The organism is Olleya marilimosa CAM030 (assembly GCF_000518485.1).
Classification (GTDB): Bacteria; Bacteroidota; Bacteroidia; order Flavobacteriales; family Flavobacteriaceae; genus Olleya; species Olleya marilimosa.
Genome location: NZ_JADR01000006.1, coordinates 173,015 through 288,357 on the forward strand (window position 1 = coordinate 173,015; position 115,343 = coordinate 288,357).

Below are 115,343 nucleotides of genomic sequence, written 5' to 3' on the forward strand. Positions count from 1 at the left end.
CTGCTGGAATTAAGAATATTAAGATCCATGGTGCCAATAAAAAAAACGTTGACAGATCAGCAAATCCGTTATCAAGGATATTAAATTCGCCTTTAAATACCCATAAAAATAGACCGTTTAATAATAAAAATATAGCAATAACTAAGTAGCCTATTGGCGAAGCAAAAAATGAGTTTATTTCTTTTTTAAGTATGGCTAGCATGCTTTATTTATTAATGTTATTTATAATTTATTTCAATGAAGCTAGTTTGTCTACACTCCAAGCTTCTGGTTTAGCATTAAAAAGGGGTTTAGTTTTTGCCCAAACACCTTTAAATAGGTCTGAGTTGCGATAGTTTTCTAAATCACTTTCGTTATCCCAATAACTGTATGTAAAAAACACATTAGGATTGGTTTTGTCCTGATATAACTCTAATAGCTGGTTACCCTTAAAGTTTCTAATCTTAAATTTTACGGTTTCAAAATTAGCTAAAAAGGTGGCTATATTTTCTTCAGCAAAACTTAATTTAACAATTCTTACAAACATGGATTGGATTTTTATGGGTTTCCGCGAAAGCGATACTATTATTTATTTAAAAAAATTAATGGTTACTGTATCACGCAATCCTAATCCCATTAGGCTGCTTGCGCTACCAACCGTTTGGTTATTACTTTTATAAATGGCAATTTCTAGATAATTAGAACTGTTAAAGACGACTAATCCACGTCCTTCGTCGTTGCGTTTATCCTCTGGTGTGTCAAAGTTAACGATGTCACTATATTTAGTATATATTTTTTTAAACTTATAATTTCTGGCAGAAACTTCGTAAGAACGTCCTTTTTGAAGTGTTTCAAAAAAGTTTTTTTTGATATTTGTAACCACATTACCATAATTGTCAATGTAAATTATGCTGCCAATTATTTGTGTTTGTTCTTCATTAACGTATGGCACTAAGTTTTTAATTGGTTTAATTTTATCAATTGCTTTACCTACAACTTCCAATGTACCACCACGTGCTATATGACAGGCTACCTTGACAAAAACATCTAAAACAGGAAAACTGGTTTCTATTTTATCGTGTATGTTTATTTCTACTAATTTAGAATGTGCAATCTCATTAGCAATCATACTCATAATTCCATTATTGGCACAAATAAAGTAATGATCGTCTAACTCTACCGCAATATGTTTGTTTTCTGGATTAATTTCGGAGTCAATACCAATGACATGTATTGTTCCTTTAGGAAAACTACTGTAAGCATTTTGAATAATATAGGCAGCCTCAGCAATATTAAATGGTGATATGGAATGCGAGATATCAACAATTTTGACTTCTGGTAATTCGCTATAAATAGCTCCTTTTATTGCGCCAGCAAAGTGATCTTTCTCTCCAAAATCTGTGGTAAGCGTTATAATTGGCATGAATTATTGTTGATATTTTTTTAACCTAGAACACACAAAAAATGTGTAAATTTGTTAGATACACAAAACTAATAAAATTGTACAGATTAATTTAATAAATCAGCGCTTTTGAACGAAATAATTATTGAACTACAGGAGATCTCTCCAAAAGAGTTTTTTGGAACGGGAAATGAAAATATTACACTACTAAAAAAATACTTCCCTAAACTCAAGATTGTAGCTAGAGGAAACACCATTAAAGCTTTTGGAGATGAAGAGTTGTTAGATGAGTTTGATCGCAGAATGACCATGCTACTAAAGCATTTTTCTAAGTACAATAAATTAGATGAAAATGTTATCGAACGCGTTTTAACTAGCCAAAGTAGCGATGATTATAATACTTCTGAAAAAAGTGGCGAAGTCCTAGTACATGGTGCAAACGGTAAACCTATTAAAGCTATTACAGCCAACCAACGAAAAATGGTCGAGCTTATGCGAAAAAACGATATGGTATTTGCTATTGGTCCAGCAGGAACTGGTAAAACATATACAGGAGTAGCATTAGCAGTTAAAGCTTTAAAAAACAAGGAGGTAAAACGTATTATTTTGACTCGTCCAGCAGTAGAAGCAGGTGAAAATTTAGGGTTTTTACCAGGCGATTTAAAAGAAAAATTAGATCCTTACATGCAACCTTTATACGATGCGTTACGCGATATGATTCCGGCAGAAAAATTAGCACAATATATAGAGAATGGTACCATACAAATTGCACCTTTAGCTTTTATGCGTGGTCGTACATTGGATCATGCTTTTGTAATTTTAGATGAAGGTCAAAATACAACACATGCACAAATGAAAATGTTTTTAACCAGAATGGGTAAAAGCGCTAAATTTTTATTAACAGGTGATCCAGGACAAATAGATTTACCACGTCGTACTATTTCTGGGTTAAAAGAAGCATTACTTATCTTAAAAGGAGTAGAAGGTGTAGGTATGATTTTTCTAGATGACAAGGATGTAGTTAGACATAAACTAGTCAAAAAAATTATCGAAGCTTATAAAAATATAGAAAATAGAGAGTAAATTTTAATTACAACAACAACAACAATACAACTAATGAGTAAGACTATTATAGACACCAATTTTAATTTTCCTAATCAAAAAAGTCTATACAAAGGAAAAGTTAGAGCGGTTTACAATATTAATGATGAAGAATTAGTCATGATTGCAACAGACCGTTTAAGCGCGTTTGATGTAGTTATGCCAAAAGGAATCCCATATAAAGGACAAATACTTAATCAAATAGCAACAAGCATGATGAAAGCTACTGAAGATTTGGTGCCAAATTGGTTAACTGCAACTCCAGATCCTAACGTTGCTGTAGGACATTTATGCGATCCTTTTAAAGTAGAAATGGTAATACGTGGTTACTTATCTGGTCATGCTGCACGCGAGTATAAAGCTGGAAAACGAATACTTTGTGGTGTTGCTATGCCTGAAGGGATGAAAGAAAACGACAAGTTTCCGGAGCCAATTATTACGCCTGCAACTAAAGCCGAAATGGGTGATCATGATGAAGACATCTCTAGAGACGATATTTTGAAAAAAGGTATTGTTAGTGAAGAAGACTACGTTGTATTGGAAGATTATACGCGTAAATTATTCCAAAGAGGTACTGAAATTGCAGCATCACGAGGATTAATTCTAGTAGATACTAAATATGAATTTGGTAAAACTAAGGATGGAAAAATTGTCTTAATTGACGAAATCCACACACCAGATTCTTCACGTTATTTTTATGCCGAAGGCTACCAAGAGCGTCAGGACAATAACGAAGCACAAAAACAATTGTCTAAAGAGTTTGTCAGACAATGGTTAATTGCAAATAATTTTCAAGGTTTAGAGGGACAAACTGTACCAGTAATGTCTGATGAATATATTGAAACCGTATCAGAACGTTATATTGAATTATACGAGAATATTATGGGAGAGCCCTTTGTAAAAGCAGAGGTGTCTAACATACAAGATCGTATTGAAGCTAATGTTTTAGCGTATTTAAAATAAAGTCTAGTTTATATTAGAATAAAAAAGAGCTTGCAACTGCAAGCTTTTTTTTTTATAATAGGTTAATTAACTTTTAAGATAATCACTTTCCAAAGCTAATAAAGCTAAGTAGGGATTACCTTTTAAGCCTAGAAGTTTAGCAAAAGCAGGTTCGGTTTTAAAACCTTTTAATTTTAAAGAAACAATGTCTTTTTTAAACTGAAGTCCATTCTGTTTTAAAATTTCATTTTCAATAAGCATATGTCTATAGGCATTTTGCTTTTTTGAAGGAATAGCTTGACCGAAAATTTCATATAAAAAATGTTCAGTTTTAAAGGTTGCAATTATTGAAGGTATAGTGTTTTGAATGGTTTGATAAACCTTAAAATCTTGATATTTTGAAAACTGTTGTTTTAAAAATAATAAAAAAGCATCATGATTTTTACACTCGCAAATAATATCTAAGTCGCTACTAGGTATATCTATACCAATTGGGATTGTACCTGTTAAAATTGGATTATAAGATGATAACAGTTGCAAAATATTATGTTTTTTCAAATCAAAATAAGCCTTAATCTGTTTCTTATTCCCGTGTTTTAAGTATTCAATAGTTATAAAATCTTCACTCAAAATTTTAGGTTTCAATTGGTTTTATTAAGTAAATTGAAGTAAAATACACGTATTTATTCTAAAAAGAAACCACTATTTATAAGTTAATAAAATATCTGCTACTTTTTGTAAATCACTTTCGTTGATTTCTGTTTGTGGTGCTAACGGAAATGTTTGCTGTCTTGGACGACTTACAAAAGCAGCTCTCCAACCCGCCCAAAGTGCGCCTGCAACATCCCAACCATGTGCAGCAATAAGCATACACTCTTCTGGTTTTACATTCATTTTTGCTGCAGCCCAATTATAAACCTCTGTAAAAGGTTTAAATTTCCCCACAGATTCAATGCTTAAAAGCTGGTCAAAATAAGAAGTTAAACCAACGTTTTCAAATTTGTTTTTTAAGCTTTCTTTATTAGAGTTTGTTAATGCAACTAAAGTATAACCATCTTTTTTTAGATTAGCTAAAGCTTCCTTAACCTCTGGATGTGGTGGTAAATTTTGCATTGCATTTACAATAATATCTCGTGCTTTGTCTTCCGTAATGGTAATATCCTGATTGGCAGCTACCATTTGTAATGCTGCAGCACCAATATGTCCAAAAGGTTGATAACGTCCACTAGCAGATACCACTAATGAATACTGTAGCATTGTAGTAAACCATAATGATAACAACGCTTCGTTTCCGCCTAAAGCGTCACCAACTTGTTTTTTCATTATAGTTAAATCTAATAAGGTTTCGTTTACATCAAAAAACAAAACTTTTGGTCTGACTATGCTACTCATAACTTTAGTTTTTTTAATACATTTAATATGTCTAATACTTCTGCGCGTTTAGTATAATCGGCATCTAAAAACGCATATTGTATAATTCCTTTTGTATTTATTACGTAGGTTGCTGCTAGTGGTAATTGGTTACTAGCGTCTCCATTTTTTTCATTTAAACCAAAACCATCATTATAAATAGTGGCTACTTCTGGAGTTAATTTAAATACAACACCATAATTTTTACCAATAACATTCCCAACATCGCTTAATACAGAAAATTCTAAATTGTTTTTTTCAGAAGTATTTATTGAATTATCTGGCAACTCCGGAGTTATTGCTAACAATGTAGCACCTTCAGCTTTAATGTCAGCTAATTTATTTTGTAAATAGTGTAATGTAATGTTACAATATGGACACCAACCACCTCTATACCATGTTAATACAACAGGACCATTTTTTAATTGATCATATAAAGATACGTCTTGATTTAAATGGTTTTTTAATGTAAAATCAAGCGCTTTATCACCTATGTTTAAAGCGTTGTCTAATATTCCTGAATCAGAAACACTAGCAATACCATCAGCATAAATTTTCTTTTTTTCCTTAGTAAATTTTAAAGCACCTTCTTGACGTTTTCTCTCTAATAATGTTTCTAACAAATCTGTATTTTTTGTGTTGTCCATATTGTTTTAACTTTGGTAATAACGGTTATTATTCTGCTATTAATTCTGAAAGTACTTGTTTAAACGTGTCTACAGGTTGCGCACCTGTAATAGCGCTTTTACGATTAAAAACAATAGTTGGCACAGAGTTTACACCCATATTTTTCCAATAACCTTGTTTGTTTCTTACTTCCAAACGTGCTTCGTCACTATCTAATTTCGCTAAAGCTTCATCTGCATTTAAACCAACTTCTAATAAAGCTGTTCTTAAAACATCACGTTTAGAGACATCTTTACGATCACTAAAAAACGCTTTTGTAAGAGTCATTTTTAATTCGGTTTGTTTGCCAAAATCATTAGCATACTCTAATAAAACATGTGCGTCAAAGGTGTTTACCATACGCATATCATCAAAATAATCGAATTTAAAACCTAGTTCTTCGCCAGCATCAGTCATCATTTTTTTAGATTGATTTTGCTGTTCTAATGATGAACCATACTTTTCGGTAATATGCTCGTTTAAGTTTTGACCTTCGGCAGGCATATTTGGATTTAGCTCAAAAGGTTGCCATTCTATATCAATTTGATCTGCTACACCCAATTCTTGGATTGCTTTTTCTAATCGTTTGTATCCAATGGTACACCAAGGACATACAACATCAGATACGATATCTATTTTAAGTTTTTTTGTCATAATTAAAAGGTTATTAGGTTACTAATTTGAAGTTGACCATCTACATTACTATAATTTTTTACATCTGCAGCAAAATCTTTAGCATGAGGACCAAAAGCAGCTTGAAAAGCAGCAACATCATCAAATTTTAAATGCGCAATAGCAACGTATGGTGCAGGTTGACCAGGAACTCTGCTGGCAACACCTAAGTCTAGCTCTAAACCTTTTAAGGCATCACCAAGTGTATTAACAATCATTGGTAAATGACTGTTGATATAATAATCAGAGTCAAATTTTACATCTTTACCGTTTGGGTACATTACAGATACTTTTATCATAATATGTTTTTTATAAAATTAGTAAACCTTCTGTAAAAGTAACAGAAGGTTTACAGCTATTTATTAATATAAAGGGTATGTGTTATTTTTTCCAAGCAAATTTTTGGAAAGCTTCATCCACAGGTGTGTTAGCAATGTGATTTGTATAATTACTAATCACTTTTTGAGATAATCCTAAAATAATTTCTAATACTTGTTGCTCGCCATATCCAGCTGTATAAAAAGCTTCTAAATCTGCTTGCGACACATTACCACGATTACGTGTTATAGACAATGTTAAAGTACGTAAAGCTTCTAATTTTGCATCTGCAAGTGGTGTTTGATTACGTAAAGCATTAATAATTGCATCGTCAACTTTCATCATTTTAGCAATTCCTGTATGTGCTGGTACACAGTAATGACAACCATGTTCTACGTTAATGGTTTGCCATACCACAGTAAGCTCGTCGTTATTAAATGATGTTTCTGTAAATAGTTGGTGTAACTCTTGGTAAGCTTTTAATAATTCAGGTGAAGCTGCTAAAACTCCGTGTAACCCTGGAATCATTCCGTATGCTTTTTGAGAGTTTTCTAATAATGTTTTACTACCTTCTGGTGCAGTTTCGATGTTGTGAATTTTTAAAGTTGTCATAAATTTTTGTTTTAATTTAATGTTATGTTAATCTTTTCTAAACGTTCGTTTAGTTATTGTGTAAAAAAAATGTTTATAAATTTTTGAAGACCATTTCTATATAATCCTCAATCTCTTTTTTTGTGTTTACTCTGGCAGCTGCAGCTAATCCATGTTTTGCTAATAATAAATAATTAGCTTGTTTTAAAACCGTTTCTTCATTTTTAGAAGTATCCATTTTAAGTTTTTCAATAATTATGGATTTTAAATTATCCATAAAACTATTCATTTGCTTTTGGATACATTCATCTTCTTTGTCAGAAAACTCATTGTAAGTATTAGTCACAAAACAACCTTTAATATTGTCGCTTTTAAAACTAGAACTTACAGAATCGTAAAAAAAATGTTTAATATCTTCAACGCCTTGCGTTCCTTTTTTAAGTTTATCCAGGACCTGACTGACATTAGAACGGTATAGCTTTAAACTTTCCAGAAACAAACCATGTTTATTGCCAAAACTAGAATATATTGAAAACTTATTAATTCCCATTGCTTTTTCTAGCATTTGCATAGACGTAGCTTCATAACCATTTTTCCAAAAAAGGTGCATTGCTTTTTGGATGACTTCAGCTTCGTTATATTGTTTGGTTCTTGCCATTTTTAATTTCCGCGAAAGCGAAACCATTTTAATTATACAACAAAACTAAACGATTGGTTAGTATTAAAAAAGCTTTTAACACTTTTTTAGTTTTTAAGCTTTAAATAAAGCTTGCGAATCTTATTATATAAAAAGGTGTTGGTTTGCACATAGTAAAATGAAATGAAACATACAACGACCATAAACACAATTGCTCCTAAGATGGCTTGAGTAGGGTTTAAGCTTTTGTAGAAAAAATGTTTTAAGCTAATACCTGTAAAACTGCCATAAATAATCATAAAATGAATCACATAAATAGATAAAGTTTTTTGCCCTATTTTAGTGATAATGGCCTGTTTAAGATAGGTTTCAAATGCATAAAATAATCCAAAAATGACTAATACATTACCAAGTCGGCTAAACAAGTAGTTGTAATTTGCACTTCTGGTAAATAATGGTAAATCAAATAGGTTATCTAATAATTTTAAAGTTGCGGTAGAATAAAATATCATAAACACACCAATAATTAAAAAAGCTACTATTTTTATAGGTTTATAGTTGTTTTTATGACCAAATTTAGAAAATAATACAGCAATAAAACCACCAAATGCAACATAACCAAACCAAGGGATTATAGTAAAAACAGATCCATTTTGTAGGCTTAAATAATTAGTAAATAAAATTGGAGCGTTTTCAATTTTTAGGGTTCGGTATAATGGCTCAGACACAAAAATGCTAAAACCTATTATTAAAAATAATGTGGCTAACACCCATTCATTTTTAAAACTAATTTTAAATAAAAAAATTAAAAGTAACAAGGACAGTCCTATGCATTGTAAAACATCTACTTGTAAAAAGTTCATATTTACCTTGCCATACATTAAACTAATAAACGAAAACCGTAAGGCATAACCTAAAACAATTAAAAGTAACCCTCGATTTATTCCTTTTTTAATGCGTTCTTGTTCGGCACCTTTTTCTTTAGCTTTTAGTAGTAAAAACACAAATACTAATCCAGTTATAGTAAAAAAAGTTGGTGCAGTAATCCCTCTAAAATAAGCCCAAATATTATAAATAGTATTTGAAGTATCCCTATAAATAGGGTTTAAAAGCGAATCTATAAAATGACCTTGTAACATCATTAAAATAGCAAAAGCTCTAACAGCATCAAGAAAAAAAAGTCTGGTTGGTTTCAAATGGTATTTATGTTAGGGTTGTAAAGATAATAGTTATATTTAAAGTCTAAAACTTTAGAATAATATGTACGATAAAATAAATCAATTCATTTCCGATTTTGCCTCTTTTGTTTGGGGTTTACCATTATTAATTTTACTAATTGGAGGTGGATTATATCTATTAATTTTATCTCGTTTTTTACCATTTCGTTATTTAGGACATGCCATACAAGTCCTTCGTGGTAAGTATGATAATAAAGAGGATGAAGGCGAAATCACCCATTTTCAAGCCTTAACAACTGCTTTATCTTCTACCATAGGTATGGGTAATATTGCAGGAGTAGCAGTTGCTATTTCTATTGGTGGTCCAGGAGCAGTATTTTGGATGTGGATTAGTGCAATTGTTGGTATGTCTACCAAGTTTTTTACTTCAAGTTTAGCCATTATGTATCGTGGTAAAGATAGTGCTGGTGTTACCCAAGGTGGTCCAATGTACTTTATAATGGAAGGTTTGGGTAAAAACTGGAAGCCATTAGCTGTATTTTTTAGTGCTTGCGGATTAATAGGTGCATTACCTGTTTTTAACGTCAACCAGTTAACACAAGCCATCAATGACATTGTTTTAAAGCCTAATGGGATTACAGTTAATTTTACATCAAATTTAATTATAGGTTTAATATTAGTAACCATTACTTCTGTAGTCATTTTAGGTGGTTTAAACCGAATAAGCAAGGTGGCATCCAAATTAGTACCAAGTATGGTATTACTTTATTTTGTGCTAATACTTATTATATTATTCGCTAATGCGGAAGTCGTGCCAACGTATTTTAAACTAATTTTTACAGATGCTTTTGCAGCAGAAAATTATAAAGGAGATGCTTTTTTAGGAGGTCTTTTAGGAGGCTTGATTATTTTAGGAGTTCGTCGTGGTGCGTTTTCAAACGAAGCAGGTATTGGTACAGCACCTTTAGCACATGGAGCAGCAAAAACAAATGAGCCTATACGAGAAGGTTTAGTAGCAATGTTAGGTCCTGCAATAGACACATTAATTGTATGTACACTTACTGCTTTAGCAATTTTAGTAACTGGTGTTTGGCAAACTACAGATGCCAATGGTGTAAGCTTAACAGCAAAAGCGTTTAGTAATGCTATGCCACTTTTTGGTAAGTATTTATTGTTAATATGTATTGTTGTGTTTAGTGTATCGTCACTATTTTCATATTCTTATTATGGTAGTAAATGTTTATCCTTTTTAATAGGCGACAAAAACAAACACTACTACAATTACTTTTATATAGTCAGTATTATTTTAGGTGCAACAACATCGTTAGCATTAATGATTAATTTAATCGATGGGATTTTTGCATTAATGGCAATACCAACCATGACAGCGACTTTAATTTTGGCGCCAAAAGTAGTCAAGGAAGCTAAAGCGTATTTTAAACGTATGAATAAAGATTAAGCTTTATTAATTGAAGTCTTAAACTGTTGAGGCGTCATTAATTCCATTTTTTTAAACTGTCGGTTAAAGTAACTTGTGTTATTAAATCCAGATTTAAAAGCAATTTCAGACATTCTAAAATCCTTAGATTCTTTGATAAGTTTTTTAGAGAATTTTATTTTTTCAGAATTAATATAATCAATAGGAGAGATGCCTAATGTGTTTTTAAATTGTTTATGAAAATGCGAGGTGCTCATGTAAGCTTTCTTGGCTAAAAGATCTACGCTAATGTCTTTATTGGTTAAGTTTTCTTTAATATACTTAATAACAGTTCCAATTCTGGTGTCGTTAAAAATTTGATTAGGATCATTTATAATTAACGATTTTGCTTTGGTTTGTAACAGTCTTATAATTAATTCTTGAATCATTAAATCCAACAACACATCCTTTGATTTATTGTTATTAGTAAAGGTGTATGTTAAGCGTTCAATTAAATGATTAACATCTGTATTGTTTATCAAATGTGAAGCAGTTTCATCTAAATTCCAATCGTTATTTTCATTTTCGATAGCTACCTGTTGATTAAATTTTTCAACAACCTCATCAATTTTAAAAGCATCAATACCTAACGCTAAACATTGTGTTGGGCTCTCTTTTGTGGCAATAGGGAAATCAATAACCATTTCTTTATTAGATGGCATTACTACAGATTCGCCTGGAAAAAAATCAAAAGCTTCAAAACCATCAATATGCATTATTTTTTTACCTGTAAGCATACTTGCAATAACAGGAAAGTTAAACGTCAACGAGACTTTTTCCGCGAAAGCGTGTGTTTCGTAGATGTTAAGTTCTGCATAATCAGCATTATAGGTTGTTCTGTTTTCCACTAAAGTGGTCAGTTTTCTATTGTTTCTATGTTGATTTAATATGGAATTCATACTCAATATTACTAAATTTTATTCCATAATTACTTAAATAAGAGATATGTTCAAAACAATGATAAATATGTTCAAGATAATTAGAATATGATAAAATAACTTTATCAAAACTAAAGATAATATATTTTTTAGAACCAATAATTATCTAATTACTAATTTAACAACAGATTATATGAGTTATTCTAAACCTAAATTTAAAGAGAAATATGGCAATTTTATAAACGGAAAATTTGTGGATCCCATTGGTGGACAATATTTTGAAAACACCTCTCCAATTGATAATAGTTTAATTGCAAAATATCCGCGTTCTCAAAAAGAAGATGTCGAGCTTGCTTTAGATGCAGCCAATGCAGCAAAAGAAGCTTGGGGAAATACCTCAGCAACCGAAAGGTCTACATTATTAAATAAAGTTGCAGATATTATTGAAGCTAATCTAGAGGAATTTGCATTAGTTGAAACTTGCGATAATGGGAAGCCAATTCGCGAAACTTTAAATGCAGATGTGCCTTTAGCAATAGACCATTGGCGTTATTTTGCAGCCTGTATTCGTTCGGAAGAAGGAAGCGCATCAGAGCTTGATCAGCATACATTATCCATGAATATTAAAGAACCACTTGGTGTTGTTGGTCAAATTATTCCATGGAATTTCCCGTTATTAATGCTGTCATGGAAGTTACCTCCAGCATTAGTTACCGGAAATTGTGTGGTTTTAAAACCAGCAGAACAAACACCATCTTCTGCAACCTTATTAATGGAAAAAATTGCAGAAGTGTTTCCTCCAGGCGTTGTAAATATTGTACATGGTTTTGGTCCAGAAGCTGGTAAGCCTTTAGCGTCTAGCTCTAGAGTAGATAAAGTTGCTTTTACTGGAGAAACTACAACAGGACAATTAATTATGCAGTACGCGTCTAAAAACTTAAATCCTGTAACTATGGAATTAGGTGGTAAATCGCCAAACGTATTCTTTAATTCGGTTATGGATCATGACGATGCATATTTGGATAAAGCTATTGAAGGAGCAGTATTATTTGCTTTTAATCAAGGTGAAGTGTGTACGTGTCCATCAAGAATTTTAGTACAAGAGGATATTTACGATGCTTTTATGGAGCGTGTTATTGAACGTACAAATGCAATAATACAGGACAATCCATACGATGTTAATACCATGGTTGGTGCGCAAGCTTCTAACGATCAATACGAAAAAATTCAGTCCTACTTTAAAATTGGTAAAGATGAAGGCGCAAAGGTGTTAACAGGTGGAGCAGCTAAAAAACTATCAGGAAATTTAGCTAACGGATTTTATATACAGCCTACCATTTTGGAAGGTCATAATAAAATGAGAGTGTTTCAGGAAGAAATTTTTGGACCTGTAGCTTGTGTTACTAAATTTAAAGATGAAGCGGAAGCAATCGAAATTGCAAACGATACGCTTTATGGATTAGGAGCAGGAGTTTGGACGCGAGATGCACACCAATTATATCAAATTCCACGTGCTATAAAAGCAGGTCGAGTTTGGGTTAATTGTTACCATGCATATCCAGCACATGCACCATTTGGAGGTTATAAAAAATCTGGATTTGGTAGAGAAAACCACGTGATGATGTTAAACTACTATCGTCAAACTAAAAACATGTTAATCTCTTACGATAAAAACAAATTAGGGTTCTTTTAGTAGAAATATAATAGCAAGAAAGGCTGGTTACTTAGTAATACAGCCTTTTTTTTAATACCTTTAAACTATGGAAAGAGTAGCAATTACAGACAAAGCAGCAAAAGTTTTAGAGCAATTAAAAGCAAAACATGGCGATTTAATTTTTCATCAAAGTGGAGGATGCTGTGATGGTTCTGCTCCAATGGTTTTTGAAAAAGGTGATCTATATTTAGATGAAAGCGATGTGCTTTTAGGAACACTAAATGATGTTAATTTTTATATGAATCAGGATCAATTTGAATATTGGAAACACACACATTTAACTGTGGATGTAACCGAAGGTCGAGGTGCCAGTTTTTCGTTAGAAATTCCTTTAGGATTGCGTTTTTTAATTCAATCTAGATTATTAACAAAAGAAGAAGAGGCTTTTTTTAATAGTTAATTCTAAAGAAGATATTTCATTTTAATAATTTAAGCTTTAAAAATCAATAGTATTCTTGATTTTAAAGCTTTTTTTATGCCTAATAATTAATTTTTTAACATTTTGGTTTTAATTATATTGCTAAATTGATATATTTATGCTAAATTAATATATATGACTGTAGATTTATGTCCTAATTGTGGCTCAGACCATTACATTAAAAGCGGAATAGTTAACGACAGACAACGTTATAAGTGTAAAAAATGCAACTATTTTTTTTCGGTAAATAAAATAGGAAAGAAGATAGACGACTACTATGTTAACAAATCGCTTCAATTATACCTTGAAGGATTAACCTATCGAGAAATCGAACGTATTTTAGGAATCTCACACGTTAGTATCATGAATTGGGTAAAAAAATACAATATTAAACGTCCATACAATTCTAATTACCACCCAACGTATAAGATTTTAAATGCTTCAGAGCTTGGTGTGTATTTTAGTAATGCCAATAATATTAAAGGAGCAGGTGTTGTAGTAACTGAGTTAGGAGATAAATTTATGTTGATTAAATGGGAACGTTTTAAAGATTAGTATAGTAATTTAACAAAAAGATATATTAATTTTTTGTTAACAGATTGTTTTTAAGAGCTTAGTAGTGCACACAAAACCAATTAATTACTAACTAATCTTTTAAACAATGAGAAAACAAACCCTTTTATTGGCTGGACTCTTTTTAATGTCCTTTCAATTAATGACTGCTCAAGGCTCTCCAGATTACGATGGAGGACTTAAGTTTAAATTTAACGAAGATGGTTCTAAGTATCTTCGTCTTATTTCTTGGGCACAAGTCCAAGCTAATTACAATACAGACGACACATTTGATGCCAACGGAAACGAAAACAGTAAATTAAATTTTAATTTACGTCGTGCTCGTGTTTTAATGTTTGCACAAATCAATAAAGACTTTTTAATCTTAACACATTTTGGATTAAATAGCTTAACAAGCTCTACATTAAGTCCTACAGGAAAAGGGGATGGTTCTCAGCTATTTTTCCATGATGTTTGGGCACAATACAATTTAGGTAAGGACCACACAATTGGTGGAGGTTTGCACTATTTTAATGGTATTTCTAGATTAAACAATCAAAGTACATTAAACATGATGACGTTGGATAACAACCGTCAATCTTGGGCAACAATTGGATTATCAGATCAATTTGCACGTCATTTAGGTGTATTTGCAAAAGGTAAGTTTGATAAGCTTCAATATCGTGTGGCTATTAATGATGCTTCGGTTTCTTCTTTAGATAGTCGTACAGCAGTTGCTGGTGGAGATGCTGTTTATAATGGTCGTGCTACTTTAGGATCTAAAGATGCTGGTAAAACATACGCTGGTTATTTTGATTATAATTTCTTAGATCAAGAATCTAATTTTCTGCCATATAAAGTAGGTAGTTATTTAGGTGGAAAAAAGATATTTAATGTTGGAGCAGGTTTTTTCTTGCATCCAAAAGGATCTGTAATAGATACTGGTACTGCATTAACTCCTAATTTAGAAGGTGAGGATGTTTCAATCTTTGCTGTGGATGCTTTTTATGATGCACCAATTGGTGATAGTGGAAGCGCATTAACAGCTTATGCAGTGTATCAAAACAGCGATTATGGTAAAGACTATTTGTATAGTGCATATGGTACGGGAAGCATGATTTATGGTCATGTAGGTTATGTTTTTAAAGGCGATAAAACTAAAACTAGATACCAACCTTACGTAAGTTATGGGACACATAGTTATGATGCAGTAAATGATGATAGATCTACATTAGGTGTTGGTGTAAATGCATACATGAGTGGACATAATTCAAAACTAACTTTAGAATATAAAAACGAAACGTTTGGTGCTTTGGATGCTAATACTATTTCGCTTCAAGCAATGATTTATTTATAAAAACTAACAACTATGAGTGATAAACAAAAACACGCAACAGCGTATTGGAAAGAGAATATAAAGTATTTAACAATACTACTTTTAATATGGTTTGTAGTATCCTTTGGATGTGGCATTTTATTTAGAGAGGAGTTAGATCAATTTAGATTGGGAGGCTTTAAACTAGGTTTTTGGTTTGCCCAACAAGGTTCAATTTATGTATTCGTTATTTTAATATTCGTTTACGTAAGATTAATGAACAAATTAGATAAAAAATACGGTTTTGACGAGTAGTCTTAACTAATAACTTAAAAAATAAAACATTATGAGTGTACAAACTTGGACTTGGTTATTAGTAGGGCTAACATTTGCCTTATATTTTGGAATTGCAATTTGGGCAAGAGCAGGCTCAACTAAAGAGTTTTATGTTGCTGGTGGAGGCGTTTCTCCGTTAGCAAATGGTATGGCAACAGCAGCCGATTGGATGAGTGCTGCCTCTTTTATTAGTATGGCTGGTATTATTTCTTTTTCAGGATATGATGGCTCTGTTTACCTTATGGGATGGACTGGTGGTTACGTACTGCTAGCCTTATTACTAGCACCTTATCTACGTAAGTTTGGTAAGTTTACTGTACCAGATTTTATTGGAGACAGATACTACTCAAATACTGCAAGAACAGTTGCAGTAATTTGTGCATTAATTGTATCGTTTACCTACGTTGCTGGGCAAATGCGTGGTGTTGGTATTGTATTTTCTCAGTTTTTACAAGTAGATATTAATTTAGGTGTAATTATTGGTATGGCTGTGGTTTTAACCTTCGCATTATTAGGAGGTATGAAAGGGATTACATACACTCAGGTAGCTCAATATTGTGTTTTAATTTTCGCTTTTATGGTTCCAGCATTTTTCATTTCAATGCAAATGACAGGAAATATCATTCCGCAAATAGGAATGGGAGGTAAGGTTGAAGGTGGTGCTTTCTTACTAGACAAATTAGACACCTTACATACAGAGTTAGGGTTTAGTGAATATACAAGCGGTAAAAAAAGTACTTGGGACGTTTTTGCAATTACTTTAGCTTTAATGACAGGTACTGCTGGTTTACCACACGTAATTGTTCGTTTTTTCACAGTACCTAAAGTAAAAGATGCACGTAAATCTGCAGGTTATGCTTTATTTTTAATTGCAATTTTATATACAACAGCACCTGCTGTAGCAGTGTTTTCAAGAACTAATTTAATTGAAACTGTAAGTAATAAAGAGTATAAAAATATTCCTGAATGGTTTAAAAATTGGGAAAATACAGGGTTAATAGCTTGGTCTGATAAAAATGGTGATGGAAAAATCCAATATGTTGCAGGAGATGCCTTATCTAGTAAAAAACCAGTTTATACAGATGCAAGAGGAGCAAGTGGTGAACGTATGGTATCTAATTTTAGTGATGCATCAAACGAGTTGTATGTAGATAGAGACATCATGGTACTAGCAAATCCGGAAATAGCAAATTTACCAAATTGGGTAATTGCTTTGGTTGCAGCAGGTGGACTAGCAGCAGCATTGTCTACAGCAGCAGGATTGTTATTAGTTATTTCTACATCTGTGTCTCATGATTTAGTCAAAAAACAATTAAAACCAGATATCTCTGATAAAGACGAATTAAAAGTAGCAAGAATCGCCATATTTATCGCCATCTTAATTGCAGGATATTTTGGTATTAATCCACCAGGCTTTGTGGCAGCAGTCGTCGCACTAGCATTTGGTTTGGCAGCAGCTTCTTTTTTTCCTGCTATTATTTTAGGAATATTTGATAAACGTATGAACAGTCAAGGTGCCATATCTGGAATGGTTGTAGGTATTGTATTAATGCTGTTTTATATGATGAAGTTTAAGTTGGACATGTTTGGTGGTGGTACAAGTGCAGATTGGTGGTTTGGTACTTCTCCAGAAGGATTTGGTACTATTGCAATGTGCGTAAACGTTGTAATATCATTAGTCGTTTCTAGAGTAACAGCTGCACCACCTCAAGATGTGCAAGATATGGTTGAAAGCATTAGAATACCTTCAGGAGCAGGAGAAGCTCATGATCATTAAAAATTGAGTTTTGTCTGAGTGTTTTTCCGCGAAAGCGTAAATGTATTTAGCTTAATTTTAATTTAGTTAGTTAGGAAGTCAGCATTACAAATTGTAGTGCTGATTTTCTTATATTAGTAACATTATAGATTTTTCGCTTTCGCGGAAAACAAAACCAATTAACCAAATGAAAAAACGCCACGAACAAAAGCTAGTAGTTTTATCTATTGCTTTGTGTTTAATTTTTAATATTCCTTTTATTTTAGTTTTCAATTTTGAAGGTGCTATTTTTGGAATCCCAACCTTATATTTTTCAATATTTTCAATTTGGTTATTATCTATCATTATTTCATATATCGTATTAAAACGTCACTATGAATAATTACGCGTTAATCACCATTATTATAATCTATTTAGCAGTGTTATTTTACATTGCTTTTCTAGCGGAAAAAAAACGACAAAGTAAATGGGTAAATAATCCCTATGTGTATACGTTGTCTTTAGCAGTCTATTGTTCTGCTTGGACGTATTATGGTAGTGTTGGTATTGCAGCAAATTCTGGAATTAATTTTTTGCCTATTTATTTGGGACCAGTAATAGCAGCTCCTTTGTGGATTGTGGTTTTAAGAAAGATTATTAGAATTTCTAAACAGCATAAAATATCATCTATTGCAGACTTTATTTCCTTACGTTATGGTAATAATAGATTTCTGGGAGCTTTAGTTACCATAGTCTGTTTGTTTGGAACCTTGCCATACATTTCATTACAATTAAAAGCAGTGTCCGAAACGTTTGAGATTATGTCTGATGATACTAGTTATGTTTCTACAACTGTAATTGACGATTCTACTTTTTACGTCGCTTTATTACTAGCCATATTCGCTACTTTTTTTGGGACACAAAATACGGATGCTTCCGAAAAACATAAAGGAATCATTGCTACTGTGGCTTTTGAGTCGGTATTAAAACTAGTATTCTTTTTGGTTATAGGCGTTTATGTAACCTATTATTTGTTTGATGGCACTACAGATATTTATAATCAGATTTCAATATCCGGAAATATTAAACAGCTCACTACCTTAAGTGGTGTAGAGGATGGTTTTAACTGGTTTTTCTTAATAGGATTGTCTTTTATGGCCATATTTTTATTACCTAGACAATTTCAGGTTTCGGTTTTAGAAAACAACAGAGAAAAACATCTTAAAAAGGCTATTTGGTTGTTCCCATTGTATTTATTGTTGTTTAACCTGTTTGTAATTTTTATAGCTTGGGCTGGTAAAATCACGTTTGGATCGACTCAAAATGCAGAATATTACTCGTTGTTATTACCATTAGAAAACGGGAACTCGTTTTTAGCAACATTAGTTTTTTTAGGTGGTTTTTCGGCTGTAATATCTATGGTTATTGTGTCCACCTTGGCATTGTCTACAATGGTAAGTAATAACTTGATTATTCCTTATGGTTTTTTAGATAAGTTTATTAAAAATCAACCAGAACGAAACTCTAAGTACATTAAAAATATCCGTCGTATTTCTATTTTTACCATTATAATTTCGGCTTATTTCTTTTACGTTTCTTTTTCAAAGGAGCTATCATTGTATTCTATTGGATTAATATCGTTTGTAATTATAGCACAATTAGCACCTTCATTTTTTATAGGATTATACTGGAATCGTGGTTCTTCAAAAGCTGCAATTACAGGAATTATTGTTGGTTTTCTTATTGCTGTTTATACTTTAGTTTTACCTTTCACAATACAAGCCTTTACAGGAACAGACGATTTTACGCAATTTGGTTTGTTTGGTATTTCAGCTTTAAAACCTTATGCGTTATTTGGTATTGATTTTTTAAGTCCGCCTGCACATGCTTTTTTCTGGAGTATGACTTTTAACATGTTATGTTATGCGGTGTTTTCATTAACCTCAAAAGGAAATTACAGAGAGCGTAACTATGCTGAGATGTTTGTAGATAGTAAAAACTTTTCAACCCTTCAGGATAGTGCGTTGGTTTGGAAAGGAGAAGCTTACGTATCTGATATTAAAAGTGTATTAATTAGGTTTTTAGGCGAAAAAAGAGCTACTCGTGCGCTGACTATTTTCTTCACTAAATATAAATTGCCTCAAGACACACAATTGGCAGATGCACGATTAATTAATTTCTCAGAAAAATTGTTAACAGGAAGTATTGGTTCGGCTTCAGCCAAAATATTAATTGCTAGTGTAGTAAAGGAAGAACAGATTAGTTTAGTTGAAGTCTTAAAGATATTAGAAGAGTCTAAGGAAAACATTGTGAGTAATAAGGTGCTTTTAGAAAAGTCAAATGAATTGTCTCAGCTATCCTCAAAACTAAAAGATGCAAATGAGGAGTTGATTAGTAAAGACAAGCAAAAAGACGAATTTTTAGATACTGTTGCACATGAGTTAAAAACACCAATTACTGGTATTAGAGCAGCAACAGAGTTATTAATGGACGAAGACGATGATATGCCAAAAGAGATTAAGGCACAGTTTTTAAAAAATATTTTGCAGGACACAGATCGTTTAGGACGATTAATACATAATATTTTAGATTTTGAAAAGCTTGAAACTGGACGCTTGCACTTGGATTTACAATATCAAGATATTCAAAAAACAATACATAAAGCTATTAGTAGTATCTCTCAGATTGCTGCAAAAAAGGAGATTAAAATAATTAATAAAAATCCACATGCCTTTAGTACTAACTATGACGAGGATCGCATCCTTCAAGTATTAACCAATTTACTGTCCAATGCCATCAAGTTTTGCAACCCAAAAACAGGTGTTATTGAAATAGATTATAAACTAGGAAATCAATTTGTAGAAATCTCTGTAACAGATAATGGTAAAGGGATTCCGGAAGAAGATCATAAGTTTATTTTTGATAAGTTTTACCAGTCAAAACACCAAAATACTATTAAACCACAAGGTAGTGGATTAGGTTTAGCAATAACCAAACAAATTGTAGAAAAGCATAACGGAAAAATTTGGGCAAAAAAAGACGTTAAAAATGGTGCAACGCTTGTTTTTACCATACCTTTTAAGTAAATTGTTGTCTTAAAGTATGAAGAAGAAAATTTTAATTGTAGACGACGAGCCAAACATTGTTATGTCGTTAGAATACACCTTCAAAAAACAGGGTTTTGAAGTGTTTATTGCAAGAGATGGAAGTGAGGCTTTAGAGATATTAAAACATCATATCCCTAACGTAGTTTTGTTAGATATTATGATGCCTAACGTTGACGGTTTTCAAACCTTAACACAAATTAAAAATACAGATAGTTTAAAAGATACCAAAGTGGTATTTTTAACTGCAAAAAATAAAGCTTCAGATATTGAAAAGGGTTTAAAACTTGGAGCAGATAAATATTTAACCAAACCTTTTTCAGTTAAAAAAATAGTTTCAGAAATATTGGAGCTAGTGACTTAAACAGTTTTTTGAGTTTATTTAAAATTGGTTTTGTGTGCAAACAAACTAAGTTTAATTAAAGTTTAAAGACATGAAATTTCACATCAACCCATTAGCGTCAGATATTATAATTAGTATTTATATTATCGCTACGCTTTATCTTAGGTTTAAATTTGAAAGTCAAACCTATACAAGTCCAATACTATCAATAGTTTTGGGACTTTGTTTTGTACTTATAATTTATGCACTTGTCAAATTAAAAGTACTTAATCCTAATTGGTTCGGCTTATTTAATTCAAAAAAAGCCTAGCTATGCATTATCAAGAATTTTATAAAAAAAGTATAGACCAACCAAAGCAATTTTGGCAGGATCAAGCCATGCAATTGGACTGGTTTAAAGCACCAAAAACCATATTGTCTAAGGATAAATATGACTATGATCAATGGTTTGAAGATGGGCAACTTAATTTAAGTTATTTGTGTATAGATAAGCATATTAATGATGGTTTTGGAGAGCAAAATGCTATTATTTACGACTCACCTGTTACTAATGTAAAACAACATATTACGTTTAATCAATTGCATCACGAAGTGTCAAAACTTGCAGGTGGATTGCAACGTTTAGGATTGCAAAAAGGCGACACATGTATCATTTATATGCCAATGATTCCGCAAGCCTTATACGCCATGTTGGCTTGTGCCAGAATTGGTGTAATCCATTCGGTTGTATTTGGTGGTTTTGCACCACATGAGTTAGCGATTAGAATTGACGACTGCAAACCAAAAGCAATCATTACAGCATCAAACGGAATAGAAATCCAGAAAATTATTCCCTATAAACCCTTTGTTGATCAAGCAATCGCTAAAGCGGAAAACAAGCCAGAGCACGTTATTGTTTTTGATAGACAATTAGGAGTTGAAATCCCTAAGAAAAACTATGACGTCGATTATCAAACATTAGTAAATAAGTCACCTTCAATCGAAGCTATTGCAGTAGCGTCAACACATCCTTCATATATTTTATACACTTCAGGAACCACAGGAACACCAAAAGGCATTATTAGAGATTCAGGTGGTTATGCAACAGCTTTAAAATTCTCTATGAAATATATTTATGGTGTAGATGAAGGCGATACATTTTGGGCAGCAAGTGATGTTGGTTGGGTTGTAGGACATAGCTTTATTGCTTATGGACCATTGTTAAACAGAAATACAACAATTCTATTTGAAGGAAAACCAATTAAAACACCAGATGCTTCCACATTTTGGCGAGTAATTAGCGAGCATAATGTAAAAGTCATGTTTACTGCACCAACAGCAATTAGAGCGATTAAAAAAGAAGATCCTAACGGAAACATGCTAAAACGTTATGATATGTCTTGCTTAAAATATCAGTTTTTAGCAGGAGAACGTTGCGATATAGCAACTTTACGATGGACTGAAGAAAAATTAAACATACCAGTAATTGACCATTGGTGGCAAACCGAAAGCGGTTGGCCAATGTTAGCCAATATGGTTGGTGTTGGTTTGCAAGATGTAAAACCAGGATCTGCTAGTTTTCCTGTTTGTGGTTATGATATTCAAATTTTAAATGAAGAAGGCGAAGAAGTTGAATCCTCTGTTGAAGGTTACGTGGCAGTAAAATTGCCATTACCACCAGGAACATTAAGTAATCTTTGGGGAAATCCAGAGCGTTTTAAATCGGGTTATTTAGACCGTTTTCCTGGTTATTATTTTTCAGGAGATGGAGGCTATAAAGATGAAGATGGCTACGTATTTATAACAGGTCGAGTAGACGATATTATAAACGTTGCAGGACATAGATTATCTACTGCAGAAATGGAAGAAATTGTAGCCTCACACAAGGCAGTTGCAGAATGTGCAGTATTTGGTGTGCATTGCGAAATTAAAGGTCAGAAACCACTTGGTTTAGTCGTGTTAAAATCAGGCGAAACAGCAGGAAATGAAAATATTCAAAAAGAAATTATACAAGATGTACGTCACGAAATTGGAGCAGTTGCATCCTTTAGAGACGTATTAGTAGTTAACCGATTACCAAAAACACGAAGTGGAAAAATTCTTCGTAAATTGTTGCGTAATATCGCAGACGAGCAACAATTTAATACACCATCAACCATTGATGATGTTGCTATTATAGAGGAAATAAAATCAGTATATAAAACCCATAGTATTGGGATTCATAAATAAATTATTGATACAATACGTTTTAAATAAACCGTCACATCTAGTGATTTTTGAAGCATGAAAAAATTGTATCTAGATGCAATAAAATTAAGAAATAAATCAGTTGTCAGGTCAAGCGCAGTCAAGACCTATTAAATAAAAAACTATTTGTCACACTAAGCTTGTCTAAGTGTCTAAACAAAATTTAAACTAACATATTATGAGTAATTATCACATAAAACATTTAGAAGAATACTACCAAGTCTATAGAAAATCTGTCCGAAATCCTGAGAGTTTTTGGGAAGAAATTGCCGAAGAGCATTTTATGTGGCGAAAAAAATGGGACAATGTATTAAGTTGGGATTTTTCTAAGCCAGAAGTCAAATGGTTTGAAGGTGCAAAATTGAATATCACAGAAAACTGTATAGACAGACATTTATACACAAGAGGAGACAAAACAGCGATTATTTTTGAGCCAAACAGTCCAGACGAAGAAGCATTACATATTACTTACAGAGAGCTACACGACAGAGTGTGTAGATTTGCCAATGTGCTAAAAGAAAACGGAGTTGGTAAAGGCGATCGTGTTTGTATTTACTTACCAATGATTCCAGAATTAGCAGTATCTGTGTTGGCATGTGCACGTATTGGAGCCATACACTCTGTAGTATTTGCAGGTTTTTCTGCTACAGCATTAGCAACCAGAATCAACGATAGTGATTGTAAAATGGTCATTACTAGTGACGGATCATATCGTGGTGCAAAAACCATAGACCTAAAAGGTATTGTAGACGAAGCGCTTCAGGAATGTCCTGGTGTAAATAACGTTTTAGTAGCAAAACGTATCAATTCTGATATAAACATGCAAGAAGGACGTGACCAATGGTTACAACCTTTGTTAGATGAGGCTTATCACGATTGTGTACCAGAAATTATGGATGCAGAAGATCCTTTATTTATTTTATATACCTCAGGATCGACAGGAAAACCTAAAGGAATGGTACACACAACAGCAGGATATATGGTGTATACTGCTTATACGTTTAAAAACGTATTTCAATATAGAGAACAAGACGTTTATTGGTGTACAGCAGATATAGGTTGGATAACAGGACACAGTTATATTGTGTATGGACCTTTATGTAATGGAGCCACAACAGTTATGTTTGAAGGTGTACCAAGTTATCCAGATTTTGGACGTTTTTGGGACATTGTAGAAAAACATAAAGTCAACCAATTTTATACAGCGCCAACAGCAATTAGAGCCTTAGCAAAAGAAGGCGTAGAGCATTTAGAAAAGCACGATTTATCTTCATTAAAAGTATTAGGAACCGTTGGAGAGCCAATAAATGAAGAAGCTTGGCATTGGTACGATGATAATGTTGGGAAGAAAAAATCGCCAATTGTAGATACGTGGTGGCAAACCGAAACAGGAGGAATTATGATTACTCCAATTGCCTTTTGTACACCAACAAAGCCAACCTATGCAACCTTACCATTTATAGGTATTCAGCCAGCATTAATGGATGAGCAAGGAGCAGAAATTAAAGGAAATCAAGTAGATGGACGTTTGTGTATAAAATTCCCTTGGCCAAGTATGGCTAGAACCATTTGGGGAAATCACCAACGTTATAAAGACACCTATTTCTCGGCTTATGATGGCAAATATTTTACAGGAGATGGCGCGTTACGTGATGAGGTTGGTTATTATCGTATTACTGGTCGTGTAGATGATGTTATTATTGTATCTGGTCATAACTTAGGTACAGCTCCAATTGAAGATGCCATTAACGAGCATCCTGCAGTATCAGAAAGTGCTATAGTAGGTTTTCCGCATGATATAAAAGGAAACGCATTATATGGTTACGTAACCCTTAAAGAAACTGGCGAAAGCAGAGATCCAGACAATTTGCGTAAAGAGATTAATCAGATTATTACAGAACAAATAGGACCTATTGCTAAGTTGGATAAAATCCAATTTACTAACGGATTACCTAAAACACGAAGCGGAAAAATTATGCGTCGTATTTTACGTAAAATAGCAAGTAATGAGACAGAAAATTTAGGTGACACAAGTACATTACTAAATCCTGAGTGTGTGCAAGAAATCATGGATAATGTATTGTAGATAATTAACTATTTGGGCATTACACTTTTCCGCTTAAGCTACAAAGTGTCGGGCTTTTCGTTATATCTTTTTTGAGAAAAAACAAAAAAGGATGCCACTACAATCCCTAATGCAGAAAACGCAACCTCAAAAGGTTGCGTTTTTTTGTTTAAATAAAAACAAGCCCTTTACTAAATCAATTCAAGGTAATAATTTGTAACAAACGCTGTGTTATAGCGTCCTATTAATAAGTGAAAATTATTATGTAATTTATACCTTGTAATTTAATAAAGTAGTTACGTTACAGATAGTTGTTTTTAAAATCACTTATTGTAGCATTAAACCAAAACACAATCAAAATGAAAAAACTATTACTAATTTTAACAGTGCTTATATGTAGCTTTCAAGCAAATGCACAAGAGACTAAAATTCCAGAAGAAGTTAAAACATACATTCAGTCAAGAGTTAATAATCAAGTTAATGTGGGTATTGTGGTAGGCTATATGGTTGGAGATCAAGTTGATTATTACAGTTTTGGCAATACAGCAATGACTAATGGTGCACCTGTGGATAAAAATTCAGTATTTGAGATTGGGTCAATTTCAAAAACATTTACAACAACCATTTTAGCACTAAAGGTTAATAATGGAGAGATGAGTTTAGATGATCCGATTTCAAAATACTTACCAGAAACAGTTAAAGTACCTACTAAAAATGGTAAAGAGATTACATTAAAACATTTAGCTACACACACCTCTGCACTTCCACGCATGCCAGATAATATGGAGCCTAAAGACATCAATAATCCATTTGCAGATTATACTTATGATAAACTTTACAGTTTCATTTCTAACCATGAGTTAACAAGAGATATTGGTGTTTTTAGTGAATATTCTAATTTAGGAATGGGATTACTTGGTCACATTTTAGAGCTTCAAAGTGGTTTGACCTTTGAAGAATTAGTAATAAAACATATTGCAAACCCTTTGCAAATGGATAATACCAGACTAGTACTAACAGAACAAATGACTAAGCGCTTAGCAAAAGGACATGCAGGATTATCAGAAACTAAAAATTGGGATATCATTACTTTAGGAGGAGCAGGAGGAATAAGGTCTACAACAAGCGATATGGTAAAATATATTCAAGCCAATTTAAATAGTGACTCCGGAAATACAACATTAGATAAAGCTATGCAGTTAGCACATCAATCAGCTTTTAAAAGTAACGATCAGCATATAGAAATGGCGTTAGCTTGGCACATCGAAAATGGTAAATTTTTAATGCATAATGGCGCAACAGGTGGCTATTGTGCAATGTCTGCTATGGATAAAGCTTCAAAAAAAGGTGTAATCGTACTAACAAATAGCAATGAAAACGTAGATGCTATTGCTATTAAATTAATGGTGCCTTCCTATCCTTTAAAACCAGTAAAACCATCAATAGCAAAAGTAATGGCTAAAAAAATTAAAGATAGCAGTATAGATGAGGCTATCATGTTTTATAAAGACGCTAAAGGAAGTCAAGCAGACACCTATAATTTTGATGTAGACCAGCTTAACACCTTAGGTTATCAGTTTTTAGAAGAAGACCAAAATGAAATTGCTTTGGCATTATTTAAATTAAATGTTGTTCAATTTCCGGAAGCATCAAATCCATATGACTCTTTAGCAGAGGCTTATTTAAAAACAGGAAACAATGACTTAGCTATACTTAATTACAAAAAGTCATTAGACATAAATCCAGCTAACACCAATGCAAGTGATGTATTAAAAACATTAGGTGTAAATATAGACCAAGTAGTTGTGGCTCCAGAAATTTTAAAAACTTATGTAGGTAAATATCAATTAGCACCAGCTTTTTTTATTACAGTTACCTTAGCGGATGATCGTTTATATTTACAAGCAACAGGACAATCAAAATTTGAGATTTATCCTTCAGATTATAATAAGTTTTATCTAAAAGTAGTAGAGGCTAAAGTTGAATTTAAAGCTAATCCTGAAGGACAAATTGATAGTATGATATTATATCAAAACGGTCAAGTATTACCTGGTCAGCGCGTAGAATAATAAAATTAATTCGCGATATTTGCAATGTACATGCAAATATGATAAACATTAGAGAATATATAGAGAAAACAGTGGTTATATCTGATCAAGATTGGCAACTGTTTTCGTCTAAATTAGAGAATAGAATTTTTAAAAAGAAAAGTACTATACTAGACGTTGGCGAGACTGAAAACTATATTTCGTTTATAGAAAAAGGTATCGCTCGTTTTTTAATTCCTAAGGAAGAAAAAGAAAAAGACATCACTTTTGGTTTTTGTTTTAAAAATGAGTTTGTAAGTGCTTACGATTCTTTTTTAACCAGAAAGCCTTCTTTATATAAACTTCAAGCCTTAACAGATATGTCAGTGTGGAGTATTTCATATGATGATCTTCAGGAAGTATACGAAAAAAGCTTTGCAGGTAATGTTATTGGTCGTTTATCCTCAGAGCGTTTGTTTTTAATTAAATCCAAACGAGAGCAATCGCTTTTAAACGAAACAGCAGAAGAGCGTTACCTTAAGTTATTTACAGAGCGTCCTAATTTGATAAAAGAGATTCCGTTAAAATACGTAGCGTCTTATATTGGTGTCACTCCTCAGGCTTTAAGTAGGATTAGAAAACGAATTTCTTAACTTAGGTTCATTGTATAACTACATTTGTATATAGACCTTTGCCAATAAAGCAAAGTCTATGACTATATTAATATTTATCATAATTTTATGGTATACAGGTTTGTTCTTTCAGACCTTTTTTTTACATCGTTACGCAGCACATCAAACCTTTACTATGTCAAAAATGACAGAGCGTGTTTGCTTTGTATTGACTTGGGTGTTTCAGGGTAGTAATTATTTAAGTGCTTATGGATATGGTGTAATGCATAGGATGCATCATGCGTACGCTGACACTGAAAAAGATCCACATTCGCCTAAATATGATACTAATTTGTTTACCATGATGTGGCGCACAAAAAATATTTATCAGGATATTAATAAAAAACGTGTTGCAGTAGCAGATAAGTTTACTAAAAACGTACCACAATGGAAGGCGTTTGATAAGATAGCAAGTTCTAGAATTTCAAGATTATCATGGGCTGCAGCTTACATTGTGTTTTTTAGTGTCTTTGCAACTGCTTGGTGGCAATGGTTATTACTACCTATCGCTTTTTTTATGGCGCCAATCCATGGAGTTATTATAAACTGGTTTGCTCATATTTATGGCTATCGTAATTTTAAAGTTAGTGATACGTCTAAAAATTTATTGCCAGTAGATATTTTAATGATGGGAGAAGGATATCATAACAACCACCACTCACATAGTGGACGTGCAAATTTTGGAGTACGTTGGTTTGAAATAGATTTTACATATTGCATAATGTATGTTTTAGATAAACTACATATCATAAAAATTAAAAAAACTGCTAATTAATTAGCAGTTTTTTTTTTGCTTAAATGTTTAGCCTAATAAAGGTTAGCTTTTATATAAAGCTGTTTTTTAATGCTTTACAAATGGTTTGGATTTAGACGAATAAAAAGTAAAATAGACGATTTAGCTTTAGTTATTAAAAAGTAAATAAGTACATAAATAACTAAATATAAGTTTCTATTTTAGAGGTATGAAAACCAACCTAAAATCATTTCTTCTTATATATATATGTGTTACTAGTCTTTTATGTAACAAGGCCTTTTCACAGCATAAAACTGACAGTTTATCTTACTATACAAGAGCTATTGAAAAAGTAACTTCTGAAGAGACGCTAGCTAAGGCGTATCAATATTTAATTGAACATTTAGAAGTTAAAAAGAAACAAAACAACAAATTAGGTATAGCATATGATTTGTATTTTTTAGCAAGAATAGACTACAAAGTAGGTTTTTATGATGATAGTGAAGTTAGTGCTGTAGAAGCTTTAAAGATTCTAGATGGTCTAAAAGTAAACGATTATAATACTAAACTAAAAACAGGAGTATTAAATCTTTTAGGACAAGTTTATAATCAAAAAAACATGTTTGATAAAGCTAATGAGACGTATTTAAAAGCGTTATCTATTACTTCAACTTCCAGAGATAGTTTGGTATTATATAATAACATATCTAATATTTATAAAAATCAAAAATTATATAGTAACGCTAAGAACACTTTAGTAAAAGCGATTAAATTATTTAATAGGGTTGAGGACTCAATAGAGAAGGCTAGAGTAATTGATAATTTAGGATTTATAAAATTTAAATTAAATAATCAAGGTGCATTTGACGATTTAAGCACTGCCTATAACATACGTCAAAGTTCTGATAATATAGCAGAGTTATATCCAAGCTATAAAAATTTATCCGAATATTATTTAAGTAAAAAGGATACAGTTCAAGCATTATCCTTTGCAATAAAAGCATATGACGTTGCTAATAAAGTAAACAGCTTGTCCTACAAATTAGATGCTGTTAAGACAAGATATACCTTAGGCGATAATTCTGTTTTTAAAGAGTATTCCTTTTTAAATGATAGCTTGTTAAAAGCAGCAAAACTAAGCCAAAATAAGTTTGCATTGTTAAAATATAACGTAAGTAAAAGCCAATTAGAATCTCAAATAGAAAAGTCACAAAAACAAGTCTATCAATTATTAGCAGTTGTAATATTGATTTTAGCTTTGGGGTTACTTTATTTTTTTAGAGCAAAACATAAAAAAGAAAAACTAAAAGAGGTTTATACAACAGAAACTAGAATATCCAAAAAAGTACATGATGAGGTTGCAAATGATGTTTATCAAATAATGACAAAATTGCAAAGCAATGATAACATAAATGAAGATGTTTTGGACGATTTGGAGCAGATTTATCTTAAAACTAGAGATATTTCTAAAGAAAATAGCACAATACATGTTAATCAAGATTTTGAAATCTTACTTACAGATTTATTAGCTAATTATAGTAGTAATCAGGTTAATGTTATAACAAAGGACATAGTAAAGGTAGATTGGAAAAAGGTGTCAGATGTTAAAAAGACTGCACTTTACAGAGTTTTACAAGAGTTAATGACCAATATGAAAAAGCATAGCCAAGCTAATATTGTAGTGGTTGTGTTTAGTCAAAAAAATAAAAAAGTGACTATTAATTACAACGATAATGGTGTAGGAACACTATTAAAAAAGAATAATGGTTTGCAAAATGTGGAAAACCGTATTCAATCTGTTGGAGGAACAATTACTTTTACATCCACAATTAATAAAGGGTTTAAAGCAAACATTATATTATAAAGTATGTTTAGTAAAGTAATTATATCAGACGATTTAGGTAGTATTAGTCAAGGCGTTTTATCTGTCTTAGGTAATTTATCCATAACTAATGTCACACAAGTGCAATATTGTGATGATGCTTATCTTAAAATATCTAAAGCAATTCTAGATCAAGAACCATTTGAGTTATTAATTACAGATTTATCGTTTATTGCAGACCACAGAGATCAAAAATATAAGTCAGGGGAAGAGCTTGTTGCAGCTTTAAAGCAACAAAACCCAGATTTAAAGATTATTGTATACTCGGTAGAAGATAGATTGCAAAAAGTAAGGGTATTGGTTAATAAACATAACATTGATGGTTACGTTTGCAAAGGTAGACGTGGATTGATAGAACTTGATCAGGCTATTGTTACGACATATCAAAATGGTCAATATTTATCACCTCAAGTACAACAAGCTTTAAGTCCAAAGTCTAATTTAGAGATTGATGATTATGATATTTTATTAATTAAACTACTATCTAATGGTTTGTCTCAAGAGCAAATTAGAGAACAACTAAAAATAGATAATATTTCACCTAACAGCTTGAGTACTATCGAAAAAAAGCTAAATAAATTACGTATTCAGTTTAAAGCTAACAATGCAATACATCTTGTAGCAATTGTTAAAGATTTAGGATTAATTTAAAATAAAAGTAAGTCATTACGGGAAACCGTAAAATACATAAGCAAACAAGTCTTAAAATTGTATGCTAATTAATTAATAATGTTTTTTTCTAAGGGAAAAAACTTTAGGCAATCCTTAGTGATTGCCTTATTTATAATTTACTATAACCAAGTAAATTGTTTTGAGTTTACAGAAATAATTATAGCTAATTGTCATTATGTTTGCTCAAGTAAAGCCTTGCAATTAATTGTAGGGCTTTTTTTATTTAGTAATAATCTAATAATTAAAATTTTAATTGAATAAAAGGTTCAAATTTACATTTGTATGCTACTTTTCATTACATTTAATTAATATGTAATTAATTTTTAAATACAGTAATTATGGCTAAATCACAAGACGCAAAAAAAAATGTAAAAAAGGAAGCGACGCTATCTCCTAAAGAAAAAAAGGCTGCTAAACTTGCTAAAAAAGCAACAAGAAAATAAGAGCTACACTATAGATTGTTAAAACCACTCAAAAATGAGTGGTTTTTTAATTTAAAGCTATTACCTTTAGCTATATTATAAAAATTCAACTTAATATTTATGGATATAAAATTAGCAGTACTTATTGATGGAGACAATATTCCGTCTGCATATGTAAAGGAGATGATGGAGGAAATTGCTAAATATGGTAACCCAACAATTAAACGTATTTATGGAGATTGGACTAAACCAAACCTTAATAAATGGAAAAGTTTATTGCTAGAAAATGCCATAACACCAATACAACAGTATGGTTATACTACAGGTAAAAATGCTACAGATTCTGCCATGATTATTGATGCAATGGATATTTTGTATTCAGAGAAAGTGGATGGCTTTTGCTTAGTATCTAGTGATAGCGATTTTACGCGTCTTGCAACGCGTTTACGTGAAGCAGGAATGAAAGTATATGGTATTGGAGAAAAGAAGACACCAAACCCTTTTATAGTCGCTTGTGATAAGTTTATTTACATAGAAATACTTAAAAACCTAACCGAAGACAGTACATTAGAGCCTACAACCAAATCTTCTAACTCCAAAAATAATTACGATACCATCACACAAAAGGAAATCAAGCTTATTGCTACAACTATTGATGATGTAGCAGATGATGATGGTTGGGCGTTTTTAGGTGATGTTGGAAGTTTATTACAAAAAAAGCAACCTAATTTTGATTCCAGAAACTACGGTTTTCAAAAGCTAACACCTTTAATTAATAGTATTCCAGCGTTTGAAATTGATAGTCGTGAGGACACCAGAGGTCGCATGAAATTAATTTATGTCAGAATTAAAGAGGTAAAACCTAAAAGCAGAAAGCGATAATTAATCAAGCCATTATATGTGCCATAATTTAAGGCAATTGCGATACTTTATAACGTGCACTTAATAAATCCTGAATTTCTTTAATAGGCTTAAAGCAACCTTTAAGTTTTAACTTGTTGTTTTTACTTAAGTTTTTTACATCTGTAAATTGGCCAGAGTCATTATGTTTTAAACCTTGTTTGGTTCTAAAACGTAATAGCACTCTAAAGGCGTTTATACAAGAGTCAAACAAATCTTTGTGCTGTGGTTCAATTTCAGCTAGTTTTTGATAGCGTGCAATAGTATTGTTTAAATCCTTAACATCGTGCGATAAAATTAAAACACGTGCAGCATCTACAAGTGGCATTATAGCTCTAGATTTAATATCAAATTGATCTTTATGTTCACCAGAATGTTCCACTAAAAAGCTTCTAAAAAAGCTTAAAGGTGCAGGCTTTTTTAAAGCATTTCTACCCATAAAAGTCAAAAATATTTCATGACTATGTATGGCACTAAAAATATTGTCAGACATTCCGCTAACCAAGCTTTGGTTTCCATAAACAAAGTTGTAGTCAAAAAAGATATTACATAACATCATTTTATCCTCATCAGAATGGGTTATCCAATTTGTAAATTGCGACTTCCAGTCAGACACAGTCAAACACCATTTAGGGTTACTTGCCATCATATTATCAGGACACAACTTAAAGCCAACAATAGCTAGTTTTTGGTTTACTGCAGTGGCTAATTTTAAAAAGTAAGCTTTTGTTTTGTAGTCTTCCGTACTGTCTTCGTATACTAAAGCATTGTCTTGATCTGTATATAATAATTGTTCTTTTCTACCTTGACTCCCAATGGCTAACCAAGCAAAAGAGACAGGAGGTTCTTGTTTAAATTCTGCAATTGTTAAATCAATAAGACGTGATGTAATAGCATCATTTATTGCCGAAATTATTTTAGATATAAAACTTATCGGAATGCTTTGTTTAAGATAGCCTTTTAATAATTCTTGGGCTTTTTCTCTAATATATTTTAACGATTCAGCTGAATTTGCACGTTTTATCTCTTTAATTAAAACCGAAGGATTATTACCATAAATTACAATAATATCATGCTCTGAGAGTATACCAATTAACTCAGAATATGGTGTCCCATCTTTAGTTATACATAGGTGTGAAATATCATTTTTTAGCATCGCAATTTGCGCTTCGGCAACAGATATGCTATCGGGAAACGTAATAACAGGAGAAGACATAATAGCTTCCACAGTATCTGTAATAGCGTGTAATCCTGTAGCCACTTTATTACGCAAATCTTTGTCTGTAATAATACCAATTGGCTGTTTGTTATTAGTGATTACAATAGATCCCACTTTGTTATTACTCATTATTTGCGAAGCTTCTTGTATGCTAATTAGTGGATTACAAACCACTGGATTTTTAGAAAACTTAGCCGATTGCATTTCAGTAAAACTAGAGGCTTCAGGTTTTAAAACACCAATGTTAGCAAACAATGTACCCTTGTCTTCATCACTATAAGGGTTACGTGTATTAGTAGCAAAACTGGCAATTAAAAACTGATTAGCTTTTGGATTATTTATAATAACCTCTTCAATAACTTTTGCAGGTATAGCGTAAATTATACTTTGCTCAATAGCTCGTGCATCTAATAAATAGTGGTCTTTTCGGATTAAAGCACGTAATCCAAAAATATCTCCTGCATCGCATTTGTCAACTAATTTATCATCTTTAAAAACACCAATCGCACCAGCTTTTACAACATAAAAAGCATCTTGTAAAGCTTCATTTTGTTTAAAAATAAAATTATCCTTTTCTATGTAAATCACATCAACTTCAGACGCAATAGCAAACAACTGCTCTTGACTTAAAGCATCAAAAGGAGGAAAGCCTTTAAGGAAATCTAAAATACGTTCTGTAATGGCGTTTTTCATCTTACTAATTTATGCAAAATTAATAGGTTAAAACTGGACTATTACTATCATTTTGTTAAAATAATTAGCACAAGAAAAAGACATATTATTTGATTAACTTAGTCTTCTAATTATCAAGTTTATGAAAACCAAACTATTTATTCTAAGTCTATTGTTTGTTTTATGTTTTAATTGTAAAAAAACAGAAAAAATAACTATTGCAGAAACAGCTAATACTGCAGAAAATTATTTAAAACCTAATACAGAAGATCAATTTTTAGGAGGTATTAAAATGATTCCGATTACAACACCTAAAGGCGAATTTAAGGTTTGGACTAAACGCGTTGGAAATAACCCAACAATGAAGGTGCTTTTATTACATGGTGGTCCAGGAATGACACATGAGATTTATGAGTGTTTTGATGGTTACTTTCCGCAGGAAAATATAGAGTATTACTACTACGATCAATTAGGGTCATATTATAGTGATCAACCCAAAGATTTAAGTTTATGGGATTTGGACAGATTTGTAGAAGAAGTAGAGCAAGTCAGAGTTGCATTAGGTTTAAATAAAGATAACTTTTATTTATATGGACAATCTTGGGGAGGAATTTTGGGCATGCAATACGCTTTAAAATATCAAGACAATTTAAAAGGGTTAATTATATCTAACATGGTAGCCTCCATACCTGATTATCAAAAATATTCTGACCAGGTGTTAGCACCAAAATTAGATCCTGAAGTTTTAAAAGAAATTATGAGCTATGAGGATAAAGAAGATTACACAAATCAAAGATATTTAGATTTAATAGTTGAAAATTATTATACCAAACATGTTATAAGAATGCCAGTCAAAGATTGGCCAGAACCTATTAACAGAGGCTTTAAGCACTTAAATCCTGATGTATATGTCACTATGCAAGGACCAAGTGAGTTTGGTATTAAAGGTAACGCAACGCTTAAAAACTGGGATGTTAAAGACCGTTTAAAAGAAATAAAAACACCAACCCTTACCATTGGAGCAACGCATGATACCATGGATCCAGAACACATGAAATGGATTAGTACCGAAGTCCAAAATGGACGTTTTTTGCTTTGCCCAAATGGCAGTCATTTATCTCAATTTGATGATCAAAAGATGTTTTTTAAAGGGTTAATTAGTTTTATAAAAGATGTAGATTCTGGTGCGTTTTAATACGTGTCAGGTACATCAGTTAAGGATTTTAGATAAGCTATAATGGCTTGCTGCTCGGTTTCTGTTAAGTTTAAATTATCAAAAGGAAGGGTTTGATGGTCCAAATCAAAACCCAGTCCACCACCTCCACCAAGGTTGTAAAAATTTAGGACTTCTTCTAAAGTTGTATAGACGCCATTATGCATATATGGTCCTGTTATTGCAACGTTTCTAACCGTTGGCGTTTTAAACATACCTTTATGTAAGGCCTCTTTATACTTATAATAAAAGCCAGAATCGTCGTCTAGGTTTTTATTTTGGGCTGTTTTTGGAACACCTATCACTTCTTTTTCGGTTTCAGTGAAAAAAGGTGGTACAGTTCCACTAGTTAAAGGCATAAAATGGCATGTGGCACATAATGCTTTTCCCATAAATAGGTTGTAACCTAAGGTTTCTTCATCTGTAAAATTATCAAGTTCGCCTCTAATATTTTTATCAAATTTAGAGTCAAAACCGTTTAAAGTAGAAATATAAGCAGACAATGCTTTAATAACATTGGTATTATTTTTTGGTACTTGTCCATACGCTTCTTTAAATAATGTAATGTAAGTAGAGTCTTGTAAAATAGCTTTAGAAAAGGTGTGAACGTTAGTGTTAAACTCTTTGTCATTTAAAAATACAGATGAAATTTGTTCAATCATCGTTTCAGATCTACCATCCCAAAAAAAGCTTTTTTGAAAGGCACTATTTATTAAAGTTGGTGTGTTACGTTGTAATGGTTTACCATTATTATCCAAATTAACAACCATTGCATCTGCATATCCTAAAGCTGGACTATGACAGGTAACACAAGCCATACTGTTGTTAGCAGAAAGTTGTGTGTCAAAAAACAATTTTTCGCCCAAAGCAATTTGTTTATCGCTTGGGTTACGGTTAGTTGTTGCTGTAAAATAATTTAAGTTGAAACTGTTGCTTTCAAAAAAAGTAGGTGCATCAAAATTGAATGGTTCGGTATTAGTAGGTTTCCAAATGTCAGCTGTTTTGCGGATAGAAACCCAATGACGTGTGATTGGATTTAGGTAATCTCTGGTAAACGTAAACCTATCAAAAGTATCAAAATCCTGATGTTGATTGATGTAATTAATTGCTTTCAAAATAGAGCTGTTAAACGCGTCATCTATGGTTTTGTCTTTTTTGACAATAGAGGCTTTTATGGTTTTATTATAAACGTTTTGAAGGCTTTTTAATGAAATAGCACTCTCTTTTATACCTAAATGGCTAACAGGTGTATCAAACCCTGACATACCTAAACTTACAATACGTAATAACTGTTGGTGTGTAGCTATAAAAAAGCGTTGAGGTGTTAACGCTCTGTTTTGCATATTTTCTTTTAATATAGCAAATAACCCTTGTGTTACGTAGATTTCTTGATTAAAATCTGTGACAGACGTCTCCTGCTCATAAATACTTTCTTCTATTTTTTGAAGACCAATTGGTTTTAATATTTTGCCAGTATCTTCTTTATACACAGGAAGTGCAGGACCATTAGCTCTGTGTCCTACTTCAGGATTTAAATACGAGGCAAAAGGTTCTGCTTTTTTAAAAGCCTCTCGTGCTAATGTAAAGTAGTGTTTGGTGTTTTTACCTTTTAGACCTTCGGTTTTTAAGCTGTCTAAGTATTTGGAAGCAAGGTCTATATTATCTATGTAATACTTTTGAGCACTGTCCCAATTAATGACGTCTATAGTTTCGGTTTTGTCAGCTTTACAGCTTAAAAGTGTTATAAAAAGGGTTAGAATAATTAAAAACGAATGGAATGATTTCATGTTAAATTTGTAATAAACAAAATGAATCTCCATTAAAAAACAGAGATTCATTATTAATAATAAAAAGCGTAGTCTTATCTAGGTAATCCTTGTAATAAAACAATTTGTCCACCTTGGTTGTGTGGTAAATTAGTCGAAATAAAGTCGTCGCTTTTCCAGTAATGTGGTTGTAAGTTTAGGATAAAAGTATCTGGCACACCAACTTTGTCAGAAATGTCAATTAACGCTCCAAACTCTCCTGATAAAGAGGTGCTTCCTGTAGGAGATAAGTTGCTTTCAATTTTTAAATCTAAAACAGCTGTTGGGTTGTTACCGTTTAAATCTGTTTGGTAGATTCTTGCTGCATGACCTCTAGAAAAAGAATTAGGATCTTCTTGGATATAAATATAGTTTTCAGTCACACAAATGTTATCAGGACTTTGTAAACTAGATAAGTTTCCGTCTTGATTATTAGTGTCTGTATTACCGCTAACGATTTGTGTTAATTGACCTTGTAATGGGTTGTTGGCATCTAAGTTTAATTTGTAAACGGTTCCCCAATCATTATAAGTTCCTGCTCCAGGACCTCTTCCAGTAACTGCAAAATAGACGTTTCTACCATTGGCATCACTTCCTTTTTGGTAATCAACATCTTCCACACGCATAAACTGAGAAGCAAAGACATTACTACAAGCAGTTTCCATTTCGTTTTTAGTCATTGACGCACCATTTTCTATTTCAACAAACTCGACATCATACGTCATACCAAAGTCTAAGCTTCCTTCGTTGTACACCGTATTTGGAGCAACATCTTGAACACCTCCAATGCCATCAGACATTTCTTTTAAACGTAAAACATATATTTTACCGTTAGTTAAGTCTGCGTCTCCATTTTCTGATAAGTACATAATAACTTGACCTTCAGATCCACTAGAGTCATCATCTCCACCAATTATTACGGTTTTACCAGCATAAGAATTTTGAGGTAATGGTACTGCGTTTTCCCAAGAAAATTCACCTAAAGCATCCAATCCAAAATCTGCAGTAGGTGTTGGAGTTTCTACCCAAGGATCAATAGCTTTAACATCGTATGCAATACTTTCTGAAGCAGATAAAAAGATATCTTGAGTACCACCATGTATTGCAGCTTCCCACATTGTACCAGAACATTGTCTAGCAAAATCAGCAACTCCAGCGTTTAACAACCATTCTCCTTTTATAGGTCTCATGTTTTCGTCAAATCTAATTCTAGAGACACTATAATCGTCCTCTGCATTGACAACATAAATATATTCGTTACCATCTTTTAATAAACCAGCACCATCTTGTGCACCAACTAAACGGAATCCATTAGGTAAATAATCTGTTGAGCTAATTAAAGAGTAAGCTTTTACAGTATTAAAATTAGAACTAATATCTACTAAAGGATCTAAAGCAGATTTGTTACTAAATAATTCTTCGGTAGGTGTAAAATCTTGTCCATCCTGACCGTTAGTTCCGTCTAATCCATTTTCTCCTTCACAGCCTACTAGTCCAAATCCAAGACTTGAAAGTATACATAATTGAAAAAAACGTTGTTTAAATAATTTCATTGTATTTGATTGTTTAAGTGGTTAATTTTTGTCAAAACTAAGGTCAAGAGATGCAATGTGTGTTAACTTAAAATGAATGAAGTTTTAAGAAAACTTTACGCTAATGTTACTATGTAAATAAAGTGTTAATTAAATATTTTAAGATTATAATTTATTGATTTATAGTTGTTTAAAACCGTTTTGGCGCTTATTTAGTATTTACGTTTTATTTAAGATTAGTTAATCTATGGATAACTTTAAAACGTTAAAAAAGAACGGAATTTGCAGAAAAAACAATGGAATTATTTTTAGCAGTATTTGGAGCTTTATTTTCAATTATGAACCCATTAGGAACCGTACCTGTATTTGTTGGTTTAACAGGAGACCATAGTAAAAAAGCACGATCCGTAACAGCCTTTTGGACAGCAATAGATGTTTTGGTTATATTATTGCTTTCGTTTTTTGCAGGTCAGTATATCTTATCTTTTTTTGGAATTAGTCTTAATGCTTTAAAAATTGCAGGAGGATTAATTATCACCTCTTCAGGTTTTGCATTATTGACAGGAAAATTTAGAGAACACAAAGGGATGAAACGTAAAAAGGTACAAGAGGATATACAGACTAGAGATGGTATAAGTTTAACACCATTAGCCATACCTATGTTGGCTGGACCAGGAACAATATCCTTATTAATTACTTATAATCAAGAATTTGTTTTAACTGCAGAAAAATTTACCATAGTTGGTGCTATGTTTTTAGCAGCAATTAGTATTTATATAATACTTAAAAGTGCTCATTTTATTGTTAAGTTTTTAGGAGCATCAGGTATTAACGCGCTATCTAGAGTTATAGGTTTTATTGTAATAGCAATAGGTGTGGAGTATATAATATCTTCCGTTGTAAATATACTTTCAACAATAAATTTATAAACTAAAGACTTAGGTGTCGTTTTCTAGTTCGTTTAATAAACAAAAATAATGCTAGAGACATAAAACCAAAAACGGTAAATCCAATAAATAATGGTAACGCTGTTGTATCAACAAAACTACCAATATAATTTGCAATTGGCACAGCCATAATAGTCGATATAAATCCTGTTATAGCAGCTCCAATACCAGCAATATGTCCAATGGGTTCCATTGCTATAGCTCTTAAATTTCCAAAAATAAAGCCTATTGTAAAAAATTGGATAGCCATAAATATTAATATAATTGGTAATGCTGGGTTATTGGTAGCATTCCAAAATAATAAGACATATAGTAAAGCATTAACACTAAAAACAATAATAGCTAAATAAGATAAACGCCACATACCAAGACGCATTACAAAACTACCATTTAAAAAAGTTGATAAACCAACACCACAAGCTAATCCAGCAAAGATGTACGGAAACTCGTCTATTAAGCCATATTGGTTTTCAAAAATGACCTGAGAAGCACTTAAATAAACAATAAAAGCACCAGAGATAAATCCAGAAATTATGGTAAATCCAATAGTTTCTTTATGCTTTAATAACTCTTTTAAACCATCTATAAAAACATGCTTAGTAAACTTTATTTTATATTCAGGTTTTAAGGTTTCAGGTTGACGTTTCCAAAACCAAATAGCGACAGCTAAAGCTATAATTAATTGGACATAAAAAATGCCTGTCCAATCATAATGATTTAAAATAAACTTACCCATTACAGGTGCAATTACAGGAACTAAAATAAAAAATGTCGTAACAAACGACATAATTTTGGCCATATAATCACCCTTAAACATATCCCTAATAACTGCAATAGCAATAGTCCTTGGTGCTGCTAACCCAATACCTTGGATGATACGACCAACAACCATCAATTCTAAACTATGTGATAACACACAGACAATACTACCTATAGCAAATACAGTAAATCCAATATAAACAATTGGTTTTCTACCAAAACTATCAGATAAAGGACCAAATAATAGTTGTCCAAATCCTAAACCTAGAAAAATCATGGTTATTAGTAATTGGTTATTGCCAGTATCTAAACTATTAACAGAGATGCCAATAGCTGACATGGCTGGTAAAATAGCATCAATCGCTAATGCTACAATAGACATTAAGGATGCCATTAATAAAATAAACTCTAGCTTAACAGGTGGATTTTTTTGCATGCTGCAAAAGTAGTTTAAAAAAGATTTATCCTTGGTTATATTAGTGTGAAATAGGTGTTAAATTAGACCTAATTAATTTGATATTTATCAAACTTTTATAACAACTTTGCAAAACAATTTTATATGCAATAAATAATTATATTAGTATGTTGTATCTTGTAACAAACCTTTGATTTTCAATGAGAAATAATCTAATAATCAGCCTGATTTTTTTAATGGTTTCTAACCAAATATCAGCACAACAAATTGCTTCGGATGTCATACAGGAGCAAATTGCTAAATACAAAAATGATTTACGAGGTCCTTACAAAGATATTCGTTGGTTTTGTACAGATGGTAGCGTTAGGCAACCCAAAGACCCTTGTCCAGATAATATTGGTCCAGGAAATCAACATGCTAGATATAAGGATGATGTCGAGAAATTAGCAGTAAGTAATCATATATTTTTAGGTCAAATTTTGGCCTATACAAAAACTGAAGCATTTTGGGATGCACCAGCAAGCCATTCTAGATTAAAACAATACCAATTAGATAAATATTTAAGAGGTGTTGATGATGGTTGGATTAACAGAAAAAGTCAGTTTTATAGAGGTGCCATTCAGTCGGAGGACGAAGAAGCTTGGGGAATTGATTTTTACAAATGGCTTTTGGCAAAGGACGATGTTATACAACAAAATTACTTTTTAGTAAGACAATCCTTAAAGGATATTCCGCATAATGGAGACGATAATTTAGCGCAATTAATGCGAAGCCAATCCAAAGTACTATCTGATGCTTATTTACCATTTATGGATTTGCGTGTTAAAATCCATGCACAAACAGAGGTTAATGATATCGAAAAAGTAAAAACTTTTAGGGCTAAACACGTAACAAAATTATCGGTTAATCAAATCAAGTTGATTGACGAGCTAATAGTTACTATGACTACCTTTTTTAAACCAATAGATTTAACTGCTGTATTGCAAAAAGCAACATTGATAAAAGACACAACTTTTGGTAAGGCATTTAAAGATTATGTTTCTGAACAGCATGAAACAAGTAAAACTTCGGATTTAATCCAAAATACAGCAGAGGTATTAGCGCTATTAAAAAAGGCTGTCTTGGATGAAAAACGTCCATTAGCACGTTTACAATTATTAGATATATCATTAAAATTAGAAGAAGTAATTTTTAAAAATGCACCACTTTGGGAACCAAAAACGGTAGAACAGTTAGTTGATAAAATTTGTTACTTAGGTATGGCTACAGCTGCTGCTGGTTATATCGAACAGCATGAGTGGGAAGCTCTAACACTTACACTATCTGCAAATACAACAAATGATACTACTTTAGGTGACTTAACCTCTGTTTTACAAAATGGTAGAAGTTTGGTAGAATGGAGTTCTGGAATGGTTAAAGCTACTTATCAAGAAACCGTTAATACCTATACTACTTTTGAGCCTCTAGCTTATGGTTTTATTGATGATAAAATTAGAGGGTCTATTGCATTACATTTAGGTAAAGCAGTAGGAGAATTAGGCGACTTTATAGCCAACGAGTCTGCGCTGACAAACAAAGTGCTTAATATTCCAAATCAAAGTACGATACGTGGTTTAAATCCTGGTTATGCGTTTGGAGAGTTAGTGGTCGTAGCAGGATCTCCTGATAATATTGAGGTGTCTTCAAATAAAATATATATTTTCCAACGTCCACCAGCAGATTTAAAGCCTATTGCAGGTATAGCAACGGTATCTGAAGGTAACATGGTGTCTCATGTACAACTATTAGCACGTAATTTAGGGATACCAAATGCAGCTTTATCAGATCAAAATTTAGCGGACTTAATGACTTATAGTGGTCAAAAAGTATTTTATGCTGTGTCAAATAAAGGCAATGTGATTATCAAAACAGAACAAGACATGTCTGAGGAAGAACGCGCTTTATTTGTTAAAAAAGAACGTCGTAACGAAAAAATAGAAGTCCCAGTTGAAACCATTATTTTAAACCAGCATAATGTTTTAAATCTCCGAAGTGTCGATGCTAGTGATTCTGGTAAGATTTGTGGTCCAAAAGCAGCCAATTTAGGACAACTTAAAAAGATGTTTCCGGAACAAGTTGTGGAAGGTTTAGTAATACCGTTTGGGATATTTAGAGATCATATGAATCAAGAAATGCCTGACCAAAACAAAACTTATTGGCAATTTTTAGAAGCAATGTTTAATGAAGCAATTGCAATGGAAACAAATGGTATTGCAGAAGAAGAAATTGAGCATTACCAATTAAGACAATTAGAAACATTACGTGCTGCTATTAAAAAAATGCCTTTAAAAACAGACTTTATAGCGCAAATGGAAACTGATTTTAAAACAGTTTTAGGACAAGATTTAGGTGCTATTCCTGTGTTTTTAAGAAGTGACACCAATATGGAAGATTTAAAAGAATTTACAGGAGCAGGATTAAACCTAACTCTGTTTAATGTTGTTGATAAATCCAAAATATTAGAGGGTATCAAAGATGTTTGGGCATCACCTTACACTGAGCGCAGTTTTAAATGGAGACAAAAATATTTATTAAATCCAGAAAATGTATTTCCATCAATTTTAGTAATTCCTAGTGTGGATGTTGATTATTCTGGAGTGCTGATAACAAAAGGATTAACGTCTGGAAATGATCAAGATTTAACGATAGCTTTTAGTAGAGGAGCAGGTGGAGCTGTAGATGGTCAATCTTCTGAAACGTATTTATTAAAAGACACTGGAGGCTATCAATTTTTAGCACCTTCGCGTGAGCGTTATTATAATAGTTTACCAATTACAGGTGGTACGCTTAAACAATCTGCAACCTTTGAGCAGCCTATTTTAAACGCTCAAAATATTGCAGATATAAAGCAATTAGCTAAAACCATTAGAGAAACCATGCCAAATGCTACAGATACCGAGTATGAAGGTGCTTATGATGTCGAGTTAGGCTTTAAGGATAATAAACTATGGTTGTTTCAAATTAGACCTTTTGTAGAAAATAAAAAGGCATTAAGTTCTACATATTTACAATCCATAACACCAATAGTAAACACTAATAAAGCGATAGCGCTTTCAAAAAAAATATAAATGAAAAAAGTAATAATTGTTCTAGTTTTAGTGCTAATCTGTTCTGCTTTTACAACAGTAACTTTATATCCAATTGATGGTTATGATTACACTGGAATCAAACGTTTAAAGCGTTTAGAATTGATTAAAAGTGGCGAAATAGTGGAGAAACAAACCTTACCTGAAGGTGCGTTTAAATCCTATTTGGATATTAAATTAAATTTAAAAGAAAAAGCAGCAGACAGTTTGCATTGTTTTTTTAAAGAGAATGAAGCTTTTCAAAAAGACATTAATAATTTGTTTAGAGGATTAGATAAAAGTTACTCGTTAACTGTAATGGATATCACTGATTTAAACGATATTAAATATGCGCATCGTAATGAAACTTCTGGTTATCAGCCTGGAAGCGTAGGTAAACTAGCTGTGTTATTAGGGTTATTTGATCAATTAGCTAAAATTTATCCAGATAATTTTGAAAAACGCATTGCATTATTAAAAACTAAAGTGGTTAAAGCAGGAGTTTGGGGATTAACAGATGAGCACACTATACCAATTTATAACATTGAAACTAAAAAATTAGTAAAACGTCAGGTTATAGCTAGTGACGAGTTTTCGTTGTTTGAGTGGGCTGACCATATGCTATCTGTTAGTAATAATGGAGCAGCAAGTATTGTTTGGCGCGAAGTGTTACTTATGCAAGCTTTTGGTGATAAATATCCAGATTTAACTGAAGCAGATGCCTTAAATTATTTTAAAACTACAGAGAAAAAAGTGTTAACAGATCTTGGTAACGATGTAGTAAATTTACCGTTACGCAACTTAGGTATTACAGCAGACGAATGGCGTTTAGGAAGCTTTTTTACAAGAGGAGCAAATACTTATGTTGGTGATAAAGGCGGAAGTATTGGAACGCCTTTTGGTGTCATGAAATTTTTAGTGCAGTTAGAACAAGGTAATGTAATTGATGAGCAGTCAAGTTTAGAAATGAAACGTTTAATGTACATGACAGACAGACGTATTAGATATGCACAAGCTCCTGCTTTAAAGGAAGCTGCAGTCTATTTTAAATCCGGAAGTTTATATAAATGTGATAGAAGCAATGGACAAGCTTGTGGTAAGTATATGGGAAATGTTCAAAACTTTATGAACTCTGTTGCAATTGTAGAACATCCTGATAAAACAACTTATATGGTTGTATTAATGACTAATGTATTGCGTAAAAACTCGGCAACGGACCACATGACTTTAGCTGCAAATATTGATAAACTAATTAGGAAGTAATACCTAAAAGTGTTTCGGTTTTTGCTCTAATTTTTTTGTTTGTTTCATTAATTAATACCAACTCTAAAAGTGGTTTAAAGTTGGTGTTATTTGATTTTTCTATGAGATATAAAACAGCAAATTTTAGTTTCACATCTTTTCGTTTTAAAAGCTCATTATAACATTCAATTTCACTAAAAACCTTAAGATTTAATTTTTTTAATTTCTCTTCAGAGTTGGAATCTAATAACACAGATTCGGCAACCGGAATTAATTCTTTTTTAAGTTGACTATTTAGGATATTATCTAAAAACTCGATAGCATGAATACGTTGTTCTTCTTTACCATGCATAATGGTGTTTAGTATTGGATCAACATCATTGGGTGGATATTTGATACCTAAAAATCTAAAAATACGCTGTAATTGTCTGTCAAGACGTTGTTCTAGTAAATGGATTAGTCCGTTTCTTGCTTCATTTTCATCTTTAGACTCCATGGTCACCGATTTCATTTTGTATTGCAACACAATTTGAGTGTGTATTACTGCTAGCGTGTTTTGGTATAATTGACATTCGTCTAGAATTTTGTCTACTATAAAACGGTCTTTAATTTTTAAGTAAGGATATTTCCATTTTAATCGTTTTAAGGCTTCTATAGCTTCGATTTTAACAGTATGCTCTGTGTCACCAGTTAATAGCATTAAAGTATTTATGGCTTTTTGTGATTTAAACTTTTCGATAACCAAAATTACATAGGCAGCATCTTCAAAATCAATAGTTTCTTTAATCACTTTTTGGTAAAGTACATCAATAACAGGATCATTATAAAAATATAAGGCATCCACTGCAACTTGTCTGGTGTCTTTTATTGATAAATGCGAAATAATAGGCGCAATAAACTCTGGGTCTAAGGTTCTAGAAGCACTAATTATAGCGGTTTTTAAAACGTCTAAATCTTTGGATAGTAGTTGTGTTTTAAGGACGTTGTAATACATGGTTATTTTTGCATTACCTATACTTTCTAACACAGATTTTATGGTGTTATTTTTTAAATCGGTATCCTTAAGTTCTAAATATTTATTTAATGCAGCTTCTATTTTTTGTTCTAAATTAAAGCGATTTTGCAGTAATTGGTTGTTTCTTAACTCTAAAGACAAACCTACTAAAGCAGCATTGGCAATAGTATTGTCAGTACTATTTATGTGTTTTTCAAATAAAACAATAGTGTTTTGCTTATAATTTTTTAAAAGATACCTAAAGGCAGACGTTGTAACTTGTTGGTTATCGTCGTAAATCATAGCTTCAATTTGCGTTGATAAATTTTCTGTTTTTAAAAAGTATAAATTATCAATTGCTAAAGCTTTTACTTTAGGCGATTTATAATTTAGTAGTGCTTTAATGGCATAAAAAAAGCGTTCGTCCTTAACCTCTAAGGTTTTTTCAAGCATGTTAAGTATTTGGTTTTCTTTTCCAGTATTTAAAACACGTAATACAGAACCAATAATGGAGGTGACTTTAAGTTCCTCTTTATGTACTTTACTTTTTTTGACTTCAGAATTATCTAAAAGTTGTTTAAATGCGATGACATATTGCTGTCTTAAAAAATAGATTAAAACCAACCATATAATAATTAACACGATAATTATAATACTTATTGATGTAGATGAAATATCTAAACCGTTAATAAAAAATATTAAAATAAAACCTGCAATTCCGGTAGCAATACTATCCACTACAACATCTGTAAAAGTTTTGGTTTTCTTTTTAATATCCATTGGGATAGGTATGGACAACAACTCTGTAGATGCTTTGTTTACGGACTGTTTTAAACTACCATCAATAACTTTTATAAATACTATAACCCATAATTCTGGTATAAAAAGAAGTAAAATAGAGCCAATTAAAATACCAGCAGGCAACCATAAAAGGGATTTTCCAACGCCAAAAGTGCCAACAATACGCTTGGTTAAAAATAATTGTATTAATAATGAAATTACACTTAATGTAGAAAACCAAAAACCAAAAAATGAGGTTAACTCATCTTCTGTAGCTATAAATCTAGACGCATAATCACTGTATTGATAATCAATTAGCTTAGCTATTAAAACACTCATCCCAATGACTAATGCTATTAAACTTAATAATTTGGATTGTCTAATAAGTTTAAAAGGGGATTTAGAATTAGTCTCATTTTTTATGGATAACTGAAACTCGTTTAGACTTTTAACCTCATGTTTCCAAATATATCTAGATAAAGGCACACATATTGATACTAGTAAAGCAGCTATAAATAGTAAGTCTTCAGTATACAATAGCGTAGTTAGTAAGGAGGTAAGGTATCCACCAAATATACCACCAGCAATTGCTCCTGCACCAATAAATCCAAAAACACGTTTGGCTTCTCTAACATTATAAACCACATTAGCAAGTAACCAAAATTGTGATGCAGTAAGCAGCCCATAAATGGCAACCCAAACATACGGAACGTATAAAAAGTTGCCAGAAATAAAATTAAATTTTAATAATACACCAAATGCAATTAAGGATATTATAGAAGCAATTAGCGTTTTATCTATAATAATATTTAAAGTGTATTTTTCTAAAGCTTTGGTGTAAAAAAACGAACCAACTATAGCCATTAAGGCAGTAAGTACGTAACCTAAAGGTAACGCGCTAGAGGTAAGCTCTGATAAAAAAAGCGAATTAATTGTAGGTTTTACAACCAACAAAGTTGTGATTAAAATAAAAATATTGAGTTGGAGTAGAAGCGTTTTATTTAACTCTTCTTCTTTAATATCAAATGCTTTTAAAATAAATGTTTTAAGCTTTTTGTTAAAAGGAAGTGTGATTTTCAAAGTCGTATTTATAGGTCAAAAGTTATTGTCAAATAACACTATAAAGGTATTGCTTTTTATGTTTTATAACAGAAATTATAGTTTGAATTTAATTGCTAACTATTGTGTTCTTAAAACTTTTTCAATTGGTTTTATCAAATCTCTAATAATTTGTTCGCCAGCAGAATCTTCTATCAATGCTACCAAAATGTAACGTCTGTTACTGTCTTTTCCCCAAACTAAAACAGAGTCGGAATGGTAATTTTTCCAAGATCCAGATTTTCTAAATATTCTAGCATCAGGAGCAATTTTGTCTAAAGTATTTACAAATTTATGGTGTAACTCAGGGTTTTCCATAATATCTAACATTTGTTTAGAACGTTTCCTGTTAACTAATTTACCATTAGCTAACAAGTAATAATATCTACAAACTTGTGTAACAGTTGCAGCATGACTAAGGTTTTTTAAAGGTTCTCTGTTAGTGTTTCCGCCACCACCATAGCGTTTTCCAACCCAAAGACCACCACCAAAATTTTCGTCGTAAAACTTATATTTTGGACTTCTCATAACCGCTTCAATCTTATCATAACCTAAACGGTCTATCATTCTGGTTGTTGCTTGATTATTGGATTTGCTAATCATTAGACGCATATCCTTTTTTATGTCTTTGGTTTCGATTAATTCTTTTTTATCTATAGCATCCATTGCTGCAAGTAACACTGCAATTTTTGGCAAGCTTGCAGCATACATCATGTGGTTACCATTTAGTCTTGCAAATTTTACATTATTAGTGTCTCTTAGGTCTACTAAACCAATTGCCATTTTTTTCTGATTAATTAACGTTTTCCATAATGGATTTGCGTTAATTTCTTTTTCTAAAGTTTTTTGAAGATTGTTATCTACCAAAGAGGTTAATAAAGCAATTCTGCCATCACTGGTAGGTAAAGGCAGCTCGCCTTGAGCAAAACTATTGGTTACAAAAGCAGTAACTAATACAAGAATAAAAAATTTTGTTTTCATCTTAAATAATACGGTAGATATAATGTAGCAAATGTATATAAATAACTAGTAGTTAAAGTGTTAAATTTTAAAATAGTCTGTTTTTAAATTTGTCAGCATTTGCGATACTTTTCTCATTATTGGTAATAGTTTTTAGTTAATTTATTAAAATTGCATCTGAAATTTAATCTTAAATCTACTTTTATTTTTATTGTTTGCAGTAAAGTAAATATTACATTTTATAAGAGTTTTTATTTACCTAAATTTGTCTTAAACCCTATAACTAAGTTAGATTTTAATGATTTTTAAGCAGTTCAAGATTAAATTTGTTTTTACTTTATTTATAACGCTTATTTTACATAGTGGATTAGCAGTTAGCCAGACTAATAACAAGCTAAATTATTATAGTTTAATTGACTCTGCAGACCTGTATATTGACAATAATCCCAAAGTTTCAGAACAATTTTTAAATAGTATTCCTGATCCAATTACATCTAATATTAAAGATCGCTTAGCGCATTATTACCAATTAAAAGGACTTATAAATGATGTTAACGATGAGCCTATTAAGCAGTTTCAAAACTTTTCTTTAGCATTAAAATATGCTAAACTAGAGCAAGACTACGACATAGCAGGAATGGTGTCTTTAGAGCTTTTTTTTAACACTTATATAATTAAAAAGGATTCAACAGCATTTAAATATTTGGAGGATGCTAAACAGTTTTACACCAAAACTAATAACACAAATGGATTAGCGGAAGTGAGTCAAATGTATGCTTTTGTGGAGTATGATAAAACAAATTATGCTAAAAGTAATGCTTTAATATTATCAAATTTAGAGACTTACAAAAACATTAAGGAGGACCAATACTATTACATGTATGCTTTGTTTATGTTATCTTCTAACTATGCGCATTTAAATAAGTTAAATACTGCTCATTATTATTTTAAAATACTTAAAAGTTTAAAAAATGATAAAACCATTTCACCTTCATTGCACAAATCCCATGTAGTGACAATTAATAATTGTTTTGTAGAGGTTTTTTTAGAGCAAAAAGCAATAGACTCTGTAGGTTTTTATTTAGAAGCTTCTAAAGACTTACGTCATTTTATGAATAGTTCTGATGTTAAACAATATTTTAATTTGTATGCAGATTATTATGAACAATTAGGTAAAGTCGAAGCTAAAAATAACTATCTAGATTCGCTGCGTATTTTTAATGAACAACAATTGCAAAAAGTAACTAACGCAAGTTTAGATATAAATAAAGCCTTGGTAAATACAGATGAAGCTTTGTTAGTGGTTACTGAAAAAAGAAATACTAACAGAGTTTGGATTGCAATACTTATTAGTGCTATTGTCATTATTGGTTCTGTTATCGCATTACGTTACAAGAAAATTAAATTGAAGATTGTCGAGTTTACTAAGCGAAAAGATGAATACCAGTTTATGCAAACTAACCATGAAAAATTAAAAGTAAAGGTTAGAGGATTGGAGGATTATATTACAGAACTTAAAAAAGAATTAAGGACAATCTCTTCCATTGACAATTCTACAGAACAAAAAGAAAAAACAAAAGCGTTATATAAAAACATACACCATCAATCCTCTACGTTTTTAGCTAAAGAAGAAAATTATTTAGAGCTAATTAATGATGTAAATATTGAGTTTTTTACTCAAATAAAAACCATGCATCCAAACTTAAATGATTCCGAAATCATTATTTGTTATTATCTGTTTTTAGGTTTTAAAAATAAAGAAATTGCTGCGTTTTTAAATACTTCAACACGTGCTGTAGAGAGTAAACGTTATCGTATATCAAAAAAAATTGACGAATTAGATAGCAATATTACACTAATAGATTATCTAAACGAAACTTTTAAAGACTCAAAAATTAGTACGATTTAAATCTTTATAACCTTCATTATCAAACTTCTTTAAAAGTGCGTAGTTAATGCGTAGTTTATAATTGTTGTTCTATAAATAGCCTTAGCATATTTGTAGAGATATAATTATAACTCTAAATTAACAATGAAAAAAATCTACTTAGTATTATTACTATTATCAACTGGACCATTGTTTTCGCAATCCAAAGATTATAGTGAAATGATTAATGAAGGGACTTACACAGTCCAAGAAATTCAAGCAGCAGCTGAAGCCCATTTTGAAAATAAAGATAAAGGAAGAGGTTCTGGATATAAGCAATATAAACGTTGGGAATACCAAGCGTTAAGATCTATTAAAGATAATGGTGTTTTAAGGTCTAACAAATTTTATTATAACGAATTAGAACGTTACAATAATTATATTAATCAAAAAGCAATTAGCTCTAGAAGCGCTTCATCAGACAACGGAAGTTGGGAGCAATTAGGTCCTTATTCATGGAATGCAACTTCTGGTTGGAATCCAGGAACAGGTAGAATTACTTCTGTGGCTTTTGAAACAGGTAATGAAAATCATATTATAGTTGGTGCAGAAACTGGAGGTGTTTGGAAAACAATAGATGGAGGAACCAATTGGAGTCCTTTATCAGATAATTTTTCAAACATGAAAGTTTATGCATTAGCAATGCATCCAACAAATCCTTCAATTTATTTTTGGGGATCTGATAACGGTACGATATTTAAATCTACAGATGCTGGTGCGACTTGGAATCTTGTAGCAAGTACTATTGGTAATGGAGAAGTTAACAGAATTTTGATAGATCCAAATACACCTTCAAAAATGTATTGTAGTATAGAGTATGGAGGACTTTTTAAATCTACTAACTCTGGTACGTCTTGGACGTTAATTCATCCTGATGCTTCAACAAGAGGTTATGATTTTGAGTTTAAACCTTTAGATCCTAATACGGTATATGCTTCTGGTACTTCTGTTTTTAAATCTACGGATGGTGGTACTACCTTCAATAAAATTGAAGCACCAACAGGAATTCCTAATTTTGACACTCAGTATGTTAATGGTTCTATTGATTGGACTTCTGCAGCTGTTGGTTTTCAACATTTTGGAGTGACTTCTATAACACCTAAAACAGGAAATGGTCTGGGATTATTTGTTAAAGGAACCAATGGAGCGTCTGGTAATATTACTAAGTTAGTTATTCCAGCTTTAAATCTAGATTCTGCGACTAATCCAGTTGTAAAATTTTCATATACACAACCTGATTATTTTGGGGATGTTGATGTTTTAAAAGTGTATTATAAAACCGCATTATCAAGTTCATGGGTAGAACTAGCTAGTTATACGACTGCTCAAGAGTCATGGTCAGACATTACTTTAAATTTACCCAATCCTTCATCTGATTATTATATTGCTTTTGAAGGTGCTGTTACTAACGCTGGTGGTGGAGGTGTCACTTTAGATGACGTGACTGTCGAAACTTCTAATTTAGGTGTGTTATTTAGTGATGGTTTTGAGTCTTCAACACCTAACGTATTTAATTCAGGAGCAAAAATGTTAGCTGTTTCAGAAGCGGATCCATCTGTAGTTTATTTGGTGGAAGCAAGTGGTACTTCTGGAGCACATTTTAATGGATTATACAAATCTACAGATAGTGGAAACAATTTTATAACACTAGATCATTCTGGCAAAAATTATTTTGGATATAATGTAGTAGCTACAGACCCAAGCGATGCAACAAGTGGACAAGCACCACGTGATATGGATATAGCAGTAAGTCATACTAATGTTAACGAAGTGCATATTGCAGGTATTAATACATGGCGTTCATTGGATGGAGGTGTAACCTTTAATCCAACTACAAACTGGAATATTTCAGTAACAGAATCGGATAATTTAGGTTATTCTCATGCAGATGTGGATTTACTAACCTTTGTTGGAAGTACACTTTACACGACTACAGATGGTGGGTTATTTAAAGCAACCAATAGTGCAGGACCAATAAGTACAACCTATTTTACAGATATAACTGCAGGATTAGGTATTAGACAGTTTTATGCGTTTGGAATTAGCCAAACCAATCCTGTTGTAATTACAGGAGGCGCTCAGGATAATGGTAGTGCTACATTGACATCTACAGGTCTTTGGAGAGACTGGATTGGTGGAGATGGTATGGAAGGTTTTGTAGATAAAACTAATAGTCAAATTATTTATGGTACAGCTCAAGAGGGTAGTTTAAATAAATCTATTGATGGTGGTCAAACTTTGGCTGGTATCACTATTCCTGATAATAAAACAGGAAATTGGGTTACACCTTTTGAGCAAGATCCAGTTGCTGTAAATGTTATTTATGCTGGTTATGATCAAGTTTATAAGTCTTTAGATGGTGGGTTAAATTGGACTGCAATATCTCAAGTATTTAGTTCTAAATTAAATCATCTTAAAATAGCTCATTCTAATCCTAATACAATGTATGCATCATATCAAAATAAAATATATAAAACTACAACAGGTTCAGGAACTTGGACAGAACTATCAAGCTATTCTGGTGATAATATAAATTCTGTTGCTATCCATCCAACTAATGCCAATAAGGTTGCAATTGCAACTATAGGTACAGAAAAAGTATATGTTACAAATGATGGTGGTACAACATGGATGTCTTATAAATTTGATTTACCGGATTTTAGTGCTTTAGCTTTAGTCTGGGATAATAACGGTAACGATGGATTGTATTTAGGTATGGATTATGGTGTGTATTATATTGATAATACTACTAATAATTCATGGCAACCATTTATTAATAATTTACCTAATGTAAAAATTAGCGAGTTAGAAATTAATTATTCAGATAATAAATTATACACTGCTACCTATGGTCGTGGAGTTTGGCGTACGCCTAGATATGATATTACAACGTTAGGTATAACGGATAATTCGATCAAAGAAGCTGGTATTAAAATGTATCCTAATCCAGCATCACAAACTTTTAATTTAGTATCTAATTCAGATGAATCAGTAGATGTTAGAGTATTTAATGCCTTAGGAAAATTAATGTTTTTTAAAAAGAATCTCAACTTAATTGAAGATTATAAAATTGATATTTCTCAATATGAAACTGGATTTTATTTTGTCAGAATCAATAATGAAAACGGAATATTTACATATAAGTTGATAGTTAAATAATAGCAATAATTAACTATGTTAGGAATCCTCAAGAGCATCTGCTTTTGGGGATTTTTTTGTTTAAAACAAAAGTGCGTAGTCAATGCGTAGTCTTTGTTTACAATGTTTTCAAGATGTTAATAGATATTTGTGACGTTCAAATAACAACATAAAAACATGAAAAAAACAATTACTTTTTTATTCTTGGTCTTCACGATTGTATCCTATGCTCAATCTATAGACTACAAAAAGACACCTTATATAAAAGGTAGTAATTATTACCAAATCATAAAACAAGTTAGAGAGGATTTGGGAGCCTTCAATAAAAATGCATCCAAAACCGAAATTAAAAAGCATAAACAATTTGAACGTTGGGCTTATTATTGGAAAGATAGAGTGGACCTAAACGGAAACTTTCCTAATGCCTTTTCAGGTTATTATAATGCTGGTATTATTGATGCTAATGGTAAATTTAAAGACAATATAAGTTTAGTAAGTCAGACTAGTAGAGCTTCAAATACAGGACAAACATGGACAAATATTGGACCACAAGAAGTACCAGATGCTAACGGTTATCCTAATCAACCACAATTAGGACGATTGACTAACTTTTTAAGGTATAAACATGCTACAGATCCAAGTCAAAATGTATTGTTTGTAAGTGCTCCAGTTGGAGGTGTATGGAAATCTACAGATAACGGAACCTCTTGGACACCTAAATTAGATCATTTAGCAGGTATTGGTGTTACAGATATTAAAAGTAGTAGTGCAGATATTAATAATCCAGGCATTATTTATATCTCTACTGGAGATTTTGATGCTGGACATATCAAATCAATTGGTGTGTATAAGTCAACTGATTTTGGAGAAACCTATCAGCCTACAAATTTGACTTTCAATTTAAATCAACAAGAATCAACTTCTAATTTAATTGTTCTAGATGCTAATACAGTGATAGTTGGAACTAACAAACATATCAAAAAAACAACAGATGGTGGCGTAACATGGACCAATGTTTATACTCATAATTATGACGATGCTGTTTTAGGTAAGTTTCATAGAAACGGTAATAATATTATGTGTTCTGATAGTTGGGGCGGATTATTTTTCTCTTCTAATAATGGAAGTACATGGAGTGTTTTAGTGTCAGAAGGCGCAAGTAGTCAGCGTCATGCTATTACATCCAATCAATCAGGTGTGTTTTATGTACAAAACGAAAATGGGCAAGTATCTACATATAATACAACTTTACCAGCACCAGTGTTAACTACAATTGGTGTACCAACAGTTGGATATAACACACAAGGCTCTTATAACCAATGTTTAGCCATAAAGGATGGTATGATCATTAGTGGAGGAGTGGATGGAATAAATTCTGATGACTCAGGAAACACATGGTATGTAACCTTAAACAATTCTTGGTCAGATAACACTTCTGCTGGTTCTTATGGACATGCAGATATTCATGAAATAGGAATTTTAGATGATGGATTCTCTTTTTGGAATGTAAACGATGGTGGTTTAAATTTTGTAACCTATAGCAATATTGCAGATGAAAAACCTACGGTAGAATATAAGTCAAACGGAGTGATTGTAACACAATTATATTCGGTAGCAATAACACCACAAACCACAACAGATAACATGATTATGGGAAACCAAGATAATGATGGTTATAGTTTAGAGTTAGTTGGAGGTGTACCAACATGGGTAACAGCAGGAGCAGGAGATGGTACGTGTACAGCAGTAGATTATACTAATCCTCAAATTAGATATTTAGGGTCGCAAAATGGTGGATTAACAAGAGCAGATAATGGCTTTTTAGGTGATGTTTGGGGAACAAGTTTAACTACACCAACAGCAGGAGCACCTTTTGTTTGGACTTTAAAAATGCACTCTACAAACTCATCAATATTATATGGTGGTTTTGCAGATGTCTATAAATCGACTAATAAAGGTGATACTTGGACCAACTTAAACTCTGGAGCTGGAGCAATAGAGTATATCGAAACTTTTGGAAATAATTTAATAGTTATTGGAGAAACTTCGGTTAGAAAATCAAGTAATGATGGAAGTTCATGGACTACAGTTAATCAACCTGAAGCTGGTGCTAAAATGAATTCTGTTTCATTAAACCAAAATAATACTAATATTTTATATGCAACAGTCAACGGTTATGAAGACGGATCAAAGGTTTTTAAATCTATGGATGGTGGAGCTACATGGACTAATATTTCGGCTGGACTACCTAATATAGTTGCCAAGCAAGTGGTTTTAAAACAAAATCAAGGTCAAGAGATTTTGTTTTTAGGTACCGAAATAGGTGTGTATTATAAAACAGGAACTGAAGATTGGACTAAGCTAGGCCAAGGATTGCCAAATGTGGTTATTAATGATTTAGAAATTAACTACACGCAAGACAAATTGGTAGTTGGAACATATGGTAGAGGACTTTGGGAAATTAGTATTTTAAATGAAACATTAGGTGTAGAAGAAGTTAAGTTATCAAGTGAAACAGCACCTTTAGTGTATCCAAACCCAGTAAAAACTGGAGTTCTTAATATTAAAATGAATACGACTAATACCAATTTTAAATATCAAATGTACAATGTTGTTGGTGGTTTGGTTAAAAAAGGAAGCTTAACTACAGGTCTAAATACGCTAGATGTTAGCACAATTGCATCAGGTATTTATGTTGTAAGAATGACAGATGGAACGACAGTATCTGCTCAAAAAGTGATTATTGAATAGAGTATAGCTAGTAATCTCTAATTTTTTTAGGGAAACTAAAAAGAGCCTCAATTGAGGCTCTTTTTTTATGCTTTCTTTATGTATTATTTTTTTCTATAAAGGAATATTACCATGTTTTCTATTTGGTAAAACTTCTTCCTTATGTTCTAACATTTTAAACGCTTTTATTAATTTACGTCTAGTGTTTTCAGGAAGAATAACTTCATCTATAAAACCACGTTCTGCAGCTTTATAAGGATTAGCAAACAGCTCAGCATATTCGGCTTCTTTTTCTAAAAGTTTTTCTTCAGGATTGTCTGATTCTTTTATTTCTTTTCTAAAAATAATTTCACTTGCACCTTTTGCTCCCATAACTGCAATTTCAGCACTTGGCCAAGCATAATTTAAGTCCGCTCCAATGTGTTTAGAGTTCATAACATCGTAAGCACCACCATAAGCTTTTCTTGTAATTACAGTTACTTTAGGTACTGTCGCTTCGCTTAAAGCATATAATAGTTTTGCACCATGCACTATAATTCCGTTCCATTCTTGATCTGTTCCTGGTAAAAAGCCTGGTACATCTACTAACACTAATAACGGAATATTAAAGGCATCACAAAATCGTGTAAATCTTGCTGCTTTACGCGAACTATTTACATCCAAAACACCTGCTAAAAATAAGGGTTGGTTGGCTACAATACCAACGCTTTTCCCACCAATTCTTGCAAATCCAACAATAATGTTTTGGGCAAAATCTTTATGGATTTCAAAAAAACTATCCGTATCAATTATGCCTTTTATAACATTATGCATGTCATATGGCTTATTGGCATTGTTAGGAATAATTGTTTTAAGTTCTTCTCTAACCTCTTCACCTAACTCAAAGGGTAAATCTTTAGGTTTTTCTAAATTGCTTTGTGGTAAATAGCTAAGTAAACGTTTAACATCTTCTAGACATTCTATATCGTTAGACGATGTGACGTGTGCTACACCAGATTTAGTCGAGTGTGTACTTGCTCCACCAAGTTCTTCGCTGGTCACTTCCTCGTTAGTAACTGTTTTAACAACGTTTGGACCTGTAACAAACATATAACTGGTGTCCTCTACCATCATAGTAAAATCTGTCATTGCAGGACTATAAACAGCTCCTCCAGCACATGGACCCATAATAGCAGATAGTTGTGGTATTACACCAGATGCTTTTACATTTCTATGAAAAATATCTGCATATCCACCTAAGGATCTAACACCTTCTTGTATACGTGCACCACCAGAATCGTTAAGACCAATAAAAGGCGCACCAACTTTAAGTGCTAAGTCCATTATTTTACAAATTTTTTCGGCATGTGTTTCAGACAACGCACCTCCAAAAACTGTAAAGTCTTGCGCAAAAACATACACTAATCTACCATTTATTGTTCCGTAACCTGTAATAACACCATCACCATAAAATTTTTGATTTTGCATTCCAAAATCAACCGTTCTGTGGGTTACTAATGCTCCAATCTCTTCAAAAGAGCCTTCGTCCATTAAATAAGTAACACGTTCTCGGGCTGTTAATTTTTTCTTTTGGTGTTGTTTATCTATTCTAGCTTGACCACCACCTAATTTGGATAGCTCAAGTTTTTCGTTTAGGGTTTTTATTTTAGATTCCATATCTCTATTTTAATCACGTATGGTCGTAAACGCTATACGTTATGTAATTATCTAATTAGTTGGTAGTCTTAATTGCTTTTGGTCCTCTAGATACTGTTTTACAGCAAAAAGCGCAGCTAATTTAGCTTCGTGTTCTGCATCTTGTTTTAAAGCTTCAGGAGAATAGTATTTTTTCACAAAATGGGTATCAAAGTTCCCAGATTTAAACGCCTCATGATTAAATACAAACGTCCCAAAAGGCAATGTAGTTGCGATACCTTTAACATCGTAATCTGCAATAGCTTGACGCATTAATTGCATGGCTTCTTCACGTGTTTTACCGTAAGTAATTAACTTAGCTAACATTGGATCGTAGTAGATCGGGATATCCATACCTTGTTCAAAACCATTATCCACTCTTATCCCTTTTCCTTCCGGAAGTTTATACACGTCTAAATGCCCAACGCTAGGTAAAAAATCGTTTAAAGGATCTTCAGCATAAATACGTAATTCTAAAGCGTGACCATTAATTTTTAAATCAGATTGCTGTATGTCTAAAGCTTCGCCACGTGCCACTTTTATTTGTAGTTCTACTAAGTCAACACCAGCGATAATCTCTGATACAGGATGTTCTACTTGTAGTCTTGTATTCATTTCAAGGAAATAGAAATTTTTGTTTTCATCTAATAAAAACTCAACTGTTCCAGCACCAACATAATCACATGCTTTAGCTACTTTTATAGCAGCTTGTCCCATTTCCTCTCTTAATTCAGGCGTTAAAACTACACTTGGCGCTTCTTCAACCACCTTTTGATGGCGACGTTGTATACTACATTCGCGTTCAAAAAGATGAATGACATTACCATGTGTATCTGCCATGACTTGAATTTCGATATGACGAGGCGATCCTACATATTTTTCAATAAAAACAGAACCATCTCCAAAAGCATTAACTGCTTCACTAATAGCGCGATTCATTTGAGATTCAAATTCGTCTTCTTTATCTACTACACGCATTCCTTTTCCACCACCTCCAGCAGAGGCTTTTATTAAAATAGGAAAGCCAATAGTCTTAGCTATTTTTTTAGCTTCAGCAATATCTGTAATAGCTTGATCTGTTCCTGGTACCATGGGTATGTCATAACCTTTAACAGCGTCTTTTGCTGCTAGTTTACTACCCATAACTCTAATAGCATGCGATTTTGGTCCGATAAAGGTGATGTTGTTTTTTTCGCAAAGCTCTGCAAAATCTGCATTTTCACTTAAAAAACCATAACCAGGATGTATACCATCAACATTTAAGCTTTTGGCAACCTCTATAATTTTATCGCCTAATAAATATGATTGATTAGAAGGTGCTTCTCCAATTAAAACAGCTTCGTCAGCAAATTTTACGTGAGGCGCATTACGATCTGCAGTAGAGTAAACTGCTACGGTTTTAATTCCCATTTTCTGGGCTGTACTCATGACTCTTATTGCGATTTCGCCACGATTGGCGACTAGTATTTTTTTCATTTTATTCGAATTCAATTAACAATTCACCTTTATCTACAGTACTTCCTTTTGTTCCTGTTACAGACTTTATAACACCATCTCTAGGCGATACAATACTGTTTTCCATTTTCATAGCTTCCAGGATAAGTAAAGGTGTATTTACTGAGACTTCGTCTCCAGGCTTTACCATAATATCCAAGATTAATCCTGGCATTGGTGCTTTTATGTTATCAATTTTTTTGGAAGCACCAACTTCAAATCCCATTGCTTTTATTAAAGCATCCAATTGGTCTTCGATTTGAACGGTATATAGGTTGTTATTAACTTTTACGGAGTACGCTTTTTTAAGAAAATCACTATCAGTGATTTCGATTTTAAAAGGTTTGTTGTTGTCTAAAAGATGAAATGTATTCTGTTTAACTTCAACAGAATCAATGTTTTTTATAACATCTGAGTCTATTTCAAATTGATTAAGACCATTTGTTTTTACATTAAATTTTTGGCTCATTTTGTCTAAAATTATGAGGCATAAAGATAAGTAACTATAACGTTTTAGTGAAATTTAAACTTTAAAAATAAAACTGTGGGTTTATGTTTTAAATACAGAGCTGTTTTGATGGTATTTAATAGCTTTTCTAGAAAGAAAAATTCCGATAGCTAGCGATACAAATGCACCAACCCAAATACCTGGAACAAAGTCTATAAACAAGAAAAAGTCGTAGGCACCATGAAATAAAATAGCAAAAAATAAGCCTAATAAATTTAAGTATAATTTGTTAGGTGCAAATTTTGCTTTACCCATAAAATAGCCCATTAATATACCAAAGGTAGCATGTGCAGGCACTGCGGTAAAAGCTCTGGCAATTGCTGTTGCTGGTCCACTTTGCATGACGTACATGATGTTCTCGGTTGCAGCAAATCCCATAGATACCATGACAGCGTAAACTATTCCGTCAAAGGGTTCATTAAACTCTTTATGGCGTTGTGCAAAAAGCAATACGATTAAAAACTTGCTTAATTCTTCAGAAAAACCAACCACGAAAAAAGCTTGTTTAAATTGTTCCCAAATACTAAGTTTATCCGCTAATGGGACTAATATATTAAATACAGAGTAGAGTAGTGTAGTGATAATAATGCTGACAATAGCACCTAATAAAAACGAGATTATTAATAGTCGTTTAGGTTCTTTCTCGTACTTATCTTTTAGATAAATGTAAAATATGATAATAACAATTGGCGCTAAAGCCATTAATAGTAGTTGCATTGCGCTAATTTATGATGTTTTTTTAGAAATATAGTTTAGTACTTTTATATAATAGTTGTAATTACTTGCAACAAAATGACCGTTAATTTTACTATTTTCTAGAAGAGTTTTAAATGTGGAAATTGTAACAAGTTTTAAAGCTTGGACTTCTTCCTCTTGAGGTGTTAGAGACGCTATAGGAACTTCTAACTGAACAATGTAAGTATTATGGAACTCGTTGTCCTTTATCCCATTTGGATAACTTTGAAAGCACTCAAAAACACCAATTTTTTCTAAATCAGTAGGTTTTATTTGTAATCCAATTTCTTCCTTAATTTCTCTAATGGCACCATTCTCAATAGATTCTCCTGCATCAATGTGCCCAGCAACAGATACATCCCAAAGTAAAGGATAGATTGATTTTGATGCTGCGCGTTGTGCGAGTAATATTTTACCATCATTAGTATAAAACCAAATGTGTGCGGTATTATGTAAATAACCTTTAGTATGAATGACAGATTTTAAAGCGGTCTCTCCAGTTGGAAGTCCATTTTTGTCAACAATATCAATTGTTTCGTCCATGTTAAGTTGTTTTAATTAAAGAAGAAAAGCAAGCGATTAGTGTTTTAAAATCTTCAGTTGTATTAAAAACATGACTAGACAATCTAATGTAATTTCCCCGGAAGGAAACATAAATATTATGATCAGCCAATGTTTGTTTTACACTTTCGGGTGTTATGTTTTCTGGTAATTTAATGCCAAATAAATGATGCGTTCTGTAATCATCATCTTCAATCTGAAATCCTAATGCTCTTAATTCTTGAACAGCTTTTTGTGTTATTGTTTTACAATAGTGTTGTATGGCTTTAGGTGTCCATTCTAAAACTTGCTGTAGTGCTGCGATTTGCATTTTTACGTTTATAAAGCTGGCACTTTCTCCTGCAGAATAGCGATTGGCTAATGGCTTATATTGTTCTTGGTAGTTTGTTAAGCCTGAAAAGTTGTCGCTATTTATACGATTACACCAATTTTCTTCAAGCGGAATTCCGTTATCAAACGTTTTACTAAAATAAGCATAACCACAACCATACGGACCAAATAACCATTTGTAGCCTGCACAAATCAATGCATCGGGTTGTAACTCTTTAACAGAGAATGGTAAAGCGCCAATACTCTGGCTACCATCAATAATTAATAAGGCTTCGTGTAGTTTAGATTTTTCTCGTATTGTTTTTAAATCGAATAGCGTTCCGTTAGACCAATGGATATGTCCCATGGCTACCACAGCGGTATTAGTATTTATAGCTTTTATGATATCTAAATTCCATTGTTGACCAATGTTTTCTGCATCTAAAGGTGCTTTTACAACTCTAATAGTTGCTTGATATTGATCTGCTAATCTTTTCCAGGAATAGTAATTACTAGGAAACTGCTGGTCAATAATCAAAATTTCGTCGGTTGGTTTTAAAACAATATTATGTGTCACTGTTGCAATACCATAAGATGCTGACGGAATTAAAGCAATACGGTTATAATCGTCTTCATCAATAAGTTGTGCAAATAAAGATTTAAGTTGTTTTACAGGTTCAAAATAATCAGAGCCTGTTATTAAGTAAGGTCTTCTTTTTTGTTGTAATCCATCTAAACCGGCTTGATGTATCGTATTAAATGTAGGCGATTGTGATGCTATATTTAAATACGTGACGTCTTCTGGTAAATCAAATAAGTGTTTTTGTTGTTTTAAAGCCATAGTATAAAGATAAAAAAAAGCCTCAAAAAGAGGCTTTAATTATTTTAAGTTATTTGTATTTAAATAATCAAAACTGATTATTTAAAATAAGAAAATGTTTCGCCATCTTCAATTTTAAGTAATGTTTCATAAATTAATTTAATAACGTTTTCAACATCATCTTGGTGTACCATTTCTACAGTCGTGTGCATGTAGCGTAATGGTAAAGAGATTAGTGCAGAAGCAACACCACCATTACTGTATGCAAATGCATCAGTATCAGTTCCTGTTGCTCTACTTAAAGCAGCACGTTGAAACGGTATTTTATTATCATCTGCAGTATCCGTAATTAAATCACGTAATTTTTGTTGTACAGCAGGTGCGTAAGCAACAACAGGACCTTTACCAATTTCGACATGACCTTGTACTTTCATGTCTATCATTGGTGTAGACGTATCATGTGTTACATCTGTTACTATTGCTACGTTTGGTTTGATTGTTTCCGTAATCATTTGTGCACCACGTAAACCAATTTCTTCTTGAACCGAGTTTGTGATGTAAAGTCCAAATGGTAATGTTTTTTTGTTTTCTTTAAGCAAACGTGCTACTTCAGCAATCATAAAACCACCCATACGGTTATCTAAAGCACGACAAACAAATTTGTCGCCATTTAAAATATGAAACTCATCTGGATAAGTAATGACACATCCAACGTGCACACCCATTTTTAAGACTTCTTCTTTATCTTTTGCACCAACATCAATGGTAATGTTGTCTGGTTTTGGTGCTTCTTCTTTAGATTTATCACGTGTATGTATTGCAGGCCATCCAAAAACACCTTTAACTATACCGTTTTTAGTATGAATATTAACTATTTTACTAGGTGCAATTTGGTGGTCGCTACCTCCATTTCTAACCACATAAATTAATCCGTTATCAGAAATATAGTTTACGTACCAAGAGATTTCGTCTGCATGACCTTCAATTACAACTTTAAATTTAGCATCAGGATTTATTACTCCAACAGCTGTTCCGTAGGTGTCAGTAAAAAACTCGTCTACATATGGTTTTAGGTAATCCATCCATATTTTTTGACCATCCCATTCGTATCCTGTAGGTGATGCATTGTTTAAATATGTTTCTAAAAAGTCCATAGACTTTTTATTTAGTATGCTTTTTGTTGCCATTTAATTTAATTTTTGTCTAAAATAACAATATTCACACTTATTTAATAGTTAGCAATACGTTAATTCTTAATTTTACAGTATAAGTTTCAGTTTTGGAATAGTTTTAGTAGTTATTGATTTATGAAATACATCATTTTTATATTATTATGCATACCTACATTTCTTGTTGGACAAGAGGATGATTTTATTGAACAAGATTCTACAGAAGTAGAATATATAATTATACAAGGCGACTCTATACCCCAAAAATCTATCTATTTAGATGAAGTTATGATATTGGATAAGCTTTCATTTAAATCTAAAGAAGACAGGAGACGTTACCTTATTTTAGGACGTAAAACCTTAAAAGTGTATCCTTATGCTAAGTTAGCAGCAGATAGGTTAAATGCTTTAAATACTAGATTACAGTCATTAGACAAAAAACGTGATAAGAAAAAGTATGCTAAAAAAGTGCAAAAATATATAGAAGAAGAGTTTTCAGACGAGCTTAAAAAGTTAACCAGAACTGAAGGTCAAATTTTAGTTAAATTAATACACAGACAAACAGGTAAAACGACTTTTGATTTAATTAAAGAGTTGCGCAGTGGATGGAGAGCTTTTTGGTTTAATAGCACAGCCTATTTATTTAATATCTCCTTAAAGCGTGAGTATGATCCAGAAAACGTAGAGGAAGATTATTTGATAGAAGATATTTTAATAAGAGCATCGCAAAATGGTCAATTAAAACTAGTTAAGTCACCTTTAAATTTTGAATATTTTAAGTTGTCTAATAAATGGTCTAAAACTGAATAAAAACACAGGCAATGCGAAAACAAACACCTTTTGAAGAAAAATTAAACGCATTAACGCATGGTATAGGTGCTGCTTTTGGGATTGTAGCTTTGGTATTATTAATAGTTTTTGAAACCAAAAAAACAGACTACAGTTTATTTAGTGTAATTGTCTATGGATTATCCATAATAATCTTATTTACAGCATCTACATTATATCATATAATTACTGACGAAAAAAAGAAACACTATTTTAGAATTGTAGATCATGTTAGTATTTACTTATTAATAGCAGGAACTTACACGCCTGTTTTGTTAATTACCTTAGAGCAAAGTTTAGGTTGGATGCTGTTTTATATTGTTTGGGGAATCGCTGCTTTTGGAGTGGTTTTAAAGTTGTTTTTTACTGGACGCTTCAATACTTTTTCAACTTTATTGTATTTAGTTATGGGTTGGTTAGTAGTTTTTGATTTTGCTACACTGTCTAATTTAATGGATTCTAATGGAATTGTTTTACTTATGGCAGGAGGCTTATCTTATACAGTAGGTATAGTTTTTTATGCTATCGAAAAAATACCTTACAATCACGTTATATGGCATTTATTTGTTTTAGCTGGTGCTATTTTCCATTTTTTTATGATACTGTTTTACGTCATTTAAATCCGTCTAGTTTTAATCGCAATACTTCACTTAATATTTCTTTTTAAAAGCTAAAGGAGTTATGCCTGTTTTAGATTTAAAAAATTTAGAAAAATAGGCATAGTCAGAAAACTCTAAAGTATTGGCAACTTGAGCCAAATTATTGTTAGAATGTACAATTAGTCGTTTGGCTTCTAGTAATATCCTATCAGAAATTAATTGACTAGTGGTTTTATTTAAAGTTTGTTTGACTACTCTGTTTAAATGTTTGGTTGTAATGTTTAATTTATCAGCATAAAAACTAGGTAGCTTTTCCGTGTAAAAATATTGATTAATCAAGATTTCTAGCTGCTCTAATATTTTAGAATAACTAGAGGTTATTAAGTTTTCAGGTTTTACATGTGCTGTATAAACCCTAGTTAAATCAATATAAATACTACTAATAATTGTGACAATCTTTAATTCTTTTAAAAGATTATTACTAGAATATTCTTTAAATAAATTATCAAATTTAGTCTTAATATTTACTATGTGATTATGGTCTAATTGAAGTATTGGAGGGTTTTGATATGAGTAATAAAACGGAAACGAATCCAATCCATGACTTAAAAAATTAAGATCATAAAAATCCTGTGTATGAAAAAAGATATAACCTTCCGGATTAGTGTCAAATCTCCAAGAGTGTGTTTGACCTGGTTTTAAAAAAAACACCTTACCAGGTGAAATGGTATAACTATTAAAATCAATTTCATGCGTTCCTGTGCCTTTAGTAAATAAGACACATAAATGAAAATTATGACTATGTGGTGTGGTAATCAAGTTTTTATTTATCTGTATATGATTAAAAAAATCATTGACATATACGTTTTTTAAGGTCTTATTTTCCTTAAACTGATTTATTTTTAATACAGGTATTTTCATATAAAATGTCTTAAAATTACAAAAACTAGCGTTATTATTATAATTTCAAATATATCATATATACTTAGTTTTGCAATATTAATATTACAATTTTATGAGTATGGTTTTAAATGTTATACAATGCAAATGTCCTAATTGTAAAAAAGGAAAAATGTTTAGCAATCGTGGTAATATATTATTGTTCAAAATACCCGAAATGAAAACAAAGTGTGAGGTGTGTGATTTTAAGTTTGAAAAAGAGCCAGGTTTCTTTTTTGGAGCTATGTTTGTTAGTTACGCACTTGCTGTAGGACAAATGATTATAAGTTTGGTAATATTCTGGCAAATAATAGACTTTTCGCCATTAAAAGTCTTTTTAATAATAGCGCTAATCGCGTTGTTTTTAAGCACCTTAAATTATAAAATAGCACGATCTATTTGGGTTCATTTATTTTATATAAAACCTTTAAAAAGTACAATTAACAAGTTAGACTAACCTTCAATAACGTCTTTATATTCTTCAAAAAAAGCTTCTAAAAGGGTCATATGTGTATTAAAAAACACCATAACTTCCTGCCATGTATTTTTATTATGGATAGATACTTTGTGACCTAAAGGCACATAAATACGTGATATTTCTTTACCATTATCTAATAAAAATTCTTCATCATATATAGCCTCAGGTAAGTAATCCTCTATTAAAATAGATTTTAAAGCCACTAATTTTTCCCAGTAGTTAATTCGGTTTTCTAGGTCGTCTTCTAAGTCAAGCGCTATCAAGGCTTTTTTATTATCAAAATAAAATTTTAAGCTTAAGCCTTTTAGTTTAGTGTTATATAATATCCATTTTCTGGGAAATGACTTACCAAAACTGGTCCAAAATAGTTCTTTAATTTGTCTGGATTCTTCTTTAGAAAACATAATTTTAATACTGTATTGGATGAAATCTTTATTGTTATGATTTCAAATTCTTAAATCAAGAAATTACTAAAACATTAAATTAAATAGGCAATTACAATACCCAAAACAATGGTACTTAGTTTTGCTAAATTAAATTTATGACCTTCGCTACTTTCAAATAAAATGGTAGTACTAATATGTAAAAATATACCAATAACTAAGGCAGAAACTTCGTAATAATAGTTTTCAAAAAACTGAAATTGTGTTGATAAAAACACACCTAAAGGCGTCATTAATGCAAACAATAGTAAAAATAAAACAATTTTACTTTTGCTTAAATTAGACGCTAAGAAAAAAGTTGATAATATTATAGCAACAGGTAATTTATGGATGATTATACCATAAATTAAATGATCGTGTGCTTCAATTGGGATGCCTTCTAAAACACTATGGATACTTAAACTAATAAATAATAACCACGGAAATTCCACACTATTTTTATTAATATGTACATGACCATGTTCTGCACCTTTAGAGAAAAATTCTAAAATTATTTGCAACAAAATACCAATCATAATAAACAATCCAATAGGTTTGCCTTCACTATTATAGACTTCTGGTAAAAAATGAAATACAGTTATAGATAATAAAAAAGAACCACTAAAAGCAAGTAATAATTTAAGATTACGGTTATGTTTTGGTTTAAATACTAGCACGATTAAAAAACCTAAAACAACAGCGATAATTGGTAATAAAAAATTTTTCATGTCCTCAATTATTTAAAAATCATGATTAAACGTTCGGACGTTTTTTTATGAAATTTACTAAGCTTATAATCTCCAAAAACATCTAACAAATAGACTCCAGCTTGTTCAAATAAAGCTTCAAAATCTGCAAGGCTAAACGCTTTTACACGTTCCTGAAACTGGTAGTTTTCACCTTCAAAAGTAAAGCTAATGTCTTTAATTATGTAACCATGTTCCACACGTCTTTTTTGTAAAAAGTCAATCCCTTCAACCGTTTTAGTATTTTCAGGCACTAAGTTTTCTATAATGTATTCGGTATTCATAAAGTCAATAACACCAAAACCAAATGCGTTTAAATTAGCTTTAATCGCTTTTATCGTTGCTAAATTATCAGATTCGTTTTCAAAATATCCAAAACTGGTAAATAGGTTAAACACAGCATCAAAAGTTTCGCCAAAAGGCTGACACATATTATGTACTTTAAAGTGTAAGCTATCGTTTTCAAATTGTTTGGCGTAATTAATACTGTTTTCAGACAAATCTGCACCAACAACATCGTATCCAATGGAGTTTAAATACACTGCATGACGACCTTTTCCGCAAGCCAAATCTAAAATTTTCCCATGTTCCGGAACATTCAAATAATCCGTCAAATTAGACATAAAAGTCTCAGCTTCAGTATGATCTCTGTCTTTGTAAAGTATGTGGTAAAATGGACTATCAAACCAAGATGCGTACCATTTATTTTCGTTTTTATTCATATATTTTTTTTGGGGTTTAAACTTCCGCTTAAGCTCCAGTTTAACAGGCTCTCGCAACTCGCTCTCTGCGAGGAGCTCAAACAAATTGCTCCATCCTTAACCCAATTATTTATAAAGGTTATATTTCCGACAAAAATAGAGTATTTTTGCAAGGTAATAGACGAAAAGAATGGAAGAAAATTTCAATATGGTTGCCAAAACTTTATTTGGCTTTGAAGAGTTACTATCAAAAGAGCTTAGACAACTTGGCGCACAAAACATAAAAGTAGGTGTGCGTAACGTTAGTTTTTCTGGAGATAAAGGGTTTATGTACAAAGCAAATTTAGCGCTACGTACTGCTACTAAAATTTTAAAACCAATACATAGTTTTAAGATAAAAACAGAACAAGATTTATACGATCAAGTGTATAAAATGGATTGGACACCTTATTTAAAGCCTACTGGTACTTTAGCAGTGGATGCTACAATAAACTCTACCGTTTTTACACACTCGTTATACATTGCACAAAAAACTAAAGATGCTATTGTAGATAAGTTTAGAGACGAAACAGGTGAGCGTCCTAATGTGGATTTAAAATTTCCAGATGTCAAAATTAATGTCCATATAGATAGAGAACAATGTAATATCTCGTTAGATTCTTCTGGAGATTCCTTACACAAACGTGGTTACAAATTAGCAACTAACATTGCACCTATTAACGAAGTTTTAGCAGCAGGAATTATTATGTTATCAGGTTGGGATGGACAATCAGATTTAATAGATCCTATGTGTGGTAGTGGTACTATATTAGCAGAAGCAGCAATGATAGCTTGTAACATACCACCAAACTTAATGCGTAAAGAGTTTGCTTTTGAACGTTGGAATGATTGGGATGTTGATTTATTTGAAAAAATAGAAGAGTCTTTAATTAAAAAAACTAGAGATTTTCATCATAAAATAATTGGTTATGATAAGTCTCCAAGTGCTGTAGCTAAGGCTAAAGAAAACATTGCAAATGCACATTTAGAAGATTTTATAACCATACAACACGAGGACTTTTTTAAGACCCAAAGAGGAGGAGAGTCTAAACTACATATGGTCTTTAATCCACCTTATGGAGAACGTTTAGATATTGAAATGGAAAGTTTTTACAAAAACATTGGAGATACTTTAAAACAAAATTATCCTAATACCAATGCTTGGTTTATAACTTCAAATTTAGATGCTTTAAAGCATGTAGGTTTACGACCGTCTAGAAAAATCCATCTAATGAATGCGATGTTAGACTCGAGATTAGTTAAATACGAGATTTATGCTGGAAGTAAAAAAGGGAAGTACATGGATAAAGACTAATGAAAAATAAACTAACTAAAAATATCATATCTCTATTTAAGTTAGCAAGTATTATTAGTATCCCATTATTTGGACTGATTTTATTAGGGGTTTTTGTAATACCAGAAAGTCTTATTTATATAAAAGAAGTTATTGGATTTGGGTTTTTGACGCTTATCGTTTTTAGTATTACAGTTATATTTAGTAGTAATAAAGTTAGACAATTTTTAAGTCTAATTTTTTTAACGTTACTGTCGTTTTTAGTGTTTGTAAAGCTTAGTTTTTACCATAATTATGGTGTAAAAATTAGTGCTTCGGCACTTTTTGTAATTTTTGAAACAGATACGACTGAAAGTTCTGATTTTTTATCAAATTATTTTGATGGATTTGTTTTTGGTCTAGCCATTCTGTTTACTATAATATTGCCTGTATTTGCTAAATGGTTACTTGTTAAAACTAATATTTCTGGACGATTTAGATATATAAGTGTTTTAGCTATTAGTACTGTTGTCGCTTCTAGTTATGCTATAAACAAGCGTTTTGATGCTGAAAATATTGTTGTAACCAGTATTACAAGCTATTCTGAATTTATTAGTTTACGTAAAGATTTAAAAACAGATTTAGCTAAGCCTGTTTCTAACTATGTTAATGTGGCTAAAATTGACACAACTGCACAAACTCATGTTGTGATTATTGGAGAGGCTACTTCAAATTGGCATATGCAATTATATGGTTATAACCGACCAACCAACCCTAAATTATCTAAAATTAGAGAACAGCTAATTGTTTTTGATAGTGTTATTTCTCCTCATGTACATACTGTAATGTCTTTGGATAAGATATTGACGCTTTCTGATATGCATGCACCTAATAAAAAAAATAACACGTCTATTGTTCAATTGGCAAATGCTGCAGGATATGACACTTATTGGATTTCTAATCAAAGACCAGTTGGTTTGCATGAGCGTATCTCGTCAATTATTGCTAATGCAGCCAAGGAAAAATATTTTGTCGCTACGGATAATTCTGATGACATTATTTATGACGAAGCACTTTTACCAATATTAGATAAAGTATTAGAAAAGCCTAGTAAGCAAAAAATAATATTCCTGCATCTAATTGGTACGCATGGTCGTTATTCTAGTCGTTTTCCTGAATCTTATAATTATTTTAAGGATAATAGTTTAAATACAAAGTTTAAGCATGACCAAGCATTTAAATTGATTAATGAATATGATAATGCGATTAGATATAATGATAATGTAGTAAATTCAGTTATAGATAAAGTTAGGCAACAAAACACAAATAGTTTTGTTCTATATTTTTCTGATCATGGAGATGAGTTATTTGATACTATAGATTTTATTGGTCATAATGAATATCAAGCAACTAGGCCAATGTATGAGGTACCATTTATAGCATGGTTATCTGATGAATATAAATTAAACTTTAATCAAACCAAGCGCTATAACAACTTTACAAAGCGAGCCTATAATTTGGAAGATTTTATCTATAGCTTTGCTGATTTGGCTAAAATAAATTTTAAGCAAATGGATAGTGCTAAAAGTGTTTTTAGTGACCGTTTTTTTAGAAAACCTAGATTAATTAGGGATAATGAAGATTATGACTTAAGATTGAAGACGTTAGAAAATTAATTATTCTATTTCCTTTTCCTCATCTTTCTTTTTAACAGTTTTAGATTTATTTTTTTTAAATAAAGGTATTAAATAAGATACACTATAACCATATCCAACACCAATACGACCAGAGTCAAACGTTTTATTAAAACCTGGAACAAATAAATTTTCAAAACCAACAGGTTGATCTTGCGTTATCATACCTTTTAGTTGTGCGTTTATTCCAAAATATAAGTTATTTAAAACTTCTGCTTTAATACCAATAATCAACTCAATCCATAATGCAGACAGACCAGAATATTCCTCAGTTTCTGTGCTTGAAAATTGTGGTTGCCAATATTGATCTGTGTTATATATAGTATAGTTATTCCTAGTTTGACTAAAAGTGCTTGCGCCAAGTCTAAAACCAGTATAAATCATATTATCTAAACCATCCCAATTATTGTGCATATTATAATCAACACCTGCTTTAAAATAGCTTCCTTTGGCTGTAACGCTCAAATAGTCATTAGTCGTTATTTTTTCTTCTGTACCGATTTCTCCTGCCAAAAACCAATCTCTAGTAAGTCTGTAGTCCGCATTTAGTTCAAACCCAGAATACTCATCATCTAAAGCGGTTCTAATTAATTTACTAGCGTCAGTTCCTATTCTTAAACCGTATTTTAACTTGACTGTATCTTTTTTAGTAATAAGATCTTCCTCTTGTGCTTGTAGTGAGAAACATAAGCACAATAATAGACTAATGGTTAAAGTAATAGTGTGTTGTTGTTTCATCTTCAATTGTTAAATTATCATTTTCTGGTTGTGCTAGTATGATCCAATTACCATCCGTTCCACCATCTATAGCTACTATGACGTTATTAAATATGGTTTTGTAACCACATGCTCTAGAGACGTAAACATCTTCAGTTTCATAAGTTATTGTAACGGTATCACTATTACCAGATGTCACAATACCATCCGTATCTAAAACAGTGTCACTAATTAAAGTAAAGGTTGTGCTATTTTGGTCAGTTCTTAGCGGTAAAATTAATTCATCTACATCAACAACACTATAACCTGGTAACACATTGTCGTTATCTAAACCAATAACGTATAAATCATTTACAGTTTTTGGGTTTTCTGGCAAAGCATTATTAAAAAAGCCAATAACTAAGCTAGGTGTTGTAGGTGTGGTTTCTGGACACAAATCGTCACGTTCGCAAGTCAAAAGACTAATGCAACAAAGTGTAAGTAGAATTAATTTTATTTTTTTCATAAACTTAAAAAGCTATTTCTTTTCTAAAAGTACAATATTTTCAACATGATGTGTTTGCGGAAACATATCTACTGCTTGCACTTTAGTTATAACGTATTGCGCTTTCATTAAAGCTAAATCTCTGGCTTGTGTAGCACTATTACAGCTTACGTAAACTACCTTTTTAGGAGCTATGTTTAATATTTGCTGTACAACATCTTTATGCATACCATCTCTAGGTGGATCTGTTATAATTACGTCAGGTTGACCATGAGTATTAATAAACTCTTGATTAAATACGTTTTTCATGTCTCCTACAAAAAACTCGCAATTAGTAATATTATTGCGTTCAGCATTTTCTTTTGCAGCACTAATAGCATCTGGAACAGCCTCGACACCAACTACTTTTTTAGCTTTTTTAGACACAAATTGTGCAATGGTACCTGTACCAGTATATAAATCGTAAACAAGCTCGTCGCCTTTTAAATCGGCAAAATCACGTGTTAATTTATATAGCTCAAAAGCCTGATTAGAGTTAGTTTGGTAAAACGATTTAGCATTAATTTTAAAAGTTAAACCTTCCATTTCTTCAAAAATATGATCTTCACCTTTATAACAAATCACATCTTGATCGTAAATAGTATCATTAGCTTTTTCGTTAATAATATATTGTAATGAAGTAATTTCTGGGAATGTTTCAGCAACATAATCTAATAATAGTTCACGTTTAGCTTTATCTTCTTTAAAAAACTGAATGACAACCATTATATCACTAGTTGATGATGTGCGTATCATCATAGTACGTAGTAATCCTGTTTGATTTCTTGTATTAAAAAACTCCAGATTATTTTTTATTGCAAAATCTTTAACAGCATTTCTAATCGCATTAGAAGGATCGGCTTGTAAATGACACTTTTTAATGTCCAAAATTTTGTCCCACATTCCTGGAATATGAAAACCTAAGGCATTTCTGTCTCCTAAGTCTTGATCAGATTGGACCTCTTCTAAGGTTAACCATCTAGAATCACTAAAAGAAAATTCCATTTTGTTTCTGTAAAAATATTGTTCTGCAGAACCTAAAATAGGTGTTACTTCAGGTAAATCTAAGTGACCAATCCTTGTTAAGTTATTGGTAACTTCCTTTTGTTTGTAAAATAATTGGTGCTCATAACCCATATCTTGCCACTTACAACCACCACAAACACCAAAATGTTGGCACTCTGGAGTAGTACGTTTATCACTAAGTTTATGAAACACGGTAGCCTTACCTTCAAAATAAGCCTTACGTTTTTTAAAAGTTTGTACATCTACAATATCTCCTGGTACTGCATTTGGTAAAAATATAACACGTCCATCAGGTGCTTTAGCTACAGTTTTACCTTTTGCAGCTGCATCTATAACCTCGACATTTGTAAATATTTGTTTTCTTGTATTTTTTCTAGCCATGTGGCAAAAGTACTTTCTTTTTTATTAGTAAAAAACTACACACAATAATTTTAATTAGCAAGTTATATTTATTAATTTGCAACTTCTTAGGGATGATTTCTCTCCCACGCTGAATTTTCGAGCTTTCGAAAGGATAAAGGTACAGAAGGAATGGCTACTTTATAACTTTTTAAATAATAAAAAAAATGGCTGTTTTAAACCAATTAACGTCGCAAGAAGCGATGGACTTAGAAAACAAATACGGAGCACACAATTACCATCCACTACCTGTCGTGTTAAGCAAAGGGGAAGGTGTATATGTTTGGGACGTAGAAGGAAAAAAATATTATGATTTTTTATCAGCATACTCTGCTGTTAATCAAGGACATTGTCATCCTAAAATTGTAGGAGCAATGGTTAAACAAGCACAAACATTGACGTTAACGTCGCGTGCTTTTTATAATGACATGTTAGGTAAATTTGAAAAATTTGCTACTGAAACGTTTAACTACGATAAGTTATTACCAATGAATACAGGAGCTGAAGCGGTTGAGACTGCTTTAAAACTATGTAGAAAATGGGCTTATGAAGTTAAAGGAATAGATGAAAACGAAGCAGAAATTGTTGTTTGCGAAAACAACTTTCATGGTCGTACGACTACAATTATATCGTTTTCTAACGATCCTGTAGCACGTAAAAACTTTGGACCTTATACTAATGGATTTATTAAAATTGAATACGATAATCTTCAAGCTTTAGAAGAAGTATTAACTAATAACAAAAATGTTGCTGGATTTTTAGTAGAACCTATCCAAGGTGAAGCTGGAGTTTATGTGCCAAGTGAAGGCTATTTAGCAAAAGCAAAAGCATTATGTGAAAAGCATAACGTTTTATTTATTGCAGACGAAGTGCAAACAGGTATTGCTAGAACAGGACGCTTATTAGCAACTTGTGGTAATTGTACTTGTGCAGACAAACATTGTTCTGGTACTCCAGAAGTTAAAGCTGATATTTTAATTTTAGGTAAAGCGTTATCAGGTGGTGCATATCCTGTAAGTGCTGTATTAGCTAATGATAATGTAATGAATGTTATTAAACCTGGTAATCATGGTAGTACTTTTGGTGGTAATCCTGTAGCAGCAGCAATTGGTACTGCAGCTTTAGAGGTTATTAAGGATGAAAAGTTAGCACAAAACGCTTTTGATTTAGGAGAAATATTTAGAGCTGAATTATCTAAATTTATCGAGACTTCAAATATTGTAAAATCGGTTAGAGGTAAAGGGTTGCTTAATGCTATTTTAATTAATGATACAGAAGATAGTGACACTGCATGGAACATTTGTATTGCTTTACGTGATAATGGTTTATTAGCTAAACCAACACACGGAAACATTATTAGATTTGCACCACCTTTAGTAATGACTAAAGCGCAATTATTGGATTGTGTTAGTATTATTACAAGTACTTTAAAACAATTTGAAAAGTAATTTAATACGATTTTAAATAAAAAAAAGACTGTCATTGACAGTCTTTTTTGTTTAGTATAATATTTTTAATCTATTTATTAGAGATGATTACTTTTTTACTAATAGTACTTCCATCTTTAGTTTCAATTTTAGTAACATAAACACCATCGCTTAAGTTTTTGGTCGAAAAAGTAACTCTTGTTTTGTTTTCCATATCTGATTTATAAAAAATCTGTTTACCTGTAATATCAAAAAGTTTGACTGATTTTAATGCAATAGTATTTGGGTTTTTAATAATTAGCTGGTTTAAATTATTTTCTTGAAGAATTATAAATGAAGCCTCAGTAAATTCATGATTTGATAACGAGATTGCTTTTTGAAAAGCAATCTCAAAACGATTATTATATTCTCCTGCTGGTAAGTTTACTTCAAAGTCTTGTTCTTTTAAATTAACGTACACGTTTTCTAATATATCGTGTATGTAAATAGGTTGAGCGCTTTCAAAATTTTGAACATCAAAAATTCTGAACCTTATTAATTGTTGATTGTTTAATTTAAGACTTAAAGGAATTGTTAAATCAACTTCAAAGTTATCTGCTTTAATATTGTAAGCTTCGTTATTTTGTACCCAATTGGCATCAGTATTTAGAGTAGAAAACACTTTGCTTTCTAAACCATAATCAAAATTTGTTGTAGCAGTTTCGTGAAAATTATGTAATAATTGCCTAGTATAAAGATTGTTAAAATCAATATTTAATCTAAACCTTTTATAGTCTGAAGGTAATATTTGCAATCCATTATTATCGTATTGGATTTCATATACTTGATCGTCATGATTTGTTTGGTTTTGGACTGAGGTTCTATAAAACTCACTATTGGTTCCAGATTCTCTATAAAAAACACGATGACTATCAGAGGTTAAAAGAGATCCTGTAGCAGCACCTTTTACCATAAAACCTTGTCCAATTGGTATATAGCGTCTGACTTGTTTTCCTGATGTTGACGAAGTACCTGTAGTATTTAATGTTCCGTCAGAATTGTAAGCATTAAAGGTTGGAGGTACATAAGATCCAACAGTTCCGGAAGCGGTAATAGTAAACGACCCATAACCACCTCTGTAAGCTTCTAAAATATGAGAGCTTATCGTTTGGTCTTGTTCCCAAAAATATAGCGTACCAGAGTCTAATAAAGGTACATTGTTTGGATCATGTATAAAAGCACGCGCATCTAAAGCAGAAGGATATGGGTTACCTATTAAGGTTTCTTGTCCTAAAACAACAGCTGTATTAATTTCTCCCTCGTTAGGTTTACCTCTAAAATCGTATAATTGTCCAGACGCAGCACTAGAGCCAATAGTTCCTTTCATGGAGAAACCATATCCAGCATCTACAGTTCCTGATTGACCTACAAAATCCCAATCGCTATAAGTTGCTCCAGGATTATATTTCCATAGCCAATAACTTTCAATATTTAAGGGACTGCTTGTACCATTGTAACCTGAAGTACTGTAACCAGCTAAATTGCTAGTGGTTAAATCAACTACGTCAAAAATATTTTGATTAGGTATAAAAGGCGAATTTCCAACAGTATTTGTAGTTACATTTCCAACAGGAGAAGACCAATAATTATATGCGTAATTATTTACAGTACCTTCTTGGTAGACACTAAGTCTCCCTAAACCAGAATTACCTGTATTACCAGCACCTTGTATGATTTGGGCTTCATTACGTAGGTATAAGTTGGTATTTGCTTCTTTTAAATTAATATCATCCGCCACGTAAATGACTACGTCGTTTCCAAAAATATAGGCATCGTTTCTAACCGTTATCTGTGCAGAGGATTGTTGGCAAATTAAAATTAGTATTAATAGGTAGAAAGTAGGTTTCATATTCTATTTTTTTACAAAGCTAAAAAATTTAGTTAACCATTGTGATGAAATAGATTAATTTAACATTGTTAGTGGTTTATTATCAGCACTTTAGTGTTTCTGTTTTTTTATTTTTAGATATAAATAATTTAGCTAGTATTTAATAGTTTTTTTATTGGACAATAAATAAAAGATTAAATTTGCGACATAAAAACTGAATACCTAAACTATGTTAAAATCACCTAAATTATATTACCTGTTTATTGTAATTGGTGCTGTAATTGCTATATATGCTAATGCTAACGAACAGCAAAATGTACTGGTTTTAATATTTGGAATCATGGTTTTAATGTTTGGACTATTTAAAGTCCAATCAACTATACCTAGTAAAAAAGAAAAAGAATCGTTTGTTGAATCTGAAATTATTGATGAAGAGGAATGAAATTTGAAATTGGAGATACGGTAGATGTTTTGGATGATGTATTATCTGGAATAGTAACTTTTATTAAAGGAGATGTTATAACTATTGAAACTGATGAAGGGTTTGATTTAGATTTTAACGCTACAGAATTAGTTAAAACAAAGTCATCAACTTTAAAAGATAATGTTTTTGACTCTGCATCATTATCTGATGTTTTATCTGAAAAAACAGAAAAAAAACGTCGTACAACAACAAAGGTCAAGGCTAAAGAGCGTTATCAGCCTACCATGGAAGTAGATTTGCATTTGCATCATTTGGTGGATAATGAAAGAGGCATGACTAGCTACGACAAACTGTCAATACAGTTAGATACTGCAAGACAACAATTAGAATTTGCGATAAGAAAACGCATCCAAAAAATTGTATTTATTCATGGTGTTGGAGAAGGTGTTTTAAAAATGGAATTAGAAACCCTATTTAGCAGATACGATAACGTAAAATACTACGAAGCCGATTATAAAAAGTATGGTTTAGGCGCAACAGAAGTATATATCTTACAAAACCCAAATACAAATTAAATAAATGGTGGTGTTAAGGTTCTTGTAGTTGATAAAGAAGCGTCCTCTAAAGTTCCAAAAACAGTTTCTTCATATAATATTGTAGGAAACTCAACACCTTCTAAAATTAAAGTTACAGTAAACGTTTGTGTTATTGTATGACTTCTAAATGCAGTCGGTGGATTGTTGTTAGTGTAATCAGGATTTAAATAATCTGCAACTGTGCTACTACCTGAGACATCATTAGTTGGATTATTATCAAAAGAATTAATTTCTTCGTTTCTAGTTGGTACACCATCACCATCATCATCGTTATCTAAATAGTTAGGGATATTATCTCCATTAGGTAAATCTAAATCCGTATTGGTTGCGTTTAAATTTAGTTCGGCTAACGTCATACCTTCAACATAATTAACCCCTTCGCTAATTGTTAGGACGTTGTCACCATCATCATCTGCATCTAAAAAGTTAGGTAAACCATCACCATCTGTATCATCATCATAAAGGTTTCCGTTTCCATTTAAATCTTCTAATGCTGCAGGAATACCATCATTATCATCCTCTAATAACTCCATTGTAAAATAAGCACTACCACTACTAGCTGTAAACTCTTCAGTTATTTGTATCCCGCTTGGTGGTACATCATTGCAAAAAAAGTTAGAAGGATTACTGGTGTAACTTCTAAATTTAAACAAATTAGCGATGCTAAAATCAGTAGTTTGTTCAGCTACTAAATTAAGTAACAAAGCATTGTCTGGATCGGCTTCGGTTTCAATTAAATCTGCAATTGTAAAACCTGGTTCTGTAAGTTGTATGGATAAGGTTTCGTTAGGATCCGTTTTTACTTTGTAAAGTACCAAATCACCACACGTTTGAAAGGTGTCTCCAAATTCTAACTCAGTAGTTATGATATCTCCATCATCACAAGATAAAAAGCTTAAAAACAAGGTAAATAAAACAGAAATTTTACGCATTATAATTTAATTTTAAAAGACAAAAATAATAGAATTGTCAAACTTATAACGCTGCTTAAGGCAATTAATTTTATTTAAACTATTTTTGTGCCCATTAATAGCAAAATTCTCAATGAAACCAGTATATTTTGATAGTGCTGCCACAACGCAGTTAAGACCAGAAATAATAGAAAAAATGACGCAAGTCATGCAACAATGTTATGGTAATGCTTCCTCGACACATAGTTTTGGACGTTCTGCTAAAGCAATGATTGAGCAAGCTAGAAAGACGGTTGCAAAATATTTAAATGTGTCTGCATCAGAGATTGTCTTTACATCTGGAGGTACAGAAGCAGATAATCTAGCCTTATTAAGTGCTGTTAGAGATTTAGGTGTTAAAAAAATTATTACTTCAAGGATTGAACATCACGCAGTGTTGTACACAGTACAACAATTGGAAAAAGAATATGGGATTAGTGTTGATTATGTAGATTTAGATAACGCTGGTCATGTGGATTATAACCATTTAGAAACTTTATTACAATCTTCTCAAAAGACATTAGTTAGTCTTATGCACGTTAATAACGAGGTTGGTAATATACTAGATATTGCCAAAGTTAGTAAATTATGTAAAGCTAATAATGCCATGTTCCATAGTGACACTGTACAATCTGTGGGTCATTACAAGTTAGATTTGCAAGAGTTAGCAATAGATTTTATGGCTGTTAGTGGACATAAGTTTCATGGACCTAAAGGTGTTGGTTTTGCATTTATTAGAAAAAACTCTGGATTAAAACCTTTAATTTTTGGAGGAGAGCAGGAACGTGGATATCGTGCAGGTACAGAAGCAGTACACAATATTGTTGGTTTAGAAGAAGCTTTAAAATTGTCTTATGAGAATTTAGAAGAAGAAAGAGCCTACATTACTGACCTTAAAAAATACTTTATTGAAAAATTAGTTTTAAACTTTTCTGGAGTATCATTTAACGGAAGCTGTGCAGATTTTGATAAAAGTACCTACACAGTCTTAAACGTATGTTTGCCAATAGCGCCAGAAAAAGGACCAATATTATTGTTTCAACTAGATTTAAAAGGTATTGCTTGTTCTAAAGGTAGTGCTTGTCAAAGTGGAAGTGCACAAGGTAGTCATGTGTTATCACAAATTTTAAGTGATGAAGATATGCAAAAACCTTCAATAAGATTCTCGTTTAGTAAATACAATACAAAGGAAGAAATAGATTATGTTATTGAGGTGTTAAAAGAATTTATTTAAGAATTTTTATATTGTACTTTTACAATTCAAAAAAATAATTGCTAAACTACTCAACATATTTACATTCTCATTCTAGTGAATGGGTAACTTTTGTTCATGGAGCAGGAGGAAGCAGCTCTATATGGTATAAGCAAATACGAGATTTTAAAGCCGAATTTAACGTGCTTATCCTAGATTTACGAGGTCATGGTAATAGTAAGCCTAAGTTAAAAGATGCATTTAATACTAAATATACTTTTGATTCTATTACTAATGATATTGTCGAAGTTATAGATTTTTTAAAAATTGAAAGCTCGCATTTTGTTGGTATATCCTTAGGTACTATATTAATTAGGAATATTGCCGAAAAACATCCTGCTAGAGTTAAAAGTATGATTATGGGAGGTGCCATAATGAAACTTGATTTTAGATCTCAAATACTAATAAAAGTAGGTGTTATCTTTAAAAGTGTAGTGCCATATATGTACTTATATAGACTCTTTGCTTTTATTATTATGCCTAGAAAAAATCATAAAAAGTCAAGATTACTTTTTGTTAACGAAGCTAAAAAGCTTTATCAAAAGGAATTTGTAAGGTGGTTTAAATTAACCTCTGAGTTAAATCCATTATTGCGCTTTTTTAGAGCAAAGGATATTAAAATACCAACGCTTTATGTTATGGGAGCAGAGGATCATTTGTTTTTACCTTCAATAAAAAATATTGTAAGTCAACATTCGACTTCCATATTATATGTAGTAGAAAAATGTGGTCATGTGGTAAATGTCGAGCAACCTTTACTATTTAATAAAACAAGTTTAGATTTTATTAAAAATAGGGTAGAAGCTATTTAGTTGTTTGTAAGTTTCATTTTTAACAAGTATCGTTAATACTTCTGTTTAATTTTACCCAAATAATAAGCTATGCATATAGCGACCAGGCATAAACGTAAACGTTCCGGCAATAAGTATTGCACCAATATACAAACCTATCATTTTAAATTTATGACGTTTAACCTCTCCTTTTTTAATGGCTATATAGGCTGTTGGTACAGTGTAAATTGTTAAAAAACTAAACAGGTGTATCCATCCAAAATGGTTTAAAAATCTTGAACCAACAAAAGCAGGCATAAACAAAGTTATAATAGCTGTAATTAGCATTAGTAGCATGTAGATTCTGCCTATTATTTTATGAGTGTTAGTTCCTTTTTTAAAAATAAAACTAACTGTTCCTAAAACAAAAGCAGGAAGTATAGTTGCTAAATGAAGGTACATTAAAGTAGTGTAAGACATGGTTTTTGGTTTTGTATATCTCAAATGTACTACCAATACTATTTGTAGAATAATAGTACTTACTCAATTGTAACTTTTTAAGGCTAGACTGTAATTTGTTATTTAAAACTAATACTATCTAATATTAGCAACGCACTGTTTAGATGTTTTTTAAAGCTTTTATCTAATGCAGAATATTTATATTGATAATAGTGTCCATTATTTTGAAAATACATAACAATGACTTGATGTGTTTCAGTTTCAAATTCATGGATATATACCGTTCCTAAGTGATTGTTTACTTCTTTTAATGACGCATTATAAATTGATACCACATCTTTATATTGTTTAATTTGATTATCAACAAACGTATTAAATGGTAAAGCTTTTGTATTTATGTTATGTTGAAAAACAGACACAATGGTTTTAAAATGATTGTCATTTGGTTGTATTGGTGTATAACCAACATAACCATGATGAAACACCTCGAACCAATCATGAGGTTTAGTAATCGTAAAGTTTTGATTAGCTTTAAACGCTTCAATTTTGGATAGATTAGTAGAGCTTGTTTCGTGATTATTGCTTTGACCAGAAACTTCTTTAGCTACATCATAAACCATTTCTGGGTAGTATTCACCATAGTTAACTATATATCTACCGTCAGATTTAATGATGACAAAACTACCAAATGGAATTTGATATTTAAAAAACAGATTTTTAAAAACAGAAGCGTCGTCTTTAATCCAATTTATATTTTTTTTATTGCGGTATTTTATGTTTTTATCATCTTTAAAGACCCAAAATTGATTGCAATCGATAATTGTATTAAGTTGTTTTTGATAATCAGTTTTGTATATATAAGCTGTGCTTTCGCTACTTAAATCTTTATTTGGAGCATCACCAGAGTTATAATTTATAACAATATAATCTTTAAAGGTATTTTGGGTTTTTGAGATTTTGTTAATATAGTTTTTAACTGAGTCTAGTTGGTGTTTTTTAAATATACCATAACGTCTTGCAGGATGTATCATCTTATAAAAAATACTATCGCTTTCAAAATTTAATTCAAAATTCCTGTTTCCTTTATTTGAATTATATAATAGACTATCAAATTTTGATGGTTCTATTTTCTGTTTAAAGTCATAAGTGTAATGTTCTACTTTTTTAATGTCTTTTTTTATTTCTTCAGCGATTTGATAAACCATATCTTTATTATGCTCTCCATGTAATGATATAAAAGTTCCATCCGATTTAATAATCACAAAACTTCCGTAGGGAATTTGGTAATAAAAAAACAAGTTTTTAATAACACCTAAATCATCTTTTATCCAGAGTTTTTTATCTTCATAATATTTAATATCTTTTTTTTCCTTATAAATAGAAAACTGATTACAATTTAAAAGTTTTTTGATTTTTTTGATATACCCTTTATCTACGACATAACTTTTAGTGTCAGAATTAAACGATTCATAAGGCTCGTTTCCAGAAAAGTAGTTAATAACAATATAATCTTTAAAGACGTTTTTTTTATTGGTTAGATAGTTTAAATACCCTTTTAAGGAATCTAAAACTATGGGATCTAATACATCAAATTGTTTTCTTGGATGAAACATTTTAATAATAGTACTATCATTTTTTCTTATTTCAACAATATTCTGATATGTGTCATATGTAGAATATATATTTTTAAACTCCTCTTTTGTTACTTCCTTTTTTAAATTAAATGTATAGTAATGTGTGTTTTTATCCTGAGCTAGACTGTAACTAGCGACTAGTAGTGATAAAAATAGTAATATGGTTTTCATGGTATTTAATTTTAATTACTTTTTAAAACGGTTTCACTCTGTTCTTTTAAAATAAACGTGTCACCATTAAACTTAAATAGGCAATAACATTCTTTTTCTAAGGTACTATCATCCTCAAAATTTGCAAGATTTTCATCAGCGTTTTGTTCGCAAAAACATTCAGGACCACTTAAATCATCTGTTTGATAATTTACTGTTATGGTTTGATTGTTATTGTCATAATCTAGTATAGTATCGTACGATCTAGAATCTGTTGTGTATTCAAAATCTACTGTAAACACATCGTTTTCATGATGTAAAAGTGTTATGTAATTATAAAAACACATGCCACAGGTTTTGACGCTTCCTTGTAACAAATATTTTACCTGAGTGTTAGTGGTTAGTGTTTTAATACTATCATAGCCATCAGGTTTAAATAGTCCAACATCACCTTCGTCTGTGTAAGTATCGTAAACTTTTTGGTATTCGGTGTTTTGTTTATAATAAATAACAGATATTCTGGATTGATAAGAGCCTCCAGATTTGGCATATAACACTAGGTTGTGAAGCTTGTTATCGTCACTTCTTAGGTAACTAATGTTGTTATATAATTTGTCTGTTAAATCAAAATCTTCAGTGGATTTCAAAATAAAAATAACATTAATTAAGGTTAAGATTTTATGCTGAATGGTTTCAATAGCAGCATAAGCTTGCAAGGAATCGTTTATAGCATCATCTGTGTTTTTAAATGACTTAATATCAGTTTTGGATAGTTTTAAATCTTTAAATGAATACAAATCGCCTTGAGGCGAAAGGGTTTCATAAATTTTTAATTGCTCATTTAATTGGTCAATTGTTTGCTGTGCTAATTTGTTTTGAGACATACAAAATGAGCTACAAAGCCAAATGATTAAAACGAAGCAACCTTTCATTTTAAAAACGCATCGTGGTTCTTACATTAAAAACACGTGGTGTTAAATAGTTTGGTATAGCGTATTGACGTTTGCTATACACATCTCTTACCCAAGTATTAGTAATTGAGTTTTGTACATTAAACACATTAAAAATCTCAAATCCAAATGACAAATCTTTAAATGGTTTTTTCCAACCACTATCAAATTGCTTGTCTTTATCTACTAACACAAACTGAAATCCAATATCTGCACGTTTGTAATCTGGTAGTCTTGTTTGGAATACATAAGGATCTGCATAACTTGGCGATCCACCTGGTAATCCTGTATTGTACACTAAGTTTAAATACATTTTCATGCTTGGTATGTTTGGTACATAATCCTGAAACAATGCAGCAAATTTAAGACGCTGATCTGTTGGTCTAGCAATATAGCCTCTGTCGTTAATGTTCTCTTCCGTTTTAAGATATCCAAAGCTAAACCAGCTTTCTGTACCAGGAACAAACTCGCCATTTAGTCTTAAATCTAAACCATAAGCATAAGCTTGAGCATTATTAGTAGCACGATATCTTATACGTACGTTTTCTAATGTATAAGGGTTAACATCTGTAAGTTTTTTATAATATGCTTCGCTAGTTAATTTAAATGGTCTGTCCCACATTTTAAAACTATAATCGTTACCTAATACTAAATGTATAGATTTTTGAGCTTTAACGTTAGGTTGTACCACTCCGTTTTGATCACGTAACTCTCTGTAAAATGGTGGTTGGTAATATAGTCCACCACTTAATCTAAATAGCATGTCTTTATCCCAATTTGGTTTTATTGCAAATTGCGCACGAGGACTAAAAACAGATTGTGATACGTCTTGATTGGTCCCTTGGTCGTTTACCGTCCAACTATGACTTCTAACACCTGCATTATACCAAACATCGTGCTCTCCAATGGTAGATCGTTTGCTCCATTGCACATATGCTTGTAATCTACTTATCGTAGTATTGTTTTGCGCTCTAACATTTTGGTAAGCTTCTAATGGACCTTCATATGGCGTGTAGGGTTGGTCATTAAAAGCGACAGAACTTGGTGGATTTATAGAAAATCCTGCCGAATCGATTACTTCCCATTCTACTAATCGATCTCTAATATCTTCGTTAGTATATTTAATCGAAAATTTAAATTCGTTTTCATTTTTAGTATAGGTTCCTTTAGCTTCAACATTAGTAATTAATGCATCTAAATCGTTACGACCATGATTTAATTGGCTACCTATGCCTTCAGCAAATTCTACTTCACCTAAATTTTCGTCACCAATATTACTATTAACTTCTCCTAAAGCATATTGCGCTAAAATGTCAAAATATTCTTCTTCAGTGGTATGATAGGTAGAGGTTACTATGGCTAAAGATAAATCATCATTTACATCGTAATTTGCACTTACAGCACCAAAAAGCGTTTGGTATCTGTCTTTTTCTTGTCCTTGATATTGTACAATTAAAGCTTGAGGATTATCTAACGTACCAAAATTAGTCTGACGTGTTAATGGTATGTAGTTGTATTTGTTAAGTGATGCATTACCCAAAAAACTAACTTCTAATTTGTCAGTAAATTGATAGGATAAATAACTTTGTACATCGGCAAAAGTAGGATTAAAATTGGTTTCGGTTTCTTTAGCATCCACTAATAAGCTGTTGTCTCTGTAGCGTAAACCTACAATGCTGGTAAATTTTGAATCTTGGCTAACGTTTTCTAAAGCGACACTTGCACCTAATAAACTAGCATCAATAGCTACTGTATTATCTGTTGGTTTACGATAGGTTATATCTAATACAGACGATAATTTATCACCATATTTAGCTTGAAAACCTCCAGCTGAAAAATCTACATTTTGTACTAAATCAGAGTTAACAAAACTTAAGCCTTCTTGTTGTCCAGATCTAATTAAAAAAGGTCTGTACACTTCAATTCCGTTTACATAAATTAAGTTTTCGTCATAATTACCACCTCTAACCGAGTATTGCGTGCTTAACTCGTTATTGCTACTAACACCAGGTAATGTTTTTAGCAAGTTTTCTATTCCAGCTTGTGCTCCAGGTATTTTTTTTAAGGTTGCAGGATCTATATTTACAATACCTTCAACATCTTTTCTTTTTCTACCACTAATAACAACGGTTTCAATTTGCTCAACATTTTCTTTTAAAACAGGATTAAACTCTAATGTTTCTCCGTTTTTTAAATTAAATGTGGCAATAATGTTTTTGTGTGACACATGAGAAAATATAATTTTCACATTGTTATTTGCAGGAATTTTTATTTCAAAAAAACCATTGTTGTTGGTTTGTACACCATTGTTATCGCTTTTTATATTAACAGCATCTATAGGCTGATTAAATTCGTTTAAAATAACCCCTTTTATAGTTCCTGTTTGTGCTAAACATAATATAGGAAATAAAAAAGCGAGTAATCTAATGGTATAGTTAGGTCTGTCCAAAGGTAGGTGTATTATTTTCTAAAAAAACTTGCTTCAAATGTAGTGCTATTTCCTACATTATCTGTTACAATAATTTTTAAATTGTTTTTAGTATCTGTAACGACTTTATCGTTAAAATCGTATGTCAAGGTTTTCTTTTTATAGTCATACTCCATTAAAATCCATTGTCCATTTAAGGTCGCTCTATAATTGGATATACCTGTGTGTTCGTCGTCAATTTTAACCTTTAAAAAACGATATTTACTTAACCATTGACCATCTTTAAAGCTTACAGGTGTTATTGTTGGATTAACAGTGTCTCTAGCTAAACAATAGGTGCCTAAATTTTTGGTTCTAGTAAAAAGGGTATTATCTTTTCTTTGGGTAGAGGAGTAGCTTAAAAAATTATTCCAACCAACTAATCGTGCAATGTAAACTTGTTTTAAATCTTCAGAATTGTAATGGCTTACATCGTAATTAATAGTAAAATATTTTTTAGAGGCTAAGTTGTTTTCATGCAGTTTTAAAGTATCTCCACTGACTTTAAAGTCAATAAAAAAATCGTCATAAAAAGTTTCTTTAGGAAATTCTACTTTTATGTTTTGATCTTCTAAAACCATAGCTTCGCTAGATTTTATGTAATAAGGAGATGTAAAGTTTGAAGCTACATCATTAGGTTGTTTTTCTACACCTTTTATGTTGATGTCAATATTAGTTTCGTTACCTTCAAAATCTGATATCTTAACTTTATAAACGTTTGAAACCGTATCGTAAATTACTAAATATCCATCGTCAATTTTTTCTTTATATAGACTTAACGGGTTATTAGTATCTAAATATAATTTTTGAAGTCGCTCTTTTTCATCTTTATAATGTTTATAATCTATTAGTCTGTTTAGGTGTTTTGTTTCGTCAAAAGAAAATTTTCTGAAATCAATAGTAAAGTTTTGAGCTCCATTATAAAAGGTTTCAATCTTATAAACTCCATTCTTATTAGCAGCTAAATCCTGTTGATCAATGGTGTTTATGGCAAAACCTATTTTTCCATAGGCAGTTAAATCTTCCACTTTATAATCACCATTTTGTTGCGGAATAACGCGTAGTTTTTGTTTTAAATTACTCCCATTGACATGCGATAACTCATTAATTGGGTAAGCGTATACACTTTTTACAATAGGTTTTTTAGTGTCCTTAACTTTTAAACCAAAAAGTAATGGATTAATTGGTCGTTCTTGGTTGTCTCTAATTTCAAAATGAAGATGTGGTCCACCAGATCCACCTGTATTTCCGGTATAAGCAAAGACTTCTCCTTTGGTAACGATTAAATCGTTAATGTCCGGAAATAACTCGATTTCAAAACTTTCCTTTTCATATTGATGTTTTTTTACATACGCTTCAACCTTGTCTGAAAACCGTTGTAAGTGACCGTGTACTGTGACATATCCATTAGGGTGAGTAATGTAAATAGCTTTACCATAGCCATAATGTGATATTTTAATTCTGCTAATATAACCGCTAGCAGTTGCATAAACACTTAAGCCTTCTCGCTGTTTAGTTTTGATATCTAATCCAGAGTGAAAATGATTACTTCTAAGCTCGGCAAATGTACCTGATAGGACCAATTCTATATCTAAAGGAGACCTGAAATAATCTTGTGGATAAATGTTTTGTGCATTAGAAAACGTTGTAAAAAAAACGAATAAAAAAAGGATGTGTCGCATAAAATAATGGTTACTGCTAAAATATAAATAAGGTTTTAATTACCAAAGTAAAATCAAAGACTAAGCCATATATTTGATAATGAGCTAAATTAAAGCATAATAAAAATTTATGAAAAATTAATTGCAAAGTGTTAAGGTTTGATTAACTTTGTAAGATAAGTATAGTATTAGTTAATGAGTAAGATTGAAACCATTGTTGATGCTCTAGAAAATAAAATTGGCAAAGTCCTAAAAAGACAGCAAGTTTTAAAACTAGAAAATTTAAGGCTTAAAGAAGCTTTAGAACAATCTCAATCTAAATTAGTTGCTAAGGATTTAGAATTAAAACATTGGCAAGAAAAGTATGACACTTTAAAAATGGCTAATACCATACTAGGCAGTGACAACGATAAACGAGAAACAAAGCTCAAAATAAACACATTAATTAGAGAGATTGACCATTGTATAAGCCAACTTTCTAGTTAATAATATATAGTTTTTATGGCAGACACGCTTAAAATAAAGTTATCTATTGCAAATAGAGTCTACCCATTAACTATTGCACCTAGTCAAGAAGAAGGACTGCGTTTAGCAGCAAAGAAGATTGAGGCTATGATTACTAAATTTGAGCAAAGCTACTCTGTACGTGACAAGCAAGATGTATTAGCTATGTGTGCTTTACAGTTTGCAAGTCAAGTAGAACAGACAGCATTAGATAAAAATCATGTGGAAGAGCATGTTCAGGACAAGTTAGAGGCTTTAAATGACATGTTACAATCGCATCTTAGTTTATAATACGTTCTTATAACATAACAATATTAGGTTACTGCCTACATTAATTATTTTTTTGATAAACTCAACGTTAATTCTTTAAAAAGGGTGAGTTTTAAGTTGTAAAAGCATGCTGCTAATAGTGATTTATCACTGTTTGGGCAGACCCTTGATCAGCTTGTTAACCCTAAACTTGTTTTTAAGGAGTTTATACAAAACTAAATTAGTGTAGGCTTTTTTTATATATATAAACAATCAAAAATGGATAATACAATTTTAATTATAGCAGGTATTGCTATTGGAGCCATAATAGGTTTTGTAATAGCTAAAGTGCTAGAAAAAAACAACGCCTCTAAACTTATTAAAGGCGCAAAAAAATCTGCTGCAAGCATATTAAAAGAAGCAAATGTAGAAGGAGAAGGCATTAAAAAAGATAAAATACTTCAGGCAAAAGAAAAGTTTTTAGAGTTAAAAGCAGAGCACGAAAAGGTGATTTTATCTCGTGACAAAAAAATGGCTGATACAGAAAAGCGTATCAGAGATAAAGAGTCTCAGGTATCTAGCGAGTTGTCTAAAAATAAAAAGCTAAATTCTGACATAGAAGAAAAAGTAAATGATTACAATCATAGACTTGATGTTTTAGAAAAGAAACAAGAAGAGTTAGATAGATTGCATAAAAGTCAAGTAGAGCAATTAGAAGTTATCTCTAGTTTATCTGCAGAAGAAGCTAAATCACAATTAGTAGAATCTTTAAAAGGTGAAGCTAAAAGTGAAGCCATGTCTTATATCCAAGATAAAATGGAAGAAGCTAAGTTAACCGCTCAGCAAGACGCTAAAAAAATTATTATCAACACTATACAACGTATTGGAACAGAAGAAGCAGTAGACAACTGTGTGTCTGTATTTAATATTGAAAGTGATGATGTTAAAGGACGTATTATTGGTCGTGAAGGACGTAATATTCGTGCAATAGAAGCAGCAACAGGAGTAGAGATAATTGTAGATGATACACCAGAAGCAATTATTTTATCATGTTTTGATTCGGTTAGAAGAGAAGTAGCACGTTTATCATTACACAAGTTAGTAACAGATGGTCGTATACATCCAGCACGTATTGAAGAGGTTGTTCAAAAAACAACGAAGCAAATAGAACAAGAAATTATTGAAGTAGGTAAACGTACAGTTATCGATTTAGGAATACACGGATTACATCCAGAATTAATTAAAATGGTAGGTCGTATGAAGTATCGTTCATCTTACGGTCAAAACCTATTACAACACTCGCGTGAAGTAGCTAAACTATGTGGTGTAATGGCTGCAGAGTTAGGTTTAAATCCTAAGTTAGCTAAACGTGCAGGATTATTACACGATATTGGTAAAGTACCAGATGCGGAAGCAGATATGGAAACACCACACGCTATTTTAGGGATGCAATGGGCTGAAAAGTATGGCGAAAAAGAAGAAGTATGTAATGCTATTGGAGCGCATCACGATGAAATAGAAATGAAATCATTATTATCTCCTATAATCCAAGTTTGTGATGCAATATCAGGAGCAAGACCGGGAGCTAGACGTCAAGTGTTAGATAGTTACATCCAACGTTTAAAAGATTTAGAAGAAATAGCATTTGGGTTTAATGGTGTTAAAAAAGCATATGCTATCCAAGCTGGTAGAGAGCTACGTGTTATTGTAGAAAGCGAGAAAGTAAGCGATCAAAATGCAGCAGATTTATCATTTAGCATTTCGCAAAAAATACAAACTGATATGACTTATCCAGGTCAAGTTAAAGTTACAGTAATTAGAGAAACTAGAGCAGTTAATATCGCTAAGTAGTTTTGGTATAAATTTTAAAAAAAATCCAGCTTATAGCTGGATTTTTTTTTGCTTTGGTATTGTTATATTAAATGTTGTACCAACTTCTTTTATGCTTTCTATTCCTATTGTACCTCCAAAAGCTTCTAACTGGCTTTTAATTAAATATAAGCCTACACCTTCAGCATCTTTATTGTTATGAAACGTTTTATATAATCCAAAAACGTCATTACCGTATTTATCTAGATCTAACCCCAAACCATTGTCAGTAATAATTAACTCTAAATTGTCTTTTGTGCAATTAGAAGATATTGTTATTTCTGGATTACGATCAGGATGTTTATACTTAATGGCATTAGTAATTAAATTGTGCATAATACTTTGAAAGTATGAGGAGCTAAAACAAATATGGCAATCATGCTCTACATTATTATACAGTATAGTGCTACTTTCTGCGATTAGATATGATAAATCGTTTATTGCTAAATTAACCTCGCGACCAACGGATATAACACTACCCTTAATATGCTTTTTAGATTGAACACTTACAATCTGACGTAGATTAAGTAAAGTTTTAGATAACGCTTTAGAAACAGTTCTTAAATGTCTAAACATTTCTTGTTTTTCAGCTTCAGAGTCTGCTTCGTCATGAAAAGTAATAATGCTTTCAAAATTGCTAGCGTATTCTTTTAAGTTATGAGATACAATATGCGCAAAACTTTGAAGTCTATTATTTTGTACAGTTATTAAATCTATAGATTTTTTTAAGGAGCGTTCCGTTTCTTTTTGTTTGGTTATGTCAGTATGTGTGCCAATTATTCTAATAGGTTTACCATGATCATTATACTCGATAATTTTACCTTTATCTAAAATCCATCTATAAGTATTGTCTTTATGTAATACTCTATGGACATTAATATATTCTGGATTATCACCATTAATATGATTGTTAAAGTCCTCGTAATAGTCATCAATGTCATCAGGATGTACTCTATTATCCCATTCTGAAGCATCAGAACTTATTTCGTCTTCATCAAAACCAATAATTTGCTTAGATTCTTTGGAATAAAACACTTGATTTGTTTTAGAATCCCAATCCCAAAGCCCTATTCCTGAGTTTTGTAAAGCAAATTTCCATTTCAACTCTTCAAAAGATGAATCATCATTTTTAGTAATATTATTAATCTTCATTGTAAGATATTATTTGGAGTGCAAACAAATATCTAAATTTATGATTGATTATAAGTTAGGAAGATTAAAAAAATAAAACTATCGATAAAGTGTTTTAAAACACGTTAAAATGCATTTTTTATCGATTAAAAACATGTTAAAAAGCATTTTTTATTGAAATAATTTATGAAGTAGGAATTGTTAATGTGAAAGTTGTTCCAACATTTACAGTGCTTTCTAAAGATATAGTACCTCCAAAAGCTTCAATTTGGTTTTTAACTAAGTATAGTCCAACACCTTCTGAATCATGATTTTTATGAAACGTTTTATATAATCCAAAGATATCTTTTCCAAACTTTTCTAAATCTATACCACAACCATTATCTACGATTTTAATTTCTACGTTATTATTAGCGCAAGTACTTACTATATGTATTTCTGGATCGCGATTGGGATGTTTGTATTTAATTGCATTTAAAACTAAATTTTGTATAATACTTTGAAAATATGAGGTATTAAAAAATAGATAGCAATCTTGTTGAGTATTATTATGTATTACTGCGTTATTCTCTGATGTATAGTAATCTAAATCATCTAAAATACGTTGTATTTCTTTTGAAATAAATAATTTATCAGTCGATGTTTTTTGTTTGGATTGTACTGTCACAATCTCATTTAAATTATTAATCGTATTGGATAGGGATTTAGATAGTTTGATTAGATAATCCATCATTTGGTCCTTTTCCGAGATAGTCTGTGCTTCTTGATAAAATTCTAACAAGCTTTCAAAGTTGCCTGCATGTTGTTTTAAATTATGCGTAACTATATGAGCAAAATTTTGCAATTTGCTATTTTGTTTTACTACTAAGTCTAGCGTTTGCTGTACTTTAAATTCGTTCTGTGCATATTCAGTAATGTCTACATGTGTGCCTATAAATCTAGAAGGTTCTCCAAATTTATTTTTTTCAATAATTTTTCCTCTATCTAAAACCCATCTATAAGAGCCATCTTTGTGTCTTACCCTATGTTTGTTTTCATAGACTGGTTTATATCCTTTAACGTGATCTTGAAAATCTTGAAAGTACTTTTCTTTATCATCAGGATGCACTCTGTCATTCCAATCATTTATATTTTTACCAAAAGACGAATCATCTTCAAAGCCTATAATTGCTCTGGATGGTTTGGAGAAAAATACTTGGTTGTTTGCTGCGCAAAAATCCCAAATACCAACTTTGGATATCTCTAAGGGAAGTTCCCAATTCTCGATATTAACTTGAGAACTATTTTGATTTATTCGAATACCTTTAAATAACTCTGACATAATGTAGTGTTTTTAAGCAAGTTAGTTTTTAGGGATTCAGTTAATATTTACATATCAACTAAACAAATATATAGTAAATTGACGATAAGAAACAAATTTATGGGATAAAAAGCGTTATTTTCTTGGGTGAAAATTATTTATAACAGTTGTTAAATGCGATCTATCTAAATGTGTATAAATTTCGGTGGTAGTTATACTTTCGTGTCCTAACATTAATTGGATTGCTCTTAAATCGGCTCCATTTTCAAGTAAATGGGTTGCAAAGGAATGTCTAAATGTATGCGGAGAAATAGTTTTGTCTAGCTTAATTTTTGTTGCAAGATCTTTTATTATTGTAAAGATCATGGCTCTAGTTAACTGTTTTCCTCTTCTATTTAAAAATAAAATATCTTGATGCTCTGGATGGATTTTTATATGATTTCTAATTTCGTTTTTATAAATTAAAACATATTTTTGAGTGTCTTCTAGTATGGGAACAAATCTTTGTTTGTCACCTTTACCTGTAATTTTTAAAAACCCTTCTTCAAAAAATAAATCCGATAGTTTTAAATTAGTTAGTTCGCTAACACGTAAACCACAGCTATATAAGACCTCTAATATAGCTTTATTGCGTTGACCTTGCGGATGTGTTAAATCAATTGCACTTATTAGATTATTAATATCATTTTCGCTTAAAGTATCAGGTAATTTACGTCCAATTCTTGGCGAGTCTATGGTGTCTAAGGGGTTGTCTTTTCTGTAATCTTCAAAAATTAAATAATTAAAAAAGCCTTTTAAACCAGAAATAAGTCTTGATTGGGATCTAGGATTTAAATTTTTGGCAGCCTCATAGATAAAGGCTTTTATAATAACATTATCTATAGTAATAGGTGAGTGGTTTAGTTTATTTGTCTCTAAATAAGTAATTAGTTTTTTGACATCTAATAAATAACTACTAACAGAATTAACAGAAAGTCCTCTTTCTATTTTTAAATACATGGAATAATCCTCTAATGCTTGGTGCCATTTCATAATGGTTTAAAGGTATTAATTTATTAATCATGCGCTATAAAAATATTATTTTATTGTAAATGACTGATTATTAAATATTAATAATTAGCGACTAATAATATTGTTTATAAAATTGTTAATAAAGTGATTTTAATGCTGTAATATGGCGTATTTATTTAACAATAATTAGCTTTTTTTATTAGGCTAATCTTTTTGTTAGCAAGGCTTAAGGCGAGTTTTATCAAAATAAAACGTTAAATTTTATTTTTAATGATTTGATTTATAAATAGTTGTTAATAACCCTATTTCTTTTATGTTATTTTTCTTGTTTAAACTCTTAATTGCTCCTAATTTTGTCTCCTCAAATAATTTAAAATTTAAATTTAATTATGAAAAAATTATTATTTACAGCTGCAATCGCAGTATTAGGATTTACAAGTGTTAACGCACAAGAAGAAATGACAACTGGTGGTTTTGCTAACGGAGACGTTTTCGTTTCTGGAGCTGTAGGTTTTGGAACTAGTTCTCAAGGAGATTTTAAAGAAAATCAATTTGAAATTTCACCTAAAGTTGGATTTTTTGTAAGTGATAACATCGCTGTTGGTGCTTCAGTAGGTTATACTTCTTTTACTGAAGAAGGACCAGCTTTTGATCCAACATCTTTAGAAACAGTAACTGCTGAAGACAAACTATCTGCATTAAGTGCTGGTGTTTTTGGTCGTTATTACACAACTCCTTCTAGTCAATTTTCTTTCTTCGGAGAGTTATCTGCAAACTTTGTAGCTACTAAATTTGACGAAGCTTTTGTTGAAGCAGATCAAAAAGCTGATGGCTTAAACTTTGGATTTACTCCAGGTGTTAGCTATTTTGTATCTAACTGTATCGCATTAGAAGCTTCAGTTGGTGTTTTAAACTACAGTACTAATAAAGCTGATGCAGAAGGTGCAGAAGCAAGAAACGATTTCAATATCGGATTAGACTTAAGTGATATCAACTTTGGTATCGTTTACAAATTCTAAGTTTTTTAAACTTTATTATAAAAAGACCGAAGCTTAATCGCTTCGGTTTTTTTATGCCATAACTTTTGTATTTTTACCTTATGAAAAAACTAATTATAATAAATGGACCTAATCTTAATCTATTAGGTAAACGCGAACCAAATATATATGGTAGTCTATCTTTTACCGAATTTTTGGATCAAATTCAATCTAAATATCCATCTGCAACTATACAGCATTTTCAATCTAATATTGAAGGTGAATTAATTGATAAGTTGCAAGAGGTTGGTTTTAGTTATGATGGCATCATTTTAAATGCAGCAGCTTACACCCATACTTCAATTGGTATTGGTGATGCTGTAAAAGCTATTGAGACTCCTGTGGTCGAAGTGCATATTTCTAACACCTTTGGTAGGGAAGAGTTTAGACATCAATCCTACGTGTCTCCAAATGCAAAAGGGATTATTCTTGGTTTTGGACTACAAAGTTATGAATTGGCCATTCAAAGTTTTTTATAATATAAAGCGCTTTAACAATTTAGGTTTTGCTTAACTTTTAAAAGCACAACTCTTAAAATAAATTTAATTTTTTAGTATAACACAAGGTTTCTATTAAAAACTGTTAAATACAAGCACATTGCTGTTAAACGTTGTTAATAGAACATCTGTACTTAGATTCAGTTCGTAATTTTGATGTATTAACCTAAAAAAATATACAAATGAAAAAATTAATTTTAAGTACAGCACTTTTTATTTCGGGATTAGCATTAGTAAATGCACAATCAGATTCTAAGGACGTTCAATTAGGTATAAAAGGTGGATTAAATTCATCTACAATTAGTGGAGATGATTTCGGTGATTTAGATTCTAGAACTAGTTTTAATGCTGGTTTAGTTGCAGAAATCCCATTAACTGAAAGATTATCATTTCAGCCTGAGGTGTTATACTCTGGACAAGGTTTTGATGTTAGAGAGATTGATCAAGACAACATTGTAGACACTGATGAAAATATCGAATATCAATTAGATTACATTCAAGTACCATTATTACTAAAAGCATATATTGTAAAAGGGCTTAGTGTAGAGGCTGGACCACAATTTGGATTTAAAATCCACGAAGAGTTTGATTACCAACCAAACAGTGATGGTGGAGATATCGAAATTGACTCTGATGACTCTTACGTAAAAGATTTTGACACAAGTATTGCTTTAGGAGCAGCCTATAAGTTTGACAATGGCTTTTTCTTAAGTGGACGTTATAACTTAGGTGTTACTGATATTTTTGAAGATGGTACACCATTTGAAGGTGTAGACGCAAAAAATAACGTTTGGCAATTTGGTATTGGATTTATGTTTTAATCCAATACAGCCTATATAAATAAAAAAAGTTCCAGATAATTCTGGAACTTTTTTTTTGTTTTATAGTGTTTAAAATAAATTTTAAAACTCTTATAAATGTATTACTTCGTCATAAGCATCTGCAACAGCTTCCATAACCGCTTCACTCATAGTTGGGTGTGGATGTACCGCTTTTAATACTTCATGTCCTGTAGTTTCTAATTTACGTCCTAAAACAGCTTCTGCAATCATATCAGTAACACCTGCACCAATCATATGGCAACCTAACCACTCACCATATTTAGCATCAAAAATGACTTTTACAAAACCATCTTTTGCTCCAGAAGCACTTGCTTTACCTGAAGCAGAGAAAGGGAATTTTCCAACCTTAATATCGTATCCTTGATCTTTAGCTTGTTTTTCAGTTAATCCAACGCTTGCAATTTCTGGACTTGCATAAGTACAACCAGGTATATTACCATAGTCTAATGCTTCTACATGCATACCAGCAATTTTTTCGACACATAAAATCCCTTCAGCAGAAGCAACATGTGCTAAAGCTTGACCAGGAGTTACATCACCAATTGCATAATATCCAGGAATGTTTGTTTGGTAGTAATCGTTTACTAAAATCTTATCTCTATCAACAGCAATACCAACGTCTTCTAATCCAATGTTTTCAATGTTAGTTTTAATACCAACAGCACTTAAAATAATGTCAGCTTCTAAAACCTGTTCTCCTTTAGCAGTTTTAACTGTTGCTTTAACACCTTCTCCAGACGTATCAACTTTAGTTACTTCTGCAGATGTCATGACGTTTATACCACTCTTTTTAAAAGACTTTTCTAATTGCTTAGACACGTCAATATCCTCAACAGGTACAATGTTTGGTAAATATTCTACAATTGTAACTTCAGTTCCCATAGAGTTGTAGAAGTATGCAAACTCAACACCAATTGCACCAGATCCAACAACAATCATCTTTTTAGGTTGTGTTGGTAAAGTCATTGCTTCTCTGTAACCAATTACTTTTTTACCATCTTGTGGTAAACTTGGTAGCTCTCTAGAGCGTGCTCCAGTAGCAATTACAATATGATCAGCACTGTAAACAGTTCCGTCTACTTCAACTTTTTTTCCTGGTTTTAATGTCCCAAAACCATTGATAACATCAATTTTGTTTTTTTTCATTAAAAACTGAACACCTTTACTCATGCCTTCAGCAACACCACGACTACGTTTTACAACAGCATTAAAATCTTTATCATAATCTGTTACGGATAAACCATAATCACTTGCGTGCTTTAGATATTCAAAAACCTGAGCAGATTTTAGTAACGCTTTAGTTGGAATACAACCCCAATTTAAACATACACCACCAAGACTTTCTTTTTCAATTACAGCTGTTTTAAGGCCTAATTGTGAAGCGCGAATTGCGGTTACATAACCTCCAGGTCCACTTCCAAGAACAATTACATCGTATTTACTCATTCTATTATTTTTTGTAGTTTTAAGAAGTTACGAAGTTACAAAACCAAATTTGAATAAAGAATTTAGATTCTTAAAAAATTATAACTTTATACTACCTTTGCAATGCAAGTTTTTTAATATGAATATACCTAAATCTAGTTTTCCGCGAATTATAATAATTGGTGGTGGTTTTGCTGGCATTGCGTTAGCTAAAAAATTATCTAAACAAGAAGTACAAGTTGTCCTTTTAGATAAACACAATTATCATACTTTTCAACCTTTATTATATCAGGTGTCAACAGGAGGATTAGAACCAGACTCCATTGCATATCCTATAAGAAAGGTTTTAGGAGATTTTCCTAACTTTTTCTTTAGGTTAGCAGATGTTTCTGAAATTAATACCGAAAAAAACAAGATCATTTCTAATATTGGAGAACTTAAATACGACTATTTAGTGGTAGCTTCAGGCTCAAAAACTAATTACTTTGGTAATACGTCTATTGAAGCCAATAGCATGGAAATGAAAACGGTACCACAATCTTTAAACCTAAGGAGTCTTATTCTTGAAAATTTTGAAGAAGCACTGTTAACTTCAGATTTAAATGAACGAATAGCTTTAATGAATTTTGTTATAGTTGGTGCAGGTCCAACAGGAGTAGAGCTAGCAGGTGCTTTAGCCGAAATTAAAAAAGGAATTTTACCTAAGGATTATCCAGACTTGGACACACGATTGGCACAAATTAATTTAATCCAATCTGGCGATAAGATTTTAAAAGAAATGAGTCCTCAAGCGTCTCAAAAAGCTGAAGATTTTTTAGAAAAACTAGGCGTTCATGTTTGGAAAAATGTAAGAGTAACTGGTTATGATGGTAAAACAGTTACTACAAATAGTGATTTAACCTTTGATGCAGCAACAGTTGTTTGGGCAGCAGGAGTTAAAGGAGCAGCTATAAAAGGGTTGGACTCAGACCAGTTTGTATCTAGAGGCAATAGGATTATGGTTAATGAGTTTAATCAAGTTAAAGGCTTAAATAATGTTTTTGCGGTTGGAGATGTTGCACAAATGGAAACTGAAAGCACGCCACATGGTCATCCTATGATGGCACAACCAGCAATACAACAAGGTAGATTATTAGGTGATAATTTACTTAGAATGTTAGAAAACAAACCCATGAAGCCTTTTGTATACAACGATAAAGGATCTATGGCTACTGTAGGACGTAACAAGGCTGTCGTAGATTTGCCTAACTTTAAATTTCAAGGCGTTTTTGCTTGGTTTGTTTGGATGTTTGTTCACCTATTTTTTTTAATAGGTTTTAGAAATAGAATGGTTGTATTTATTAACTGGGTATATAACTACATTAGGTTTGATAGAGAAGCACGTTTAATAATTAGACCTTACAAAAAGAATATTAAACCTTAAGTTTATTGCTTAGGCTTACTAAATTTAGAGTCATTATATGCTTTAGATTTACCTTTTGGTATGGATAAAGATTGCCAATCTTCGTTTTTAATCATGATGCCAATGTAGGCTATTTGTCCAATATGGTATGAGTAATGACCTAGTTGTCTAAAAATAGCATCAGCAACGGTTTGGCTTTCGTTTCTTATATAAACAATACGCTTTAAATCGTTGTTTTTTAAAGGTGTTATAGCATTGTAAAGACATTGCCAACCTTTTTCCCAATCAGCAAGTACTTCGGCTTTGGTAGTATATGTAGCTTCAAATTCTTGCTCACGTTGTCGCCATTGTTTTTCGCTATCTTCGGTTAAAAAATTAGTCCATCTGCTTAACATATTTCCAACCATATGTTTTACAATTATGGATACACTATTAGAGTTGTCGTGTACTTGGTAATTCATTTCATTAAATGATAACTGCTGGAGTGTTTTATCTCCAGCAGTTTTATAATAATCAAACTGATTGATTAGGCTTGTAATATAATTATTCATTTTTAAAATCTACACTTGCCGAGTTTATACAAAATCGTGTTCCAGTTTCAGTTGGTCCATCATTAAATACGTGACCCAAATGACCACCACAATTAGAGCAAACCACTTCTGTTCTAATCATCCCATGAGACTTGTCTAGAATGTTAGTAACGCTACCTGGAATGGCTTCATCAAAGCTAGGCCAACCACAATTAGATTCAAATTTACTATCGCTTTCAAATAGTTGTTGGTGACAAGCAGCACAAGCATAGGCACCATTTTCAAAATGTAGGTTATATTTACCAGTGTGAGGCATTTCTGTGCCTTTTTTGCGTAAAATACGGTATTGTTCTTCCGTTAGCTCTTTACGCCATTCGTCTTCTGATTTAGTTATATTATAATTACTCATTATCTGGTTTAAAATTTAATGCAACTCCGTTAATACAATGTCTTTTTCCTGTTGTTTCCTTAGGTCCATCATTAAATACGTGACCTAAATGTCCACCACAAGTTGCGCAGTGTTCTTCATCTCTTGTATATCCAATTTTGGTATCTGTACCAAAAGCGACATTACCTTTAATTTCTTGATCAAAACTAGGCCATCCTGTTCCAGAATCAAATTTATTTTCACTTTTAAATAAAGGTGTATCACAAGCAGCGCAATGGTAAGTTCCTGATCTATGTTCTTTATTTAAAGCACTAGAAAAGGGACGTTCTGTTCCTGCTTGTCGTAAAACATAATACTCAGCATCTGATAATTCTGCTTTCCATTCGGTTTCTGTTTTAGTGATTTCAAAATTTTCCTTTACTTTTTCTTTTGTGTCTTGCGCATTGCCTTTACAATTAAATAAAGCACATGCTAATACTAATAATGCAATTTTTTTCATATTTTTTTCTTTTCTTTAAAGATATCCTAAAATCTTAAATTAGAATTAATACAGTCGTAATTTTAATTTAAAAATAACATTTTATTGTTTGTGATTTTAAGTGTAACTTTTCAACGTCTAATAAAAATGTAATACATGAAAATATTTCATATCAGTGCAGAATGTTATCCTATAGCTAAAGTTGGAGGATTGGCAGATGTTGTTGGAGCTTTACCTAAATACCAAAATAACTTAGGAGCAACATCTAGCGTTGTTATGCCTTTTTATGATAATGCTTTCACCCAAAAAAATAATTTTAAGTCAATTTATGAAGGTAAATTGGACTTTAATGGTCATAAAATAAGTTACAATATTTTAAAAACTAAAGCTGCAATTTTGGATTTTGAGGTTTATTTTGTGGACATCCCAAATCTTTTGTATAAAAATTATGTGTATTCGCAGGATGATACAGATCGCTTTTTAGCGTTTCAGATCGCGACATTAGATTGGATTTTAACTTTAAAAGATTTTCCAGAAATTATTCATTGTCATGATCACCATACAGGATTAATACCTTTTATGTGTCAAGAAAGTTTTAAGTATAAAAGCTTAAATACAATTCCAGTAATTACTACCATCCACAATGCACAATACCAAGGTTGGTTTGGTTATGATAAATTACATTTAATACCAGAATTTGAGTCGACTAAAACCGGATTGTTAGATTGGGACCATTGCATAAATCCTTTGGCAGCAGCAATAAAATGTGCTTGGCGTATAACCACTGTATCACCTAGTTATATGGACGAGCTAAAACAAGAGACAAATGGACTTCAAGATTTATTACAGCATGAAAGTAATAAATGTATAGGCATATTAAACGGAATAGATACAGCAGTTTGGAATCCCGAAACAGACCATTATATAGCGCATAATTATAATATAAAAACACTAGAAGCTGGTAAATTAGCTAATAAGTTAGCGTTATGTAAAACGTTTAATTTAGATGAAAGCAAACCGTTAATTACATTTATTGGCCGATTGGTACACGAGAAAGGTGCAGACGTTTTTCCTTTGGCTATAAAAAAAGCATTAGAGGATGAAAATTGTAGTGTTTTAGTGTTAGGCTCTGGAAATGATGAAGCTGAACAGGCTTTGCTTCAGTTAAAAGAAAATAATACAGGTCTTTACAATGTATTTATTGGTTATGACGAAAAACTGTCGCATAATATTTACGCAGGAGCAGATTATTTGCTAATGCCTTCAAGGGTTGAGCCTTGTGGATTAAATCAATTATATGCGCTGCGTTACGGAACAATTCCTGTAGTGAGAAGTATTGGAGGTTTAAAAGATACAGTTATAGATATAGACAAAAATGAGGGATTTGGAATTAGTCATCAAGAAGTCACAGTAGATCAAATTTATAAGGCCATTACCCGAAGTATTGATTTGTACAATAAAACAACTATCTTTAAGTCAATAAGAAAACATATTATGACCATTAATCATTCATGGGATGTGTCAGCAAAAGCATATATTAATTTATACCAATCTTTAAAAAAACAACTATGATTAATAACAAAGTGTTATCTATAATTTTAGGAGGAGGACAAGGATCCAGATTATATCCACTAACTGCAACTAGATCTAAACCTGCAGTGCCTATTGCAGGAAAGTATAGATTGGTAGATATTCCAATTTCTAATTGTATTAATTCTGACATCAAGCGTATGTTTGTGTTAACACAGTTTAACTCTGCGTCTTTAAATCGTCATATCAAAAACACCTATCATTTTAGTTTTTTTAGTTCAGCTTTTGTAGATGTTTTAGCAGCAGAGCAAACACCAGGTAATGAAGGTTGGTTTCAAGGTACAGCAGATGCGGTTAGACAAAGCATGCATCATTTTTTAAGTCATGATTTTGAGTATGCCTTAATCTTGTCTGGAGACCAATTATACCAAATGGATTTTAACGAGATGATTGATGCACACATTAAAGCTAAAGCAAAAATATCGATAGCAACTATTCCTGTAAATGCTAAAGATGCAACGTCATTTGGAATTTTAAAAACAGATGATAAAAATGTAATTACTTCTTTTATAGAAAAACCAGACGCATCATTGTTACCAGAATGGACATCAACTGTTAGTCCAGAAATGCAAAAACAAGGTAAAAACCATTTAGCATCAATGGGAATCTATATTTTTAATAGAGATTTATTGGTAGAGCTAATGAGTAATCCAGATACAAATGACTTTGGAAAGGAAATCATTCCGCAATCCATTGCAAAACATAAAACACTTAGTTATCAATTTGAAGGGTATTGGACAGATATAGGGAATATAGATTCGTTTTTTGAAGCTAATTTAGGCTTGACGGATGATATACCTAAATTTAACTTATACGATAAAGATCAAAGTGTTTACACACGTGCTAGGATATTACCAACTTCTAAAATATCGGGAACTGCTTTAGATAGAACAGTAATTGCAGAAGGATGTATTGTTAATGCAGCCAAAATTGAAAAATCAGTCATTGGTATTAGATCTAGAATAGGTAAAGAAACCACCATTATTAATACTTACATGATGGGTTGTGATTCCTATGAATCTTTAGAAGAAATAGAGTCCAATAAGATTAAAATTTTAATGGGAATAGGAGAGCGTTGTTTTATTAAAAATACAATTATTGATAAAAATATAAGGATAGGAGATGATGTTAGAATTAATGGTGGAAAGCACTTAGAAAATAAAGAAACCGATACTTATGTTATTAAAGATGGTATTGTTGTTATTAAAAAAGGAGCTGTAATACCTAATGGATTTGTAATATAGCTTATGGCAGAAGTCACTGTGTTTAGTCTTTTTACAGACTTTGATATTAATCTTTTTAAAGCTGGAAAACATTATCGATTATACGAGAAATTTGGATCTCATATAACTACGGTTAATAATGTTGAAGGTACTTATTTTGCTGTTTGGGCACCAAGTGCAACACAAGTGTCTGTAGTAGGAGACTTTAATGGATGGACAGAAGGTGATCATATTTTAAATGTACGATGGGATAAAAGCGGAATCTGGGAAGGGTTTATACCAAATATTGGTAAAGGTAGTTTGTACAAGTATAAAATACAAAACAACACAATTGGTAGTGTAACAGAAAAAGCAGACCCTTATGCTAGACGTTGCGAGCATAATCCAAGTACAGCCTCAATAGTTTGGGAAGATAATTATGCTTGGAAAGATAAAAAATGGATGGCTTCCAGAAAGCAAAAAAATGCGTTAGATGCGCCTTATTCTGTTTACGAAGTACATTTAGGGTCATGGAAAAAACAAATTGAAGACAATCGTTTTTTATCTTATATAGAGTTGGCAGACGACTTAGTAAATTATGTCAAAGAGATGAATTTTACGCACGTCGAGCTGATGCCTATAATGGAATTTCCGTACGACCCAAGTTGGGGTTATCAAATCACAGGTTATTTTGCACCAACGTCACGATTTGGATATCCAGAAGAGTTTAAATTTTTGGTAGACACTTTACACCAAAATGATATTGGAATTATACTAGATTGGGTACCTTCTCATTTTCCTGAAGATATGCATGGTTTAGGATTATTTGATGGCTCTTGTTTGTATGAGCATCCAGATAAGCGTAAAGGGTATCATCAAGATTGGAAAAGCTTAATTTTTAATTATGGTCGTAACGAGGTTAAATCGTTTTTAATAAGTAATGCCTTATTCTGGTTAGATCAATTTCATGCAGACGGTTTACGTGTAGATGCTGTAGCGTCTATGCTGTTTTTAGATTATAGTAGAGAAGAAGGTGAGTGGGAACCTAACATCTATGGAGGAAGAGAAAACCTAGAAGCCATAGCTTTTATACAAGATTTAAATAAAGCAATTTACGGTAACTATCCAGACGTACAATCCATTGCAGAGGAGTCTACTGCATTTCCCGGAGTTTCAAAACCCGTGTTTTTAGGTGGTTTAGGGTTTGGAATGAAATGGATGATGGGTTGGATGCATGACACATTACAATATTTTTCAAAAGAACCTATATATAGAAAACACCATCAAAATGACATTACCTTTTCATTAACCTACGCATTTACAGAAAATTTTATGTTGCCTTTAAGTCATGATGAAGTGGTGTATGGTAAAAAATCAATTTTAGGAAGAATGCCAGGAGATGAGTGGCAACGTTTTGCTAACGTAAGACTGTTATACAGTTATATGTTTGCTCATCCAGGTACAAAACTACTATTTCAAGGTGCAGAAATTGGTCAAAGTGAAGAATGGAATTTTCAAAATAGCCTGGATTGGCATTTACTAGATTATCCATCGCATAAAGGATTAAACCAATTTATCAAAGATGTTAATGTGTTTTATAAAACTGAACCAGCACTTTATCAAAAACAATTTTCAAGTGATGGTTTTGAGTGGATTGATTATGGAGATTCAGAGCATTCTGTAATAGTGTTTATGCGTAAAGGAAATAAGCCTAAAGACAATATTATTGTAGCTTGTAATATGACACCAGTACCTCTAAATAATTACAGAATTGGATTGCCTAAAAAAGGACAATTAATCGAAGTTTTTAACAGCGATAAAAAACAATATTTTGGAACAGGAGATTTTCAAAATAACCCAATAGTTAGCCAATTAAAATTGTGGCATTCTAGAAAAAATTCAGTCGAAATTACAATACCACCTTTAGGGATGATTGCCTTAAAATATCAATCTTAAAAAATAGTGCGAAATTAAACTGTTTTATATAATTCTTATTTTTACTATTTGATAATTAAGGTTTTAATAAAATTTAATATCGAAAACGTTATAGTTAATAATTTGTAATAATATCTAATAACAATGCTTTTGTAAGAGGTTTATTTTGCTTTTTTTTACTATAAATAATTAGGACATTCAATTATGATTGTAAATACAGAATTAGAACAAAAAGGAAACTTATTTCCTTCACAAATAATAAAATTTAAAAAAGATGTAGACACATTATATTTCTATACAGAAAATAATGTCGTACTTCAATTAACAGTCTTAAGGGATAGTGTCCTAAGATTTAGATATACAACCACTGGAACGTTTGATAACGATTTTTCTTATGCTATAACCAAATACGCCAGTACAGGTTATAACAAATTAGAAATTGTAGAAAGTGATGAAATTTATACGATAATCACTTCAAAATTACGATGTGAAGTCTCTAAAAAAGATGCAAGAGTATCTATATATGATGTCATAACCAATGAGTTAATTAATCAAGACGAAATTGGGTTTCATTGGGAAGAAAGTTATGAGTTTGGTGGTAACATCGTAAAAATGAGTAAAATCGTTAATGAACGAGAAAGTTATTTTGGCTTAGGTGACAAACCAGAACATTTAAATTTAAAAGGAAAACGCTTCCAAAATTGGGTAACAGACTCTTATGCTTTTGGTAAAGAAACGGATCCAATTTACAAGGCTATCCCATTTTTTACAGGTTTACATCATGGAAAGGCTTACGGAATCTTTTTTGATAACACCTTTAGATCTTATTTTGATTTTGGTCAGGAACGACGTAACGTAACCAGTTTTTGGGCTCAAGGAGGAGAGATGAATTACTATTTCATTTATGGTCCAAAAATGCAAGATGTTGTAGAAAATTATACAGACTTAACAGGAAAACCACATCAATTACCACCATTATGGGCTTTAGGATTTCATCAATGTAAATGGAGTTATTATCCAGAAGCAGAGGTTAAAGCGATAACCTCTAAATTTAGAGAGCTTCAAATACCATGTGATGCAATTTATTTAGATATTGATTATATGGATGGTTTTAGATGTTTTACTTGGAATAAAGACCATTTTCCTGATCCAAAACGTATGGTTAAAGAGTTGCTGGATGATGGATTTAAGACAGTTGCCATAATTGATCCAGGAATAAAAATAGATAACGAATATTCAGTATTTAAAGAGGCTTTAGATAAGGATTACTTTTGTAAACGTGCAGATGGACCTTATATGAAAGGTAAAGTATGGCCTGGAGAATGTTATTTTCCGGACTTTACAAAACCAGAAGTCAGAGATTGGTGGTCAGGATTATTTAAAGAATTAGTCGAAGATATAGGTATACAAGGTGTTTGGAACGATATGAATGAGCCTGCTGTCATGGAAGTGCCAAACAAAACATTTCCGGATGATGTACGTCACGACTACGATGGTAATCCTTGTAGTCACAGAAAAGCACATAATGTTTATGGTATGCAAATGGCAAGAGCCACTTACCATGGAATGAAAAAATTTAATTACCCAAAACGCCCTTTTGTAATTACTAGAGCAGCTTATTCTGGTACCCAACGATACACCTCTACTTGGACAGGAGATAATGTGGCAACTTGGGAACATCTTTGGATAGCAAACGTTCAAGCACAACGTATGGCAATGTCAGGATTTAGTTTTGCTGGTAGTGATATTGGAGGTTTTGCAGAACAGCCTCAAGGCGAATTATTTACACGTTGGATACAATTAGGAATCTTTCATCCATTTTGTCGTGTGCACTCTTCTGGAGATCATGGTGATCAAGAACCTTGGGCTTTTGATGAAGATGTGACAGATGTAGTTAGAAAATTTATTGAAATTAGATACCAATTATTACCTTATTTATACACAGCTTTTTGGCATTTGGTAGAGCATGGGACACCTATATTAAAGTCCTTAGTCATGTACGACCAAGAGGATAATCAAACCCATTACAGAACAGACGAGTTTGTTTATGGAGACCAAATTTTAGTATGTCCAATACAAGAGCCTAACGCTAAAGGTCGCAGAATGTACATACCTAGAGGTAGTTGGTTTAACTTTTGGACGGATGAGTTAGTAGAAGGAGGTAAAGAAAAATGGGTAGACGCAGAAATAGATAGTATGCCTATTTTTATTAAAGAAGGCGCAATCATACCTAAATTTCCAATTCAGCAATACGTCGATCAAACAATCATCGAGGAACTATCATTAGACGTGTACTTTAAATTAGGTAAGGAATCGTCACAATTATTTGACGACGCACATGATGGATACGATTACACTAAAGGACGTTATAGTTTTAGGACATTTAAATTAACAGGTAAGTCGCATGAATTAATCATTCAACAGCATAAAGAAGGTAAGTACGAAGCGACTTATAAGACTTTCAAATTAAACATTCACGCATTACCCTTTGAAATTAATGAGATTCAAATAGATAATGAAACTGTAACCTTAGAGCACATCAAAAACAACGGAATAGTGTCTTTGGTTATTGATAAAAACTTTTCTGAAATTCATTTAATAGGAAAATAAATATAAGTAAAATACTGTTTGTGGATTATATCTGATTTTAATCGATGTTTTGTTAGCATTTAAAAATTAGATTTGTTACAAAATGGCTAAGTTTTTGTAGATTTATAAAAAGAATAAATTATAAACGATATGAAATTAAAAAATAGTGTAGCGCTAGCATTAACATTAGTGATGTTTTTGTCATGTTCTACTAATCCATTTACAGGAAAAAAAACATTAGCATTTGTGTCTAATGCAGAATTATTTCCAACAGCATTTGCACAATATAACCAAGTGTTGACAGAAAGTAAAGTAGAAACAGGGACAACAAGAGCAGATATGATAAAGCGTGTTGGTCAGCGTATAGCTGTTGCTGCAGAACGTTGGTTAAATGCTAATGGACAACAAGGTTACTTAAACGATTACAAATGGGAATACAATTTAATTGATGAAGATATTGTAAACGCATGGTGTATGCCTGGAGGAAAAATTGTGTTTTACACAGGTATTTTACCAGTAGCAGAAAACGAATCTGCAATTGCAGCAATTATGGGTCATGAAGTAGCACATGCCTTAGCTAATCATGGACAACAACGTATGAGTGCAGGAATGATTCAACAAGGTTTAGCAGTTGTTGGTAATGTAGCATTAGCTAATGACGAAAAAACTTTAGGAATCTTTAATCAATCTTATGGTATTGTTTCTAACGTAGGTGGTATGTTGCCTTTTAGTAGAAGTCATGAAACAGAAGCAGATAGAATTGGTTTATATCTTACAGCTATTGCTGGTTATAATCCAGATGAAGCAGCTAATTTATGGAGACGTATGGCACAAGCAAGTGGAGGTCAAGCACCACCAGAGTTTTTAAGTACGCATCCAGCTAATCAAACCCGTATTGATAATTTAACAGCCTTATCTCCTTCAGCTAAAGCAGAAGCACAAAAATTTGGTGTCACTAGTTTTAGACCTTTAGGTAAATACTAGTTTTTTAAAAATATTTAATTACTTTCGAAGCTGCTCTTATAAGAGCAGCTTTTGTATTTTTAAGCACTAACTAATTACAATTTAATGGCACATTTAAAAAAAGGAAGTAAAAAACTGCTTAATGCTTGGGCGTTTTACGATTGGGCAAATTCAGTTTATACGTTAACTATAGCATCGTCAATATTCCCAATATTTTATTCTGCACTTTTTGTTTCTCAAGTCGAAAGAACAATTCCAGCTTTTGGTATGGTTTTTAAAAGCACAGCATTAATAACGTATGTTACAGCTTTTACATTTTTAGTGGTAGCTTTTACGTCGCCTATTTTATCTGGTATTGCAGATTATGTAGGAAATAAGAAAAATTTTATGAAGTTTTTCTGTTATTTAGGAGGTTTAGGTTGTATTGGTTTATACTGGTTTAGCATCGAGTCTATTCATATTAGTTTGTTGTTTTACTTTATGGGTTTAATTGGATACTGGGGAAGTTTGGTGTTTTACAATTCTTACCTACCTGATATTGCATTTCCAGAACAACAAGACAGTATAAGTGCTAAAGGATTTAGTTTAGGTTACGTTGGGAGTGTTTTATTGTTGATAATAAATCTAGCGATGGTTATGACTCAAGAAACAGGAGAGGCAAAAATGCAAATGATGCGCTATTCTTTTGTGATGGTTGGTGTTTGGTGGATTGGGTTTAGTCAATATTCATTTTACATATTACCAAAAGGAGTTAAAACAGGTCAAAAAGTGACAAGAGCGATTGTCTTTAATGGTTTAAAAGAATTAAAATTAGTTTGGTTTCAGCTTAAGCAAAACTTAAGACTTAAGCGTTACCTAGCAGCATTTTTTGTTTTTAGTATGGCTGTACAAACCATTATGTTAGTAGCTGTCTATTTTGGAGAAGAAGAAATTGCATGGGGAAGCTCTGACGCTAAAACTCAAGGTTTAATAGTCAGTATATTAGTCATACAATTAGTAGCAATACTTGGTGCCATTTTAACATCCAAAGCTTCAGCTAAATTCGGAAATATTAAAACACTTATAATTGTCAATTTTATATGGATGGCATTATGTTTTTACGCTTATTTTATGGTAACACCATTTCAATTTTATGTGGCAGCAGGTTGTGTTGGATTAGTTATGGGAGGCGTACAAAGTTTAGCAAGATCAACCTACTCTAAATTTTTACCAGAGACTGAGGATACTACTTCATATTTTAGTTTTTATGACGTTGCAGAAAAAGTAGGTATAGTTATAGGGATGGTTATTTTTGCAACCATTGACCAATTAACGGGAAGTATGCGCAATGCAATATTGTTTTTGTTTGTATTCTTTTTAGTAGGAATCTTTTTGCTGTTTAGAGTGCCAAAACATGGTAAGTTAAATTAATTTTATTATGTTTATAATCTAAAATATTAAAAATGAAAAAAATATTACTACCATTATTGTCTTTAGCTTTTGTGTTTTTAAGTTGTGAAAACGAGCCTTTAGAAGGGTTTGATTTAGATGCAACAGGTAATACTACAGGAGGAGGAAGTGTAGGAGGTGAAGCAGTAATTATAGGAGAACCTGGAGGAGAGTCTACAGGAGACTATTGGCCTATGGCTGCTGGTAATAAATGGACTTATGATTATTCTGTTGATGGTGTTGCAGATGAAGATGCAATCATGGAAATTTCTAATCAAGAGGATTATTTAGGATTTCCGTCTTATTTGTATAGTTCATTTTTTCAAAATTCTACAAGTACAGATGGATCAACAACAGGTGATGTTGAGTTAAATTCGTATTCTAGTAAAAATGGTGGAGATTATCACTTTAGTGTAGCTAGTACTAACATAAATGTAGGTGGTTTTATTGAAATCACGCAATCTGCTTATGGATTTATAATGTTAAAAGATTATTTAAACGTAGGAGAAAGTTGGACTAATACTTATACAATTACTACAACTACTGAGGTTTTAATTGAAGATTTACCAGAAGTACCAACTACCAATTTAAATGTAATTTACCATAGTGAAATTATGGAAAAAGATAGTACTGTTGAGGTTAATGGTACTAGCTATAGTCCAGTTATTAAAGTTAAAGCTACAACAACGTATCAATTAGCAGGAACTCCTGATAGCTCTGCAGAGTATTTTTACTATTTTGCTAAAGATGTAGGATTAATTAAATATGAAGGAAGTGTATTTGATGCAGATGACAATATTACTTCTAATGTTTTAGGAGAACTAAATGACGTTATTTTAAACTAAGATATTTAAACAAATAAAAAAAGCCACAACTCTAATATTAGAATTGTGGCTTTTTTTATTTATAAATTTTAGTATTAATTACTAATGTCTCCAGATCCTGTGACTTTCTTGTCTACTTTACTTGGACTGCCTTTATACTCAATATCTCCAGATCCTGTTACTCTTGCTTTAATAGCTTCTTTAGCATAAACAATTACATCTCCAGATCCTGTGACTTTAGCTTCTGTATAATCAGCCATTAAGCGACCTCCATGAAAATCTCCAGATCCTGTCACACTTGCATTTAAGTTAGTCGTTTGACCAGTTAGTGTTAAATCTCCAGATCCTGTAACAGACGCATCAACATTAGTAGAGTTTACGTCTAAAGTCACATCTCCAGAGCCTGATACTTTAGCTTCAAAGTTTTTTGAAACTATGGTTGCATTTGAAGTTACGTCTCCAGATCCTGAAAGTGATACTTTGTCAATATCTTTAAATGGTATTGTAATCTTGATAGTTTTATTTCCGCTAGGTTTTAAATTAATGTTATTTTCTGTTTTAACAATTAGTCCATGACCTTCAACTTCGGTTAAAATATAATCTAAAAGGTTTTCTTCTCCTTCAATTGTAATTGTGCCTTCTTCCCCTTCAACTAATTCAAATTCCATCCATCCTGCTAATCTTATAGCATCATAGTCTGATGTTGTTCTAGTTATTGTAGTAACGTTTCCGTTTCCTTTAATTGTTTTTCCTTTTCCCCATTGTGCATTACAAGAAGTAAAGGCAATAAGCGCTAAGGTTAATACTAGTGTTTGTTTTAATGTTTTCATGATGATTGATTTTGTGTGTTAATTGATTATTTTTTGTCAAAGGTTACGCTTCCGTAATCTGAGTTTATTTTAATTAAATTTCCTGAGTTATTTTTTAAATGATATCCTGCGTAGTATTTATCAGAGTGCTTGATACTTTTGGTGTTAATTTCAAAATCATCTTCACCATTTAAGCTTCCGTATTCTAGTTTAATATCAAAATCAAAAGCGTATTCGGGATCAATACCTATTTTTATACCAACATAGTCAGATTCAATATTTATATCTCCAGCATTTTTTGTCATTTTTCCAATTTTAATAGAACCGTAATCTGCATTTAAAGTCACGTGTTTATAAACATCACCTAATACAACTGTAAGGTAGTCACCATTACCAGAAATGCTATTTAGTTTATTAACTCGTAGGCTTCCGTAATCGCAGTTATAATTTATGTTTTCGGCTATTTCTATTAACGATTTTGTATAATCTGCTACGATAGTTAAGTCTTTAGTTTTTGCAACTGTAAACCCACTATAGTCAGCATTAATTTTTCCACTTTTTATGTATTCAAAATAACTATTATTGGTGTAATCAAAATTGATAATATTGTTATCTGCTAATAACTCTTTGGTAGTAATTTTACCATAATCACAACTTATTTCTGCACGACCTTCAAGCGTTCCTAAAGTTATATTACCATAATCGTTACTTAAGTCCACATGGTTTGTAATGGGCATTTTAACAACGTAATTTATTTTCATATTAACATCGTTGTTATTAGACCAATTCCACCAAGAGCTTTTCTTCTTTTTACCAATTAAAGTCTCAGCAGAAACGTAATTGGATGTTCCAGAAAATTCGACATCAATTTCATCTAATCTTGATTGTACTTCTTCTAAATCATTACCATTGGTAGTTATTTTAACTTCAATAGCAATAGTATTACCTGTCCATGTTACAATATCTAGGTTACCATATTTATTGTCTATTTTTAAGGTGGCATTTTTGGTAACGGTATATTCTTTTTTTAATGTTTTTTGTCTAGTATGTTTGCCATCCAAATCGCCATTATTAGATAAGGCAATTACCGGAAGTAAAAGGCATAGTGTTAATTTATATAGTAGTTTCATAATTGTTTTGTTTTAATGTTTTAAGCGCTTCAATTTGTAAAAGTGTGCTTTGTAACACGTCTATTCTGTTTTGAAAGTTGGTTATCATTGCATAAATGACGCGTTGGTCTTCACCACTTTCTGTTAGGTTTAATTTTAAATTTTTGTATTCTAATTCTAACTTATCTAATCTTGATAAAGCATCATCAACAAGTTTTTGTGTTTCTGGGCTTTTTTCTGTTTTAAGTTTATTTAATTCAAAAGCGATAGTGTTAGAAAAAAAGTTTTGTGTTTCTGCCAATTCTGGAGAGATACTTGCTAAGTCTTTTTGGGTAGTATCAGGTTTTAAATTAAGTGCAATACTTAAAATTAAGACAATAGATGCTGCAACTGCAAGTAAAGGTTTCCAGTAATTAGTTTTACGACTAGCTACTTTAGTTTCGGTTTTGTTTAGTTTGTCAATAAAACGTTGTTGATGTCCTAAATTTGGGACTTCAATATCAAATTGACTATCTAAACTTTCAAATAATTGTTCTATATTATCTTTCATCACAATTAATTTAATTGTTCTAATTTTTTTCTTAGACTCTCTTTTGCTCTAGAGATTGTAGTTCTGCAATTAGCATAACTAATTTGCATGACTTCACTAATTTCTTCATAATCATAACCCTCAATAAGATTTAAGGTTAATGCAATTCTGTAATTAGATTTTAGAGTGTTCAAAGTGTCTAAAATTTGTTTTGCTTTAACAGAAGTAAACTCGGTTGTAGTATCAACGCCTTGATGGTCTTCAATTTTGTATAATACATCATCCAAAGCTACGTCTTCATTTTTTTTGTTTTTATTAAAAGCATGTATGCTATTATTAACAACAATACGTTTTAACCAAGCACTAAATGTGCTTATTTCTTTTAGTTTATCTAGCTTAGTAAATGCAGTCAAAAATGATTCTTGCATGATATCTTCAGCCTCAAAACTATTATTCACAATTCTAAACGATGTATTATACATTGCCTTGTAATATCTGTTGTAAATCTCCAATTGTGCTAATTGGTTACCAGATAGGCAA

At 31.7% G+C, this 115,343-nt stretch carries 101 protein-coding genes and 1 other RNA gene (2 of these 102 running past the window's edge); 51 read left to right on the plus strand and 51 right to left on the minus strand.

The genetic code is table 11. The features are described 5' to 3' along the window. The 3 genes in view from gldF to M890_RS0108180 are tightly spaced (at most 42 nt apart) and all read right to left on the minus strand, a layout consistent with a single transcriptional unit that may run on beyond the window. Positions 1 to 202: the 5' end (the start) of a gliding motility-associated ABC transporter permease subunit GldF gene (gldF, locus tag M890_RS0108170; RefSeq protein WP_028283063.1), read on the minus strand. 512 nt of this gene lie to the left of the window's left edge; the window shows 202 of its 714 coding nt (coding positions 1–202); its start codon is at positions 200 to 202; the stop codon falls past the left edge of the window. 27 nt (positions 203 to 229) lie between these two features. After that, the gene (locus M890_RS0108175; protein WP_028283064.1) at positions 230 to 526 is read right to left on the minus strand and encodes a putative quinol monooxygenase; all 297 of its coding nucleotides are present in this window, start codon (positions 524 to 526) and stop codon (positions 230 to 232) included. Between the two features lie 42 nt (positions 527 to 568). Continuing rightward, entirely contained in the window at positions 569 to 1,402 is an 834-nt protein-coding gene (locus M890_RS0108180; protein ID WP_028283065.1) for an SAM hydrolase/SAM-dependent halogenase family protein, read from the minus strand. A gap of 108 nt (positions 1,403 to 1,510) precedes the next feature. Between M890_RS0108180 and M890_RS0108185 the strand changes: the two genes are divergently transcribed. Beyond that, complete coding sequence (locus tag M890_RS0108185) at positions 1,511 to 2,464, plus strand: PhoH family protein (RefSeq protein WP_028283066.1); 954 nt, start codon at positions 1,511 to 1,513, stop codon at positions 2,462 to 2,464. A gap of 33 nt (positions 2,465 to 2,497) precedes the next feature. Next, complete coding sequence (locus M890_RS0108190) at positions 2,498 to 3,445, plus strand: phosphoribosylaminoimidazolesuccinocarboxamide synthase (protein ID WP_028283067.1); 948 nt, start codon at positions 2,498 to 2,500, stop codon at positions 3,443 to 3,445. A 66-nt stretch (positions 3,446 to 3,511) separates the two neighbouring features. On the opposite strand, the gene M890_RS0108195 is transcribed toward M890_RS0108190, so the two are convergent. From M890_RS0108195 to M890_RS0108230, 8 genes are all read right to left on the minus strand, one after another. Further along, entirely contained in the window at positions 3,512 to 4,054 is a 543-nt protein-coding gene (locus tag M890_RS0108195; protein WP_028283068.1) for a DUF4269 domain-containing protein, read from the minus strand. Between the two features lie 72 nt (positions 4,055 to 4,126). Next, positions 4,127 to 4,816 (minus strand): haloacid dehalogenase type II, encoded by a 690-nt coding sequence (locus M890_RS0108200; protein WP_028283069.1) that lies wholly within the window; start codon positions 4,814 to 4,816, stop codon positions 4,127 to 4,129. Continuing rightward, entirely contained in the window at positions 4,813 to 5,481 is a 669-nt protein-coding gene (locus M890_RS0108205) for a peroxiredoxin-like family protein (protein WP_028283070.1), read from the minus strand. The genes M890_RS0108200 and M890_RS0108205 overlap by 4 nt, the downstream gene beginning before the upstream one ends. 28 nt (positions 5,482 to 5,509) lie before the next feature. Beyond that, positions 5,510 to 6,154 carry a DsbA family oxidoreductase gene (locus M890_RS0108210; RefSeq protein ID WP_028283071.1) on the minus strand — a complete coding sequence of 215 codons (645 nt, stop codon included), beginning with the start codon at positions 6,152 to 6,154 and terminating at the stop codon, positions 5,510 to 5,512. A 2-nt stretch (positions 6,155 to 6,156) separates the two neighbouring features. Beyond that, positions 6,157 to 6,471: an EthD family reductase gene (locus M890_RS0108215; protein ID WP_028283072.1), complete on the minus strand. Its 315-nt coding sequence runs from the start codon at positions 6,469 to 6,471 to the stop codon at positions 6,157 to 6,159. 82 nt (positions 6,472 to 6,553) lie between these two features. Then, entirely contained in the window at positions 6,554 to 7,102 is a 549-nt protein-coding gene (locus M890_RS0108220; protein WP_028283073.1) for a carboxymuconolactone decarboxylase family protein, read from the minus strand. A gap of 73 nt (positions 7,103 to 7,175) precedes the next feature. Continuing rightward, a complete protein-coding gene (locus tag M890_RS0108225) occupies positions 7,176 to 7,739 on the minus strand; it encodes a TetR/AcrR family transcriptional regulator (RefSeq protein WP_028283074.1) in 564 nt (187 codons plus the stop codon). 86 nt (positions 7,740 to 7,825) lie between these two features. After that, positions 7,826 to 8,914, minus strand: a complete 1,089-nt coding sequence (locus M890_RS0108230; protein ID WP_028283075.1) for a heparan-alpha-glucosaminide N-acetyltransferase domain-containing protein — start codon at positions 8,912 to 8,914, stop codon at positions 7,826 to 7,828. 64 nt (positions 8,915 to 8,978) lie between these two features. Here M890_RS0108230 and M890_RS0108235 point away from each other — a divergent pair, with 64 nt between their 5' ends. After that, the gene (locus tag M890_RS0108235) at positions 8,979 to 10,355 is read left to right on the plus strand and encodes an alanine/glycine:cation symporter family protein (RefSeq protein WP_028283076.1); all 1,377 of its coding nucleotides are present in this window, start codon (positions 8,979 to 8,981) and stop codon (positions 10,353 to 10,355) included. Here M890_RS0108235 and M890_RS0108240 read toward each other — a convergent pair. Further along, complete coding sequence (locus M890_RS0108240) at positions 10,352 to 11,272, minus strand: AraC family transcriptional regulator (RefSeq protein WP_028283077.1); 921 nt, start codon at positions 11,270 to 11,272, stop codon at positions 10,352 to 10,354. The genes M890_RS0108235 and M890_RS0108240 overlap by 4 nt on opposite strands. A 172-nt stretch (positions 11,273 to 11,444) precedes the next feature. On the opposite strand from M890_RS0108240, the gene M890_RS0108245 reads away from it, so the two are divergent. The 6 genes from M890_RS0108245 to M890_RS0108270 all read left to right on the plus strand — a co-directional run bounded on the left by M890_RS0108245 (position 11,445) and on the right by M890_RS0108270 (position 17,363). Then, positions 11,445 to 12,944 (plus strand): aldehyde dehydrogenase family protein, encoded by a 1,500-nt coding sequence (locus M890_RS0108245; RefSeq protein WP_028283078.1) that lies wholly within the window; start codon positions 11,445 to 11,447, stop codon positions 12,942 to 12,944. Between the two features lie 67 nt (positions 12,945 to 13,011). Then, positions 13,012 to 13,365 (plus strand): DUF779 domain-containing protein, encoded by a 354-nt coding sequence (locus M890_RS0108250; RefSeq protein WP_028283079.1) that lies wholly within the window; start codon positions 13,012 to 13,014, stop codon positions 13,363 to 13,365. A 153-nt stretch (positions 13,366 to 13,518) separates the two neighbouring features. Beyond that, a complete protein-coding gene (locus tag M890_RS0108255) occupies positions 13,519 to 13,938 on the plus strand; it encodes a transposase-like zinc-binding domain-containing protein (protein WP_028283080.1) in 420 nt (139 codons plus the stop codon). Positions 13,939 to 14,044: 106 nt separating this feature from the next. Beyond that, a complete protein-coding gene (locus tag M890_RS0108260; protein ID WP_028283081.1) occupies positions 14,045 to 15,292 on the plus strand; it encodes a hypothetical protein in 1,248 nt (415 codons plus the stop codon). Positions 15,293 to 15,304: 12 nt separating this feature from the next. Then, positions 15,305 to 15,565, plus strand: a complete 261-nt coding sequence (locus M890_RS0108265; protein WP_028283082.1) for a DUF4212 domain-containing protein — start codon at positions 15,305 to 15,307, stop codon at positions 15,563 to 15,565. A gap of 31 nt (positions 15,566 to 15,596) precedes the next feature. Beyond that, the gene (locus M890_RS0108270) at positions 15,597 to 17,363 is read left to right on the plus strand and encodes a sodium:solute symporter family protein (RefSeq protein ID WP_028283083.1); all 1,767 of its coding nucleotides are present in this window, start codon (positions 15,597 to 15,599) and stop codon (positions 17,361 to 17,363) included. Positions 17,364 to 17,471: 108 nt separating this feature from the next. Here the strand turns inward: M890_RS0108270 and M890_RS17005 are convergent, their stop codons facing one another. Further along, on the minus strand, positions 17,472 to 17,687 hold the full coding sequence (locus M890_RS17005; protein ID WP_028283084.1) for a hypothetical protein: 216 nt from the start codon (positions 17,685 to 17,687) through the stop codon (positions 17,472 to 17,474). A 29-nt stretch (positions 17,688 to 17,716) separates the two neighbouring features. Here M890_RS17005 and M890_RS0108280 point away from each other — a divergent pair, with 29 nt between their 5' ends. The 10 genes from M890_RS0108280 to M890_RS0108335 all read left to right on the plus strand — a co-directional run bounded on the left by M890_RS0108280 (position 17,717) and on the right by M890_RS0108335 (position 32,348). Continuing rightward, a complete protein-coding gene (locus M890_RS0108280; RefSeq protein WP_028283085.1) occupies positions 17,717 to 20,407 on the plus strand; it encodes a sensor histidine kinase in 2,691 nt (896 codons plus the stop codon). 16 nt (positions 20,408 to 20,423) lie between these two features. Next, positions 20,424 to 20,789, plus strand: coding sequence for a response regulator transcription factor (locus M890_RS0108285; RefSeq protein WP_028283086.1), 366 nt, complete (start codon positions 20,424 to 20,426; stop codon positions 20,787 to 20,789). A 291-nt stretch (positions 20,790 to 21,080) separates the two neighbouring features. Further along, entirely contained in the window at positions 21,081 to 22,976 is a 1,896-nt protein-coding gene (locus M890_RS0108295; RefSeq protein WP_028283088.1) for an acetate--CoA ligase, read from the plus strand. A gap of 196 nt (positions 22,977 to 23,172) precedes the next feature. Then, entirely contained in the window at positions 23,173 to 25,080 is a 1,908-nt protein-coding gene (gene acs / locus M890_RS0108300) for an acetate--CoA ligase (protein WP_028283089.1), read from the plus strand. A gap of 338 nt (positions 25,081 to 25,418) precedes the next feature. Beyond that, on the plus strand, positions 25,419 to 27,128 hold the full coding sequence (locus M890_RS16455; protein ID WP_157243269.1) for a serine hydrolase: 1,710 nt from the start codon (positions 25,419 to 25,421) through the stop codon (positions 27,126 to 27,128). Positions 27,129 to 27,166: 38 nt separating this feature from the next. Continuing rightward, positions 27,167 to 27,739 carry a Crp/Fnr family transcriptional regulator gene (locus M890_RS0108310; RefSeq protein WP_028283090.1) on the plus strand — a complete coding sequence of 191 codons (573 nt, stop codon included), beginning with the start codon at positions 27,167 to 27,169 and terminating at the stop codon, positions 27,737 to 27,739. A gap of 58 nt (positions 27,740 to 27,797) precedes the next feature. Beyond that, positions 27,798 to 28,532: an acyl-CoA desaturase gene (locus M890_RS0108315; RefSeq protein ID WP_028283091.1), complete on the plus strand. Its 735-nt coding sequence runs from the start codon at positions 27,798 to 27,800 to the stop codon at positions 28,530 to 28,532. Between the two features lie 187 nt (positions 28,533 to 28,719). Continuing rightward, on the plus strand, positions 28,720 to 30,354 hold the full coding sequence (locus tag M890_RS0108320) for a tetratricopeptide repeat-containing sensor histidine kinase (protein WP_028283092.1): 1,635 nt from the start codon (positions 28,720 to 28,722) through the stop codon (positions 30,352 to 30,354). Between the two features lie 3 nt (positions 30,355 to 30,357). After that, a complete protein-coding gene (locus M890_RS0108325) occupies positions 30,358 to 31,023 on the plus strand; it encodes a response regulator transcription factor (RefSeq protein ID WP_028283093.1) in 666 nt (221 codons plus the stop codon). Positions 31,024 to 31,586: 563 nt separating this feature from the next. Beyond that, positions 31,587 to 32,348 (plus strand): NYN domain-containing protein, encoded by a 762-nt coding sequence (locus M890_RS0108335; RefSeq protein WP_028283094.1) that lies wholly within the window; start codon positions 31,587 to 31,589, stop codon positions 32,346 to 32,348. Between the two features lie 28 nt (positions 32,349 to 32,376). Here the strand turns inward: M890_RS0108335 and M890_RS0108340 are convergent, their stop codons facing one another. After that, positions 32,377 to 34,278, minus strand: a complete 1,902-nt coding sequence (locus tag M890_RS0108340) for a DUF294 nucleotidyltransferase-like domain-containing protein (RefSeq protein ID WP_028283095.1) — start codon at positions 34,276 to 34,278, stop codon at positions 32,377 to 32,379. A 121-nt stretch (positions 34,279 to 34,399) separates the two neighbouring features. On the opposite strand from M890_RS0108340, the gene M890_RS0108345 reads away from it, so the two are divergent. Then, on the plus strand, positions 34,400 to 35,452 hold the full coding sequence (locus tag M890_RS0108345) for a proline iminopeptidase-family hydrolase (RefSeq protein ID WP_028283096.1): 1,053 nt from the start codon (positions 34,400 to 34,402) through the stop codon (positions 35,450 to 35,452). Here the strand turns inward: M890_RS0108345 and M890_RS0108350 are convergent. Then, positions 35,449 to 37,257 carry a cytochrome-c peroxidase gene (locus M890_RS0108350; protein WP_028283097.1) on the minus strand — a complete coding sequence of 603 codons (1,809 nt, stop codon included), beginning with the start codon at positions 37,255 to 37,257 and terminating at the stop codon, positions 35,449 to 35,451. The genes M890_RS0108345 and M890_RS0108350 overlap by 4 nt on opposite strands. Positions 37,258 to 37,331: 74 nt before the next feature. Next, positions 37,332 to 38,828 (minus strand): PhoX family protein, encoded by a 1,497-nt coding sequence (locus M890_RS0108355; RefSeq protein WP_028283098.1) that lies wholly within the window; start codon positions 38,826 to 38,828, stop codon positions 37,332 to 37,334. Between the two features lie 275 nt (positions 38,829 to 39,103). On the opposite strand from M890_RS0108355, the gene M890_RS0108360 reads away from it, so the two are divergent. Continuing rightward, positions 39,104 to 39,736: a MarC family protein gene (locus tag M890_RS0108360; RefSeq protein WP_028283099.1), complete on the plus strand. Its 633-nt coding sequence runs from the start codon at positions 39,104 to 39,106 to the stop codon at positions 39,734 to 39,736. 1 nt (position 39,737) lies between these two features. Here the strand turns inward: M890_RS0108360 and M890_RS0108365 are convergent, their stop codons facing one another. Next, positions 39,738 to 40,949 (minus strand): multidrug effflux MFS transporter, encoded by a 1,212-nt coding sequence (locus tag M890_RS0108365; RefSeq protein ID WP_028283100.1) that lies wholly within the window; start codon positions 40,947 to 40,949, stop codon positions 39,738 to 39,740. A gap of 179 nt (positions 40,950 to 41,128) precedes the next feature. Here M890_RS0108365 and M890_RS0108370 point away from each other — a divergent pair, with 179 nt between their 5' ends. Both M890_RS0108370 and M890_RS0108375 read left to right on the plus strand, forming a co-directional pair. Then, positions 41,129 to 44,035 carry a PEP/pyruvate-binding domain-containing protein gene (locus tag M890_RS0108370; RefSeq protein WP_028283101.1) on the plus strand — a complete coding sequence of 969 codons (2,907 nt, stop codon included), beginning with the start codon at positions 41,129 to 41,131 and terminating at the stop codon, positions 44,033 to 44,035. Then, complete coding sequence (locus M890_RS0108375) at positions 44,036 to 45,295, plus strand: serine hydrolase (protein WP_028283102.1); 1,260 nt, start codon at positions 44,036 to 44,038, stop codon at positions 45,293 to 45,295. Here M890_RS0108375 and M890_RS0108380 read toward each other — a convergent pair. Together M890_RS0108380 and M890_RS0108385 are read right to left on the minus strand one after the other, a co-directional pair. Beyond that, the gene (locus tag M890_RS0108380; RefSeq protein ID WP_028283103.1) at positions 45,285 to 48,128 is read right to left on the minus strand and encodes an Npt1/Npt2 family nucleotide transporter; all 2,844 of its coding nucleotides are present in this window, start codon (positions 48,126 to 48,128) and stop codon (positions 45,285 to 45,287) included. The genes M890_RS0108375 and M890_RS0108380 overlap by 11 nt on opposite strands. Before the next feature lie 99 nt (positions 48,129 to 48,227). After that, positions 48,228 to 49,127 (minus strand): serine hydrolase, encoded by a 900-nt coding sequence (locus M890_RS0108385; protein ID WP_028283104.1) that lies wholly within the window; start codon positions 49,125 to 49,127, stop codon positions 48,228 to 48,230. Positions 49,128 to 49,404: 277 nt separating this feature from the next. Here M890_RS0108385 and M890_RS0108390 point away from each other — a divergent pair, with 277 nt between their 5' ends. From M890_RS0108390 to M890_RS0108400, 3 genes are all read left to right on the plus strand, one after another. Beyond that, complete coding sequence (locus tag M890_RS0108390; RefSeq protein ID WP_028283105.1) at positions 49,405 to 51,015, plus strand: helix-turn-helix transcriptional regulator; 1,611 nt, start codon at positions 49,405 to 49,407, stop codon at positions 51,013 to 51,015. 123 nt (positions 51,016 to 51,138) lie between these two features. Then, a complete protein-coding gene (locus tag M890_RS0108395) occupies positions 51,139 to 54,192 on the plus strand; it encodes a T9SS type A sorting domain-containing protein (RefSeq protein ID WP_028283106.1) in 3,054 nt (1,017 codons plus the stop codon). A gap of 156 nt (positions 54,193 to 54,348) precedes the next feature. Next, entirely contained in the window at positions 54,349 to 56,922 is a 2,574-nt protein-coding gene (locus M890_RS0108400) for a T9SS type A sorting domain-containing protein (protein ID WP_028283107.1), read from the plus strand. 93 nt (positions 56,923 to 57,015) lie between these two features. Here the strand turns inward: M890_RS0108400 and M890_RS0108405 are convergent, their stop codons facing one another. The 7 genes from M890_RS0108405 to M890_RS0108435 form a co-directional block, all read right to left on the minus strand. After that, positions 57,016 to 58,557 (minus strand): acyl-CoA carboxylase subunit beta, encoded by a 1,542-nt coding sequence (locus tag M890_RS0108405; protein WP_028283108.1) that lies wholly within the window; start codon positions 58,555 to 58,557, stop codon positions 57,016 to 57,018. A gap of 51 nt (positions 58,558 to 58,608) precedes the next feature. Then, positions 58,609 to 60,051 (minus strand): acetyl-CoA carboxylase biotin carboxylase subunit, encoded by a 1,443-nt coding sequence (gene accC, locus M890_RS0108410; RefSeq protein WP_028283109.1) that lies wholly within the window; start codon positions 60,049 to 60,051, stop codon positions 58,609 to 58,611. A 1-nt stretch (position 60,052) separates the two neighbouring features. After that, positions 60,053 to 60,538, minus strand: coding sequence for a biotin/lipoyl-containing protein (locus M890_RS0108415; RefSeq protein ID WP_028283110.1), 486 nt, complete (start codon positions 60,536 to 60,538; stop codon positions 60,053 to 60,055). Between the two features lie 81 nt (positions 60,539 to 60,619). Then, complete coding sequence (locus M890_RS0108420; protein ID WP_028283111.1) at positions 60,620 to 61,294, minus strand: PrsW family intramembrane metalloprotease; 675 nt, start codon at positions 61,292 to 61,294, stop codon at positions 60,620 to 60,622. Positions 61,295 to 61,303: 9 nt separating this feature from the next. Then, positions 61,304 to 61,855 carry an NUDIX hydrolase gene (locus M890_RS0108425; RefSeq protein WP_028283112.1) on the minus strand — a complete coding sequence of 184 codons (552 nt, stop codon included), beginning with the start codon at positions 61,853 to 61,855 and terminating at the stop codon, positions 61,304 to 61,306. A 1-nt stretch (position 61,856) separates the two neighbouring features. Continuing rightward, complete coding sequence (locus tag M890_RS0108430; RefSeq protein ID WP_028283113.1) at positions 61,857 to 63,023, minus strand: aminotransferase class V-fold PLP-dependent enzyme; 1,167 nt, start codon at positions 63,021 to 63,023, stop codon at positions 61,857 to 61,859. Between the two features lie 77 nt (positions 63,024 to 63,100). Further along, entirely contained in the window at positions 63,101 to 64,189 is a 1,089-nt protein-coding gene (locus M890_RS0108435; RefSeq protein ID WP_028283114.1) for a M42 family metallopeptidase, read from the minus strand. A 120-nt stretch (positions 64,190 to 64,309) separates the two neighbouring features. Between M890_RS0108435 and M890_RS0108440 the strand changes: the two genes are divergently transcribed. Together M890_RS0108440 and trhA are read left to right on the plus strand one after the other, a co-directional pair. Next, a complete protein-coding gene (locus M890_RS0108440) occupies positions 64,310 to 64,981 on the plus strand; it encodes a DUF4294 domain-containing protein (protein WP_028283115.1) in 672 nt (223 codons plus the stop codon). A gap of 11 nt (positions 64,982 to 64,992) precedes the next feature. After that, the gene (trhA, locus tag M890_RS0108445) at positions 64,993 to 65,619 is read left to right on the plus strand and encodes a PAQR family membrane homeostasis protein TrhA (protein ID WP_028283116.1); all 627 of its coding nucleotides are present in this window, start codon (positions 64,993 to 64,995) and stop codon (positions 65,617 to 65,619) included. A 30-nt stretch (positions 65,620 to 65,649) separates the two neighbouring features. On the opposite strand, the gene M890_RS0108450 is transcribed toward trhA, so the two are convergent. Beyond that, positions 65,650 to 66,519 carry an AraC family transcriptional regulator gene (locus tag M890_RS0108450; RefSeq protein ID WP_028283117.1) on the minus strand — a complete coding sequence of 290 codons (870 nt, stop codon included), beginning with the start codon at positions 66,517 to 66,519 and terminating at the stop codon, positions 65,650 to 65,652. 196 nt (positions 66,520 to 66,715) lie between these two features. Here M890_RS0108450 and M890_RS0108455 point away from each other — a divergent pair, with 196 nt between their 5' ends. Continuing rightward, entirely contained in the window at positions 66,716 to 66,994 is a 279-nt protein-coding gene (locus tag M890_RS0108455) for a DUF983 domain-containing protein (protein ID WP_232219143.1), read from the plus strand. On the opposite strand, the gene M890_RS0108460 is transcribed toward M890_RS0108455, so the two are convergent. The 3 genes from M890_RS0108460 to M890_RS0108470 form a co-directional block, all read right to left on the minus strand. Then, positions 66,991 to 67,419 (minus strand): DUF4268 domain-containing protein, encoded by a 429-nt coding sequence (locus M890_RS0108460; RefSeq protein ID WP_028283119.1) that lies wholly within the window; start codon positions 67,417 to 67,419, stop codon positions 66,991 to 66,993. The genes M890_RS0108455 and M890_RS0108460 overlap by 4 nt on opposite strands. Before the next feature lie 74 nt (positions 67,420 to 67,493). Continuing rightward, complete coding sequence (locus tag M890_RS0108465) at positions 67,494 to 68,165, minus strand: ZIP family metal transporter (protein ID WP_028283120.1); 672 nt, start codon at positions 68,163 to 68,165, stop codon at positions 67,494 to 67,496. 8 nt (positions 68,166 to 68,173) lie between these two features. Then, entirely contained in the window at positions 68,174 to 68,905 is a 732-nt protein-coding gene (locus M890_RS0108470; RefSeq protein ID WP_028283121.1) for a class I SAM-dependent methyltransferase, read from the minus strand. A 169-nt stretch (positions 68,906 to 69,074) separates the two neighbouring features. On the opposite strand from M890_RS0108470, the gene M890_RS0108475 reads away from it, so the two are divergent. Together M890_RS0108475 and M890_RS0108480 are read left to right on the plus strand one after the other, a co-directional pair. Continuing rightward, complete coding sequence (locus M890_RS0108475; protein ID WP_028283122.1) at positions 69,075 to 70,238, plus strand: THUMP domain-containing class I SAM-dependent RNA methyltransferase; 1,164 nt, start codon at positions 69,075 to 69,077, stop codon at positions 70,236 to 70,238. Then, entirely contained in the window at positions 70,238 to 71,872 is a 1,635-nt protein-coding gene (locus M890_RS0108480; protein WP_028283123.1) for a sulfatase-like hydrolase/transferase, read from the plus strand. The genes M890_RS0108475 and M890_RS0108480 overlap by 1 nt, the downstream gene beginning before the upstream one ends. Here M890_RS0108480 and M890_RS0108485 read toward each other — a convergent pair whose 3' ends face one another. The 3 genes from M890_RS0108485 to rlmD are packed head-to-tail and all read right to left on the minus strand — an operon-like array spanning position 71,873 to position 74,537. Continuing rightward, the gene (locus M890_RS0108485; RefSeq protein WP_028283124.1) at positions 71,873 to 72,628 is read right to left on the minus strand and encodes a DUF6048 family protein; all 756 of its coding nucleotides are present in this window, start codon (positions 72,626 to 72,628) and stop codon (positions 71,873 to 71,875) included. It abuts the gene before it with no gap. Next, positions 72,594 to 73,112 carry a DUF6452 family protein gene (locus M890_RS0108490; protein ID WP_157243270.1) on the minus strand — a complete coding sequence of 173 codons (519 nt, stop codon included), beginning with the start codon at positions 73,110 to 73,112 and terminating at the stop codon, positions 72,594 to 72,596. The genes M890_RS0108485 and M890_RS0108490 overlap by 35 nt, the downstream gene beginning before the upstream one ends. Before the next feature lie 12 nt (positions 73,113 to 73,124). Further along, a complete protein-coding gene (gene rlmD, locus M890_RS0108495) occupies positions 73,125 to 74,537 on the minus strand; it encodes a 23S rRNA (uracil(1939)-C(5))-methyltransferase RlmD (RefSeq protein ID WP_028283126.1) in 1,413 nt (470 codons plus the stop codon). A gap of 185 nt (positions 74,538 to 74,722) precedes the next feature. Between rlmD and rocD the strand changes: the two genes are divergently transcribed. Further along, entirely contained in the window at positions 74,723 to 76,003 is a 1,281-nt protein-coding gene (rocD, locus tag M890_RS0108500; RefSeq protein ID WP_028283127.1) for an ornithine--oxo-acid transaminase, read from the plus strand. Positions 76,004 to 76,073: 70 nt separating this feature from the next. Here the strand turns inward: rocD and M890_RS0108505 are convergent, their stop codons facing one another. Continuing rightward, a complete protein-coding gene (locus M890_RS0108505; RefSeq protein ID WP_028283128.1) occupies positions 76,074 to 77,870 on the minus strand; it encodes a DUF8693 domain-containing protein in 1,797 nt (598 codons plus the stop codon). A 208-nt stretch (positions 77,871 to 78,078) separates the two neighbouring features. On the opposite strand from M890_RS0108505, the gene M890_RS15965 reads away from it, so the two are divergent. Together M890_RS15965 and M890_RS0108515 are read left to right on the plus strand one after the other, a co-directional pair. After that, positions 78,079 to 78,291, plus strand: coding sequence for a hypothetical protein (locus M890_RS15965; protein ID WP_051437489.1), 213 nt, complete (start codon positions 78,079 to 78,081; stop codon positions 78,289 to 78,291). Beyond that, entirely contained in the window at positions 78,288 to 78,848 is a 561-nt protein-coding gene (locus M890_RS0108515; protein WP_028283129.1) for a DUF8465 domain-containing protein, read from the plus strand. Before M890_RS15965 ends, M890_RS0108515 begins: the two co-directional genes overlap by 4 nt. Here M890_RS0108515 and M890_RS0108520 read toward each other — a convergent pair. Next, entirely contained in the window at positions 78,845 to 79,801 is a 957-nt protein-coding gene (locus M890_RS0108520; RefSeq protein ID WP_028283130.1) for a hypothetical protein, read from the minus strand. The genes M890_RS0108515 and M890_RS0108520 overlap by 4 nt on opposite strands. Before the next feature lie 112 nt (positions 79,802 to 79,913). Between M890_RS0108520 and M890_RS0108525 the strand changes: the two genes are divergently transcribed. Beyond that, positions 79,914 to 81,053 carry a cysteine desulfurase family protein gene (locus M890_RS0108525; RefSeq protein WP_028283131.1) on the plus strand — a complete coding sequence of 380 codons (1,140 nt, stop codon included), beginning with the start codon at positions 79,914 to 79,916 and terminating at the stop codon, positions 81,051 to 81,053. Between the two features lie 38 nt (positions 81,054 to 81,091). Next, positions 81,092 to 81,883, plus strand: coding sequence for an alpha/beta fold hydrolase (locus M890_RS0108530; protein WP_028283132.1), 792 nt, complete (start codon positions 81,092 to 81,094; stop codon positions 81,881 to 81,883). 51 nt (positions 81,884 to 81,934) lie between these two features. Here the strand turns inward: M890_RS0108530 and M890_RS0108535 are convergent, their stop codons facing one another. From M890_RS0108535 to M890_RS0108555, 5 genes are all read right to left on the minus strand, one after another. After that, on the minus strand, positions 81,935 to 82,321 hold the full coding sequence (locus tag M890_RS0108535; protein WP_028283133.1) for a DUF2306 domain-containing protein: 387 nt from the start codon (positions 82,319 to 82,321) through the stop codon (positions 81,935 to 81,937). A gap of 98 nt (positions 82,322 to 82,419) precedes the next feature. Then, on the minus strand, positions 82,420 to 84,105 hold the full coding sequence (locus M890_RS0108540) for a hypothetical protein (protein WP_028283134.1): 1,686 nt from the start codon (positions 84,103 to 84,105) through the stop codon (positions 82,420 to 82,422). A gap of 11 nt (positions 84,106 to 84,116) precedes the next feature. Beyond that, positions 84,117 to 84,968: a hypothetical protein gene (locus tag M890_RS0108545; RefSeq protein WP_028283135.1), complete on the minus strand. Its 852-nt coding sequence runs from the start codon at positions 84,966 to 84,968 to the stop codon at positions 84,117 to 84,119. A gap of 49 nt (positions 84,969 to 85,017) precedes the next feature. After that, the gene (locus M890_RS0108550; protein WP_051437490.1) at positions 85,018 to 87,483 is read right to left on the minus strand and encodes a TonB-dependent receptor; all 2,466 of its coding nucleotides are present in this window, start codon (positions 87,481 to 87,483) and stop codon (positions 85,018 to 85,020) included. 11 nt (positions 87,484 to 87,494) lie between these two features. Next, positions 87,495 to 89,183, minus strand: coding sequence for a M23 family metallopeptidase (locus M890_RS0108555; protein ID WP_028283137.1), 1,689 nt, complete (start codon positions 89,181 to 89,183; stop codon positions 87,495 to 87,497). 174 nt (positions 89,184 to 89,357) lie between these two features. Between M890_RS0108555 and M890_RS0108560 the strand changes: the two genes are divergently transcribed. From M890_RS0108560 to rny, 4 genes are all read left to right on the plus strand, one after another. Beyond that, entirely contained in the window at positions 89,358 to 89,648 is a 291-nt protein-coding gene (locus M890_RS0108560; protein ID WP_028283138.1) for a coiled-coil domain-containing protein, read from the plus strand. Between the two features lie 15 nt (positions 89,649 to 89,663). Next, the gene (locus M890_RS0108565; protein WP_028283139.1) at positions 89,664 to 89,957 is read left to right on the plus strand and encodes a cell division protein ZapA; all 294 of its coding nucleotides are present in this window, start codon (positions 89,664 to 89,666) and stop codon (positions 89,955 to 89,957) included. 59 nt (positions 89,958 to 90,016) lie between these two features. Continuing rightward, positions 90,017 to 90,143: non-coding RNA, 6S RNA (gene ssrS / locus M890_RS16625), on the plus strand. Between the two features lie 51 nt (positions 90,144 to 90,194). After that, positions 90,195 to 91,766 (plus strand): ribonuclease Y, encoded by a 1,572-nt coding sequence (gene rny / locus M890_RS0108570; RefSeq protein WP_028283140.1) that lies wholly within the window; start codon positions 90,195 to 90,197, stop codon positions 91,764 to 91,766. A 30-nt stretch (positions 91,767 to 91,796) separates the two neighbouring features. Here the strand turns inward: rny and M890_RS0108575 are convergent, their stop codons facing one another. The 3 genes from M890_RS0108575 to M890_RS0108585 form a co-directional block, all read right to left on the minus strand. Beyond that, complete coding sequence (locus tag M890_RS0108575; RefSeq protein ID WP_028283141.1) at positions 91,797 to 92,936, minus strand: sensor histidine kinase; 1,140 nt, start codon at positions 92,934 to 92,936, stop codon at positions 91,797 to 91,799. A gap of 163 nt (positions 92,937 to 93,099) precedes the next feature. Beyond that, entirely contained in the window at positions 93,100 to 94,236 is a 1,137-nt protein-coding gene (locus M890_RS0108580) for a sensor histidine kinase (protein ID WP_036597323.1), read from the minus strand. 114 nt (positions 94,237 to 94,350) lie between these two features. Next, entirely contained in the window at positions 94,351 to 95,247 is an 897-nt protein-coding gene (locus M890_RS0108585) for a site-specific tyrosine recombinase (RefSeq protein WP_028283143.1), read from the minus strand. A 368-nt stretch (positions 95,248 to 95,615) separates the two neighbouring features. On the opposite strand from M890_RS0108585, the gene M890_RS0108590 reads away from it, so the two are divergent. From M890_RS0108590 to M890_RS0108600, 3 genes are all read left to right on the plus strand, one after another. Beyond that, positions 95,616 to 96,245, plus strand: a complete 630-nt coding sequence (locus tag M890_RS0108590) for an outer membrane beta-barrel protein (protein ID WP_028283144.1) — start codon at positions 95,616 to 95,618, stop codon at positions 96,243 to 96,245. Between the two features lie 80 nt (positions 96,246 to 96,325). Then, positions 96,326 to 96,742: a type II 3-dehydroquinate dehydratase gene (gene aroQ / locus M890_RS0108595; protein WP_028283145.1), complete on the plus strand. Its 417-nt coding sequence runs from the start codon at positions 96,326 to 96,328 to the stop codon at positions 96,740 to 96,742. A gap of 200 nt (positions 96,743 to 96,942) precedes the next feature. Beyond that, positions 96,943 to 97,581, plus strand: a complete 639-nt coding sequence (locus M890_RS0108600; protein ID WP_028283146.1) for a porin family protein — start codon at positions 96,943 to 96,945, stop codon at positions 97,579 to 97,581. A 90-nt stretch (positions 97,582 to 97,671) separates the two neighbouring features. Here M890_RS0108600 and lpdA read toward each other — a convergent pair whose 3' ends face one another. Next, entirely contained in the window at positions 97,672 to 99,048 is a 1,377-nt protein-coding gene (lpdA, locus tag M890_RS0108605) for a dihydrolipoyl dehydrogenase (RefSeq protein ID WP_028283147.1), read from the minus strand. A 118-nt stretch (positions 99,049 to 99,166) separates the two neighbouring features. Between lpdA and M890_RS0108610 the strand changes: the two genes are divergently transcribed. Then, the gene (locus tag M890_RS0108610) at positions 99,167 to 100,450 is read left to right on the plus strand and encodes an NAD(P)/FAD-dependent oxidoreductase (RefSeq protein ID WP_028283148.1); all 1,284 of its coding nucleotides are present in this window, start codon (positions 99,167 to 99,169) and stop codon (positions 100,448 to 100,450) included. A gap of 2 nt (positions 100,451 to 100,452) precedes the next feature. Here M890_RS0108610 and M890_RS0108615 read toward each other — a convergent pair whose 3' ends face one another. The 3 genes from M890_RS0108615 to msrB (M890_RS0108625) are packed head-to-tail and all read right to left on the minus strand — an operon-like array spanning position 100,453 to position 101,846. Then, positions 100,453 to 100,980 (minus strand): DUF1572 family protein, encoded by a 528-nt coding sequence (locus M890_RS0108615; protein ID WP_028283149.1) that lies wholly within the window; start codon positions 100,978 to 100,980, stop codon positions 100,453 to 100,455. Further along, on the minus strand, positions 100,973 to 101,368 hold the full coding sequence (gene msrB / locus M890_RS0108620) for a peptide-methionine (R)-S-oxide reductase MsrB (protein ID WP_028283150.1): 396 nt from the start codon (positions 101,366 to 101,368) through the stop codon (positions 100,973 to 100,975). Before msrB (M890_RS0108620) ends, M890_RS0108615 begins: the two co-directional genes overlap by 8 nt. Next, the gene (msrB, locus tag M890_RS0108625) at positions 101,361 to 101,846 is read right to left on the minus strand and encodes a peptide-methionine (R)-S-oxide reductase MsrB (protein ID WP_028283151.1); all 486 of its coding nucleotides are present in this window, start codon (positions 101,844 to 101,846) and stop codon (positions 101,361 to 101,363) included. Before msrB (M890_RS0108625) ends, msrB (M890_RS0108620) begins: the two co-directional genes overlap by 8 nt. Before the next feature lie 135 nt (positions 101,847 to 101,981). On the opposite strand from msrB (M890_RS0108625), the gene M890_RS0108630 reads away from it, so the two are divergent. From M890_RS0108630 to M890_RS0108660, 7 genes are all read left to right on the plus strand, one after another. Beyond that, positions 101,982 to 103,397: a glycogen synthase gene (locus M890_RS0108630; RefSeq protein WP_028283152.1), complete on the plus strand. Its 1,416-nt coding sequence runs from the start codon at positions 101,982 to 101,984 to the stop codon at positions 103,395 to 103,397. Beyond that, the gene (locus tag M890_RS0108635) at positions 103,394 to 104,659 is read left to right on the plus strand and encodes a glucose-1-phosphate adenylyltransferase (RefSeq protein ID WP_028283153.1); all 1,266 of its coding nucleotides are present in this window, start codon (positions 103,394 to 103,396) and stop codon (positions 104,657 to 104,659) included. Before M890_RS0108630 ends, M890_RS0108635 begins: the two co-directional genes overlap by 4 nt. Positions 104,660 to 104,662: 3 nt before the next feature. Next, positions 104,663 to 106,573 carry a 1,4-alpha-glucan branching protein GlgB gene (gene glgB / locus M890_RS0108640; protein ID WP_028283154.1) on the plus strand — a complete coding sequence of 637 codons (1,911 nt, stop codon included), beginning with the start codon at positions 104,663 to 104,665 and terminating at the stop codon, positions 106,571 to 106,573. A gap of 183 nt (positions 106,574 to 106,756) precedes the next feature. Beyond that, entirely contained in the window at positions 106,757 to 109,162 is a 2,406-nt protein-coding gene (locus tag M890_RS0108645; RefSeq protein WP_028283155.1) for a glycoside hydrolase family 31 protein, read from the plus strand. A gap of 129 nt (positions 109,163 to 109,291) precedes the next feature. After that, entirely contained in the window at positions 109,292 to 110,125 is an 834-nt protein-coding gene (locus M890_RS0108650; RefSeq protein WP_028283156.1) for a M48 family metallopeptidase, read from the plus strand. 84 nt (positions 110,126 to 110,209) lie between these two features. Then, positions 110,210 to 111,514 carry an MFS transporter gene (locus M890_RS0108655; protein WP_028283157.1) on the plus strand — a complete coding sequence of 435 codons (1,305 nt, stop codon included), beginning with the start codon at positions 110,210 to 110,212 and terminating at the stop codon, positions 111,512 to 111,514. A gap of 32 nt (positions 111,515 to 111,546) precedes the next feature. Next, on the plus strand, positions 111,547 to 112,377 hold the full coding sequence (locus M890_RS0108660; RefSeq protein WP_028283158.1) for a hypothetical protein: 831 nt from the start codon (positions 111,547 to 111,549) through the stop codon (positions 112,375 to 112,377). 74 nt (positions 112,378 to 112,451) lie between these two features. Here the strand turns inward: M890_RS0108660 and M890_RS0108665 are convergent, their stop codons facing one another. The 4 genes in view from M890_RS0108665 to M890_RS0108680 are tightly spaced (at most 26 nt apart) and all read right to left on the minus strand, a layout consistent with a single transcriptional unit that may run on beyond the window. Next, on the minus strand, positions 112,452 to 113,186 hold the full coding sequence (locus M890_RS0108665; protein WP_028283159.1) for a head GIN domain-containing protein: 735 nt from the start codon (positions 113,184 to 113,186) through the stop codon (positions 112,452 to 112,454). Between the two features lie 26 nt (positions 113,187 to 113,212). Further along, a complete protein-coding gene (locus M890_RS0108670; RefSeq protein WP_028283160.1) occupies positions 113,213 to 114,295 on the minus strand; it encodes a hypothetical protein in 1,083 nt (360 codons plus the stop codon). Next, on the minus strand, positions 114,279 to 114,824 hold the full coding sequence (locus M890_RS0108675) for a hypothetical protein (RefSeq protein ID WP_036597325.1): 546 nt from the start codon (positions 114,822 to 114,824) through the stop codon (positions 114,279 to 114,281). The genes M890_RS0108670 and M890_RS0108675 overlap by 17 nt, the downstream gene beginning before the upstream one ends. Positions 114,825 to 114,829: 5 nt before the next feature. Continuing rightward, positions 114,830 to 115,343: the 3' portion of an RNA polymerase sigma factor gene (locus tag M890_RS0108680; protein ID WP_028283162.1), read on the minus strand. The gene runs 41 nt beyond the window's last position; only the last 514 of its 555 coding nucleotides appear in the window; its start codon lies beyond the right edge, outside the window — the gene reads right to left on this strand; the stop codon is at positions 114,830 to 114,832.

What these genes read in the sequence shown, in the direction of transcription:
- msrB (WP_028283151.1), bottom strand. Translation starts at nt 101,846, where the DNA reads ATGAAAAAAATTGCATTATTAGTATTAGCATGTGCTTTATTTAATTGT.
- rny (WP_028283140.1), top strand. Translation starts at nt 90,195, where the DNA reads ATGGATAATACAATTTTAATTATAGCAGGTATTGCTATTGGAGCCATA.
- M890_RS0108180 (WP_028283065.1), bottom strand. Translation starts at nt 1,402, where the DNA reads ATGCCAATTATAACGCTTACCACAGATTTTGGAGAGAAAGATCACTTT.
- M890_RS0108220 (WP_028283073.1), bottom strand. Translation starts at nt 7,102, where the DNA reads ATGACAACTTTAAAAATTCACAACATCGAAACTGCACCAGAAGGTAGT.
- M890_RS0108240 (WP_028283077.1), bottom strand. Translation starts at nt 11,272, where the DNA reads ATGAATTCCATATTAAATCAACATAGAAACAATAGAAAACTGACCACT.
- M890_RS0108630 (WP_028283152.1), top strand. Translation starts at nt 101,982, where the DNA reads ATGAAAATATTTCATATCAGTGCAGAATGTTATCCTATAGCTAAAGTT.
- M890_RS0108525 (WP_028283131.1), top strand. Translation starts at nt 79,914, where the DNA reads ATGAAACCAGTATATTTTGATAGTGCTGCCACAACGCAGTTAAGACCA.
- M890_RS0108645 (WP_028283155.1), top strand. Translation starts at nt 106,757, where the DNA reads ATGATTGTAAATACAGAATTAGAACAAAAAGGAAACTTATTTCCTTCA.
- M890_RS0108310 (WP_028283090.1), top strand. Translation starts at nt 27,167, where the DNA reads ATGATAAACATTAGAGAATATATAGAGAAAACAGTGGTTATATCTGAT.
- M890_RS0108385 (WP_028283104.1), bottom strand. Translation starts at nt 49,127, where the DNA reads ATGAAAACAAAATTTTTTATTCTTGTATTAGTTACTGCTTTTGTAACC.
- M890_RS0108660 (WP_028283158.1), top strand. Translation starts at nt 111,547, where the DNA reads ATGAAAAAAATATTACTACCATTATTGTCTTTAGCTTTTGTGTTTTTA.
- M890_RS0108390 (WP_028283105.1), top strand. Translation starts at nt 49,405, where the DNA reads ATGATTTTTAAGCAGTTCAAGATTAAATTTGTTTTTACTTTATTTATA.
- M890_RS0108480 (WP_028283123.1), top strand. Translation starts at nt 70,238, where the DNA reads ATGAAAAATAAACTAACTAAAAATATCATATCTCTATTTAAGTTAGCA.
- M890_RS0108375 (WP_028283102.1), top strand. Translation starts at nt 44,036, where the DNA reads ATGAAAAAAGTAATAATTGTTCTAGTTTTAGTGCTAATCTGTTCTGCT.
- M890_RS0108400 (WP_028283107.1), top strand. Translation starts at nt 54,349, where the DNA reads ATGAAAAAAACAATTACTTTTTTATTCTTGGTCTTCACGATTGTATCC.
- M890_RS0108280 (WP_028283085.1), top strand. Translation starts at nt 17,717, where the DNA reads ATGAATAATTACGCGTTAATCACCATTATTATAATCTATTTAGCAGTG.
- M890_RS0108250 (WP_028283079.1), top strand. Translation starts at nt 13,012, where the DNA reads ATGGAAAGAGTAGCAATTACAGACAAAGCAGCAAAAGTTTTAGAGCAA.
- M890_RS0108555 (WP_028283137.1), bottom strand. Translation starts at nt 89,183, where the DNA reads ATGCGACACATCCTTTTTTTATTCGTTTTTTTTACAACGTTTTCTAAT.
- M890_RS0108245 (WP_028283078.1), top strand. Translation starts at nt 11,445, where the DNA reads ATGAGTTATTCTAAACCTAAATTTAAAGAGAAATATGGCAATTTTATA.
- M890_RS15965 (WP_051437489.1), top strand. Translation starts at nt 78,079, where the DNA reads ATGTTAAAATCACCTAAATTATATTACCTGTTTATTGTAATTGGTGCT.
- M890_RS0108175 (WP_028283064.1), bottom strand. Translation starts at nt 526, where the DNA reads ATGTTTGTAAGAATTGTTAAATTAAGTTTTGCTGAAGAAAATATAGCC.
- M890_RS0108365 (WP_028283100.1), bottom strand. Translation starts at nt 40,949, where the DNA reads ATGCAAAAAAATCCACCTGTTAAGCTAGAGTTTATTTTATTAATGGCA.
- rlmD (WP_028283126.1), bottom strand. Translation starts at nt 74,537, where the DNA reads ATGGCTAGAAAAAATACAAGAAAACAAATATTTACAAATGTCGAGGTT.
- M890_RS0108345 (WP_028283096.1), top strand. Translation starts at nt 34,400, where the DNA reads ATGAAAACCAAACTATTTATTCTAAGTCTATTGTTTGTTTTATGTTTT.
- M890_RS0108635 (WP_028283153.1), top strand. Translation starts at nt 103,394, where the DNA reads ATGATTAATAACAAAGTGTTATCTATAATTTTAGGAGGAGGACAAGGA.
- M890_RS0108590 (WP_028283144.1), top strand. Translation starts at nt 95,616, where the DNA reads ATGAAAAAATTATTATTTACAGCTGCAATCGCAGTATTAGGATTTACA.
- M890_RS0108650 (WP_028283156.1), top strand. Translation starts at nt 109,292, where the DNA reads ATGAAATTAAAAAATAGTGTAGCGCTAGCATTAACATTAGTGATGTTT.
- accC (WP_028283109.1), bottom strand. Translation starts at nt 60,051, where the DNA reads ATGAAAAAAATACTAGTCGCCAATCGTGGCGAAATCGCAATAAGAGTC.
- M890_RS0108560 (WP_028283138.1), top strand. Translation starts at nt 89,358, where the DNA reads ATGAGTAAGATTGAAACCATTGTTGATGCTCTAGAAAATAAAATTGGC.
- msrB (WP_028283150.1), bottom strand. Translation starts at nt 101,368, where the DNA reads ATGAGTAATTATAATATAACTAAATCAGAAGACGAATGGCGTAAAGAG.
- glgB (WP_028283154.1), top strand. Translation starts at nt 104,663, where the DNA reads ATGGCAGAAGTCACTGTGTTTAGTCTTTTTACAGACTTTGATATTAAT.
- M890_RS0108575 (WP_028283141.1), bottom strand. Translation starts at nt 92,936, where the DNA reads ATGAAGATTAATAATATTACTAAAAATGATGATTCATCTTTTGAAGAG.
- M890_RS0108475 (WP_028283122.1), top strand. Translation starts at nt 69,075, where the DNA reads ATGGAAGAAAATTTCAATATGGTTGCCAAAACTTTATTTGGCTTTGAA.
- M890_RS0108600 (WP_028283146.1), top strand. Translation starts at nt 96,943, where the DNA reads ATGAAAAAATTAATTTTAAGTACAGCACTTTTTATTTCGGGATTAGCA.
- aroQ (WP_028283145.1), top strand. Translation starts at nt 96,326, where the DNA reads ATGAAAAAACTAATTATAATAAATGGACCTAATCTTAATCTATTAGGT.
- M890_RS0108225 (WP_028283074.1), bottom strand. Translation starts at nt 7,739, where the DNA reads ATGGCAAGAACCAAACAATATAACGAAGCTGAAGTCATCCAAAAAGCA.
- M890_RS0108580 (WP_036597323.1), bottom strand. Translation starts at nt 94,236, where the DNA reads ATGTCAGAGTTATTTAAAGGTATTCGAATAAATCAAAATAGTTCTCAA.
- M890_RS0108340 (WP_028283095.1), bottom strand. Translation starts at nt 34,278, where the DNA reads ATGAAAAACGCCATTACAGAACGTATTTTAGATTTCCTTAAAGGCTTT.
- M890_RS0108565 (WP_028283139.1), top strand. Translation starts at nt 89,664, where the DNA reads ATGGCAGACACGCTTAAAATAAAGTTATCTATTGCAAATAGAGTCTAC.
- trhA (WP_028283116.1), top strand. Translation starts at nt 64,993, where the DNA reads ATGCGAAAACAAACACCTTTTGAAGAAAAATTAAACGCATTAACGCAT.
- M890_RS0108420 (WP_028283111.1), bottom strand. Translation starts at nt 61,294, where the DNA reads ATGCAACTACTATTAATGGCTTTAGCGCCAATTGTTATTATCATATTT.
- M890_RS0108490 (WP_157243270.1), bottom strand. Translation starts at nt 73,112, where the DNA reads ATGAAAAAAATAAAATTAATTCTACTTACACTTTGTTGCATTAGTCTT.
- M890_RS0108670 (WP_028283160.1), bottom strand. Translation starts at nt 114,295, where the DNA reads ATGAAACTACTATATAAATTAACACTATGCCTTTTACTTCCGGTAATT.
- rocD (WP_028283127.1), top strand. Translation starts at nt 74,723, where the DNA reads ATGGCTGTTTTAAACCAATTAACGTCGCAAGAAGCGATGGACTTAGAA.
- M890_RS0108350 (WP_028283097.1), bottom strand. Translation starts at nt 37,257, where the DNA reads ATGAAATCATTCCATTCGTTTTTAATTATTCTAACCCTTTTTATAACA.
- M890_RS0108235 (WP_028283076.1), top strand. Translation starts at nt 8,979, where the DNA reads ATGTACGATAAAATAAATCAATTCATTTCCGATTTTGCCTCTTTTGTT.
- M890_RS0108335 (WP_028283094.1), top strand. Translation starts at nt 31,587, where the DNA reads ATGGATATAAAATTAGCAGTACTTATTGATGGAGACAATATTCCGTCT.
- M890_RS0108440 (WP_028283115.1), top strand. Translation starts at nt 64,310, where the DNA reads ATGAAATACATCATTTTTATATTATTATGCATACCTACATTTCTTGTT.
- lpdA (WP_028283147.1), bottom strand. Translation starts at nt 99,048, where the DNA reads ATGAGTAAATACGATGTAATTGTTCTTGGAAGTGGACCTGGAGGTTAT.
- M890_RS0108435 (WP_028283114.1), bottom strand. Translation starts at nt 64,189, where the DNA reads ATGGCAACAAAAAGCATACTAAATAAAAAGTCTATGGACTTTTTAGAA.
- M890_RS0108545 (WP_028283135.1), bottom strand. Translation starts at nt 84,968, where the DNA reads ATGTCTCAAAACAAATTAGCACAGCAAACAATTGACCAATTAAATGAG.
- M890_RS0108405 (WP_028283108.1), bottom strand. Translation starts at nt 58,557, where the DNA reads ATGGAATCTAAAATAAAAACCCTAAACGAAAAACTTGAGCTATCCAAA.
- M890_RS0108505 (WP_028283128.1), bottom strand. Translation starts at nt 77,870, where the DNA reads ATGAAACCTACTTTCTACCTATTAATACTAATTTTAATTTGCCAACAA.
- M890_RS0108515 (WP_028283129.1), top strand. Translation starts at nt 78,288, where the DNA reads ATGAAATTTGAAATTGGAGATACGGTAGATGTTTTGGATGATGTATTA.
- M890_RS0108295 (WP_028283088.1), top strand. Translation starts at nt 21,081, where the DNA reads ATGCATTATCAAGAATTTTATAAAAAAAGTATAGACCAACCAAAGCAA.
- M890_RS0108615 (WP_028283149.1), bottom strand. Translation starts at nt 100,980, where the DNA reads ATGAATAATTATATTACAAGCCTAATCAATCAGTTTGATTATTATAAA.
- M890_RS0108285 (WP_028283086.1), top strand. Translation starts at nt 20,424, where the DNA reads ATGAAGAAGAAAATTTTAATTGTAGACGACGAGCCAAACATTGTTATG.
- M890_RS0108675 (WP_036597325.1), bottom strand. Translation starts at nt 114,824, where the DNA reads ATGAAAGATAATATAGAACAATTATTTGAAAGTTTAGATAGTCAATTT.
- M890_RS0108215 (WP_028283072.1), bottom strand. Translation starts at nt 6,471, where the DNA reads ATGATAAAAGTATCTGTAATGTACCCAAACGGTAAAGATGTAAAATTT.
- M890_RS0108520 (WP_028283130.1), bottom strand. Translation starts at nt 79,801, where the DNA reads ATGCGTAAAATTTCTGTTTTATTTACCTTGTTTTTAAGCTTTTTATCT.
- M890_RS0108270 (WP_028283083.1), top strand. Translation starts at nt 15,597, where the DNA reads ATGAGTGTACAAACTTGGACTTGGTTATTAGTAGGGCTAACATTTGCC.
- M890_RS16455 (WP_157243269.1), top strand. Translation starts at nt 25,419, where the DNA reads ATGAAAAAACTATTACTAATTTTAACAGTGCTTATATGTAGCTTTCAA.
- M890_RS0108655 (WP_028283157.1), top strand. Translation starts at nt 110,210, where the DNA reads ATGGCACATTTAAAAAAAGGAAGTAAAAAACTGCTTAATGCTTGGGCG.
- acs (WP_028283089.1), top strand. Translation starts at nt 23,173, where the DNA reads ATGAGTAATTATCACATAAAACATTTAGAAGAATACTACCAAGTCTAT.
- M890_RS0108585 (WP_028283143.1), bottom strand. Translation starts at nt 95,247, where the DNA reads ATGAAATGGCACCAAGCATTAGAGGATTATTCCATGTATTTAAAAATA.
- M890_RS0108265 (WP_028283082.1), top strand. Translation starts at nt 15,305, where the DNA reads ATGAGTGATAAACAAAAACACGCAACAGCGTATTGGAAAGAGAATATA.
- M890_RS0108315 (WP_028283091.1), top strand. Translation starts at nt 27,798, where the DNA reads ATGACTATATTAATATTTATCATAATTTTATGGTATACAGGTTTGTTC.
- M890_RS0108255 (WP_028283080.1), top strand. Translation starts at nt 13,519, where the DNA reads ATGACTGTAGATTTATGTCCTAATTGTGGCTCAGACCATTACATTAAA.
- M890_RS0108610 (WP_028283148.1), top strand. Translation starts at nt 99,167, where the DNA reads ATGAATATACCTAAATCTAGTTTTCCGCGAATTATAATAATTGGTGGT.
- M890_RS0108540 (WP_028283134.1), bottom strand. Translation starts at nt 84,105, where the DNA reads ATGAAAACCATATTACTATTTTTATCACTACTAGTCGCTAGTTACAGT.
- M890_RS0108200 (WP_028283069.1), bottom strand. Translation starts at nt 4,816, where the DNA reads ATGAGTAGCATAGTCAGACCAAAAGTTTTGTTTTTTGATGTAAACGAA.
- M890_RS0108450 (WP_028283117.1), bottom strand. Translation starts at nt 66,519, where the DNA reads ATGAAAATACCTGTATTAAAAATAAATCAGTTTAAGGAAAATAAGACC.
- M890_RS17005 (WP_028283084.1), bottom strand. Translation starts at nt 17,687, where the DNA reads ATGATAGATAATAACCAAATTGAAAATATTGAAAAATATAAGGTTGGG.
- M890_RS0108415 (WP_028283110.1), bottom strand. Translation starts at nt 60,538, where the DNA reads ATGAGCCAAAAATTTAATGTAAAAACAAATGGTCTTAATCAATTTGAA.
- M890_RS0108260 (WP_028283081.1), top strand. Translation starts at nt 14,045, where the DNA reads ATGAGAAAACAAACCCTTTTATTGGCTGGACTCTTTTTAATGTCCTTT.
- M890_RS0108430 (WP_028283113.1), bottom strand. Translation starts at nt 63,023, where the DNA reads ATGGCTTTAAAACAACAAAAACACTTATTTGATTTACCAGAAGACGTC.
- M890_RS0108460 (WP_028283119.1), bottom strand. Translation starts at nt 67,419, where the DNA reads ATGTTTTCTAAAGAAGAATCCAGACAAATTAAAGAACTATTTTGGACC.
- M890_RS0108665 (WP_028283159.1), bottom strand. Translation starts at nt 113,186, where the DNA reads ATGAAAACATTAAAACAAACACTAGTATTAACCTTAGCGCTTATTGCC.
- M890_RS0108325 (WP_028283093.1), top strand. Translation starts at nt 30,358, where the DNA reads ATGTTTAGTAAAGTAATTATATCAGACGATTTAGGTAGTATTAGTCAA.
- M890_RS0108395 (WP_028283106.1), top strand. Translation starts at nt 51,139, where the DNA reads ATGAAAAAAATCTACTTAGTATTATTACTATTATCAACTGGACCATTG.
- M890_RS0108210 (WP_028283071.1), bottom strand. Translation starts at nt 6,154, where the DNA reads ATGACAAAAAAACTTAAAATAGATATCGTATCTGATGTTGTATGTCCT.
- M890_RS0108470 (WP_028283121.1), bottom strand. Translation starts at nt 68,905, where the DNA reads ATGAATAAAAACGAAAATAAATGGTACGCATCTTGGTTTGATAGTCCA.
- M890_RS0108535 (WP_028283133.1), bottom strand. Translation starts at nt 82,321, where the DNA reads ATGTCTTACACTACTTTAATGTACCTTCATTTAGCAACTATACTTCCT.
- M890_RS0108355 (WP_028283098.1), bottom strand. Translation starts at nt 38,828, where the DNA reads ATGAAATTATTTAAACAACGTTTTTTTCAATTATGTATACTTTCAAGT.
- M890_RS0108455 (WP_232219143.1), top strand. Translation starts at nt 66,716, where the DNA reads ATGAAAACAAAGTGTGAGGTGTGTGATTTTAAGTTTGAAAAAGAGCCA.
- M890_RS0108360 (WP_028283099.1), top strand. Translation starts at nt 39,104, where the DNA reads ATGGAATTATTTTTAGCAGTATTTGGAGCTTTATTTTCAATTATGAAC.
- M890_RS0108370 (WP_028283101.1), top strand. Translation starts at nt 41,129, where the DNA reads ATGAGAAATAATCTAATAATCAGCCTGATTTTTTTAATGGTTTCTAAC.
- M890_RS0108465 (WP_028283120.1), bottom strand. Translation starts at nt 68,165, where the DNA reads ATGAAAAATTTTTTATTACCAATTATCGCTGTTGTTTTAGGTTTTTTA.
- M890_RS0108190 (WP_028283067.1), top strand. Translation starts at nt 2,498, where the DNA reads ATGAGTAAGACTATTATAGACACCAATTTTAATTTTCCTAATCAAAAA.
- M890_RS0108425 (WP_028283112.1), bottom strand. Translation starts at nt 61,855, where the DNA reads ATGGACGAAACAATTGATATTGTTGACAAAAATGGACTTCCAACTGGA.
- M890_RS0108320 (WP_028283092.1), top strand. Translation starts at nt 28,720, where the DNA reads ATGAAAACCAACCTAAAATCATTTCTTCTTATATATATATGTGTTACT.
- M890_RS0108205 (WP_028283070.1), bottom strand. Translation starts at nt 5,481, where the DNA reads ATGGACAACACAAAAAATACAGATTTGTTAGAAACATTATTAGAGAGA.
- M890_RS0108485 (WP_028283124.1), bottom strand. Translation starts at nt 72,628, where the DNA reads ATGAAACAACAACACACTATTACTTTAACCATTAGTCTATTATTGTGC.